Source organism: Bradyrhizobium sp. Tv2a-2 (assembly GCF_000472425.1).
In the GTDB taxonomy this organism is placed as follows: Bacteria; Pseudomonadota; Alphaproteobacteria; order Rhizobiales; family Xanthobacteraceae; genus Bradyrhizobium.
This window is the reverse complement of sequence record NZ_AXAI01000001.1, coordinates 617024-730133: the sequence shown is the minus strand read 5'-3', so window position 1 is coordinate 730133 and position 113110 is coordinate 617024. Positions and strand designations below refer to the sequence as shown.

Annotated in this window: 99 protein-coding genes and 2 pseudogenes (1 of these 101 only partly in view); 53 read left to right on the top strand and 48 right to left on the bottom strand. The window is 63.2% G+C overall.

Annotation, left to right across the window (positions count from 1 at the left end; genetic code table 11):
- Nucleotides 1-69: 69 nt before the first annotated feature.
- Nucleotides 70-294, top strand: a pseudogene (locus tag A3AI_RS42080) (IS30 family transposase); the annotation flags it as partial.
- Nucleotides 295-494: 200 nt separating this feature from the next.
- Here A3AI_RS42080 and A3AI_RS0103505 read toward each other — a convergent pair.
- From A3AI_RS0103505 to A3AI_RS0103485, 6 genes and pseudogenes are all read right to left on the bottom strand, one after another.
- Nucleotides 495-1334 (bottom strand): DUF1194 domain-containing protein, encoded by an 840-nt coding sequence (locus tag A3AI_RS0103505; protein WP_024514245.1) that lies wholly within the window; start codon nt 1332-1334, stop codon nt 495-497.
- Between the two features lie 371 nt (nt 1335-1705).
- A pseudogene (locus A3AI_RS47195) lies at nt 1706-1837 on the bottom strand (SDR family oxidoreductase); the annotation flags it as partial.
- Nucleotides 1838-2030: 193 nt separating this feature from the next.
- Nucleotides 2031-2156, bottom strand: coding sequence for a hypothetical protein (locus A3AI_RS49875; RefSeq protein WP_283807194.1), 126 nt, complete (start codon nt 2154-2156; stop codon nt 2031-2033).
- An 84-nt stretch (nt 2157-2240) separates the two neighbouring features.
- Complete coding sequence (locus tag A3AI_RS42075) at nt 2241-2438, bottom strand: (2Fe-2S)-binding protein (protein ID WP_036047306.1); 198 nt, start codon at nt 2436-2438, stop codon at nt 2241-2243.
- Nucleotides 2439-2447: 9 nt separating this feature from the next.
- Nucleotides 2448-2618: a hypothetical protein gene (locus A3AI_RS47190; RefSeq protein WP_156927608.1), complete on the bottom strand. Its 171-nt coding sequence runs from the start codon at nt 2616-2618 to the stop codon at nt 2448-2450.
- Nucleotides 2615-3511: a sterol desaturase family protein gene (locus A3AI_RS0103485; protein ID WP_024514244.1), complete on the bottom strand. Its 897-nt coding sequence runs from the start codon at nt 3509-3511 to the stop codon at nt 2615-2617. Before A3AI_RS0103485 ends, A3AI_RS47190 begins: the two co-directional genes overlap by 4 nt.
- 113 nt (nt 3512-3624) lie before the next feature.
- Between A3AI_RS0103485 and A3AI_RS0103480 the strand changes: the two genes are divergently transcribed.
- A complete protein-coding gene (locus tag A3AI_RS0103480) occupies nt 3625-4530 on the top strand; it encodes a LysR family transcriptional regulator (protein ID WP_024514243.1) in 906 nt (301 codons plus the stop codon).
- A gap of 197 nt (nt 4531-4727) precedes the next feature.
- Here A3AI_RS0103480 and A3AI_RS0103475 read toward each other — a convergent pair whose 3' ends face one another.
- Nucleotides 4728-6425, bottom strand: coding sequence for a SulP family inorganic anion transporter (locus A3AI_RS0103475; RefSeq protein WP_245286822.1), 1698 nt, complete (start codon nt 6423-6425; stop codon nt 4728-4730).
- 1035 nt (nt 6426-7460) lie between these two features.
- Between A3AI_RS0103475 and A3AI_RS0103465 the strand changes: the two genes are divergently transcribed.
- Nucleotides 7461-8894, top strand: coding sequence for an aspartate aminotransferase family protein (locus A3AI_RS0103465; RefSeq protein WP_024514240.1), 1434 nt, complete (start codon nt 7461-7463; stop codon nt 8892-8894).
- 155 nt (nt 8895-9049) lie between these two features.
- On the opposite strand, the gene A3AI_RS0103460 is transcribed toward A3AI_RS0103465, so the two are convergent.
- From A3AI_RS0103460 to A3AI_RS0103450, 3 genes are read right to left on the bottom strand one after another with little or no spacing between them, the layout of a single operon-like run.
- Nucleotides 9050-10315: an adenosylmethionine--8-amino-7-oxononanoate transaminase gene (locus A3AI_RS0103460; protein ID WP_024514239.1), complete on the bottom strand. Its 1266-nt coding sequence runs from the start codon at nt 10313-10315 to the stop codon at nt 9050-9052.
- Nucleotides 10312-10944: a dethiobiotin synthase gene (bioD, locus tag A3AI_RS0103455; RefSeq protein WP_024514238.1), complete on the bottom strand. Its 633-nt coding sequence runs from the start codon at nt 10942-10944 to the stop codon at nt 10312-10314. Before bioD ends, A3AI_RS0103460 begins: the two co-directional genes overlap by 4 nt.
- A complete protein-coding gene (locus tag A3AI_RS0103450) occupies nt 10941-12092 on the bottom strand; it encodes an 8-amino-7-oxononanoate synthase (protein ID WP_024514237.1) in 1152 nt (383 codons plus the stop codon). The genes bioD and A3AI_RS0103450 overlap by 4 nt, the downstream gene beginning before the upstream one ends.
- Nucleotides 12093-12473: 381 nt before the next feature.
- On the opposite strand from A3AI_RS0103450, the gene A3AI_RS0103445 reads away from it, so the two are divergent.
- Complete coding sequence (locus A3AI_RS0103445) at nt 12474-13991, top strand: AMP-binding protein (protein ID WP_024514236.1); 1518 nt, start codon at nt 12474-12476, stop codon at nt 13989-13991.
- A 525-nt stretch (nt 13992-14516) separates the two neighbouring features.
- Here A3AI_RS0103445 and A3AI_RS0103430 read toward each other — a convergent pair.
- The 3 genes from A3AI_RS0103430 to A3AI_RS0103420 all read right to left on the bottom strand — a co-directional run bounded on the left by A3AI_RS0103430 (nt 14517) and on the right by A3AI_RS0103420 (nt 18425).
- Nucleotides 14517-15716: an adenylate/guanylate cyclase domain-containing protein gene (locus A3AI_RS0103430; protein WP_024514235.1), complete on the bottom strand. Its 1200-nt coding sequence runs from the start codon at nt 15714-15716 to the stop codon at nt 14517-14519.
- A 197-nt stretch (nt 15717-15913) separates the two neighbouring features.
- Entirely contained in the window at nt 15914-17299 is a 1386-nt protein-coding gene (locus A3AI_RS0103425) for an MFS transporter (protein WP_024514234.1), read from the bottom strand.
- Nucleotides 17300-17492: 193 nt separating this feature from the next.
- The gene (locus tag A3AI_RS0103420; RefSeq protein ID WP_024514233.1) at nt 17493-18425 is read right to left on the bottom strand and encodes an AEC family transporter; all 933 of its coding nucleotides are present in this window, start codon (nt 18423-18425) and stop codon (nt 17493-17495) included.
- A 101-nt stretch (nt 18426-18526) separates the two neighbouring features.
- Between A3AI_RS0103420 and A3AI_RS0103415 the strand changes: the two genes are divergently transcribed.
- The 3 genes from A3AI_RS0103415 (at nt 18527) to A3AI_RS0103405 (ending at nt 21270) form a co-directional block, all read left to right on the top strand.
- On the top strand, nt 18527-19408 hold the full coding sequence (locus A3AI_RS0103415; RefSeq protein WP_024514232.1) for a LysR family transcriptional regulator: 882 nt from the start codon (nt 18527-18529) through the stop codon (nt 19406-19408).
- 261 nt (nt 19409-19669) lie between these two features.
- Complete coding sequence (locus A3AI_RS0103410) at nt 19670-20557, top strand: dienelactone hydrolase family protein (protein ID WP_024514231.1); 888 nt, start codon at nt 19670-19672, stop codon at nt 20555-20557.
- Nucleotides 20558-20589: 32 nt separating this feature from the next.
- Nucleotides 20590-21270, top strand: coding sequence for an invasion associated locus B family protein (locus A3AI_RS0103405; protein ID WP_024514230.1), 681 nt, complete (start codon nt 20590-20592; stop codon nt 21268-21270).
- 21 nt (nt 21271-21291) lie between these two features.
- Here the strand turns inward: A3AI_RS0103405 and A3AI_RS45065 are convergent, their stop codons facing one another.
- Nucleotides 21292-23046: a sensor histidine kinase gene (locus A3AI_RS45065; RefSeq protein ID WP_084800807.1), complete on the bottom strand. Its 1755-nt coding sequence runs from the start codon at nt 23044-23046 to the stop codon at nt 21292-21294.
- 465 nt (nt 23047-23511) lie between these two features.
- On the opposite strand from A3AI_RS45065, the gene A3AI_RS0103395 reads away from it, so the two are divergent.
- Nucleotides 23512-24813 (top strand): MFS transporter, encoded by a 1302-nt coding sequence (locus tag A3AI_RS0103395; RefSeq protein WP_502685722.1) that lies wholly within the window; start codon nt 23512-23514, stop codon nt 24811-24813.
- Nucleotides 24814-25311: 498 nt separating this feature from the next.
- On the opposite strand, the gene A3AI_RS0103390 is transcribed toward A3AI_RS0103395, so the two are convergent.
- Entirely contained in the window at nt 25312-25536 is a 225-nt protein-coding gene (locus tag A3AI_RS0103390) for a hypothetical protein (RefSeq protein ID WP_024514227.1), read from the bottom strand.
- Nucleotides 25537-25937: 401 nt separating this feature from the next.
- Between A3AI_RS0103390 and A3AI_RS0103385 the strand changes: the two genes are divergently transcribed.
- Both A3AI_RS0103385 and A3AI_RS0103380 read left to right on the top strand, forming a co-directional pair.
- Nucleotides 25938-27428 (top strand): amidohydrolase family protein, encoded by a 1491-nt coding sequence (locus A3AI_RS0103385; RefSeq protein WP_024514226.1) that lies wholly within the window; start codon nt 25938-25940, stop codon nt 27426-27428.
- 3 nt (nt 27429-27431) lie between these two features.
- Nucleotides 27432-28367, top strand: a complete 936-nt coding sequence (locus tag A3AI_RS0103380; RefSeq protein WP_024514225.1) for a CobW family GTP-binding protein — start codon at nt 27432-27434, stop codon at nt 28365-28367.
- Nucleotides 28368-28375: 8 nt separating this feature from the next.
- On the opposite strand, the gene A3AI_RS0103375 is transcribed toward A3AI_RS0103380, so the two are convergent.
- Nucleotides 28376-31054 carry a bifunctional diguanylate cyclase/phosphodiesterase gene (locus A3AI_RS0103375; protein WP_024514224.1) on the bottom strand — a complete coding sequence of 893 codons (2679 nt, stop codon included), beginning with the start codon at nt 31052-31054 and terminating at the stop codon, nt 28376-28378.
- Nucleotides 31055-31251: 197 nt separating this feature from the next.
- Between A3AI_RS0103375 and A3AI_RS0103370 the strand changes: the two genes are divergently transcribed.
- Together A3AI_RS0103370 and A3AI_RS0103365 are read left to right on the top strand one after the other, a co-directional pair.
- A complete protein-coding gene (locus A3AI_RS0103370) occupies nt 31252-31647 on the top strand; it encodes a PRC-barrel domain-containing protein (protein ID WP_024514223.1) in 396 nt (131 codons plus the stop codon).
- A 119-nt stretch (nt 31648-31766) separates the two neighbouring features.
- Nucleotides 31767-31994, top strand: coding sequence for a hypothetical protein (locus A3AI_RS0103365; protein WP_024514222.1), 228 nt, complete (start codon nt 31767-31769; stop codon nt 31992-31994).
- Nucleotides 31995-32062: 68 nt separating this feature from the next.
- On the opposite strand, the gene A3AI_RS0103360 is transcribed toward A3AI_RS0103365, so the two are convergent.
- On the bottom strand, nt 32063-32512 hold the full coding sequence (locus A3AI_RS0103360; RefSeq protein ID WP_024514221.1) for a MarR family winged helix-turn-helix transcriptional regulator: 450 nt from the start codon (nt 32510-32512) through the stop codon (nt 32063-32065).
- Nucleotides 32513-32612: 100 nt separating this feature from the next.
- Here A3AI_RS0103360 and A3AI_RS0103355 point away from each other — a divergent pair, with 100 nt between their 5' ends.
- Nucleotides 32613-34034 carry an MFS transporter gene (locus A3AI_RS0103355; protein ID WP_024514220.1) on the top strand — a complete coding sequence of 474 codons (1422 nt, stop codon included), beginning with the start codon at nt 32613-32615 and terminating at the stop codon, nt 34032-34034.
- 268 nt (nt 34035-34302) lie between these two features.
- Here A3AI_RS0103355 and A3AI_RS0103350 read toward each other — a convergent pair whose 3' ends face one another.
- Genes A3AI_RS0103350 through A3AI_RS49180 form a run of 3 tightly spaced genes read right to left on the bottom strand, consistent with a single transcriptional unit; the run spans nt 34303 to nt 34922 of the window.
- A complete protein-coding gene (locus tag A3AI_RS0103350) occupies nt 34303-34584 on the bottom strand; it encodes a helix-turn-helix domain-containing protein (RefSeq protein ID WP_024514219.1) in 282 nt (93 codons plus the stop codon).
- On the bottom strand, nt 34581-34736 hold the full coding sequence (locus tag A3AI_RS49185) for a type II toxin-antitoxin system RelE/ParE family toxin (protein ID WP_245286813.1): 156 nt from the start codon (nt 34734-34736) through the stop codon (nt 34581-34583). The genes A3AI_RS0103350 and A3AI_RS49185 overlap by 4 nt, the downstream gene beginning before the upstream one ends.
- A gap of 3 nt (nt 34737-34739) precedes the next feature.
- Nucleotides 34740-34922 carry a type II toxin-antitoxin system RelE/ParE family toxin gene (locus tag A3AI_RS49180; protein WP_245286812.1) on the bottom strand — a complete coding sequence of 61 codons (183 nt, stop codon included), beginning with the start codon at nt 34920-34922 and terminating at the stop codon, nt 34740-34742.
- An 811-nt stretch (nt 34923-35733) separates the two neighbouring features.
- Here A3AI_RS49180 and A3AI_RS0103340 point away from each other — a divergent pair.
- Nucleotides 35734-36807, top strand: a complete 1074-nt coding sequence (locus A3AI_RS0103340; protein ID WP_024514218.1) for a Dyp-type peroxidase — start codon at nt 35734-35736, stop codon at nt 36805-36807.
- Nucleotides 36800-37627 carry a family 1 encapsulin nanocompartment shell protein gene (locus tag A3AI_RS0103335; RefSeq protein ID WP_024514217.1) on the top strand — a complete coding sequence of 276 codons (828 nt, stop codon included), beginning with the start codon at nt 36800-36802 and terminating at the stop codon, nt 37625-37627. The genes A3AI_RS0103340 and A3AI_RS0103335 overlap by 8 nt, the downstream gene beginning before the upstream one ends.
- Before the next feature lie 51 nt (nt 37628-37678).
- On the opposite strand, the gene A3AI_RS0103330 is transcribed toward A3AI_RS0103335, so the two are convergent.
- Complete coding sequence (locus A3AI_RS0103330; RefSeq protein ID WP_502685726.1) at nt 37679-38125, bottom strand: MarR family winged helix-turn-helix transcriptional regulator; 447 nt, start codon at nt 38123-38125, stop codon at nt 37679-37681.
- A 107-nt stretch (nt 38126-38232) separates the two neighbouring features.
- Here A3AI_RS0103330 and A3AI_RS0103325 point away from each other — a divergent pair, with 107 nt between their 5' ends.
- Nucleotides 38233-40164, top strand: a complete 1932-nt coding sequence (locus A3AI_RS0103325; protein WP_024514215.1) for an FAD-binding monooxygenase — start codon at nt 38233-38235, stop codon at nt 40162-40164.
- A 113-nt stretch (nt 40165-40277) separates the two neighbouring features.
- Nucleotides 40278-41543 (top strand): serine hydrolase domain-containing protein, encoded by a 1266-nt coding sequence (locus tag A3AI_RS0103320; RefSeq protein WP_051382269.1) that lies wholly within the window; start codon nt 40278-40280, stop codon nt 41541-41543.
- 37 nt (nt 41544-41580) lie between these two features.
- On the opposite strand, the gene A3AI_RS0103315 is transcribed toward A3AI_RS0103320, so the two are convergent.
- From A3AI_RS0103315 to A3AI_RS45060, 3 genes are read right to left on the bottom strand one after another with little or no spacing between them, the layout of a single operon-like run.
- Entirely contained in the window at nt 41581-42045 is a 465-nt protein-coding gene (locus A3AI_RS0103315; protein WP_024514213.1) for an NUDIX hydrolase, read from the bottom strand.
- Between the two features lie 3 nt (nt 42046-42048).
- Nucleotides 42049-43299 (bottom strand): DUF763 domain-containing protein, encoded by a 1251-nt coding sequence (locus A3AI_RS0103310; RefSeq protein ID WP_024514212.1) that lies wholly within the window; start codon nt 43297-43299, stop codon nt 42049-42051.
- Nucleotides 43300-43352: 53 nt separating this feature from the next.
- On the bottom strand, nt 43353-44132 hold the full coding sequence (locus tag A3AI_RS45060; protein WP_024514211.1) for a J domain-containing protein: 780 nt from the start codon (nt 44130-44132) through the stop codon (nt 43353-43355).
- A gap of 241 nt (nt 44133-44373) precedes the next feature.
- On the opposite strand from A3AI_RS45060, the gene A3AI_RS0103300 reads away from it, so the two are divergent.
- Complete coding sequence (locus A3AI_RS0103300) at nt 44374-47067, top strand: M1 family metallopeptidase (protein WP_024514210.1); 2694 nt, start codon at nt 44374-44376, stop codon at nt 47065-47067.
- A gap of 33 nt (nt 47068-47100) precedes the next feature.
- Here A3AI_RS0103300 and A3AI_RS0103295 read toward each other — a convergent pair whose 3' ends face one another.
- Nucleotides 47101-47778 carry a nitroreductase gene (locus A3AI_RS0103295; RefSeq protein WP_024514209.1) on the bottom strand — a complete coding sequence of 226 codons (678 nt, stop codon included), beginning with the start codon at nt 47776-47778 and terminating at the stop codon, nt 47101-47103.
- A gap of 546 nt (nt 47779-48324) precedes the next feature.
- Here A3AI_RS0103295 and A3AI_RS0103290 point away from each other — a divergent pair.
- The 5 genes from A3AI_RS0103290 (at nt 48325) to A3AI_RS0103270 (ending at nt 53977) form a co-directional block, all read left to right on the top strand.
- The gene (locus tag A3AI_RS0103290; protein WP_024514208.1) at nt 48325-49200 is read left to right on the top strand and encodes a dihydrodipicolinate synthase family protein; all 876 of its coding nucleotides are present in this window, start codon (nt 48325-48327) and stop codon (nt 49198-49200) included.
- 194 nt (nt 49201-49394) lie between these two features.
- Entirely contained in the window at nt 49395-51722 is a 2328-nt protein-coding gene (locus A3AI_RS0103285; protein ID WP_024514207.1) for a xanthine dehydrogenase family protein molybdopterin-binding subunit, read from the top strand.
- A 231-nt stretch (nt 51723-51953) separates the two neighbouring features.
- Nucleotides 51954-52568, top strand: coding sequence for a LemA family protein (locus A3AI_RS0103280; protein WP_024514206.1), 615 nt, complete (start codon nt 51954-51956; stop codon nt 52566-52568).
- 29 nt (nt 52569-52597) lie between these two features.
- Nucleotides 52598-53467 carry a TPM domain-containing protein gene (locus A3AI_RS0103275; RefSeq protein WP_024514205.1) on the top strand — a complete coding sequence of 290 codons (870 nt, stop codon included), beginning with the start codon at nt 52598-52600 and terminating at the stop codon, nt 53465-53467.
- Between the two features lie 12 nt (nt 53468-53479).
- Complete coding sequence (locus A3AI_RS0103270) at nt 53480-53977, top strand: TPM domain-containing protein (RefSeq protein WP_024514204.1); 498 nt, start codon at nt 53480-53482, stop codon at nt 53975-53977.
- Between the two features lie 18 nt (nt 53978-53995).
- Here the strand turns inward: A3AI_RS0103270 and A3AI_RS0103265 are convergent, their stop codons facing one another.
- The 3 genes from A3AI_RS0103265 to A3AI_RS0103255 form a co-directional block, all read right to left on the bottom strand.
- Nucleotides 53996-55045 carry an HD-GYP domain-containing protein gene (locus tag A3AI_RS0103265; RefSeq protein ID WP_024514203.1) on the bottom strand — a complete coding sequence of 350 codons (1050 nt, stop codon included), beginning with the start codon at nt 55043-55045 and terminating at the stop codon, nt 53996-53998.
- Between the two features lie 106 nt (nt 55046-55151).
- Nucleotides 55152-55463 (bottom strand): PilZ domain-containing protein, encoded by a 312-nt coding sequence (locus A3AI_RS0103260; RefSeq protein ID WP_024514202.1) that lies wholly within the window; start codon nt 55461-55463, stop codon nt 55152-55154.
- Between the two features lie 2 nt (nt 55464-55465).
- The gene (locus A3AI_RS0103255) at nt 55466-56578 is read right to left on the bottom strand and encodes a DUF2336 domain-containing protein (RefSeq protein WP_024514201.1); all 1113 of its coding nucleotides are present in this window, start codon (nt 56576-56578) and stop codon (nt 55466-55468) included.
- Nucleotides 56579-56960: 382 nt separating this feature from the next.
- On the opposite strand from A3AI_RS0103255, the gene A3AI_RS0103250 reads away from it, so the two are divergent.
- Nucleotides 56961-57824, top strand: coding sequence for an AraC family transcriptional regulator (locus A3AI_RS0103250; RefSeq protein ID WP_245286811.1), 864 nt, complete (start codon nt 56961-56963; stop codon nt 57822-57824).
- A 31-nt stretch (nt 57825-57855) separates the two neighbouring features.
- On the opposite strand, the gene A3AI_RS0103245 is transcribed toward A3AI_RS0103250, so the two are convergent.
- The 3 genes from A3AI_RS0103245 to A3AI_RS0103235 all read right to left on the bottom strand — a co-directional run bounded on the left by A3AI_RS0103245 (nt 57856) and on the right by A3AI_RS0103235 (nt 61248).
- Entirely contained in the window at nt 57856-58317 is a 462-nt protein-coding gene (locus tag A3AI_RS0103245) for a carboxymuconolactone decarboxylase family protein (protein WP_024514199.1), read from the bottom strand.
- Nucleotides 58318-58348: 31 nt separating this feature from the next.
- Nucleotides 58349-59971, bottom strand: coding sequence for an MDR family MFS transporter (locus A3AI_RS0103240; protein ID WP_024514198.1), 1623 nt, complete (start codon nt 59969-59971; stop codon nt 58349-58351).
- 122 nt (nt 59972-60093) lie between these two features.
- Nucleotides 60094-61248 carry an HlyD family secretion protein gene (locus A3AI_RS0103235; protein WP_024514197.1) on the bottom strand — a complete coding sequence of 385 codons (1155 nt, stop codon included), beginning with the start codon at nt 61246-61248 and terminating at the stop codon, nt 60094-60096.
- Between the two features lie 140 nt (nt 61249-61388).
- Between A3AI_RS0103235 and A3AI_RS0103230 the strand changes: the two genes are divergently transcribed.
- The 3 genes from A3AI_RS0103230 (at nt 61389) to A3AI_RS0103220 (ending at nt 64847) form a co-directional block, all read left to right on the top strand.
- Nucleotides 61389-62300: a LysR family transcriptional regulator gene (locus tag A3AI_RS0103230; protein ID WP_024514196.1), complete on the top strand. Its 912-nt coding sequence runs from the start codon at nt 61389-61391 to the stop codon at nt 62298-62300.
- 96 nt (nt 62301-62396) lie between these two features.
- Nucleotides 62397-63659, top strand: a complete 1263-nt coding sequence (locus A3AI_RS0103225; RefSeq protein ID WP_024514195.1) for a serine hydrolase domain-containing protein — start codon at nt 62397-62399, stop codon at nt 63657-63659.
- Nucleotides 63660-64847, top strand: a complete 1188-nt coding sequence (locus tag A3AI_RS0103220) for an acyltransferase family protein (protein ID WP_024514194.1) — start codon at nt 63660-63662, stop codon at nt 64845-64847.
- A gap of 10 nt (nt 64848-64857) precedes the next feature.
- On the opposite strand, the gene A3AI_RS0103215 is transcribed toward A3AI_RS0103220, so the two are convergent.
- The gene (locus tag A3AI_RS0103215; protein ID WP_024514193.1) at nt 64858-65928 is read right to left on the bottom strand and encodes a peptidyl-alpha-hydroxyglycine alpha-amidating lyase family protein; all 1071 of its coding nucleotides are present in this window, start codon (nt 65926-65928) and stop codon (nt 64858-64860) included.
- A gap of 168 nt (nt 65929-66096) precedes the next feature.
- Between A3AI_RS0103215 and A3AI_RS0103210 the strand changes: the two genes are divergently transcribed.
- Together A3AI_RS0103210 and A3AI_RS0103205 are read left to right on the top strand one after the other, a co-directional pair.
- Nucleotides 66097-67086 (top strand): Bug family tripartite tricarboxylate transporter substrate binding protein, encoded by a 990-nt coding sequence (locus A3AI_RS0103210; RefSeq protein WP_024514192.1) that lies wholly within the window; start codon nt 66097-66099, stop codon nt 67084-67086.
- 6 nt (nt 67087-67092) lie between these two features.
- On the top strand, nt 67093-67374 hold the full coding sequence (locus A3AI_RS0103205) for a response regulator transcription factor (protein WP_024514191.1): 282 nt from the start codon (nt 67093-67095) through the stop codon (nt 67372-67374).
- Nucleotides 67375-67492: 118 nt separating this feature from the next.
- Here A3AI_RS0103205 and iaaH read toward each other — a convergent pair whose 3' ends face one another.
- The gene (gene iaaH / locus A3AI_RS0103200; protein ID WP_024514190.1) at nt 67493-68950 is read right to left on the bottom strand and encodes an indoleacetamide hydrolase; all 1458 of its coding nucleotides are present in this window, start codon (nt 68948-68950) and stop codon (nt 67493-67495) included.
- A 333-nt stretch (nt 68951-69283) separates the two neighbouring features.
- Between iaaH and A3AI_RS0103195 the strand changes: the two genes are divergently transcribed.
- Together A3AI_RS0103195 and mctP are read left to right on the top strand one after the other, a co-directional pair.
- Nucleotides 69284-69463, top strand: a complete 180-nt coding sequence (locus A3AI_RS0103195) for a DUF3311 domain-containing protein (RefSeq protein ID WP_024514189.1) — start codon at nt 69284-69286, stop codon at nt 69461-69463.
- A gap of 12 nt (nt 69464-69475) precedes the next feature.
- Nucleotides 69476-70975, top strand: a complete 1500-nt coding sequence (gene mctP, locus A3AI_RS0103190; RefSeq protein ID WP_024514188.1) for a monocarboxylate uptake permease MctP — start codon at nt 69476-69478, stop codon at nt 70973-70975.
- A 5-nt stretch (nt 70976-70980) separates the two neighbouring features.
- Here mctP and A3AI_RS42050 read toward each other — a convergent pair whose 3' ends face one another.
- Nucleotides 70981-74400 (bottom strand): indolepyruvate ferredoxin oxidoreductase family protein, encoded by a 3420-nt coding sequence (locus A3AI_RS42050; RefSeq protein ID WP_036047299.1) that lies wholly within the window; start codon nt 74398-74400, stop codon nt 70981-70983.
- A gap of 156 nt (nt 74401-74556) precedes the next feature.
- Between A3AI_RS42050 and A3AI_RS0103180 the strand changes: the two genes are divergently transcribed.
- Both A3AI_RS0103180 and A3AI_RS0103175 read left to right on the top strand, forming a co-directional pair.
- Nucleotides 74557-75033 (top strand): Lrp/AsnC family transcriptional regulator, encoded by a 477-nt coding sequence (locus A3AI_RS0103180; protein ID WP_024514187.1) that lies wholly within the window; start codon nt 74557-74559, stop codon nt 75031-75033.
- 195 nt (nt 75034-75228) lie between these two features.
- Nucleotides 75229-76677 carry a sulfatase family protein gene (locus tag A3AI_RS0103175; RefSeq protein WP_024514186.1) on the top strand — a complete coding sequence of 483 codons (1449 nt, stop codon included), beginning with the start codon at nt 75229-75231 and terminating at the stop codon, nt 76675-76677.
- Nucleotides 76678-76727: 50 nt separating this feature from the next.
- Here A3AI_RS0103175 and A3AI_RS0103170 read toward each other — a convergent pair whose 3' ends face one another.
- The 3 genes from A3AI_RS0103170 to A3AI_RS0103160 are packed head-to-tail and all read right to left on the bottom strand — an operon-like array spanning nt 76728 to nt 79967.
- A complete protein-coding gene (locus A3AI_RS0103170) occupies nt 76728-77513 on the bottom strand; it encodes a fumarylacetoacetate hydrolase family protein (RefSeq protein WP_024514185.1) in 786 nt (261 codons plus the stop codon).
- Between the two features lie 11 nt (nt 77514-77524).
- Nucleotides 77525-78892 (bottom strand): LLM class flavin-dependent oxidoreductase, encoded by a 1368-nt coding sequence (locus A3AI_RS0103165; protein ID WP_024514184.1) that lies wholly within the window; start codon nt 78890-78892, stop codon nt 77525-77527.
- Between the two features lie 22 nt (nt 78893-78914).
- Nucleotides 78915-79967 carry an Ldh family oxidoreductase gene (locus A3AI_RS0103160; RefSeq protein WP_024514183.1) on the bottom strand — a complete coding sequence of 351 codons (1053 nt, stop codon included), beginning with the start codon at nt 79965-79967 and terminating at the stop codon, nt 78915-78917.
- A 327-nt stretch (nt 79968-80294) separates the two neighbouring features.
- Between A3AI_RS0103160 and A3AI_RS49870 the strand changes: the two genes are divergently transcribed.
- On the top strand, nt 80295-83285 hold the full coding sequence (locus tag A3AI_RS49870; RefSeq protein WP_349509679.1) for a bifunctional diguanylate cyclase/phosphodiesterase: 2991 nt from the start codon (nt 80295-80297) through the stop codon (nt 83283-83285).
- A 112-nt stretch (nt 83286-83397) separates the two neighbouring features.
- Here the strand turns inward: A3AI_RS49870 and A3AI_RS0103150 are convergent, their stop codons facing one another.
- Complete coding sequence (locus tag A3AI_RS0103150; RefSeq protein WP_051382267.1) at nt 83398-83889, bottom strand: cupin domain-containing protein; 492 nt, start codon at nt 83887-83889, stop codon at nt 83398-83400.
- A 304-nt stretch (nt 83890-84193) separates the two neighbouring features.
- Here A3AI_RS0103150 and A3AI_RS0103145 point away from each other — a divergent pair, with 304 nt between their 5' ends.
- The 8 genes from A3AI_RS0103145 (at nt 84194) to A3AI_RS0103110 (ending at nt 94850) form a co-directional block, all read left to right on the top strand.
- The gene (locus A3AI_RS0103145; protein WP_024514180.1) at nt 84194-84742 is read left to right on the top strand and encodes a 3-keto-disaccharide hydrolase; all 549 of its coding nucleotides are present in this window, start codon (nt 84194-84196) and stop codon (nt 84740-84742) included.
- A gap of 439 nt (nt 84743-85181) precedes the next feature.
- On the top strand, nt 85182-86339 hold the full coding sequence (locus A3AI_RS0103140) for a glycosyltransferase (protein ID WP_024514179.1): 1158 nt from the start codon (nt 85182-85184) through the stop codon (nt 86337-86339).
- Nucleotides 86340-86366: 27 nt separating this feature from the next.
- The gene (locus A3AI_RS0103135; RefSeq protein WP_024514178.1) at nt 86367-88625 is read left to right on the top strand and encodes an exopolysaccharide transport family protein; all 2259 of its coding nucleotides are present in this window, start codon (nt 86367-86369) and stop codon (nt 88623-88625) included.
- The gene (locus A3AI_RS0103130) at nt 88622-89779 is read left to right on the top strand and encodes a glycosyltransferase family 4 protein (protein ID WP_024514177.1); all 1158 of its coding nucleotides are present in this window, start codon (nt 88622-88624) and stop codon (nt 89777-89779) included. The genes A3AI_RS0103135 and A3AI_RS0103130 overlap by 4 nt, the downstream gene beginning before the upstream one ends.
- The gene (locus A3AI_RS0103125) at nt 89776-91182 is read left to right on the top strand and encodes an O-antigen ligase family protein (protein ID WP_245286810.1); all 1407 of its coding nucleotides are present in this window, start codon (nt 89776-89778) and stop codon (nt 91180-91182) included. Before A3AI_RS0103130 ends, A3AI_RS0103125 begins: the two co-directional genes overlap by 4 nt.
- Nucleotides 91179-92699, top strand: a complete 1521-nt coding sequence (locus A3AI_RS0103120) for a lipid II flippase MurJ (protein ID WP_024514175.1) — start codon at nt 91179-91181, stop codon at nt 92697-92699. Before A3AI_RS0103125 ends, A3AI_RS0103120 begins: the two co-directional genes overlap by 4 nt.
- The gene (locus A3AI_RS0103115; RefSeq protein ID WP_024514174.1) at nt 92696-93706 is read left to right on the top strand and encodes a polysaccharide deacetylase family protein; all 1011 of its coding nucleotides are present in this window, start codon (nt 92696-92698) and stop codon (nt 93704-93706) included. Before A3AI_RS0103120 ends, A3AI_RS0103115 begins: the two co-directional genes overlap by 4 nt.
- Entirely contained in the window at nt 93699-94850 is a 1152-nt protein-coding gene (locus A3AI_RS0103110) for a glycosyltransferase (RefSeq protein WP_024514173.1), read from the top strand. The genes A3AI_RS0103115 and A3AI_RS0103110 overlap by 8 nt, the downstream gene beginning before the upstream one ends.
- 9 nt (nt 94851-94859) lie before the next feature.
- On the opposite strand, the gene A3AI_RS0103105 is transcribed toward A3AI_RS0103110, so the two are convergent.
- Nucleotides 94860-96125, bottom strand: coding sequence for a glycosyltransferase family 4 protein (locus tag A3AI_RS0103105; protein WP_024514172.1), 1266 nt, complete (start codon nt 96123-96125; stop codon nt 94860-94862).
- Between the two features lie 76 nt (nt 96126-96201).
- On the opposite strand from A3AI_RS0103105, the gene A3AI_RS0103100 reads away from it, so the two are divergent.
- Nucleotides 96202-97497: a hypothetical protein gene (locus A3AI_RS0103100; RefSeq protein ID WP_051382266.1), complete on the top strand. Its 1296-nt coding sequence runs from the start codon at nt 96202-96204 to the stop codon at nt 97495-97497.
- Nucleotides 97498-97741: 244 nt separating this feature from the next.
- Nucleotides 97742-98587, top strand: coding sequence for a hypothetical protein (locus A3AI_RS0103095; protein WP_036047385.1), 846 nt, complete (start codon nt 97742-97744; stop codon nt 98585-98587).
- Between the two features lie 86 nt (nt 98588-98673).
- Here A3AI_RS0103095 and A3AI_RS0103090 read toward each other — a convergent pair whose 3' ends face one another.
- The 4 genes from A3AI_RS0103090 to A3AI_RS0103075 form a co-directional block, all read right to left on the bottom strand.
- The gene (locus A3AI_RS0103090) at nt 98674-99621 is read right to left on the bottom strand and encodes a DUF5996 family protein (protein ID WP_024514169.1); all 948 of its coding nucleotides are present in this window, start codon (nt 99619-99621) and stop codon (nt 98674-98676) included.
- Nucleotides 99622-99989: 368 nt separating this feature from the next.
- Nucleotides 99990-100589 carry an NAD(P)H:quinone oxidoreductase gene (gene wrbA, locus A3AI_RS0103085; RefSeq protein WP_024514168.1) on the bottom strand — a complete coding sequence of 200 codons (600 nt, stop codon included), beginning with the start codon at nt 100587-100589 and terminating at the stop codon, nt 99990-99992.
- Between the two features lie 171 nt (nt 100590-100760).
- Nucleotides 100761-101459, bottom strand: coding sequence for a pirin family protein (locus A3AI_RS0103080; protein WP_024514167.1), 699 nt, complete (start codon nt 101457-101459; stop codon nt 100761-100763).
- A 73-nt stretch (nt 101460-101532) separates the two neighbouring features.
- Nucleotides 101533-102285: an SDR family NAD(P)-dependent oxidoreductase gene (locus A3AI_RS0103075; protein ID WP_024514166.1), complete on the bottom strand. Its 753-nt coding sequence runs from the start codon at nt 102283-102285 to the stop codon at nt 101533-101535.
- 110 nt (nt 102286-102395) lie between these two features.
- Between A3AI_RS0103075 and A3AI_RS0103070 the strand changes: the two genes are divergently transcribed.
- A complete protein-coding gene (locus A3AI_RS0103070; RefSeq protein WP_024514165.1) occupies nt 102396-103310 on the top strand; it encodes a LysR family transcriptional regulator in 915 nt (304 codons plus the stop codon).
- A gap of 124 nt (nt 103311-103434) precedes the next feature.
- A complete protein-coding gene (locus tag A3AI_RS0103065; RefSeq protein ID WP_024514164.1) occupies nt 103435-103773 on the top strand; it encodes a hypothetical protein in 339 nt (112 codons plus the stop codon).
- On the opposite strand, the gene A3AI_RS0103060 is transcribed toward A3AI_RS0103065, so the two are convergent.
- From A3AI_RS0103060 to A3AI_RS0103045, 4 genes are read right to left on the bottom strand one after another with little or no spacing between them, the layout of a single operon-like run.
- Entirely contained in the window at nt 103766-104260 is a 495-nt protein-coding gene (locus A3AI_RS0103060; RefSeq protein ID WP_024514163.1) for a YbaK/EbsC family protein, read from the bottom strand. The genes A3AI_RS0103065 and A3AI_RS0103060 overlap by 8 nt on opposite strands.
- A complete protein-coding gene (locus A3AI_RS0103055; protein WP_024514162.1) occupies nt 104257-104997 on the bottom strand; it encodes a haloacid dehalogenase type II in 741 nt (246 codons plus the stop codon). The genes A3AI_RS0103060 and A3AI_RS0103055 overlap by 4 nt, the downstream gene beginning before the upstream one ends.
- Before the next feature lie 5 nt (nt 104998-105002).
- Nucleotides 105003-105848: a dienelactone hydrolase family protein gene (locus tag A3AI_RS0103050; protein WP_024514161.1), complete on the bottom strand. Its 846-nt coding sequence runs from the start codon at nt 105846-105848 to the stop codon at nt 105003-105005.
- A gap of 40 nt (nt 105849-105888) precedes the next feature.
- On the bottom strand, nt 105889-106773 hold the full coding sequence (locus A3AI_RS0103045; protein WP_024514160.1) for an amidohydrolase family protein: 885 nt from the start codon (nt 106771-106773) through the stop codon (nt 105889-105891).
- 186 nt (nt 106774-106959) lie between these two features.
- Between A3AI_RS0103045 and A3AI_RS0103040 the strand changes: the two genes are divergently transcribed.
- From A3AI_RS0103040 to A3AI_RS0103020, 5 genes are all read left to right on the top strand, one after another.
- Nucleotides 106960-107436 (top strand): MaoC family dehydratase, encoded by a 477-nt coding sequence (locus tag A3AI_RS0103040; protein WP_024514159.1) that lies wholly within the window; start codon nt 106960-106962, stop codon nt 107434-107436.
- 12 nt (nt 107437-107448) lie between these two features.
- A complete protein-coding gene (locus A3AI_RS0103035) occupies nt 107449-107895 on the top strand; it encodes a MaoC family dehydratase (RefSeq protein ID WP_024514158.1) in 447 nt (148 codons plus the stop codon).
- A gap of 295 nt (nt 107896-108190) precedes the next feature.
- Nucleotides 108191-108316, top strand: a complete 126-nt coding sequence (ykgO, locus tag A3AI_RS0103030) for a type B 50S ribosomal protein L36 (protein ID WP_006611362.1) — start codon at nt 108191-108193, stop codon at nt 108314-108316.
- Between the two features lie 165 nt (nt 108317-108481).
- Nucleotides 108482-109150 (top strand): tetratricopeptide repeat protein, encoded by a 669-nt coding sequence (locus tag A3AI_RS0103025; protein WP_024514157.1) that lies wholly within the window; start codon nt 108482-108484, stop codon nt 109148-109150.
- Nucleotides 109151-109253: 103 nt separating this feature from the next.
- Nucleotides 109254-109511, top strand: coding sequence for a hypothetical protein (locus tag A3AI_RS0103020; protein ID WP_024514156.1), 258 nt, complete (start codon nt 109254-109256; stop codon nt 109509-109511).
- A 22-nt stretch (nt 109512-109533) separates the two neighbouring features.
- On the opposite strand, the gene A3AI_RS0103015 is transcribed toward A3AI_RS0103020, so the two are convergent.
- Complete coding sequence (locus A3AI_RS0103015) at nt 109534-109716, bottom strand: hypothetical protein (protein WP_024514155.1); 183 nt, start codon at nt 109714-109716, stop codon at nt 109534-109536.
- 259 nt (nt 109717-109975) lie between these two features.
- Between A3AI_RS0103015 and A3AI_RS0103010 the strand changes: the two genes are divergently transcribed.
- The gene (locus tag A3AI_RS0103010) at nt 109976-110926 is read left to right on the top strand and encodes an alpha/beta fold hydrolase (protein ID WP_024514154.1); all 951 of its coding nucleotides are present in this window, start codon (nt 109976-109978) and stop codon (nt 110924-110926) included.
- Between the two features lie 39 nt (nt 110927-110965).
- A protein-coding gene (locus tag A3AI_RS0103005) for an adenylate/guanylate cyclase domain-containing protein (protein WP_245286809.1) crosses the window boundary here: on the top strand, nt 110966-113110 show its 5' portion. It continues 1257 nt past the right edge of the window; 2145 of the gene's 3402 nt are visible here — the first part of the coding sequence; the start codon lies at nt 110966-110968; its stop codon lies beyond the right edge, outside the window.

Below are 113110 nucleotides of genomic sequence, written 5' to 3'. Positions count from 1 at the left end.
GCCGAAGATTATGGTGGCGAGTATGTGCCTTTGCTTCACTTCGCTCCTCCCAAATAAAAGTCTTCCAAGATCGATGTCTATTTCTGCGACCCTCGCTGTCCCTGGCAGCGCGGGTCAAACGAAAATACCAACAGATTGCTGCGCCAGTATCTTCCGCGTGGCATCGATCTGTCATTGTACAGCCAGGCCAAGCTCAGCGCGATCGCCAAGCAGCTCAATGAAAGGCCACGAAAGACCTTGCTCTTTCAAACCCCAGCTGAGAAGTTCGCAGAATGTGTTGCGGCGATCAGTTGAACCCGCCGGTCAATCGCGTCGGTTTGGCGGCGCGTACACGGCTTCCGCTGTACCGACGAACAGGGGACATCTCAGCAACATCGCAAATTGTCTCTCATGAGCGGCCATGAACCGACGTCAGCGCCCCGATGTATCGGCACGTGGGCCCTGGCCACGACCAACGCTACCTATAAGTCCGGTGGCCATAAGTGGTTGCCTCACTATCGGCCGCGCTCCCGCGACTTTTTTTCGCCAATAAGACAGGGCACCCGGGGCTCTTTCTCGGCAGCTGGGACGATCTCGCTCTCCGACTTGGGGCCCGCAACTTCGTGAACGAGCTTGGTCCGGATCGCTTCCTGGAATTTTTCTCGATCTTTGATCGTCATGATAAAGGCGCCCGGCCCTCCGATCACGCAGTCTTCGTAATAGAGATCGAGATTCTCAATATCGGTCGTCAAAAGAGATGGCTCCTTGACCATGATCGGAAGGCCGTTGATGATGATGCCCTTCTCCAGCGCGGCGTCGCGGGCACCAGTTACGGGGGCTCCGTCATTATTTGGCCCATCGCCGGAAATATCGATGACGCGCCGCAGCCCGCGATAGGGGTTCTCTTCGAACAGCTGCACTGCGAAATTAATCGCGCCGGAAATCGAGGTACTCGAACCTCGGCGAACCGGCGTTTTCATGATCTCGGCGGCCACGGCATCCGCCGATTCGGGCCCGTCGATCACACGCCACGGAATGATGATCTTCTCGTCGCCCGACATCGACCACTCGAAATAGGTCACGGCCACCTTGCTTCCCGGGACAGCCCCCAGCGCCTGAAGGAAGTCTTTCGATACAATGGCCTGTGCATAGCCCTCCCGCTGAATGGCAAGTTCGTCCATATCCATCGAATATGAGACGTCGACGGCGACAACGAGCTCGAGATTGACGGATGGTACGATGTGTTTGGTGTCCGCGAATCGAGATTTCGGGGTCGGCGCAGCAATACCAGCGACGTCGCCTCCGACTATCGTTCCCGCAACAAGCACCGCCCCGACCGAGACACACCAGCGCATGGCGGCCCTCTCGTCTTTTCAAGAGCATGGTGACATCTAAAACGCGCCCCGAAAAGGGGAAACAGGCGTTGTCGTTCACATTCGCAGCGATCCAGCTGCGGACGCTTCAGCTCGAAGTCAGCCGCCGGTGCCTAGAGAATGCCCGGCCTTCAGGCGAGACCACCTAGCGACGGGACGTCGTGAGAATGAATATAGGACAACTCGCGGACTTGCGACGCAACGCTTGGCTACATTCGGCGCATCTCGGCCAAGTGGGTTTTTGTTTGTTTTCCGGCGAATTCTTTGCGTATGAACCGGGGCCGCCGCGCTGGCAGGCAAGCGGAGCATTCGGTTTCGGGCGTGCTTCGGAAGCTGGTAGCGGCGTAAGCGCGTCAGACCCGTCCGTTGACCGGCAGCGGCGCGCCGGTGACGGCACTGGCGGCGTCGCTTGCCAGGAAAAGGATAACATCGGCGAGTTCCTTCGGCGCGACCCACTTGGCGGGATCGGCCTTCGGCATGCTGGATAGGTCATGAAGTCGACGTGTCTGCGCTGCGGCTTCATCCACTTCTTCAAACGTTTGACTGCGTCCGCAACGGTCTCCAGGACAACGAAATATTCGGCAAACAAAGTCTCGAATTCGGACCGGTTGCCGTAGTCGGCGTTGATCGCTGCGACCAAATCGTCCTTGTTGTCTTTCAGGAGACGCGTCAGCGATCTCAATCAGCAATGCGCTGGGCATAGGATGGCTCCGGCGCCGCCGGATAGGCCGCACGCTGCCTGTCGAAGCAGGACTGAAATTCAGTAGGAATGTCGATCGAACGGGAATTGACGGGCACGTTCATGATGTTCCCTTCCTCTTGGTTTTCGCGTTTCCTCCCAACGAAATAACGAGGCGCGCGCGTTACCGTGACTGTATCAACTCCAAGTTAGTGCATGCTTGCGTTCGCATGAACGGGGCCGGCCCTTTCATCCATGATGCGCTTGATAGCGTGAGCGCAGCGGCCGCACTGGGCGCTGCATCCGAGGCAGGCATACACCTCGCTCATACGGTGCCGTCGCTCCTCTTTTGCGACCAATGACCGCACCTGATGGTCGCTGAACACATTGCAAGAACAGACGATCATCGCCTTCTCCTAACCAATACCAATGAGTCGGATGAAGACCGCCACAAGCGCGATGTTCCACCCAGCCGCAAGCATGATAGTTTCCATTCGGGTCATCCCAGCATACGCCTGCCGCTGCGCCTCGATTACCCCACTCACACAGGGGGCAACGAGCACGTCGAAGCTGGCGCGGTCGTTCATGCGGCCTCCTGTTTACCTTCGGTCTGTTGGTCGGCTTCGGTGAAGCCATAGCCGCCGGAGCGCAGCGCCGAATGCTCGCGCTTGGAGTGGACCAGCGGGTAGAACATCTGCGTCGTCCAGCGCTCCGGGCCAAACAGGATGTCGTCCTGCAGGCCGATCTTGGCCGGATACTTGCGTGTGATATGCGCGGTGCCGAACAGCACGTCCCAGAAGAACAGCAGGTTGCCGAAGTTGCCCTTGTAGTGGCCAATGCCATCTTCGTTGGTGAGCGCGTGGTGCGCCCAGTGCGTGGCCGGCGTGGAGATGGTGCGCTCCAGCACCCACATCAGGGGATGCAGCGCGCGGATGCGGTACAGCGGCGCGTCCCACGCCCAGGCGCAGTGCGCGCCCAGAATGACCGCCAGCTTGATCACCAGGTACGCCGCGTAAATCGGGCCGAAACCAAGGTACACCGCCACGCCACCGATCCACAGGCCGGGCATCATCAGGTAATAGAAGAAGTTGTTGCGGTAGGTAATGCGCACGCTCATGTAGGCCGCGCTGTGGTGCGCGCGGTGCAGCGGCCACAGCAGCGGCGTGTGCGAGGCGCGGTGCCAGAGGTACTGCGTAAGGTCATCGCCGATCAGCAGCAGGCCGGCCATGGCCCACCACGGCAGGTTGGCCCAGGCATTGTGCTGCGCGGGTATGAGCCAGTTGCACAGCGCGTTGCTGCCCAGCAGTGCGATCGGCTGGGTGATGGCGATCAGGCTGACGAACATCAGCACCTCCAGCCAGGTGTCGTTGGCTGTCGCGTGGTCGCGCACGGTGGCCTGGTAGCGCCGGGTGATGAACTCCATGGCGGCAAAGCCCAGGATGCAGGCGCCGATCAGGAGGTATTGCAGTTGCGAGCTCATATGCCGCGTCTCCTACCGCTCTCATGTTTTGGATTGTGAAACGGTCTTAACGGTGCCACCGTGATGCGTCCAATGCATAATATTCATTGGTTTGATGCATGGAAGGTAATGGCATGAATCTGCGCCGCCTGAACCACGTCGTCGCTCTCGCCGACACTCTGCACTTCGCCCGTGCCGCCGAAGCCGCCCATCTGAGCCAGCCGGCCTTCAGCCGCAGCATCCAGGCCATCGAGAACGAGCTGGGTATCCGGCTGTTTGACCGCGACGTTGGTGATGTGCGCCCCACCCCGGCCGGCGAATTCGTCATTGCGCGGGCGCGCAAGCTGCTGTTCGAGGCACGTTGCCTGCAGCGCGACGTGGATCTTTACCGCGACAGCCGGCTCGGCGACACCGCCTTCGGTGTCGGGCCGCTGTTGACGGCCACCCTGATGCCACGCGCGCTTGTGGCGCTGCGCCGCCAGCACCCGCAGATGGCGCTGCGCATGGAGGTCGGCAACTGGGCGCAGTTGCTCGAGAGCCTGCGTGCCGAGAACATCGAGTTCTTTGCGGCCGATGTGCGCGATATGCCCAGGGATGCCGCGCTGGACATCCAGCTGATCGGGGGGCAGCCGGCCAACCTGTATGTGCGGGCGGGCCATCCGCTGGCCGGGCGCGAGCACACTCTGCCGGAAGTCTGGGCGTACGGTCTTGCGGCACCTACGTTGCTGAGCCCCTCAACGGTTGAACTGGCCGCGCTGCTGGGCCTGCCCGAGGGCCAGGAGGCAACCATTGCGCTGGAGTGCGACAACTACGGCATGCTCAAGACGGTCGCGCTCACCACGGATACCGTTCTGGGTGCGACGGACGCGGCGGTACGGGAGGAGCTGAAATCCGGCGCGCTCGTCCGGCTTGTCGTGCAGGGCTGGCTGTCGCCGCCCTCGAGCACGGGCATCGTACGCTTGCGAGGGAGAACCTCGTCGCCGGCAGCCAAGGCAGCCATTGCGGCGATTGTGCGGGCCGCGGGCGAGATCAACGTGTAGGCGCACCCGACGCATGGTCCGGTGCGGAATGCCGACCTCTTCATACGACGACTGCTTTCTTACCGAAGCCGACCCCGTCGTCGGTTGTATTATATCTCATCAGCATGTTCGGAAATCGCGACGACCTTCAGTAGCCAGTTCGCTGGCGTGCGTATCGTGCTGCCCGAAACACGGCGCACTTCATGCTTTTCACTGCCTTAGCCGTCGTCGCGCATGACAGGCGCTTTCGACGCATCCTGCCCAGCCAGAGGCCCACCGGGGCGCGTCGCCTCGATCGCCTCGTGAAGCGTCGCGAAGATCTTCACTTCTCCAAGCTTCGCGCTTATGCCGTGCCTGTCGAGATCCGCGCGTAGATAGGTGTTCACGCGCGCAAAGATGACGGCAACGTTCTTGGCCGTGAGTTCGCCGATCAAGTCGCGGACAGTCTGAGCGGCGGAGTAGTCAAGGTCGGTCACCGTGCCGGCGTCGAGCACGAACCACCGGACTGACGCGGGTGCCTTGTCGACGAGAGAGCGCACCTCGTCGGCGAAGCGATCGGCGTTGGCGTAGAACAGGTCTGCGCCGAACCGATAGATGATGAGTCCCGGTTCGGTCTGTGAACCAGGCGCGGCCGGCGCCGGCTCCCACCGGCCTGTCACGCCCGGCGCGAGCACCATCGTATGCGGCTGGTAGCTGTGGCGGACGTGTTGGACAAGCGAGAGAGCGATCGCGAGAAGAATGCCCTGTTCGACGCCGATCGCCGGCACAGCCGTTGCGGTGAAAAGCGCCAGCAGGAATTCACCCGGGCTTTGGCGCCGGATGTCGCTGAGGCCCTGAACATTGACCATGCCGATCGCGATCGTGAACACGATGCTCGCCAACACGCAGTGCGGCAGGTACTGCAACGGGCCGGTCAGAAACAAGAGCACAACAAGCACGACGGCGGCGAAGGCAAGTTGCGCGACCTGGCTGCGCGCGCCCGCCTGATCCGCCATTGCCGTCTGGGTCGGGCTGCCGTTGACGACGAAGGCTCCGCTGATCGCCGCTGCGGCGTTGGCGGCCGCTATGCCCAGAATGTCTGCGTCTTCGTCGACGCGTTCTTTGAAGATCGTCGCGTACACGCGCGAGGTCGCCGCGCTTTGCGCGATTATCATGACGAAGCATGACCCGGCGACCGGCAGCAGATCCAGAGTCTCGCGCCAGTTCGCGTCCGGCCACTTGAGCGATGGCAATCCACCGGGGACCGGGCCGATTACGGCGAAGCCGTGTTTCGACAGGTGAAACCATGCGCTAGCGACAATCGTCCCGACAACAACCACCAGCGAAGCCGGAAATCGCGGCGCGAAACGGCGGCCGAGGAGGATGCTCGCCACGACGAAGATCGACAGGGCTGTCGTCTGCGGGCTAAGCGCCGGCGCCCCGCGCACGACCTCCCAGAGCTGCCCAAGCGTGCGGTGCGAAATGATGTTGATGCCGAGCATGCCGCCGAGCATCGCGATGCCGACCTGAATCCCGACGCCGGTCAGAAACCCGACTAGGACCGTGCGCGATAGGAAATCGGCGAGGAAGCCCAACTTGAAGACCCGCGCCAGAAGCAAGAGGCCCGCTGTCAGCAGCGTCAGCATGCCCACCAGTGCCATATATTTCTCGCTGGCGAGCGGCGCCATGCGGGAGAGCGAGCTGGAAAATATCGCCGCGGTAGCGGAATCCGCCGCCACGACAAGATGGCGAGAGGAGCCGAGGACCGCGAAGGCGACCAACGGCAGCAGAACCGTGTAGAGGCCAGTGACGACGGGAGTGCCGGCGATGCGGGTGTAGCCGAGCACCTGCGGAATGTTCATCGACGCAAGCGTCACGCCCGCGAAAGCGTCCTTTAACGCCTCGCGAGGCTTGAACGGAAGAAGCCCGCCAAGCATGTTCAATCGCATCATTTGGCTCCTGCCATCCACCTATCCCAACAGGGACAACCCAGCCAATGTAAGGCGTCATAGCCTGACGAGCAGAATGGGACCTTGTTCGCGGACTCCATCAGGGCCAGCAGTCCCAACTCACTGCATCAACAGGCCGGACAGAAGACTGCACTCGACCAATGCTGCTGCGTCAATTTAACTCTTGTTCGCCGAAGACATACCGACGCTCAAGAGACGACATCTTAGCTGCTCAACCGAGCAATTTGATGGGGTGTATGGCTAAACCGCCGGTTCGGTCTCGCGGGATCCAGACTTTTAACCACCCGCCTGCTTGGCCAGGTTGCAGCGGACGCAAGATATAATGAAGCTCATGTGAAGTTCTGTTCGATTGCTCGGTGGTGAAGGTTTGTTGCGAAGGCGACCCATGCCGGCCAGGATGGCGTCTGATCCAGTCGCCGCACGTCGGGAAGTGAAATCGGTTCCAGGGCCGCTAATGCCGGAACGACGCGTATTTGCCGAGAACTACTGGACCGCCAGGCGCTGGCGCCGCAAAGCGCGATTGGAGCGCAACTTGGCGCAACTGGATCATTACATCGATGGAGCGAGGCAATGTCCGTGCGAGCTATCGGGGCAGGCCCAACCTCTCGCGCCCCTCATAGACGGAATGGTGGAGAGGTTCGAATTTCGGTTTGGGGTCGAGCGCGGAAAAGCCTTGAAATTCAATGCAGCGGGATTTCCCCAAACCGCCGGCTAAGTGTTTGTTTTTGCTAGATTGACGCTCTCCCCTTGGGAGCGCCATGCTCACGCTGCTCCCTTACTTCCGGCGCCGGTCCTATTTGCAGACGAGATCGGCCCGCCGTCTTGCCCGGCTGGGACGGGCGTTGGTGCCTTCTGCACAAAAACACCAGCTGAAGCGGAGACGAGAGGCCGTTGTCCGGATCGCGCCGCCTCGCCATGGATTCATTGGACAATTTGAATTTGTTCTTGCCGCAGCCGTGGGGCAAGATCGCCACTCCCCGCCGCCGATTTCCGGAGATATCCATGGTCTCTCAGCCGAATTCCCTCGCAGGCCGCGATGTCGCGACGGTCATTCACCCCTACACCAACCTCGAGCAGCACAAGGTGGTCGGTCCGACCGTGATTACGCGGGGTGAGGGAGTCTATGTCTACGACGATAGCGGCAAGAAATATCTGGAGGGGATGGCCGGGCTTTGGAGCACCTCGCTCGGCTTCGGCGAGAAGCGGCTTGTCGAGGCGGCGATGCGCCAGATGGAGAAGCTTCCGACCTATCACATCTTCAACGGCCGAGCGAACGAGCCGATGATCGAGCTCGCGGAAGCGTTGCTGAAGATCGCTCCCAAGGGGCTTGGTAAGGGGCTCGATAAGGGGCTTGGCAAGGTCCTGTTTGCGAATTCGGGTTCGGAAGCCAACGATCAGGCCGCAAAGATCGTGTGGTTCTACAACAACGCGATCGGACGCCCGCGCAAGAAGAAGATCATCAGCCGCGTGCGCGCCTATCACGGCATCACCGTGTTTTCCGGAAGCATGACGGGCCTCGCGCCCAACCACAATGATTTTGATCTGCCGGTCGGGGGCGTGCTCCGGACCGACTGTCCGAGCCATTATCTCTTCGGCCTGCCGGGCGAGAGCGAGCGGGCCTTCGTCGATCGTCTCGTCGGCAATCTCGAACAGATGATCATTCGGGAAGGGCCTGACACCATCGCAGCGTTCATCGCAGAGCCGGTGAACGGGGCGGGCGGCGTGATCGTGCCGCCGCGCGACTACTTTCCCCGGGTGCAGGAGGTGTTGCGACGCTACGACATCTTGTTCATCGCCGACGAGGTGATCTGCGGGTTTGGCCGCACCGGAAACATGTTCGGCTGCGAAACGTTCGGCATCGAGCCCGATATCATGACTGTGGCGAAGGCGCTGTCTTCCGCCTATCTGCCGATCTCGGCCACGATCATCAGTGAGAAGATTGCCGAGGCCATCACGGCACATTCCGGCAAGCTCGGAAACTTCGCGCACGGCTTTACCTATGCCGGACATCCGGTATCCGCCGCGGTGGCCGTCGAGACGCTGAAGATCTACGCCGAGCGCGACATTCTCGCGGAGGTCAGGAAGGTGGCCCCCTATCTGCAGGAAAAGCTGCAAGCGTTGGCCGACCATCCGCTCGTCGGCGAAGCGCGCGGTGTCGGACTGATCGGCGCGGTTCACATCGTCGCGGACAAGGCGAGTCGCACACCTCTGCCTCCTGCTGCCGGCATTGGGCCGCTGATCCAGCAGAGCGCTATGGATCGCGGTGTTCTGCTTCGCGCCGCCCCGGATGCGGTCTACGTCTGTCCGCCGCTGATCATTACCAAAGCGGAGATCGACGAGTTGATGGACGCGCTGTCGGCCGCCCTGGACGATGGATATGCCGAAGCCATGCGCCGCGGGCTGGTCGGAGGCGCCGTGAAGCAGGCCGCGGTGTGAGATAGCCTTCCGCCGACTGGCGATCTGCGACCGACGCTTCGATGGCGGGTCCGGTCGCGTGCGCGCTGGCGCCGATTGGCTGTTGGCCGGATTGCCCTACGAGCCTGACCGACCGCTGTGGCCGTGCACTTGGATTCTGACGAAAAGGCTCTTTTTCAGGTCAACGCATCGGCGGCATCGCTGATGCTGACGTAGATCTCATTGAGGTCAGCCGCTGTGACGCAATACGGTGGCATCACGTAGATCGTATTGCCCAGTGGACGCAGCAAAAGATTTCGATCGCTAAAAAAAGCCTGAAGCTTCGGACCGACACCGGCAAGGTAACCACTGTCGGCTACTTCCATATCAAGTGCCGTGATGGTGCCGATCCGGCGGACATTTCTGAAGCGCGTGTCGGCACGAAATGTCTCAATTGCGTTTTCCTGCATCTGCGCCACGGAAGCGAGACGCTTTCGAACGGCGTGATCTTGCCAAAGGTCCAGGTTCGCTTTCGCGGCGGCGCATGCGATCGGATTGGCCGTATACGAACTCGAATGAAAAAATGTGCGCGTGCGATCGCTCGAATAGTGTGCGTCAAAAATATCGGAGTTGCAGAGCGTTGCCGCCAGCGGAAGCGATCCGCCGGTGAGACCTTTGGAATAGCAGGCGATATCCGGCAGAACATCCGCTTGCTCACATGCGAACAATGTTCCCGTGCGGCCCCAGCCCGTCATGACCTCGTCTGCAATGAACAGGACATTGTATGCCTCACAGATACGCTTCATCTCTTTCAGAACCCAGGCGGGGTACATCAGCATCCCGCCCGCACCCAGAATCAACGGCTCCACGATAAAGGCTGCCGGATTTTCGTTGCGGCATGCAACTTCAATGGCATCGAACGTCGCCTGCTCGTGATCGTGCTCCGGAAACGGCACCGCAGTGACATCAAATAGCAGAGGTTCGTATGCCGAATTGAAGACCCCTCGCGCGCCGACCGACATCGTTCCCACCGTGTCTCCGTGATAGGAATGTTGCATCACGACAATGCGCGACCGCGGCTCGCCGATATTGTGCCAGTAGCCGAGCGCCATTTTGAGCGCGACCTCGACACTGGTCGAGCCGCTATCGGAGAAGAAGACGTAATGGAGGGTTCGAGGCGCAAATTTCAGAAGCAATCTAGCCAGCTGTTCGGCCGGCTCGTGCGTGTAGCCGGCAAAGATAATCTGGTTGAGCTGTTCCGCCTGTTTTTGAATGGCGCTAACGATATTGGGATGGCAATGACCGTGGGTAACAACCCACCAGGAGGAAATTGCATCAATAATCCGTCGACCATCCTCGTCATAGAGATATGCGCCGTCGCCACGCCTGATCTTCGTCATATTGGGTTGCAGCGCGTGTTGCGTGAACGGATGCCAGATCGGAGAATTCCATTGTGATGTCACGGCTGAAAATAATCCCGCCGGAATGAAGCGCTGAAAGCGGGCTGTAGCGTGCTCATCGTGAGGGGAGCCAGTCGGGGCAAACGGCCAAGGCCGCGGACCCGTCCAATCCTGCAGATCGTGTTCTCGCTCTGCAAATTGTCGTCGCCAATGAAGGCAACGCCGAAGATGTCGATATTGCGGTTTCTGAGGGCTTCTATCGATAGCAGCGAATGGTTGATGGTCCCGAGCGCGGTGCGCGCGCAGAGCACAACGGGGAGCCGCCAGCGCGCAAAAACGTCAATGAATAGCGTGCTTGAGTTGAGCGGGACCATTAGCCCGCCTGCGCCTTCGATCACAAGCGGGCGATCGCCGACATCAGGAACATTTAGCGCGTGCCCGTCGATGACTACTCCGTCGCGTTCCGCAGCATAATGTGGCGAGGCGGGCGTTCTCAGACGATATCGCTCCGCTATGATGCGATCGCTGGAAAGCCCACCGAGTCGTGCGACAATTTGCGAATCAGTTTCGCCGTCCAGCCCTGCCTGGACCGGCTTCCAATAGCTCGCGCCAAGGAAGCCGGCCAGCCCCGCGGAAAAGACCGTCTTTCCGATCCCGGTATCGGTGCCGGTTACCACTATTCGCCGGTTCATTGAGGCTCACACGCTGTCTCTTCTGCCAGCGCGTCAAGCAAGGCACGCACGTCATCCTCCGAAACATTCAGTGTCAGGGAAATTCGTAACCGTGCAGTTCCCGCCGGTACGGTCGGTGGTCGTATTCCGCGGACGTCAAACCCGCGAGCCTGCAGCGCCGAAGCAAGCCCCATCGTGCGCGCATTGTCGCCAACGATGTATGGAATAATCTGCGAGGCCGATGGCCGCCAGCCGCGTCGGGAGATCTCCCGGTTCGCGAACGCGATCAGATTGATCAGACGCTCGCGCCGGTCGGGCTCCTCGCGGAGGATTACCAGCGCTTCGCTGACCGCCACCGCCATCAAAGGCGAGGGCGCTGTCGTGAAAATGAAAGGGCGGCAGCGATTGACCATGAAGTCGCGCAGCACCGCCGACGCGGTTACGAGTGCGCCGGCAGCGCCGAGGGCCTTGCCGCAGGTGTGGACGACGAGCAGATTTTCACGTCCCTCAAAGGGAGCGGTCAGTCCGCGTCCATGCTCGCCATAGACTCCCGTGGCGTGAGCTTCGTCTACTATCAGGAATGCATCGTACCGGTCGGCGATCGCAACGAGTTCTTCGAGCGGAGCGAAATCGCCATCCATGCTGTAGAGACTTTCGAGCACTATCCAGACGCGGCCGGTTCCGCCTTGGGCACGCCAGTCGCGGATCGTATTATCGACGGACTGAGGATCATTGTGAGCGCTGACGCGAAATTCAGCGCGTCCGGCCCGTGCACCTTCATGAATGCTCGCGTGCACCAGGGAGTCGAGAACGAGCAGGTCGCCTCGCTGCGGCAGGGTCGTCAGGACCGCGAAATTCGCTGCATATCCACTGCCTAAAAACAGCGCGCTCTCGGCGCCGAAGAAACCTGCGGCCTCGGCTTCCAGACGTTCATGCTCCTCGCAATTGCCGCGCAGAAGCCGTGACCCGCCGGCTCCGACCGGTGTTCCCAGGTCGAGTGCAGCCAAAACGGCGTTCTTCATTCGCGGCGCGCTCGCGAGGGCAAGGTAGTCGTTGGATGCAAAGTCCAGACCGACACGAGGCTGAAGGCAACGCAGGCGATCTTCATCTTTCAGGGCCTGCAATGCGGAAAGATAGCGAGCAGACTTGTCCGGATGGTGAGGGGGCATCATCCTTGGTCCAGAAGGCCGTGAGCGATAAATCGACCAACCGCCGAATTCGCTGTGGCGGCCGCTACCGTCCTCCGGACGAAGAAGGCCGCCGTGTCTGGCAATCTGCGTACGCGTTGGTAGTTCACGCGGTTGGATTGCCTCGCTTCGCCAGGAAACGCAAGCATCTCTGTTCTTCGCGGCGATCACAAGTCCTCAAGGGAAGGGCAGCTTCGGGATTTTGGCGAGCTCGACGCGCGCACGTCTCTTTTAAACCTCAATTGCCACGATGCGGGAGCGCGGCCTCTGGACCCTGCATCTTCGCTATTGGTGAAGTGAGCGCCGAGTGGCAAACTGCCATGCACAAGAGCGCCTCGATGCGCCCATCATGGAAACGCCGACATGCTGATCCCGATTGCCGATGTGCCACGCTGGTATGCCGAACGCAGACCGGAGGATACGATCGCGATCAGCCACGGTCGGGAGACGCTGACCTGGCGACAGCTTGAACGCAATGCCAACCGGCGCGCCCGTGCCTTTGCCGCCAAGGGCGTCAAGCCCGGCGATTTCGTCGCCATCGGGCTGCCCAATGGCAACGAGTTTTTCGAAACCACCTTTGCGGTGTGGAAATGCGGGGCGACGCCGACCTCGCTGTCCTGGCGGCTGCCGCGCGGCGAGGCTGTGGCGGTGCTGGACATTCTCAAGCCATCGCTGGTGGTTGGTGGCGAAGCCGATTGGAACGCCGGTAACGCGCTGCCGGCCGGCTTCCGGCCCGAGGGCTTTTCCGACGAGCCGCTTGACAACCCGGTGCCGCGTTACTGGAAAGCAATGACCAGCGGCGGCTCGACCGGACGTCCCAAGGTCATCCTCGATCATCAGCCGGCCGTGACCGACACCGCGGTGGAGCAGCCGCTCGGCATCGCGCCGGGCACCACGCTGCTCAACCCCGGTCCGCTCTATCACAACGCTCCGTTCATCGTGACCCATCTGGCGCTGTTCGGGGGCGGACGGATCACGGGCATGGTGAAGTTCGATGCCGAGGAAGCACTGCGCTTGATGGCGCGCGATCACGTGCAGTGGGTGAATTTCGTACCCACCATGATGCATCGTATCTGGGCGCTACCGGCCGACGTGCGCGACGCCTGCGACCTGTCGAGCCTGAAGATCGTATTCCACATGGCTGCACCGATGCCGCCGTGGCTGAAGGAAAACTGGATCGCCTGGCTCGGCCCCGAGCGCATCTTCGAGCTCTATGGTGGCACCGAGCGGCAGGGCTCGACCATCATTTCCGGCGTCGAATGGCTCGCGCATAAGGGCTCGGTCGGCAAGATCGGCGACACTGCGCGTCTGCGGATCATCGGCGAGGACGGCAACGATGTCGCTCCCGGCGAGACCGGCGAGATCTATTTCCTGCCCAACGACGGTGCCGGCAGCACCTATCACTATCTCGGTGCCGAGCCGAAGCGGCGCGCGGACGGCTGGGAATCGCTGGGCGATATTGGCCGGCTCGATTCGGACGGTTACCTCTATCTCGGCGATCGGCTGGCCGACATGATCCTGCGTGGCGGCGCCAATATCTATCCGGCGGAAGTCGAGGCTGCCGTCAGTGCGCATCCGAATGTGCGCTCCTGCGTCGTCGTCGGCCTGCCAGATGCGGAATTTGGGCAACGCGTGCATGCCATTCTCGAACTTGGCGACAGTGGCGATGTCCAGGCCGTCGCCGATGGCATGGGCGATTTCCTCGCCGATCGCCTCAGCCGCTACAAGCATCCGGAAAGCTTCGAGACCGTCGCCATTGGCTTGCGCGACGATTCAGGAAAAGTCCGACGCACGCTCCTGCGCGATGAACGCGCGGCGTGGCTGAAGGCAAACCGCGCGTTCCGGATTTTTCCGGCGCGGCATCGCGCGAGGGCGGGCTGATCTCCCGGAAACGGCGGACTCGCAAATCCGCGTTCAGCGGAACGCCTCGCGCTATCTCAGCTCGTTCGTTACTCGCACTTGGCGCGGGTCACCACGTGCAGTGGTGCCCGCCCGGCGCCTCGCAGCCGCGGGCCGCGGCTATATTTGCAGAGACTTTATTGTGAGCGCTTCGCTTCTCTGACGTGTTCGGCGAACATGAGGTATGTGGGAACCAAAACCATCATCAGACCTACCGCGAACGCAGCGCCTTCGACTAACATTGACGATCTTCCTTCACTCATTGGGTTGGTAAGACCCTTGAGCGTTCCTCTCATCATGCATATAGGACGCCGGGCTGGATCCGACAGCTTAAATTCGCGTAAGGAACGCGAGCCGATTGCAGCTCGTCAATTTGCCGCCATGTCCGGCTCATCCGGCTGGATGTCGATCTTGAACTGCGTCCGTTGCAACGAGGGCTCCGGTTGACCGTCCATATCTCAGCATAGCACGGAATCGCAGGGCAAGACGGCTGGATGAACGGTTGTTTCAGCCGTGATACGCAAACAGCTCGATAGGGTCGCTGAAGCCGCGCACCGGATATTCGCCGACGCGTTCGAGATCGAAGTCGCGTTCGACAAAGTCGGCGAACGCACGGGACAACAGCACTGTCTTTCCCAATTGTTTGGTGAGGGCCTCGAGACGCGAAGCCATGTTGACCGCAGGACCGATCACGGTGAAGTCGAGCCGGGTCTGGGAGCCGATATTGCCGTACATGACGTCTCCGACGTGGAGGCCGATACCATAATTCATCGGCGCACGGCCGATCTCGTTGTTCCTTTCGTTCAGGGCAGCCATGGCCTGACGGGCTTCCGCCACGGCATGCAGCAGGTTTGCGCAGGCGGCGGGCTGGCTGAGCGGGAAGATAGCGAGCAGGCCGTCTCCCATGAATTTCAGGATTTCGCCGCCATGTCGGGTGATCGGCTCCGATATCGCATCGAAATAGTCGTTCAGAAGATCGATGACGTCATCGCGCGGCCAGTTATCGGAGATCCGGGTGAAATCGCGCAGATCGCAGATCATGATCGCGGCGCGTACCGTCGTCCCGTTTCCGCGCCTGGTGGCGCCGGCCAGAATAAGCTCGCCGGCGTGGGACCCGACATAGGTTTCGAGCAAGGTTCGCGCCAGCCGGTTCTTGATGCGGATTTCGCTGACCAGCGCCAGAACCGGCAACAGCTTTAGCAGGCCGGCGATATGCCCGTCGTCGAAACCGCCGGGACGGTCAGTTGCAAAGGTCACGATATGCCGCTTGCCGAGCGTATGGTAGAGCGGCCACGCCACATAGTCGGTCAAGCCTTGCGCGCGCATCTCGTCGTAGACGGCGTGCTTGCGCCCCAGTGACCGATCCCGTTCGAGATTCTCGCGCAGCTCGGTAGCTCCGTCCTGGATTTCGTTGGCAGGACTGCCGATGTATTCGGATCGCCCCCTGACATCGTAATCGAACCGCATGATCTCTGCCTCACGCATGCCGTCGGCCCACGCGATCCGGGCGCCGAGCCATTGCGGGTGGTAGATCAGGACATGAAGCGTTGCCCGCTTGACCGGAATGCCGGCTCTCTGGAGCCGGACACACAGCTCGGCGAAAATGTTGTCAATGAAGCGCTGATCGCGCGTGTCGTTTGCCAGCCAGTGCGAAACGTCGCTATCGGACCATGGGGTGGCGGAATCGGTGCGTGGCGGCACGTTCATATCTTGCTCCTGAGCGCTGACCTGGAACCCGCGGTACAGGATATGTCGTGTTCCCGCGCGACGGCGTCAACGCCCCGACCAGCAACATGACGAAGGAGCAGGTGGTCGGGCATCACCGTCAGATCGACAGGCAGAGCTGCGGCTGCCGACGATCGGCCCCTGCAATATCTGTTGGGGCCTCACGGTCGCACGGTTCGCTAGGGGGAGATGGGAGAGATGTGCAGCAAATCCTTCAAGCGCGCGAACAGCGACGCCTTGCTCTCACGCTGCTCGCCGCGCCACATTGCAAGCCCCACCGCACAGCCAAGGGCGCACAGCGCAAGCAAGTAATAAAGATGCGCCAGAGGCGCCCAGGGCACCAACAAGGAGACGAACATGGGTGTCAGTCCGCCAAAGATCGCATAGGAGACGTTGTAGGAGAAGGACAGACCGGTGAAGCGGATCGCTGCGGGGAAGGCGCGGACCATGACGTAGGGGACGCCGCCGACGATGCCGACGAGCAGTCCGGTCAGCGCATAGAGCGGCAGCAGAAGGGAAGGCTCGGTGGCACCCTTGGTATAGAACAGCCAAGTGCTGACGCCGAGCAGAAGGCTACCGAAGGCAAAGAAACGCCCGGCGCCCAACCGGTCGATGATCGCGCCGGCGATGATGCAACCGATGGTCAAGCCCAAGGTGGCGACGTTGTTCGCCCGCAGTGCCGTGGCCATTGGCACGCCCTGCATTTTTTGCAGCAATGACGGCGTCATCAGGATGATGACCACGATCGCTGCCGAAAGCAGCCAGGTCAGCAACATCGACACGATCACCGCGCGGCCATGATCGCGTATCACAGCCTTCAGCGGCAGCTCGGCGGCCAGTGCCTTCCGCGCCTGCATCTCCTTGAAGATCGGAGTCTCCTCGAGCAGCTGGCGCAAATAGACCGAACACAAACCGACTATGCCGCCTAACACGAAGGGCAGCCGCCAGGCCCAGGTCGAAATCTCGGCCGGGGTAAAATAGCTGTTGAGCGTCGTGGCGACCGTGGACCCGAGCAGGATGCCGGCGGTAAGCCCGGCCGTCAGGGTGCCGCAGGCAAAGCCGATGCGGTTTGCCGGAGCGTGTTCGGACACGAAGACCCAGGCGCCGGGCACTTCGCCGCCCACGGCTGCGCCCTGCACGATGCGCAGCAGGATCAGCGCGAACGGAGCCCATGCGCCAATCTCGGAATAAGCCGGCAGCAACCCCATTCCGAGTGTGGCGGCGGCCATCATCAGGATGCTGACGGTGAACATCCGCTTGCGGCCGAGCAGATCGCCAAAATGGGCGATAAAAATGCCGCCCAACGGACGGACAAAGTAGCCGACCGCAAAGACGCCAAAGGTCTGGAACTGGCGCAGCCAATCCGGGATCTCCGGTGGAAAGAACAACTGCCCCAGCGCCTGGGCAAAGAAAACGAAAATGACAAAGTCGTAGAATTCCAATGCCCCGCCGAGCGCGGCCAAGGCAAGAGTCTTATAGTCGCCCGCCGTCAATGGATGGTTGGAGACAGGGAGCCCGAATTCGGAGGACTCGTTTTGCGAGTTGCCGATGTCCATGGATGTCATTTCACTGCTCTCTCAAAACGAGAACGGTGGCGTAGCCGGAGCCGCACTACAGAGCGATTTCGCCGGCAGACGAAAACGTTACAGGCGTAGCGAACGTCACGTTCGCCTCGTGCTTTTGGGCAAGTCCGCCGATCTCCCGGGTGCACTCGCGGCGTTCGATGCTGACAGCCGCGATGCGCTCGGTTTATTCCTGCTATTTGATCAAAAGGATCCAGGCGGCCAGGCTCACGACGGATGCAGCCGTCGAGAGCAGAATCGTGTGCGATGTGATGGCCGCCTCACGATCGTAATACTCAGCGAGCATGAACGGCCCGGTGCCCGTCGGAAGCGCTGCCATCAGCACGGCCATGCCCGCTACGCCCGGCGAGAGCCGGAACAGAAGGGCCGCGGCTGCAGTGAGCGCGGGTTGGCCGAGCAATTTCAGCCCGGTGAAGACGAAGGCCGCCCGGCTTGGCCGGCTTCCCGCCGTCTTCCTTGCCGAAAGAAACAGGCCCAGCGACACCAGTGCACACGGGGTCGCGCTTCCGGCCAGCATGTGAACGAACGTCTTTAGTGCCATCGGCAATGGCAGGCCGGTCGACGACCAAGCAAAGCCCAACACCGGTGCGATCAGCAGTGGATTGCGTGCCAGCGACCCCGCCACCTTCAGCGCGAGATGATGCGGCTGGGCCTCGTTCTGGCGTCCGATTTCGATGACGATCAACGCGACAGCAAACAGGACGCAAACGGTGAGAAGGACTGCGATGGTGGCGAGAGGAAGAATTTCTCGTCCAAACACGGTCTCGCAAAGGGGAATTCCGATGTAGCCCGCGTTCGCATAGCCGGCGTTCAGACCATCGATTGCGGCGTCCGAGAGAGAATGTCCCCGCTTGATCCGCACGGCGAGCGTCAGGCCGAAAATCCCAAAGGCTCCGACGGCGAAAGCGATGGTGAAGCCAGGCTGGAACAGGGTCCGCCAATCAGCATTGACCAGCACTTCGAACAGAAGAGCCGGCAACGCAAGATAAACGACGAACCGGTTGAGCTCGACGCTCGCGCTTGGGCCGAGCAGGGCGAACCTGCCGCAGGTAAACCCGGCGATGATCACCGCAAAGATCGGGATGACGGTCAGGATGGCGGTCAGCATGGCGAAACTCCTCCAGGAGGGGCTTGCAGGAGGGGGCTTGCCTAGCCGACCATGCGATGCAATTCTAATACTGAATTTGTCAATTATGATACCTTTTCGGTATGCCCATGACCCTCAACCAGCTCCGTTACTTCTGCGAGCTTGCGGACGCCGGCAATTTCGGGCGAGCAGCCGAACGTCTGCACATGACGCAACCGCCGCTGTCGCGGCAGATCGCCGGTTTGGAGACGGAACTGGGAACCAAGCTGTTTGAGCGTGGTCCGAAGGGCGTGACGCTCACTGCCGCCGGCAGGCAGCTGCTCATCGATGCCAGGGAAGTCCTTCGCCTCGCGGCGCTTGCACAGCGCAACGTGGTGGCCGCGCGCCGCGGAGAGACTGGTCAGCTCAGCCTGGGCTTCACGATGTGTGCCGCCTACAGCGTCGTGCCGGCCCTGACGCGGCGCTACAAGGTGGCATTTCCGAACGTGGAATTCCGCGTCCGTGAAATGATGCCGGTTGTCCTCGAACGCGCATTGCGGGAGGGCGAGATTGATCTCGGAATCAGTTTCCCTGGTCTCGACGGGCCGGACACCATGTCACGGCCGCTGTTGCGCGAGCCCATGAGCGTCGTGCTTCCGTTCAATCACAAGCTCTCGCGGGTTCGCCGGCTGAAGGTGCGAACGCTGTCGACCGAGAGTTTCCTGATCGTTCCAAGAGACCAGGCGCCATCCCTGCACGACGGCGTCGTCCAGCGGTGCCAGTCAGCAGGCTTCACGCCGAAGATCGGCCTGGAGGTTTATCTCCAGCAGACAATCGTGAACCTTGTGGCGGCGGGGCTCGGCGTGGCCTTCGTTCCCGGCTCGATGCAGAAGGCCCAGGTCAAAGGCGCCGTCTTCAAGACCGTCGACAATCCGCCGATGGTCGATCAGCTCCTCGTATGGCAGTCGATGAATACGAATCCCTGCATTCAGGGCTTCCTGTCCGTATGTGCGGAGCTGACTTAAGACCCTTTGATCAGGGCAGGCCGACTTCGAGCCGACGGCCTTCGCCAATCTGATGTCCGACGCGGGGACCGGGACTCTTCGCGAAGGAAAGCGCGCGGTTGGTGTCTCATCAGCGAAGTGACGGCGACCCGTAGCCGACGCCGCCTCTTTGCGTTCCCGATCTGGTGCTCGGGCCCACCTTTCTGCCGAGTTCGCATAGTGGATGAGCCCATCGCTCTTTATGGTCGGGGTGCTGTTGAACGGGCAAAAGGGGAGGGGTTCATGATGCGCCTGATACGACTGATCGCCCTGGTTCTGCCCCTGTTGTCAAATGCCTTCGCCGCAGCCGGTGAAACCGCGCAAAATACCGATGCGGAAAAGCTCCGCGAAGAGATCTGGGCAATTCCTTCAGTCGTTCCAATGTTGGCGTACGTGATCCGTCCCGTTGGCGACGGGCCATTTCCGCTTCTGGTGATAAACCACGGAGTTTCCCTTGATGCGAAGGAAAGAAGCTTCTTTCCCGTAATCGAGTTTCGCGATGCGGCGATCTGGTTTGCCAGGCAGGGCTACGTCGTCGTCGCGCCCGTGCGTCCAGGATATGGCGCCACCGCGATCGAAATCCCCGAGCGAGGCCTATTCGGACTCTTTTTCTCAGGTGTCGGCGATTGTTCGGACGCCAACTTTCGAGATGCCGGACTGGCGATTGCCTCGATCGACAGGTGGGTGATCGAATACATGTCGGTCCAGCCATTCATCAAACGGGATGAAGTGGTTGTCGTCGGTCAATCCGGCGGCGGCTGGGGTGCGATCGCGCTTGCCAGCCAGAATCCGGCCGCAGTGCGTGCCATTGTTGGCTTTGCGGCCGGGCGCGGCGGCCACTTCAACGGAAAGCCCAACAACAATTGCGCCCCGGACAATCTTGTCGAAGCAGCGGCGCAGTTCGGACGAACGGCCAGAATACCGATGCTATGGATTTATTCGCATAACGACAGCTACTTCGGGCCCGAGCTTACGAAGCGATTGAGGACGGCTTTTCAGGCCGCAGGCGGTAACGTCGAATATCAACTCTTGCCGGATTTCGGAGAAGACGGCCACTTCATGATCGATTCGGCCGATGCCGTACACCTATGGGCTCCCCTGGTATCCGAATTTCTGAAAAACCATCGATAGAAGCATCTGTCTGTTTGTAGGAGGGGTTTGCAATGAGTCTCCAAACCGTCCGATCAATCAACAGTTCCAAAGCAACGCGTCTGGTCGCCGCTGCCTTCATCGCGCTGGGGATGTCGATGGCCACGACGGTTGCCAGTAGCCAACAAGTCGTCCCGTTCGGCGACGTGCCCGCAGCGGCCGATTTTTCCGAGGCCGATATCGCCGCGCGAGGACAGCAGAAACTTCCCAGCCTCACCTATTCGGCCTGGAGGAAACTGTGCTTCCGGGGCGCGCAGGGTGCCGACACGAAAATGGTCTGCCGCACATCCATTGAAGGCAGGTCCGACCTGGGCCAAATAATGCTCAGGGTTGATCTTATCGAACGCGAAGATGCGTCCGTCGCACGATTGCAGATCTTCGTCCCGACAGGAAATTTTCTGCAGCCGGGTATCAGGCTTACCGTGGACAAGGGTAGCCCGATGCTCGTTCCTTACACGATTTGCCTGGCAAATGGATGTGTGGCGGCAACTGTTCCCGAGCAGAATTTCCTGCACGAACTTGAAGCCGGCAGGATGCTTTCTCTGGAAGCCGTCAATTCCAATGTCGTTACCGTCATCGCTTCCCTGTCCCTCGACAACTTTGCAAAAGCTCGGCAAGGCCTTGCTGCTCAAATCTATGAGCAGAAGCTCGAAAAAGATTGGGAACGGCCCGCGGGCGAAGGCAACGGAAAATAGCTTTGCGAATTCGAGCACGGGCTACGTCGGCAACTGGGTGCCCGGGGCAAGCAGCGGAAGGGTCATGCAAATGGTCGTGCCCTTTCCCGGCGCAGAGACGAGCGTGATGCGACCACCGAGTTGATCCGTCACCAGGTTATGGACGATGTAGAGTCCGAGGCCGGTACTGCCGAGCGCGCGTCTGGTCGTGAAGAAAGGATCAAAGACGTGACGTTGAATATCTTCCGGAATGCCGACACCGTCATCCGAGAAGGTGATCTCTACCTGCTCCAGGCCGAGGCGACGTGCCTTGATCAACACATGGCCCGGGGGCCCGTCGGCGAAGCCGTGGGTGATGGCGTTGAAGATCAGGTTGGTCAGCACCTGCCCGTAAGCACCCGGGTAACTGTCCAGGACGATGTCGAAGGGTATCTCGAGCGCAACCGAATTCCGATCCTTCGGCAGTCCCGGCCGTACACTGGCGACGATCTGCTCCGTCGCAAATTTGAGATCAAAGGTGCGCCGGCCAGCATGGCTGCGATCCGCCGAGACTTGCTTGAATGACTGAATCAGTTCAGCCGCTCGCTGGAGATTCGTAACGAGCTGGTTTGCGGCGTCGCCACAACCGTTGGTAAACTCGGCAAGCCGGGAACGCCGCACCGGGCCGGAGAGGATTTGGTCAGCAAAGTTCGCGCAACGGCGCGCAAGCGTCGAGGCCACCGTCAGGCTGATACCGACCGGGCTATTGAGCTCGTGCGCTACCCCTGCGACGAGACGGCCGAGTGCGGCAAGCCTCTCGGTTTCGATGAGATACCGTTGTGTTTCGCTGGCGTGCAGGGCAGCTTCGGCCAACTTCCTTTTGTCCCGGATTTCCGCAAACAGCGCGGCGAGAACCGAGGCGGCGACCGTTACAAGCAAAATGCTCACCTGCGCCGCCAGCACGCGCTCGGTCATGGGAATATCCGGATTACCGAAATAGCCGATACCGAAGGTGGTCGTCCAAACGATCGAAAGGCTAATGATGAGCGCCGCTGCCGCAGCAAAAACCGGCCGGCAGCGCGCGGCAAGCCAAAGCAGCGGTGCCAACAGCACGGCGACCGGCCCGACATTCGCCAGAAGCTCCGATTCGAGAAAAATGGCGATCGCACTCACCACGGCCAGCGCCGCGACAGCCAGGCTACCTTCGACAAGCTCGCTCACCGGAGGCCGGTCACGCGCAGCCGAGGCAAGCTCTATCAGGAGTGGCGCTACGGTGATGATTCCCAGCGCGTCTGACGCAAACCAGTGATACCAGGTCGTCAATATCGGCGTCGTCGCGCTATGAAACAACTTGAACGTTAAGGCCCCGCCAACCCCGGAGACAGCGGTTCCCGCAACCGCTGCCGCTATCAGCCCCACGACGTTGGATAGCTTGCTCAGTCTGAAATCCGGACCGTGGAAATGCCCGACGAGCCATGCCGCGAGCACGGCCTCTGCTGCGTTGCACAAGGCGAACAGAACGGCGCCCCAGAGATTTCGGTCGCCGAGAAGATTTGCGACGATGGTTGCAATCATCGTGCCGATGACGACCGGCCATCGCGCGCTTTGCCCGAGAGCGATCAGGACACCAGCGGATATACCGGCGGCGGGCCAGAAGACGGCAACCCCCTCGGGTTGGGTCAGCAGGGCAAGGCTGAGCCGCGCCGCCACGAAATAGACGATGCCGATCGCGACCGTGAGCCCAATCGAGCCAGCCCACCGCGTCAAGTCGATTTGGGCTCGCCCGTGCTGAACCTGCGTTGTTAGGTCCTGTTGCACCCGCTGCTCCTCCCCGCCGTCCTGTCCTGTTTAGCACAGGATGAGTGCTGCCTGCTCCCGCTCTTGGCTTGGCTCTTGGCTTGGCTTTTGGCTTGGCTTTTGGTTCGGCTTTTGCCCTGCCCAAACGGAGCTTTTGATCCGAGGGCGACATTCTCCAGTCAGTCGTCGAACGGCGGGCCGAAAGCGACCTTCAACTCTGCCATAAGACACCTTCGGACGAGTATTGTCGGTCGCGTTCGCCTTTTAGGGGCAGAGATGAGGCGGCGGCGGGAGTTCATTGCGGCGCTGGTGGTGCGGCGGCATGACCGCTTACCGCGCGGGCGCAGCTGTCAGGGCGGGTGGGGCGGGTCGTTTGCCCGCGCCGGGTTCTTCGCTCGTCGATCTGAAACGGACATTCAACAACCAAATTTTGCAGTGACGCTCAAGTCGCTGTCGTTGTGATCGATAATCAAGGTTCCGTCGGGCATGCATCACTCGGTCAATGCGCACGAGCTGTTGCAGAGGAGAAGGCTGATGCCGTCGAAGTCGCTGCGAGCGCACATCGGGATCCTGATTTTCGCAACAAGTATCATTCAACTCGCCAACGGCTTCTTCAGCACCTTCATCTCCTTGCGTGTCGCGATCGAGGGCTTTGGACCGACCATATCTGGCCTGGTGCTAAGCAGCTATTTTGCCGGTTTCACACTGGGCGCAGTGCGTTGCGAGCGGATCATCGAACGGGTTGGGCACATCCGTGCCTATGCCGCCTTCGCAGGGATGGTCGTCGCCGCGACCGCGGCCATGCCGCTGCTGGCGGGGCCGCTGCCGTGGCTGATCCTGCGTGCGGTCATCGGTTTTGGTTGCTCCGGTCTTTTCATCGCCACCGAGAGCTGGCTCAACGCCAAGGCCGAGCCGATTGAGCGCGGGAGGATTTTCTCAGCCTACATGTTCGGCACGTTCCTCGCTCTTGCGTTAGGACAACTGCTGATCGGCCACGCCAAGATTGAAACAGCGGAACCCTTCAATGCGATCGCTGTCCTGTTCGCTGTCGCTCTTGTCATCGTGAGCACGACGCGGGCCGAACCGCCCCGCGTGGCCGCGTCGACTTCGCTGCCGTTCGGCGAATTGTCCCGCGCGGCGCCCGTCGCCCTCGCCGGCTGCTTGGCGAGCGGGCTGGTCAGCGCCAGTTTCTACTCACTTGTTCCGGCGTGGATGCAGGATGAAGGCATCGCACGCGAGACCATAGCGACCTTCATGCTGATCGCAGTGCTCGGCGGCCTCGCGTTCCAGGTGCCGGTCGGCCGACTGTCGGATCGATTTGACCGGCGCATCGTGTTGTCGATGCTGAGCTTTGGCTTCGCGGCCACCGCGATCGCGGTGATTTATTTGCCGCACTCTCGCTCGGTGATCTTGCCCGCCGCTGCGCTGCTCGGCGGCTTCATGTCGACCCTTTACCCGGTCTGTGTCGCCAACGCCCACGACCAGATGCCCGCCGATCAGGTTGTTGCGGTGAGCGGCCAGCTCATCCTGGTCAGCGGGCTGGGCTCGATCCTTGGCCCGCTGATCGGCACAAGTTTGATGGCGCGCTTCAGCATCGACGGCGTGTTTTATTTTATGGCTGCCGTCGGCCTGCTATTGGCTCTCCTGGCGGTGGCCCGTCGCTTGGCGACCTCACCGCCGACACACCAGGAGCGAACCTTCGAGATCCTGGCGCCGCAGGCAACGCCGCTCGCGCATGATTTGCTTGGCCCTCCAATGGGAGGGCCCACCTCCCGAGAACCCGCGTAAAGCCCGCCCTCGAGAGCGGACGCTGGCCTGCCGCATTTTCCCAAATCCTGGCGATTGTCAGAATGCCTGCATCGTCGCCGAACCCATTATTTCGCCGGAAACCCGGCCCCCGCCCGTTGAATACGGATGGGGATCGTCCAATCGGAATGGGCAGGGATGGCACATCATACCGGAGAAGCTGGCAAGGCGAGACTGGCGATGGCTCTATGAGCGCATGGACACGCCGTGGTATCCGACCGCGCGCCTGTTCCGCCAGCGTCGATCGGGAAATTGGGCAAGTGTGCTCGATCGGTTGCCTCTGGAGCTGCAGCGTTTCGCGGCGAACGTCTGCAAGCAACCGACTGCGCGTTTCCGCCGCGATGACGCGCGCAGTGTCTCTGTACTCGTTTAGCTGAATCCGCTTCTGTCAGATCAACCGCCGCCATATCCCGCCGCCCGTCAAGAACAGAGCTTTAACGGACGATCACGCCAAATCCGGCGACAGAGGCGATCGTTCTCTCAGCCTGGATCGCGGGCGGTATCGGAGAGCAGCCACAGCTCGGAGGGACGGCTTTTCTGGGTCGTCAGCCACTGCTCGGCGCGCAGGGCCAGACGCTCATATTCGTCCGCGACGCGCAACAGCTTCTGTCGCGCGGCCTGGTCCGCCAGGAGGTCGGCCTTGACGCGGGTGGCGTCGGCCCGCTTCCGCCAGTGTTTGGGGTCGTTGAGAGGATTTGCGCTCATGTCTTTGTAGCTGCACCCGGTAGATGAACGCATGTGGGCGCCCAGCGGGCAGAAAAAGGGCGGCGTTTATGTGCACCGCTCCCAGTGTCATATCGGCAACAGTTTGGCCTTCCCCGCACGGCCGTACAGCTTCATCCTCGCCTCGCGCAGCATCTCGCCTGCTTGAAATCCGGATTGAGCCTGAGCGCCTGCTGATAGCCGGTGATCGGCGCAATCCTTGTCGCTGGCATCCAGCCGTGAGTTGCCGGGATTGTCGTATCGAGTGTCCCGATGGTTCAAGCTCGCCCGCCAGCAAGCAGGACGCATGATGCGTCGGCATCGGCGGAGGTGGTCGCGGCCACGAAAATCTGCCTCTATGGATTGCCGGACATTAGGATTCAGCATGCGGAGAGATGGCAAATATGGGTGGCTTGGTGATCAGCGGCGGCCGGGTGGTGGATCCCGCGAGCGGAATGGACGCCACTGGCGACGTGGCGGTGGTGGACGGCAAGATCGCGGCGGTGGGCACCGGGCTCGGCAGCGGTGAACGGACAATCGACGCCACCGGGCTCGTGGTTGCCCCGGGCTTCATCGACTTGCATGCCCACGGCCAGTCGATCCCGGCCGACCGCATGCAGGCCTTTGACGGCGTGACCACGACGCTCGACCTCGAGGCCGGCGTGCTGCCGGTCGCGTCCTGGTATCGGCGCTGGGCCGAGAGGGGGCGGGTGCTCAACTACGGCGCCGCCGCCAACTGGGCCTTCGCGCGCATCGGCGCCATGACCGGCTCCAACGCGGAATCTTCGCTGGAAGCCTTCGGCAACGCCATGCGCGACCGCCGCTGGATCGACAATGTCGCAAGCGATACGGAAGTGGCCGGGATCCTCGACCGCCTCTCGATCGGGCTCAACGAAGGCGGCATCGGCATCGGCATTCTCAACGCCTATGCGCCGGGCGCCGGCGTGCAGGAGCTCACCGCCGTGTGCCAGCTTGCGAAAGCCCATGAGGTGCCAACCTTCACCCATGTCGCCTACATGTCCCGCGTCGATCCCGAAAGCGCGGTCGAGGCCTATATCCGCCTGATCGGCTATGCCGGCGCCACCGGCGCGCACATGCACATCTGCCATTTCAACTCTTCCAGCAAGACCGACACCGAACGTTGCGCTGCCTTGATCAAAAAGGCGCAAGCGCAGGGGCTGCCGATCACTGTGGAAGCCTATCCTTACGGCACCGGCTCGACCGTGCTGGCGGCGGCCTTCTTCAGCGACCCCGAATTCGTGGCACGCAACGGCACCGGCTATGATTCCGTGCAGCGGGTGACCGACGGTTACCGCTTCCGCGACCGCGAGGAGCTTCTCAAGGCGCAGGCGGAGGAGCCTTCCACGCTGGTGCTTTGGCATGTCCTCGATGTCGAGAACAACGCGCATCATCGCGATCTGCTCGACATGTCGGTGTTGTATCCCGGCGGCGCGATTGCTTCCGACGCGATGCCCTGGACGCTGTCGAACGGCTCGGTCTACACCGGCGATGCCTGGCCGCTGCCGGATGACGCCACCTCGCATCCGCGCTCAGCAGGCTGCTTCACCCGCTTCATCCGCGAATGGGTGCGCGAGCGGCGGACGGTGTCGCTGATGGAAGGCATCCGCAAATGCGCGCTGATCCCGGCGGAGATTTTATCCGTCAGCACGCCCGCGATGCGCAACAAGGGCCGGCTGCAGCCGGGCGCGGATGCCGACATCGTGGCGTTCGATTTCGAGACCATCTCCGACCGTGCGACGTTCTCGCAGATGAACCGCCCGTCGGAGGGCGTGAAGCATCTGGTGGTGAGCGGCGAGATGCTGATCACTGACGGTGTCATGGACGTGGCGGCGCGGCCGGGCAAGCCGGTGCGCCGGCCCGTCGGCGGAGCGTGAGGCGTGCCCGTCCCGGTCCTCCTGGTCGCGGGCTTTCTCGGGGCGGGCAAGACCACGGTCGTGAATCATTTGCTGGCGCACGCTGAGGGGCGGCGCATCGCCGCCGTGGTCAATGATTTCGGCGCGATCAACATCGACGCGGAGCTGATCGCGGGCGCCAGCGACGGCGTGGTGAGCCTTGCCAACGGCTGCATCTGCTGCACGCTGGAGGGTGACCTCCTGCGCACGCTCGCCACGCTGCTGCGGCGCGATCCGAGTCCTGAGTTCATCGTGATCGAAACCTCGGGCGTTGCCGATCCCGCCGACATCGTGCGCAACCTGATGGACCCCGTGATCTTCCGCGAGGCGCCGCTGGAGACGGTGCTGTGCGTGGTCGACGCGACGCTTCCGGCTGCCAGGCTCAGCGATGCGCTGCTGAAGTCGCAGCTGCGCGCAGCCGACGTGGTGGCGTTGAGCAAGGTGGACCTGGTGGACGCGGGGGCGCGCGCAGCGCTGCGCGAGGCCATCCGCGGCATTCGCCCGGCAGCGGTGGTGGTCGATGCCGTCAATGGCGATGTTCCGACGGCGTTGTTGTTCCCCGCGGACCCGGACCGTGTGCCCGTGCCGCGCGAGCCCGGGCAGCGACGCCCGGCGGAGGAGCGGTTCGAGACATTGAGCTGGACCTCGGACCGGCCGGTCTCGCTGCCGAAGCTGCAGCAGGCAATCGGTCGTCTCGCTCCTAAGCTCGCGCGGGCGAAGGGCTTGTTCGAGACGGTCGAGCAGCCGGGACGGCTGATGGTGTTTCAAATCGCCGGCGGCCGGGCGACGCTGGTGCCGGGTGGGGCGCCGGTGGCGGGTGTGCCGCGGGTACGCTTGGTCTTCATCGCCGAGATCGGGGTGCTGTCGCGCGAGGAGATCGACGGGATCATGCAAGGCTGCGTCGGGGCCGGCGCGACGTGAGCGCCATTTCAAGCCGCAACGATCGTCTTCTCGAGCAGGGGTTGCAGCTTCGCCGCCGGCACCGCGGGACTGAACAGGAATCCCTGCATCTGGCTGCAGCCGAGCTGGCGCAGGATCTCGCGTTGGGCCTCGGTCTCCACGCCTTCGGCCGTGGTCGACATCTGGCAGGCCGACGCCATGGTCACGACCGCCTGGACGATGGTCGAGGACCCGTCCGCGTCGCTGATGTCCTTCACAAAGCTGCGGTCGATCTTGATCTTGTCGAACGGGAAACGGCGCAGATAGCTCAGCGACGAATAGCCGGTGCCGAAATCGTCGAGCGCGATCCGGACGCCGAGATCGCGCAGTTGATGCAGGATGGTCAGCGCCTCGTCATCGTCACGGATCAGCACGGCTTCGGTGACCTCGATCTCGAGACGGTTCGGCGCCAACCCTGAGCTCTCCAGCGCGGTCGCCACGCGCAGCGCCAGCGTCTTGGACTTGAACTGGACGGGAGAGACATTGACCGCGAGCGTGACGTGGGCGGGCCAGGAGGCCGCCTCGGCGCAGGCGCGCCTGAGCACCCATTCGCCGATCTCGTTGATCAGCCCGGTCTCCTCGGCAACGGGGATGAACTCGGCTGGCGAGATCATGCCGCGCTCGGGATGGCGCCAGCGCAGCAGTGCCTCGCAGCCGGTTACGGTGTCCGTCACCAGGTCGACCAGCGGCTGGTAGTGAATGTCGAAATGGCCGCGCGCCAGCGCCTCGCGCAGATCGAGCTCCATCTGGCGGCGGGTGCGGAGCCGGGCGTCGAGCTCCGGCGTGAAGAAGCGATAGGTGCGGCGGCCGTCCGACTTGGCCGCATACATCGCAAGATCCGCATTCTTGAGCAGGTCCTCGATGCTGGCGCCATGGTCCGGCGCAATCGCGATGCCGATCGAGGCGTCGATCGGCAGCTCCTGGCCCTTGCAGGCGACGGGCGCCTGGAGCTTGAGCATGATCTCGTCCGCAAGCGCCGTCAGCGCGTCCCGCTCGCGCGTGCCCGCCTTGATGATCGCGAATTCGTCGCCGCCAAGCCGTGCCACAAGGTCATGCGCGCCGACGCAGCTGCGCAGCCTTGCTGCGACCTGCCGCAGCAGTTCGTCGCCGGCCTCGTGGCCAAGCGTGTCGTTCACGGTCTTGAACTCGTCGACATCGATATAGAAGATCGAAAACGGCTTGCCGTCGGCGAGCTCGGCGACACGCCGCTGGAGATGACCCCGCATCAAGACGCGATTGGGAAGATCGGTCAGCGCGTCATAATGCGCAAGATGCGCGATCCGCTCCTCGGCCTTGATGCGTTCGGTGACATCCTCATGGGTCGCGAGCCATCCGCCCGAGGCGACCGGGACGTTCCTGATCTCGACCAGACGGCCATCGGACGTCTCCACGATCGAGCAGTGCGAGCGATGGGTGTTCTCGATCACGGCGTCGCAATAGGCGTCGATGTCTCCAGTGAAGGAGCCGGTCTCCTGCCGATGCAGGAGCAGGTCGCGGAATTTGCAGCCGGGCTTCACCACGTCGGGCGACAGACCGTACATGTCGATATAGCCGCGGTTGCAGACGATGAGCCGCTCGTTGGCATCGAACAGCAGCAGTCCCTGCGTCATGTTGTTGATCGCGGAATCCAGCCGCTGCTTCTCGACACTGAGCCGCCGCGTCATCTGGCGGAAGATCAGGTAGAGCGTGATCACGATCAGCAGGATCGAGACGGCGGCGACTGCAACGAAGAATTTGGTCTGGGAGCGCCAGGTCGCGAGCGTCGCATCGAGGCTTCTGGTGGCGACGATCACCAGCGGCTCGGTCGTCAGCCTGCGCGAGGCAACCAGCCTGTCCTTGCCGTCCATCGGGCTGGTCAGCCGCGTCGTCACGTAGGGCTCATCGAACACCGACTTCTGGCCCGAAGGCCCTTTCCTGAAGTTCAGGCCGATCAGTGCTTCGGCATGCGGATATCGCGCCAGCAGCTGTCCGTTCTCGTGATGCATGGCCACGGCAGCTTCCGCGCCCAGGCCCGCGGACGCGAAAAAGCTTTCCAGCAGCTCGGGCGGAATCGCGCGCGCCACCAGCCCAAGGAATTCGCCATGCGGCCCCGAGACGCGCCGCGCAAACACGATCGCTTTCGCAGGCGAGAAGCGGCCGGCGACGACCTCAACCTCCTCGGCAAGGGCCGGATCGTTCTTGAGTCGCTTGAAATAGTCGCGGTCGGCGATGCGCACATCGGCGACCGGCCAGCGTTGCGTCGAGTTGATCAGCACGCCGTCGGCATCGAAGACGTTGGCGCCGGCGACGTCCGCCCAGCCGCTGGACTGCGCGCGAATGACCTCGTGAACGGCGAGCGTCGCCATCTCGCTGCGGAAGGCGTCGGGCGACTCGATGCCGTGGCTTTCCAGCTCGGCGATGATGCTGTTCTGCAGGACGGAGAAATCCTCGAACTGCCGGTCGAAGTGGCGCTGGAGCAGCAGCACGGCGCTCTCCAGTCCCTTGCTCCCTTCGGCGATCGCGTCCTGCCTGAAGCGCTCGACCGCAAGTCCGGTGCCGACGGCGATCGCCGTCATCAACACGAGACCGGCCACGATCAGCCAGGTCAGGGGCGAACGGCGCAAACCGTCGGCATAGGGGTACGGACCGTGCAAAGCACGGCGCGTCGGCTCCCCGTCTGTCGTGGTCATCGATCCCTCCCCCTCGCGCCGAATATGGCGGGGAAACGCCAAGGCTGAGTTAGCAAGGAGGGTTAGGGAACCATTAATCATTGGCTTGCTCTGGCCATGATAGTCGCCGGCAGCTCTTTTGCTGTGTTCTGGTTTCCCGTCCGGAACATCGCGTTTCAGACACCGTTATCCGGCCGACCCTTTTGGAGGAGGACCATATGAAGAAGCTTGTTCTTGGATGCCTGTCGGCTGCCGCTCTCGTCACGAGCGCCTATGCCGCCTCGACAACGATGAGTGCCGCGCCGTCGGAAAGCTGGACCGTCACGAACTACTACAAGCAGTCGGTCTACGACCCCAAGGAGACCAAGATCGGCGACATCGATGATGTGCTGGTCGACAAGGGCGGAAAGATCACCGGACTTGTCGTCGGTGTCGGCGGGTTCCTGGGCGCGGGCGAGAAGGATGTCATCGTTCCCTTCTCGGATGTGAAGACCACCAAGAAGAACGACAAATGGTGGCTGACGCTGGATGCGACCAAGGATGGCCTGAAAAACGCGCCCGGCTTCAAATACGACAAGGCGAGCACAGCCTGGGTGCCGGACAAGAAGTCCTGACGGGAAACCATTGCCTCTATCCTCGGCCGCGGTGCTGAACCGCGGCCGGAATTTTCAGCGCGCTGCGAGGCAGACTTTGCTAGTATCGCGGCGCTTTCATCATGGATTGGATCAGATATATGCGCAACATCGCTTTGATGCTTCTCGTCGTCCTGTCGCCAATATCTTCAGCCTTTGCCCAGGGTCATATGGGTTCGCCCGACGAGCAGCGCGCATGCTCTCACGATGCCTCACGCTTCTGCCGGAATGTGCTCGGCAACGACACGGCCGTCCAGCAGTGCCTGCAGCAGCACCGGGCGCGGCTGTCGAAGGCATGCAGCAGCGTGTTTCAGAGTCACGGCATGTAGGGAGAGGGCACGCCTCACCTTGACGAAATCTCGCTGCCGTCAGCGTTCAGACTGGAAAAGCGGCAAGATCAAACGGGCTCTCCCGCCGCCGAGAAATCCAGCGACGCGACGAGCGTGAGCGTTTTGCGCAGCACCGCCGCTTCCTTCGGTCCGAACGCGGTCTCGAAAATGTCCTGCGCGCGTTTCCAGGCTGCCTCGGATTCCGCGAGCCTTGCTTCGCCGCGCCGCGTGAGCCGGATGCGCTTGCTACGCCGGTCGTCAGGGTCGGCGGCGATTGCGATCAGGCCATCGCGCTGCAGCGGCTTCAGATTGTGGTTGAGCGCTGTGCGGTCCAGCACCAGGGCCGCTGCAAGTTCGCTCATGGTCGGCGAGCCCTCTCGCGCGACATTGACGAGAATAGCGCGCTGGGTGGCGCGCAGGCCGGATTCGGCGAGCATCGTGTCATAGAGCTGCGAGATATGCCGCGTCGCCTTGCGGAAGGCCGTGACATTGCAGCGGACCGTTTCTCTTTCCGTCATCCTTTGTTTCCATCAGCGTCCCGCCCAAGCCAAGCTTGACAATAGATGCATATACACTTAATAGCAATAGGTGCATATGCATCTAAATGGGATGGACAGGATGTCGGATGTCGAACTGGAAACCATGGATCTGCGCACCGGCAGTGCCTTCGCGCTGCAGCGCGGGGCGGCCACTCCCAACCAGGTCCTCGCGATCGTCTGTGTCGGCATCTGCCTTGCCAATCTCGATCTCTTCATCGTCAATGTCGGCCTGCCGAACATTGCGCGGGATTTTCGCGGCGCCTCGCTGGAGGACCTGTCCTGGGTGCTGAACGGCTACGCCATCGCCTATGCTGCGCTACTGGTGTTCTTCGGACGGCTGGTCGAGCGCTACAGGCGCAATGCGAGCTTCCTGCTCGGGGTCGCGCTGTTCACGGCGGCGTCGGCCGCCTGCGCCGCGGCGTTCAACGTCGAGACACTCGTCGCGTTTCGCGTGGTGCAGGCGGCAGGCGCGGCGCTGATGACGCCGACCTCGCTCGGACTGCTGCTCGCGTCCTTTGCTCCCGACCGCCGCGCCGGCGCTGTCCGAACATGGACCGCGATCGGCGGACTGGCCGCGGCGCTCGGCCCACTCGCCGGCGGGGTGCTGGTGACGATCAGCTGGCGCTGGATCTTCATCGTCAACGTACCCATCGGCCTGGTCGCGATCCTGATCGGATGGTGGAAGCTCCCGGAGGTGCCGGGTCATGACGTGCCGCGTCCGAATTCCTGGGCGGCGCTGCTGGTGACGCTCGGCATCGGCGCGCTGAGTTTTGGCATCGTGAAGGCCAGTGACTGGGGCTGGGCGTCGGCCGGCGTCATCGGCAGCTTCGCGGTTGCGCTTGTCACGCTCGTTGCATTCGTGCGCCACTGCGTCGGCTCAAAAAATCCCTTCGTAGATCCCGCGCTGTTCAAGGTGCGGGCGTTTACCGGCGCGTCGCTGGTGATGGCGCCTTATTCCGCGGGCTTCGGCGCGATGCTGCTTTCGGTTGCGCTGTGGGAGCAGACGGCATGGGGCTGGTCGGCGCTCAAGACCGGCCTTGCCATCGCGCCCGGACCACTCTGCGTGCCCATCACTTCGTTGTTGTTTGCCGGACGGCTGATCGCCCGGTTCGGCGCGGCCAGTGTGGTGACATCAGGCGTCATCCTGTTCGCGGGCGGCCTGATTGTCTGGGCGAGCATGATCGGCGTCGAGCCGGACATGCCGACGATCGTCGGCGGGCTGGTCCTTGTTGGCATCGGCGTCGGGCTGACCTTTCCAACCCTGATGGGCGTGAGCGCCGGTTCGCTGCCGCCGAACCTGTTCGCCACCGGCTCAGGCGTCGTCAACATGATCCGGCAGGCCGCGCTCGCGATCGGCGTGGCCCTGTTCGTCGCCATCATCGGCACCCCCGCCACCGTAAGCGAGCGCGTCGCCGCCTTCCATCGCGGCTGGTGGATCATGGCGGGCGTCGCCCTGCTGGGGCTCGTGCCGAACTATTTCTATATCAGGCGGCGGAGATAGCTCACGCCGGCGGTTCGCAAATGGAGCGAAGCGACGCGACCAGTGTTGCGGCCCACCTCTCCCCAGAGGGGAGAGGTCGGATCGCTCCCGGCGATGCGCAGCATCGTCCGGCGCGATCCGGGTGAGGGGCCGCGGCATGATCCAGAGACCGTAACCCCTCACCCGGATCGCATCTTGCGATGCGACCCGACCTCTCCCGATGGGAGAGGTGGACCCAGACTCCGACACCAACCTTCAATCAAAATTGCATCGTGCTTTTCAGGCCCCATCACGCCGCCGACAGCCGCACATGAAACTTGCTGCCGGTTGCCTCCGCATAGCGCAATAGCGTCTTCGTGCTCGGCAGCGTTTGACCGCTCTCAAGCCGGGCGATCGCGGATTGGCTGGTCCCCATGCGCGCAGCGAGATCGGCTTGCGAGAGACCTGCGCGCAGGCGAGCCCTAAGCAACTCCGCCGCGATTTCGAACTCCGGAGCGAGAGCGTCATATTCTGCTCTGACCTTAGGATTCGCCAGCAGGCGGGCTTTGAGCTTTTCGAACGGGATTGTCATGTGATTTCCTTTGCTCGCTGCAGGGCGATCTCAATCTCGGAGCGCGGAGTTTTTTGCGTCTTTTTCACGAACGCGCGAACCACGACCACATTTCGGTCAACCGCCGTGACATAGAGCGCTCGAGCAATTCCATCGCGACCCGTCAGCCGCAATTCCTACAGTTTCCCTTCCAGGTGCTTGACATGCGGCTCCCCCAGGCTCTCCAACCCGGTCGTTGTGATGCGCTCCGCAAGCCGCAGAAATCGCGCCTGCATATCGGCCGGAAGGGCGCCGATTTCCGCGGCGACCGCCTCGTTGAGGATTTCGACCCGCCAAACCACGTTCAGTCTGTATCTCATTTTTGAGATATAATCAAGCAGGCGTAGCCTGATGAGCAGGCGATTTTGGACGAATGGTGGGGTTCAAGCTCCGCTTATCGCCCTGCCCACGCTTCGCGGTCAAACAGGCGCCTTGCGCGCGCTATGCTTGCCAACTGATTTGCCCGGCGGGCGCCGCTCGCAAAAGCCCGTCAATCCCTCCGCTCAAAAATATTCCTGTTTTCCGAAATCTAAAATCAGCCGTATGCTCCGCCCCGTTCCGTTTCGGTCGGAGGGGCGTGTCGCCAACGTCACGAAACGTGAGACGGAATGCGATGGACGCGGCAGCGGCGCAAGGCGAGGCGACGTTGACCCGGCTTCGTTGGGCTTTCGGCAGTTGCGGGTTTTTAACCGCCGGATGTTCTGGTGAAGGCGTGCTGCGGACGGCGAAGTCGTGTGGTCCTGGCGCGCCCATGCAGGCGCCAAACTCGCGATGATGCTTGCGCATCACGCGGGTGACGGTGGCAAACGCTGGTTCACCGGGGAGAGTACGTATAAGCCGTAAACCATTGCGCAGGGAAGGCCGGAGTGTATCCGCCTGTACCTGTGGTTCACGCGCCCCGCATACTTTTTTCCGCGCGGGGCCCACGGGTGCAGCGGGCACCCGGCCTTCCCTGCGCCCTCTGCACATCGAGGGCCAACGAAAATGCAAAACTCGGACGCCGAGCGCGCCGCGAGAACATGGCTTGCTGGGTGACGTCACGCACGGGCAATGGTAATTCTGTAACAAGCGCGATAGAGAAGAGCTGACGCGTCCCTGCCGGATGCCGCTTGAAGATGTCTGGAGTTCTTGATGGCCGCTCCCAATGCTGGAGACGAACCGGGAGTGGTTGCCCAGCCCGTCGCCGCGCCGCTGTCGCGCGCTGCTGTTTTCCTTGTCGTCACCATCAATCCCGGTCCAGACAGCGAAGCGGCCGTGCGCGCGTTCTGCGCTGACCTCGCGGGCCTCATTCGCGCGGTCGAATTTCGCGATCTCGAAGCAGGCCTCTCCTGCGTGATGGGCATCGGCTCCGAGGCGTGGGACCGGCTGTTCGGCGAGCCGCGACCGGCCGAGCTCCATCCATTCCGCGAGTTCAAGGCCGGCGCGCGCCATGCGGTCGCGACGGCGGGCGACCTCCTGTTTCACATCCGCTCGAAGCGGATGGATCTGTGCTTCGAGATGGCGATGCAGATCATGGCGCGGCTGGGCACGGCGGTCACTGCGGTCGAGGAGGTCCATGGCTTCCGCTATTTCGATGACCGCGATCTGCTCGGCTTTGTCGATGGCACCGAGAATCCGCGCGGACAGGAGGTGATCGACGCTGCCATCATCGGCGAGGAGGATCCCGCCTTTGCCGGCGGCAGCTACGTGATCACGCAGAAATATGTGCATGACATGGACGGCTGGAACGCGCTGCCCACGGAGACGCAGGAGCGCATCATCGGGCGCACCAAGCTGGCCGACATCGAGCTCGACGATGCCGTCAAGCCGAGTTCGGCACACAACGCGCTCACCGTGATCACCGAGAATGGCGAGCAGCGCGATATCGTGCGCGACAATATGCCGTTCGGCCAGGTCGGCTCCGGCGAGTTCGGCACCTATTTCATCGGTTATTGCCGCACGCCGCGGGTGACCGAGCAGATGATCGAGAACATGTTCATCGGCAAGCCGCCCGGGAATTACGACCGGCTGCTCGATTTCAGCCGCCCGGTGACGGGAACGCTGTTCTTCGTGCCGTCGGCAACGTTCCTCGATTCGGTCACTGCCGACGGACAGCCGGCGGCAGCGCCCGCGGCTCCGACAACTGATTCCTCATCATCCGCGGGCAACAGTCCCGACGGCTCACTCGGCATCGGCTCGCTCAAAGGAGAACGCAATCATGAATAACCTTCACCGCGAGCTCGCCCCGATTTCGGACGCGGCGTGGGCGCAGATCGAGGAGGAGACCACGCGCACGCTGAAGCGCTATCTCGCGGGACGGCGTGTGGTCGATGTCGACGGGCCGGGCGGCGTCGGGCTTTCTGCCGTGGGGACCGGCCATCTCAAGACCATCGCGGCTCCCGGCGACGGCGTGCTCGCGCGCCAGCGCGAGGTGAGGGCGCTGGTCGAAGTGCGCGTTCCGTTCGAGTTGGATCGGCAGCAGATCGACGACGTCGAGCGCGGGTCGAACGATTCCGACTGGCAGCCGGCGAAGGACGCCGCGCAGAAGATTGCCTATGCCGAGGACCGCGCCATTTTCGAAGGCTATGCGGCGGCCGGTATCGGCGGCATCCGGCAGGGCACGAGCAATCCGATCATGACGCTGCCGGCCGATGTGCGCGAATATCCTGACGCGATTGCGCAGGCGCTGAGCAAGCTGCGCCTTGCCGGTGTCAACGGCCCGTATTCGGTCGTGCTCGGCGCTGCCGCCTATACGGCGCTCGCCGAGACCACCGACAACGGCTATCCGGTGCTCGATCACGTGAAGAAGCTCGTCAAGGACGACATCATCTGGGCGCCGGCGCTCGAAGGCGCCTTCGTGCTCACCACTCGCGGCGGCGATTTCGACCTGCAGATCGGCCAGGACGTCTCGATTGGCTATCTGAGCCATACCGACAGCGTCGTGCGCCTCTACCTGCAGGAGACATTCACCTTTTTCCTGCTCACCAGCGAAGCTTCAGTCGCGTTGTCGCCACCGGCCGCAACTCCGGCCAAGGGGAAGGGGTAAGAGCGGCGAAGCCCGCATAAACGAAGCGATACCCGGGAATCGTCTCGCCAATCATCCTGCATTCTCCCGCAACGGTGCGCGGCTCAGCTCGTTGCCGGCGGCGATCGCCTTGCGCAACAGACGCATCAGTTCCGCCGCTTCCGTCTCGGTCAGGCCACGCAGCATGGTCTGCTGGGCCGCTTCCACCGCCGGCGTGATTCTGCGCAGCGTTGTCCGGCCGGCGTCGGTGATCGTCAGCTCCCGCGCGCGGCGGTCGCGGCTACTGGTCTGGCGAAGCACGAGGCCCTTCTGCACCAGGCGATCGACGACGCCGGTGATGGTGGTGCGGTCATAGGCGATCTGGCCGGCCAACGTGATCTGGTCGATTGCCGGATTGGCTTTGATGGTCGCAAGTGCTGCGTATTGTACCGGCGTGAGGTCGAAGCCTGCGTCCTCGATCTCAGCCAGGAACACGGCCACCGCGATCTGCTGAAAGCGGCGGGCCAGATGGCCAGGCATCTCATTGGGTTCTCTCACCGAATCCTCCGAATCGCAATTTCTTGACAAGTATACTGATGATCAGTATGCTGATCAATAACGAATTCCAAAGCGGGAGGAGCAGTCGCATGCAGTTCCATCAGAACGGCTTCATGCCGGGCGATCCCACCATCGCCGACCCCGCCGACCGCTATTCGGCTCCTCGCGCGAGCGAGGCTCTGCCGCAGGAAGTCGATGTCCTCATCGTCGGCTGCGGGCCAGCCGGCCTGACGCTCGCCGCACAGCTCGCTGCATTCCCCGACATCAAGACCTGCATTGTCGAGCAGAAGCCCGGACGTTTGCTGGTCGGCCAGGCCGACGGCGTCGCCTGCCGCACCATGGAGATGTTCAACGCCTATGGCTTCAGCGAACGCGTGCTGAAAGAATCCTATTGGGTCAATGAGACGAGCTTCTGGAAGCCCGACGACAACAACAGCGACAATATCGTGCGCAGTGGCTGGGTGCAGGATGTCGAGGACGGCTTGTCGGAATTTCCGCATGTGATCCTGAACCAGGCGCGGGTGCACGACTGCTTCCTTGATGTCATGCGCCACGCGCCCGCCAGGCTGGAGCCGCATTATTCGCGACGCCTGCTCGATCTGCAGATCGATCCGGCCGCGCGCGTCGAGGATCACGCGGTGACTGTGCGGCTGGAGCGGATCGATCCCGAACATGAGGGGCAGGTCGAGACGGTAAGGGCGCGCTATGTGGTCGGCTGTGATGGCGCGCGCTCGACGGTGCGCAAGGCGATCGGCCGCGAGCTGCACGGCGATTCCGCCAATCACGCCTGGGGCGTGATGGATGTGCTCGCAGTCACCGATTTCCCCGATATCCGCTTCAAGGCGCTGATCCAGTCGGCGACCGAGGGCAGCCTGCTCATCATTCCGCGCGAGGGCGGTTACCTGGTCCGGCTCTATGTCGAGCTCGCCAAGCTCGAGATCGGCGAGCGCGTCGCCAACCGCAACATCACCTCGGACGAGGTGATCGCCAAGGCGCGGCGGATCTTCAAGCCTTATACGCTTGAGGTGAAGGAGATCGCCTGGTGGTCGGTCTACGAGATCGGCCAGCGGCTCACCGACAAGTTCGACGACGTGCCGGAAGCGGAGCTCGCAACGCGCCTGCCGCGTGTCTTCATAACTGGAGACGCCTGCCACACCCACAGCCCGAAAGCGGGGCAGGGCATGAACGTCTCCATGCAGGACGCTTTCAATCTCGGCTGGAAGCTGGCATCGGTGCTGCGCAAGCGCTGCGCGCCGCTGCTGCTCCATACCTACTCCGCGGAACGCCAGGCGGTTGCGAAGGAATTGATCGACTTCGATCGCGAATGGGCCGCGATCCTTGCATCAGACAAGGGCGCGGGTGAGGGGTTCGATCCCGCCGAGACCCAGCGCTATTTTGTCCAGCACGGCCGCTACACCGCGGGCACCGCGACGCATTACCGTCCATCGATGCTGACCGGCGAGTCAAAATACCAGCATCTGGCCAAGGGTCTCCCGATCGGCAAGCGTTTCCATTCGGCGCCTGTCATTCGTCTCGCGGATGGCAAGCCGCTGCACCTCGGCCACATTGCCGAAGCCGACGGGCGCTGGCGCATCTATGCCTTCGCAAGCAGCGGCGATCCTGCTTCGTCAGCATCGGCCATCCGCGGCTTATGCGACTTCCTCGCCGAGGGGCGGCAGTCGCCGGTGCGGCGCTACACGCCCGATGGAGCCGACATCGATTCCGTCATCGATGTCCGCGCCGTCTTCCAGCAGGCCCATCGCGAGCTTGCGATCGGCGCCATGCCAAGCTTCCTGCTGCCGCGCAAGGGACGTTACGGACTTCTCGATTACGAGAAGATGTTTTGCCCCGATCTAAAGGCCGGCCACGACATCTTCGCCACGCGCGGCATCGATCGTGACAAGGGGTGCATGATCGTGGTGCGGCCGGATCAATACGTCGCCCACGTGCTGTCGCTCGACGCGTATGCCGAGCTCGCGGCGTTCTTCGACGGCTTCATGGTGCGGCCTGAGGGCAAGTAGCTGCGCTCAAGAGTTCCAGGGCGAAAGCGCCGAAAGCACGCGCAAGGATTTCGACGCGCCAGCGAATCTGGTTTAAGCTCGCCGCGTCTTCGGGGCGGCCTGCAGGAAACGTCATGGGCTTTCTTACGCGGCGTGAAGCATTGTTGCGGACGATGGCGTGTGCGGCGGCGGGCGTGATCCCGCTCCGCGCTGGCTGCGCGTTTGCGGCGCCGCTGCAGGAACCCGTTCATGGCGCGGACATCGACCGCGCCCTGCGCGCCAAGGTCGAGGCTGGAGAAATCCCTGGCGTCGTTGCCATGGCGGCGAATGGCGAGCGGCGGCTGTACGAGGGCGCGTTCGGTTTCCGCAACATGACCGATGGCGCGCGGATGTCGACCGACACAGTGTTCCGTATCGCCTCGATGGTGAAGCTGCTCACCTCGGTTGCGGCGCTGCAGCTCGTCGAGCAGGGCAGGCTGCAGCTGGACGAGCCGGCCGCGAACATCGATCCGTCGCTTGCCACGGTCGAGGTGCTGACCGGTTTCGATCCAAAGGGCGTGCCGCGGCTTCGCGCCGCAAATCATCCGGTGACGCTGCGGCAATTGCTGTCGCACACGTCAGGCTTCAGCTACCCGCTGTGGGATGAGAATGTGGTGCGTTATTTGAAGGCCGCGCACCAGCACAGGGACCTGCCGCGGCGGCCGCTGTTGTTCGAGCCCGGCTCGCGCTGGGCCTATGGCGGCAGCCTCGACTATGTCGGCCGCATGGTGGAGATCGCAAGCGGACAAAATCTCGACCGCTATTTCCGCGATCACATCACGGGCCCCCTTGGCATGGATGACACCGGCTTTTCGCTGAACGAGAAGCAGCGGGCACGCGAGGCGAGCTTGCACGTGCGTGAGGCGAGCGGCCTGCTGGTGCCGCAGCCACTGGAGAAACAGGTGCCGCAGACCAGCTTTGCCGGTGGTGGCGGCATCTATTCCACCGCGTCGGATTATCTGACCCTGCTGCAGGTGCTGCTCAATGGCGGTAGCTTGCGCGGCGCCGGGATCCTGCAACCTAAGACCGTGGCGCTGATGGCCGAGAATCAGATCGGCAATCTCCAGGCTGGCCACATGAAGACCACCAATCCGGCACTGTCGAACGATGTGGATTTCTTCCCCGGCAAGCGCTTGCGCTGGGGGCTTGGCCACATGATCAACCTCGATCCCGTCACGGATGGCCGCAGGGCCGGCAGCCTGACCTGGGCCGGGCTGTTCAACACCTATTACTGGATCGATCCGACCATGGGACTGGCGGGCGTGATCATGATGCAGATATTGCCCTTCGCTGACGACCACGCGCTCTCGGCCTATAGGCATTTCGAGCGCGGCATCTGTCGCGCCGTGAAGCAGGCGTAAGGCCTCGTCAGTCCTGGACCGAGGCTATTCGCGCGGTCTACGGCTTGCCCCGCATCGCCGCGAGCCGCTTCAAGAACTCCCGCTGCGCTGCGTTGATCTTCTCCCTGGCGCTGACGAGAGCGAACCAGACGGCGCGATCGACTTCGGGAAAACTCTGGCGCTTGCCGCTTCGCGGTGGCCATTCGATCTCAAACGTGTTGCTGGTGATGGTCGTGACATCGACATCGAAAGCAGCGGCAAAAGCCGTGACCACTTTGCCTCCGCGTTGCCGGATTTCGCCGAGCGGTTCCAGCGCTGCGGAAAGCTCAACCCCAAGCTCTTCAGCAAACTCCCGCCGGGCGACGCCTTCCGGGCTTTCCCCCGCACCGTACTCGCCCTTGGGGATCGACCACGCGCCGTCGTCCTTGTTCGCCCAGTACGGCCCACCCGGATGCACCAGCAGGACCTCGAGCCGGCCCGCCTTCGTCCGATAGGCAAGAACGCCCGCGCTCTTGGCCGGCATGGCTCACTTCGCGCCTTCGGCCTTCGCGCGGCCCACAAGGTCGCGCTCCCAGCCGAACACGCTGCGTCCGTCGAGATCGGGAGAAGCCGCGCGCTCGGTGGCGACAAAGGCCTCGAAGGAGGGGCCCGTGGCGTTGCGCTCCAGCCGGCGCGCCTGGTCGTCAAGGCGCTTGATGGCGCCGAGTTCTTCGTCGCGGCCGAGCCTGGCGTTTTGAACCGCCGATTTGAGCATGCGGATGGTCTCGTCATAGACCTTGATCGGCACCGGGAAGGGATGCCGGTCCTTGCCGCCATGGGCCAATGAAAAACGCGCCGGATCCTGGAAGCGATAGGGCGCGCCGTGCACGACTTCGGCGACCATGGCGAGCGACCGCACCGTGCGTGCGCCGACGCCTGGGGTCAGCAGCAGATCGGCGAAATCGGCCGGCCCTTGAGTTTCTGCGGCGGCGAGCGTCGCGTGCAGGCGGCGCGCGAACACGTCCTTCGGCCTGACGTCATGATGCGCTGGCATCACGAGATGCGGCAGCAGTGCCTGGGCAGGCGGCTCGCCGGTCAGCGCCTCATATTCGGCGACAATGCGGTCCGGTCCGAGCCTGCTCAACAGCTCAAGCTGTGCGCCGCGCGAAACCTTGGCGCGGCGGTCGGTCAGATTGACGATCTCGCCCTTCGGCGGGCCGTCGATGGCGCTGTGCGGGGCGTCGACGAAATCGCGCAAATCCTGGGAGTGCCAGTGATAGCGGCGCGCTTGCCGCGCCTCGCCGTTCATGCCCTGCTGAACCACGGTCCATTTGCCGTCGTCGGTGACGAAGAAGCCGTGCAGATAGAGATCGAAGCCGTCCTGCACGGCGGCGCTGTCGACCTTGGCGACGAGACGGCTCGCCTGCGTCAGCTTCGCGCCGTCGAAGCCGATGCGCTCGGCAAGCAGCCGAAGCTCGTCCGGCGTCTTGCGCGAATGCTGGCCGCGTCCGCCGCAGACATGGATGCCGAGTTCGCCTGCGAGCGGTGTCAGCCCACGCTTCAGCGCGCCGATCACGCTGGTGGTGATGCCGGAGGAGTGCCAGTCCATCCCCATGACCGCGCCGAAGGATTGAAACCAGAAGGGATGCGCCAGCCGCTGCAGGAACTCCTCGCGCCCGTAATGATGCACGATCGCCTGCGTGATGATCGCGCCGAGCGAGGCCATGCGCGTGGCAAGCCAGGGTGGTACCCTGCCGGTATGGAGCGGAAGATCGGCGCTGCCGGTGCGTCGGGCCATGACGGCATCTGGCGCGGTTCGGCTTACGAAATCAAGGGCGGATCAATCGCGCTTCACGGCCGCGGGCTGAACGGCGCGCTTTCCAGCCGCGAAAGGTCGTTGGCCGCCGCGTGCCGCGGCGGGGTGGGCGGCGTGGGTCCGGCTCCGCCCTCAGCCGCGTCCGAGCCCTTCTTCTTGGCGTTCGCGGAACGACCAGCTTTCCCCGGATGCTTACCATGGGAGATGTCGGCGAAGGCGCGGTTGAAGCTGCGCGTACGGTCCAGCGTGGGTGGCCCGGGTGGCGGCGTGATATCAAGCGGGGGGCCGAGCGGCGGCAACGCACTATTGGTGGTCTCGGCTGGTGCGACCGCCGCGGGCGTAGCCGCCTCGGTCGACGCCATCGGCGTCGGTGCAGGCTGCTCCGGCACAGTGGCGACTTGGATCGGGGCGGGCTCGTCGGTTGCGAGCCCGGTGTCGGCGGCCGGCTCGGTGCTGGTCCACAACAGCGCAATCAGCGCCAGGCCGGCGATGGAAATGGCCGATGCGCCGGCAAGCGTCATCACCCAGGAGGCAAGCAGGTGGATTTTCCCGGCGCGAGCATTTTGGGCGGCATGTTCAGCATCCTCGGCCGCCTCGAGCCGGGCGAGCGCCAGCAGATGGTCGTAAACAGCGCGCTGCTCGCCATCGAGGAGGATATCCTGGGCCCGCATGATCTGACGGAATTTCTGCCCGGCATCGGGATCGCCAGGGTTAAGATCGGGATGTGTCCCCTTCACCGCCCGACGAAAGGCGGTCCGCAGACCATCGGCGTCGTCGCGCGGCAGTGCGCCGAGCAAATCGTAAAGCGTATCCATGGCCGTCCCGCGGGTCGGTCTACTCTTAACTTTCTCCGCACGAGAATTTCCGCCGAATTCGTGAGGAGTACCAAGCGCTAGCCTGGTAATAATTGTTTTTCAGCGGGGCAAAAGAATGACTGAATTGTGCGCAAGACAACCGATCCTGCCGCACTCCGGCCCCGCATGGGATCGGATAATGGGTCGGATTGATTGGCCCCGGCCGCCTCCCGTGGCGGCTGGGTAGATGGGGAAGGGTGAGATGAGGCCACTGACGAGCAAATCCGCTGCGCTTGCGCGCCTTTTTGGTGCGATTGCAGGCCTGTTTTGGCTGGTCTTGCTCAGCAGCGCCGCGCATGCGGAAGCTGCCTATTCCTTCGACGTCACCCCCGGCCGGCTGCCCAAGACCGTGGCGCCCGTTAACTATACGATCGAATTGATGCCTGACGTCAAGGAACTGACGGTCGCCGGCAACGAGGTCATCGACATCGAGGTGCGCGAGCCGACGGCGAAGCTCGTCCTGAACGCGGTCAGCATGACGCTTTCCGAGGCAATTGTCGACGATAAGGCGCATCCCGAGATCAGCCTCGATGCCGCGAGCGAGACCGCGACGCTGACCTTGCGCGAGCCGCTTGCGGCGGGCGCGCACCGGCTGCGCATCATCTTTGCCGCCAAGATCAATTCCTTTGCGCGCGGGCTTTATTATGCCGACTATCCGACCGCGCACGGCACCAGGCGCATGATCTCGAGCCATCTGGAGCCGTCGGATGCGCGCCGCATCTTCCCCTGCTGGGACGAGCCCGCCTTCAAGGCGACCTTTACGCTCACCGTGACGGTGCCCGCGAATTTTCTCGCGGTCGGCAACATGCCCATCATGCGCGAGGAGGCGGTCTCGGCCTCGCAGCGGCGCGTGAGCTTTGCGCCGACACCGAAGATGTCGAGCTATCTGTTTGTATTCACGACAGGTGAGCTGGAGCGCATCACGGCCAATGCGGGAGGCGTCACCGTCGGCGTGGTCACCACGTCAGGCAAGAGCGAGCAGGGCCGCTTTGCGCTTGAGAGTGCCGTGAAGCTGCTCGCCTTCTACAACGACTATTTCGGCATCCCCTATCCGCTGCCCAAGCTCGACCTGATCGCGGTGCCCGGCGGCTTCGGGGGCGCCATGGAGAACTGGGGCGGCATCACCTTCTTTGAAAGCAGGCTGCTGTTCGATCCCACGACCAGCGCCGATAGCGCTCGGCGCGGCATCTTCAGCATTCTGGCGCACGAGATGGCGCATCAATGGTTCGGCGATCTCGTCACCATGGGCTGGTGGGACAATCTCTGGCTCAATGAGGGCTTTGCGAGCTGGATGCAGGAGCGGGCGGCCGAGCATTTCTATCCGCAATGGAAGACCTGGCTCAACGGTTACGGCCAGAAGCAGCTTGCCATGGCGCTCGACGCACGCCGCACCTCGCATCCGATCCAGCAGCGGGTCAATGACGAGAGCGAGGCGATGACCGCCTTTGACGGCATCACCTACAACAAGGGGCAGGCCTTCATCCGCATGCTGGAGAATTATCTCGGCGAAAACGCCTTCCGCGATGGCCTGCGCCGTTATATGGCCGCGCATGCTTTTGGCAATGCGACGACCGCAGATCTCTGGCAGGCGCTGCAGGACGCGACCGGCAAGCCGGTGGCCTCGATCGCAGCGTCCTTCACCGAGCAGGACGGCGTGCCTCTGGTTGTTGCGGAAACCCGTTGCGCCGGCAAGTCCCAGCGCCTCACGTTGCAGCAGGAACGCTTTGCCATTGTGCCGGCGCGATCCGGCGGCGGCAATAACGAGGCAGGCCTGCCGCCGCGCAGCTGGCAGTTGCCAGTCAGGCTTGGCGTGGTGGGCGGAGCCGATGCCGAGACCATCCTGCTCAATGGCACCGCCGAACTCGCGGCCGGCGCCTGCGCCGCGCCGATCAAGGTCAATCTCGGCGATATCGGCTATTATCGCGTCGATTATGGCCCGAACGATCGCGCCGCGCTGGTCAAGGCGCTGCCGGCGATGACGCCGGAAGACCGGCTCAATGTCCTCGCCGACAGCTGGGCGCTGGTGCAGGCCGGCCGCACCGATGCGCCATCTTATCTCGCCTTGATCGGCAAGATCGCGCCCAACGATCAGCGGGCCGTCTGGGACCAGGTGATCGGCGTGCTCGGCCATCTCAACCGTCTTTCGCGCGACCGCAGCGAGCGTGCAGGCTTGCAGGCCTACGTGCGCGCCACCTTGCGTCCGGTGTTCGACCGGCTCGGCTGGGACGGCGCCAGCGCGCCCGACGATGACGATGCGCTGCTGCGCGCGAGCCTCATCCGCACCCTCGGCGATTTCGGCGATGACGACATCATCGCCGAGGCGAAGCGCCGCTTCGACCGCTTCCGGCAGGATCCGAACTCGCTTAGCCCCGCCTTGCGCGATCCCGTCATGCATGTGGTCGGCACGTCCGCGGACAAGCCGACCTACGAGGCGCTGCTGTCGCTGGCGCGCAAGGCCACCGCAACCAACGAGCGGCTGCGCTATTATTTCGCCGTCGCTAGTGCCCGCGACCCCGTGCTTGCGCGCGACACGCTGGCACTCACTCTTGCAGACGAACTGCCCAACACCATCGTCGGCGGGGTCATCTCGACGGTGGCGTCCACAGGCGAGCAGCCCGAGCTCGCCTGGGATTTTGTGCAGAAGCATTACGACGCGCTGCTGGCAAAGCTCGGCCCGTCGTTTCGCGATGCCTTCATCGCCAATCTGATGACCAATTTCAACGACGGCGCCCATGCCGCCGAGCTGCTTCAGTTCGCGCCTGCGCAGTCGACAAGCGGTGGCAAGGTAATGACGGCCCGTGCGGTTGAAACCATCGCCATCGCCGCCGACCTGAAGTCGCGCGCGCTGCCGGCCGTGGACGCCTGGATCAAGCAGCAGACCAGCGCACGGCCATGATGCCGGCTGCCCTTGTTCGGTGGGCGTGCGCGCCTAATTCTCGAAACCGACGAAGACCGTGGCTTCGGCGACAGATCTTCGCTCGGACACGACCGCATTCGCCGGGAAGCCTTCATCCGGCCAGCCCAGCGCAATACTTTTCATGATGACCTGATCGTCGGCTATTCCGGCGTGCTCACGCACCACCGGCGATTGCATGATGCCCTGGCTGTTGATCACGGCGCCCAGCCCTCGCGACCAGGCGGCGTTGACCAGGGCGGTTGCCACGGCCCCGCAATCGAAGGGCGTATCGTCGCTGCCGTCCAGCACGCGGTCATACGTGACGATCACACAGACCGGCGCGTCGAATTGGCGAAAGCCGCGCAGCACCCAGTCCTGGCGCAATTCCTTGTTGTCGCGCGCGATCCCCATTGCCGAGAACAATTGTTTGGCGACGGCAACCTGCCTGTCGCGGTGCTTGCCTGCGAAGGCCTGACCTGTGCGAAACTCGCGCGTCTGCGGCACGCCTGCCACCATCCGCTCCGTGTTGCCGGCGCGGATCCGATCCAGCGGCTCGCCGGTGACCACGTAGAAATTCCAGGGTTGGGTGTTCATCGATGACGGAGCGCGCATCGCCAAACCGATGATTTCCTCGATCAGTGCCCTGGGTACTGGATCAGGTTTGTAACCGCGGATGCTCCGGCGACCGAGAATGACGTCATCAAAGTGCATGTGTCTGGAATGTCCTGGATGTCGTGAAGGGGCTTTGATATTCGCGGTTTCCCGGCCTTCGTGCAAGGTGAACGCGAGGCTTGACGTAAGGCAGCTGCTAATCCAAGTGAGGCCATCTCGGCGCTGTTGCGAGATGTATCGCCTCGGAGCACCGGGATCTCGGGAGCGCATTGTAGAATGAGCACAGCAGAGTTGCGGGTTATCTACAGACCGGATGAAGACGGGACAGGCGAAATCGTCGCGACTGTGAAATCCGGCGCTTTCGCCGGGCAAGGATCCTGACGGAGTATGCGGCGGTCACTGGATTTGCCGAAAAGTTGGAAAAGTCTTGGATGGAGCAATGGACGAAGCTGTTCTGCAAGGTCGCACGAACTGAAGATGCCGATTGCAACAATCTTCGAGATGATGGCGCGTCCGCTTCGGGCCATCCTCGTCGATCTTGATATCTCTCAAGATGTCCGGTTAGTGGTTAACTCCGGAAATGCCGATTGTCCGGCGGCTGCTCATAAGTCAACGCCCTGCTCAGGATTGAAAGACGTTACCCGCATGCCCGACTTCCATGGTGTCTTTCCCTATCTTGTCTCGCCCGTCGATGCCGACGGTAAGGTGCGCGCCGATGTGCTCGGCAGGCTCTGCGACGATCTCATCGAGGCCGGCGTGCACGGGCTGACGCCGCTCGGCTCGACCGGAGAATTTGCCTATCTCAGCAGCGAGCAGCGCACGGCGGTCGTGAAGGCCACGATCGAGGCGGCGCAAAGCCGGGTGCCGGTTGTGGCCGGCGTGGTGTCGACGACGACCAGCGATGCGGTGGCGCAGGCGAAGGCCTACCAGAAGCTCGGCGCCAACGGCATTCTCGCGATCCTGGAGGCGTATTTTCCGCTCGCCGATGCGCAGGTGGAATCCTATTTTCGCGCGATCGCGGATGCTGTCGACATTCCGGTCGTGATCTACACCAATCCGCAATTCCAGCGTTCGGACCTCTCGCTCGACGTGATCGAGCGCCTCGCGGCCCATCCGCGCATCGGCTACATCAAGGATGCCTCGACCAACACCGGGCGGCTGCTGTCGATCATGAACCGCTGTGGCGACGATATCCGCGTGTTCTCGGCTTCCGCCCATATCCCGGCGGCGGTGATGCTGATCGGCGGGCTGGGCTGGATGGCAGGTCCCGCCTGCATCATCCCGCGGCAGAGCGTTGCGCTCTATGATCTCTGCCACCGCCAGCGCTGGGAGGAAGCGATGGTGCTCCAGCGCAAATTGTGGCGCGTCAACGAGGCATTCGCCCGCTATAATCTCGCTGCCTGTATCAAGGCTGGCCTTGCCATCCAAGGTTACGACGTCGGCGACCCCGTCCCGCCACAGGCCCCGCTGACGGCGGAGGCGCGCAAGGCGGTCGAGGCGGTGCTGCGGGATTTGGGCTGACGTTTCTTTGGGCACCGTCGTTCCGGGGCACGCGAAGCGTGAACCCGGAATCTCGAGATTCCGTGTTCGGTGCTTCGCACCGCCCCGGAATGACGGTGCCTGCGGTTGTCCGGAATGACGGTGGCAGCGGTTGTTTCGCGCTGCAAATCCGCTAAAACCCCGCCCAATCCTAAAAAGACTTGAGGACGTAACTGATGAATATTCTTCCCGGCAATTTGCGTTTCGGGGCGGGCCAGCCGGTCAAGCGTTTGGAAGATCAGAGACTGCTCACCGGGAAGGGACAGTTCATCGACGACAAGCCGGACGAGGGGACCTTGTGGCTGCATGTGCTGCGTTCGCCACATGCCCATGCCAGGATCGTGTCAATCGACACCAAGGCCGCGACCGACATGCCGGGCGTGGAAGCCGTGTTCACCGGCGCCGACCTGATCAAGGATGACACCGGCACCATTCCGACACTCGCGATCTTCAAGCGTCCGGACGGCACCCCGATGACGGTGCCGCCGCGGCGGCTGCTGGCACATGAGGTGGTGCGCTTCGCCGGCGAGTCGGTCGCAGCGGTGGTCGCAAGCTCGCGTGCGCTGGCGCAGGAAGCCGCCGAAGCAGTGGTCGTCGAATACGAAGAGCTGCCCGCGGTGGCCGATCCGGTCGCGGCGACCAAGCCGGGCGCGCCGGCGGTCTGGCCGGACGCGCCTGATAATATCGTTGCCGCCATGAGCTATGGCGATGCGGCCAGGGTAGAAGCGGCCTTCGCCAGCGCCGCGCATACGGTCTCGCTCGATCTCGTCAGCCAGCGCCTCGTGCCGTCGGCGATGGAGCCGCGCTCGACCATTGCCGAGGTCGACAAGAAAAGCGGCCGGCTCACGCTTTATGTGCAGTCGCAGACGCCGGGCTCGACCCGCGACGTGCTGGCGGAGGCGATCCTGAAGCGGCCGAAGGATTCGGTGCGCGTCCTGGTCGGCGATATCGGCGGCGGCTTTGGCCAGAAGACTAATGTCTACCCTGAAGACGGCATCGTCGCCTACGCCGCGGTGAAACTGGGCAAAAAGATTCGCTGGCGCGGCGACCGCACCGACGACTTCGTCGGCGGCACCCATGGCCGCGATCTCACCTCCACCGGCGAGTTCGCGCTCGACGAGAAGGGCAAGGTGCTGGCCTATCGCGTGCGCTCGATCGGCAGCACCGGCGCTTACATGTCGGGCGCGGCGAACATCATCCCGCTGGTGCTCGGGCCCTTCGTGCAGACCGGCGTTTACGACCTGCCGCTGGTGCATTTCGAGATCAAGACGGTAATGACCAACACCGCGCCCGTCGGCGCCTATCGCGGCGCCGGCCGGCCGGAAGCCGTGTTCATTGTCGAGCGCCTGTTCGACGCGGCCGCACGCAAGATCGGCATGGACCCGCGCGCGATCCGCAAAGTGAATTACATCAAGCCGGCGCAGCTGCCCTACACCAACGCCGTCGGCCAGGTTTACGACAGCGGCGCGTTCGCCCACATGCTCGACCGCGCCTCAAAGCTTGCCGATTGGGATGGCTTCAACGCCCGCAAGCGTGCGGCGAAGAAGAAGGGCCTCCTCTACGGCCGCGGCCTCACCAGCTACATCGAATGGACGGGCGGTCGCGCGCACACCGAGAAGGTTTCGCTGCACGCCACCGCCGAAGGCCGCGTCATCCTGCATTCCGGCACCATGGCGATGGGGCAGGGTCTGCAGACCACCTACACCCAGATGATTTCGGAATCGCTCGGCATTCCCCTCGACAGGATCGACGTGGTGCAGGGCGACACCGATCTTGCCACCGGCTTCGGCAGCGTCGGCTCGCGCTCGCTGTTCGTCGGCGGCACGGCGGTCGCTGTTTCCACCAACGACATGATGCAGAAGGCGCGCGAGAAGGCCTCCAACTTGCTGGAGACGTCGGTCGAGGACATCGAATATCGCGACGGCTTCCTCACCGTGGTCGGCACCGACCGCCGCATCAGCCTGTTCGACATTGCAAAGAAAGAGAATGGCGCTAAACTTTCGGTCGACAGCGAGGGCGAGGTCGACGGCCCGAGCTGGCCGAACGGCACGCATATCTGCGAAGTCGAGATCGACCCTGAAACGGGCGAGAGCCGGGTGGTGCGCTACACCACGGTCGACGATGTCGGCATTGCGGTGAACCCGATGCTGGTCACCGGTCAGATCCACGGCGGCGTCGCGCAGGGCATTGGACAGGCCCTCTATGAGGGCGTGGCCTACGACGCGGAGGGCCAGCTCCTCACCGCGACCTATCAGGACTACTGCATCCCACGCGCGGCCGACATGCCGCCAATCGTGGTGACGCTCGACGACTCCGCGCCGTGCCGTACCAATCCCTTGGGCTCCAAGGGCTGCGGTGAATCCGGCGCCATCGGCGGCCCGCCCTGCATCACCAACGGCGTGATGGATGCACTCTCCGAGCTCGGTATCGCCCAGCTCAACACACCGCTGACCCCGCAGAAGGTGTGGAAGGCAATTCAGGAGGCGAAGGCAGGCGTGGTCTAACAACGCCGGCGTCCCGGCCAGGCGAGCGCGGGGCCGGGACCCATAACCCAGGGCGTGGTTGTCACGAAGAACAACGACTACCGATGCCCATGGAACGCGCGGTATGGGTCCCGGCTTTCGCCGGGACGACAGGGAGAATCCGGCCCAAAATTGCCGCCGATAGCGCTTTTTCGTCGCTTACCTGAGAATCCCTTTCTGGTAGATTCGAAGGCATCGTACCGGGAGGTTTCGATGCGCAAATTATTCACGATGTTCGCGGCGCTTGCCACCTTGAGCCTCACCAATTGCGGCTACAACGCCATCCAGAGCCAGGACGAGCAGATAAAGTCGAGCTGGTCGGAGGTGGTCAATCAGTATCAGCGCCGCGCCGATCTCGTGCCCAACCTCGTCAACTCGGTGAAAGGCTTCACGCAGCAGGAACAGGACGTGCTGCTCGGGGTCACCAATGCGCGGGCCAAAGTCGGCAGCATCCAGGCGACTCCGGAGGTGCTCAACGATCCCGCCGCGTTCCAGAAATTCCAGCAGGCCCAGGGCGAGCTGAGCAGTGCGCTCTCGAGGCTGCTCGTCGTCACCGAAAACTATCCGCAGCTCAAATCGGACGCGCTGTTCCGCGACCTGATGGCGCAGCTCGAAGGCACCGAAAACCGCATCACGGTGGCGCGCAACCGCTACATCAGGGCGGTGCAGGACTTCAACACCACCATCCGCTCCTTCCCGACCAACCTCACCGCGATGGCGTTCGGCTACAAGGCGAGGCCGAATTTCACGGTCGACAACGAGAAGGAGATTTCGAGCGCGCCCAAGGTCGACTTCAATCGGCCGGCCGCGCCGGCGCCGGCCAAGTAGCCGGGCCGCCAAAAATCGGACCGGCCGCGATGCGCGCGACAAGGACCATCTTGCTTGCACTGCTGTTGTGCTGGGCCGGCGCGGCCGCGGCTGACGTCCCGGTGCCGCCGCTGACCGGCCGCGTGGTCGACCAGACCGGTACGCTCCCGGCAAGCGACATCGCTTCGCTCACGCAAAAGCTTCAGGACCTCGAGCGGCGCAAGGGCAGCCAGGTCGCGGTCCTGATCGTGCCGACGACGCAGCCGGAAACGATCGAACAGTTCTCGATCCGCGTCGCGGATGCCTGGAAGATCGGGCGACGACGGATCGACGACGGCGCGTTGCTCGTCGTCGCCAAGAACGACCGCCATCTGCGCATCGAGGTCGGCTACGGGCTCGAAGGCAGCCTCACTGACCTCACTACCAAGCGGATCATCGATGAAGCCATCACGCCGAAATTCCGGGCCGGCGATTTCGCCGGCGGCATCTCCGCCGGCGTCGACCGGATGGTCCGCCTGATCGACGGCGAAGAGCTCCCGGCGCCGGAGCCGTCCCATTGGCAGAATACGGGCGGCGGACAATCTTTCGATCTATTCAATCCGTTCGTTCTCATCTTCGGATTCATGATCGCGGGCGTCCTGCGGAGCGCGCTGGGAAGGATGGTTGGTTCCGTGGCGACCGGCGGCCTGGCCGGATTTCTGGTCTGGCTGTTCGTCGGCTCGCTGGCCGCGTCGGCCCTGGTCGGGGTCGCCGTGTTCGTTTTCGCCTTGATGTTCGGCGGCCTTTCGCCGTTCATCGGCGCGGGTCCGGTCGGCTGGTCCGGCGGCCGTTACTCGGGAGGCCGTGGCGGCTTCAGCCGCGGCGGGTTTTCCGGCGGCGGCGGCGGTTTCGGGGGTGGCGGCGCGTCGGGAAGCTGGTAGGCTCGAACAACCATGGGCATCAAGCGCATCGGCAAGCACCTGGTCGTGCACCATTGGCAGGCGCGGCGCGTCTTCAACCGGTCCGTGCTGGCGCGTATCGAGCAGGCCATTGCGGCGGGCGAGGCGACGCATTCGGGGCAGATGCGTTTCGCGGTCGAGGGTGCGCTGGACGGCGCGGCGCTGTTACGCGACCAGACGGCACGCGAGCGGGCACTGGACGTCTTCTCGCATCTGCGGATATGGGACACCGAGCTTAACAACGGCGTCCTGATCTATCTTCTGTTCGCCGATCACAGGGTCGAGATCGTCGCCGACCGCGGCATCGACATCCATGTCGGGCACGCGGGCTGGGAAAACATCTGCCACGACATGGAAGCGGAGTTTCGCCGCGGCCAGTTCGAGGCCGGCGTGGTCAAGGGCATCGAAGCGGTCTCGCAGGAACTCGCAAAACATTTCCCGCCGCAAGCGCCGCGTCCCAACGAGCTGCCGGATGTGCCGGTCGTGATATAGGGGCGGGGTGCGAAAGCGCTACCTGTTGAGCGCGACATCCCTGAACGCGGCGACCAGCGGCTTTTCCAGCTTCCCGTGCATGCCCTTCAGAATGCCGTAGGCATCCTCGCGTGACATCGGCGACCGATAGCGCCGATTCTCGATCAGGGCAGCGAAAATATCCGAAATGGTGAGAATGCGGACGATGTCGGCAATACGGCCATTGCTCAGGCCGTCGGGATATCCGCTGCCGTCGAGATATTCGTGGTGATGCCGCACGGCATCAAGAATTTCAGGGCTGACCTGGTTGTTGTTCTTGAGCACCTCATAGCCGGCGACGGGATGAGTTTCGATCAGCGCGCGTTCGTGGTCGTCGAGCTTTCCGGGCTTGTCGAGAATCTCGAGCGGGATCTTGGCCTTGCCGACATCGTGAAACATCGCGGCCGAATAGAGCCGTTCGATGTCGGCCTTCGTAACGCCGAGGCTGAGACCAAAATCGACGGCGATGCCCGTCACCAGCAGGCAGTGCTGATACGTGCCCTCGTGGTGACGGCGAACGGTGGTGAGCCAGTCGGCAAGCCCCGTTTCGGCAATCGAGTCGGCGATATGGCTGCCGGCGCTTCTGGCGCTCTGGATGTCGATCGGCAGCCCGGTTGCGACCGCGGTGAACATCGAGGCAAGCGCGGCTTCGCCCACGGCGGCTGCGACCTGAGACCCTTGCCCCTGGCCTGCCGCGGCTTCGCCGCCGGCAACGGGCTCGCTCAGCTCTGCGAACAGCGTGGTTCGATCAAGCGGGCCCAGCAACACACGTGTCGCGCCGAGCGCGTAGGCTTGGCTGACATGCAGATGCGCCGTGGCGTCGACCAGAAAGACGCGCTTTCTCACCTTGCTCAAGGCGCGAATGATCTTCTTCAGCGCATGGATGTTTTCGAGCGTGCGCAGGTCCGCCCTGATGACGAGCGCCGTGACATCGCCGCGCTGCACGCTCGCTCCGCGGAGCAGCTCGGACGTGACCGCGAATCTCGGTTCGAGCAGCTTGCGAACCGAAACCAGCTTCGCGGGATCATCGGCAACAACGTGAACCGGCATCAGCGCGGATGGCCTGTTTGATCGTCGCGGCGTGCGGGCACGCGTCGTCTGCCGGAATGCCGTCCCCGACGGCCGTTAACCGAACCAGCCCGCATGGTCGAAAGCGTCACTGCGCCCTCTCGCTGCTTTCGGCTTTCTTGTTGCCAAGCTTCGCCTTGACGAAACGGATTCCGGCGTTGGAGCCATCGATCCACACCAGTTCGCATCGCCGGAAGGCGAGCCCGGTGGACGACAGCAGCAGGAAAAATTCCTTCGCCTGCAGCACGTCGATCGTGCCTTCGACCTCGATCTTGGCGCCGGTCGCGGAGATGTCGAGCAGGACGCAACTGCGCCGCCAGGTGCCGTCGACGCCCATCAGGTTGACTGCGTGCTTGTGATCGAACCGGACGCGGTTTGTCTTGCGGTTTTCGCCCTTCAACATCAGTTGGCCTCCCTGACGAGTCCTGCCGATGTGGGCACCGGCGGCTCGAAGCGCATGGTGTATTGAGCAGACGAGATATAGAGCGTCTCGAACATCTCCCTGCCCATCTCAAGCTGCTCTTTTGACGGTTTGGCCGCGCGGCGATTGTTGAGCACCGATGCGGCGGTCTGCCAGTTCAGGCGGGCGGCGCGGCAGGCGATGATCACGCCTTCGCAGCGCGCGTCCTCCATGAGCGGCTCGACCGCCTCGACGCTGGCGCCCGACAGCACCGCGAGCGAGGCGATCACGTTGGTCAGCTCGCGCCGCATGGCGAAGCGGTTGACCGTGGAGTCGTTGAGCTTGCCGATGCGGTTGAGCCCTTCGACCATGCGAAGCGCGTCCGCATAGTCGACCGGCGCACTTGCCTCGCGCGGCGCTTGGCCCGCGGCCGTGGCATTGATCGCGGCCTGAATTTTCTCGCGCAACGCCGCCGGCGCCGCCTTCAGGAGGCGGGCTCGCACCGTATCCGTGGTCTTGGCCAGCAATTCAGCGAGCAGGGTCGCGGGCAGGTCGGGGCGCAGCCCGGCCGCTTCCGCCACGGTCTCGTCGCGCTCGGCGATGCCGATCAGCATCGCATAGGCCTTTTCGGTGAAGCGTGCCCCGGGATTCTTCACAAGTGCCCGCGCGGTGTCCTTGCCGGCGCGCTTGAGCACGAGCGAGGTGATGTCCGCGCTGAGCGACGCCCGCCCGGCGATCGCCAGCAGATGCCGCTGGCCGCGCTCGCAGACGATCTGCACCAGATCGTCGTCGGCAAGCGAGACCGTGCGGGCCAGCACTGGCGCGGCGACCGCGTCGTCCTCATGGCGCGCCAGCCGGCGCACGGTTTCCGCAGGCGCAGGCTCCAGGCCCGCCAGAGTCGCGCTGAGGCTTGCAAGCGTGCGCGCATCGCTGCGCTCGATCAGCCGCAGCAGCACATCGTCGAAAACGGTAATCTGGGCCGGCTGCAGCTGCCCCGCGGATAACCGAAACAGGTCGGCAAGCCCTCGCAGCATGCGTGCGCGCCGCTCGGGCGTTCCGCTTTTTGCGATGAGCTCGACCTCAGCAATGAGTTCGGAGCAAGCAACGGCTGTCATGGCCTGGCAAACGGCGAATGAAATTAGTCGGGTCTCAACCCCGGGATTTCACGCGGGAAGAATTAAGGGACTTTATTCAAATTGCCAAAACTGTATCGAAATTCGGCAAAAGGAGCGGGCAGACGATTGTAAATGTTGTGTGCAATACGCCCGACCGTGCCTAGATACCGATCGGTTCGTTAGACGGTAAGGTAATTTTGCCGCCATTAGCGTGATCCAGCTACTATATTACCGCCATTTAGATGGAGACATCCAAGCGGTCCTGACATCCTTTAGTCCTGAAATTCGTCAATTCTGAAGTTCAATGAAAAGCAATTCGGGCCAGCCCTTGCTGGCACCACAAGTCTTTAGGTTTTCCGACGTTGATGAGTTTCGAAGCTCGGTGCGAAACCTCAACGTGGATTTCACGCCGCTGGTCCGGACCATCTCGGCCGAGCAGATCATCCTGAATCTGCCCGGCTGCTCCATCAATCTCGTCAAGTCGTTTCCAAGGATCACCGACGGGCAGTTCGCGCCCGATTGCACGGTGGTGGCGTTTACCATGGACGAGGGCATGCCGATCCGCTTCAACGGCGTGGACGAGGTGCCGTCGGCTATCGTGATCGGCAGCAATGGTGCCGCATATACGACCGTCGAGCGCGTCGGGCGGGAATACGCCTCGATCGTCTTCACGCCGCAGGTCGACGACCGCGGCTGGCCAGATTCCGGTCCGAATTTCCGTATCTTCGAGACCTCGCCATGGGCCTATGGCTGGTTGCAGGCGCTGGTCCGCGAAATCATGTCTGTCTCGCCACCTGCGCCGGATGCCGAGCAGCACCAGATCGGCCCCGCCATTCGCGAGTCGCTGTTTTCGGGAATTGATGCCGCGTTTGCCGATGTCATTCCTTCGAAGTGGGCCGCCCGCGCGAACACGCTCAGGCAGTTCAAGATATTCCAGGACATTCGCGCCATCCTGGCAGACAGCATCGGGCACCCGATCTATTCCAGTGATCTCGCCAAGCAGCTCGGCTTGTCGGTGCGCACCATCCACGACGCGGTGTTGCAATATAGCGGCATGAGCCTGCACCGCTATTTACGGCTGCGGCGCCTCTGGCTGGTGCGCCAGCAGCTTCGCGCCGGCACCCAAAGCGTGAAGGCCGCAGCCCTTGCCTTCGGCTTCTGGCATTTCGGCGATTTCTCCCAGAGCTACCGGACGCTGTTCGGCGAAACGCCTTCCGAGACGCTTGCCCGCGCACGGGGCGGCTGACGCGTCTGGGGCTCGCGGCCAACCTCAAGCCTCACGCGGCGCTTGAGGCCTTCTTCACCGGCGGCATGGCGCGGAAGGAGATCGCAAGCCGGTTCCAGGCGTTGATGGTCGCGATCAGCATCGTGAGGTTAACCGTCTCGGCCTCGGAGAATTGCGCGCGAACCTGCTGATAGATGTCGTCGGGCGCGTGCGTCTCCGAGATCTGCGTCACCGCGTCCGTCCAGGCCAATGCTGCGCGCTCGCGCTCGGTATAAACGGGCGCCTCACGCCAGGCATTCAGCAGATAGAGACGCTGTTCGGTCTCGCCGTGTTTGCGCGCATCCTGGGTGTGCATGTTGATGCAGAAGGCGCAGCCATTGATCTGCGAAGCCCGGGTTTTGACCAGCTCGATCAGCGACTGTTCGAGTCCGCTCGATGCCACCTTGGTCTCGAGCGCATTGAGGGCGTCGATGGTTTCGGGTGCAGCCTGGTAGAAATTCATGCGGGGCTTCATGGTCGTCTCTCCTTGCTTTTGCGGTTCAGGGTTAGTGGGCTCCGCCGGCACTCACATGGTCCGGCTTCTTCAGGAGCAGGCTCGCGATCAGGGCAATGATTAGTCCGACACCAAGCAGATAGAAGGTGTCGCTGAAGGCGAGGATGAAAGCCTGCTTCTGTACGACATGGCCAACGGCAACATAGGCACGATTGAGCGCATCGGTATGATTGGCAACGCCGTGATTCATGAAATATTGCGTGAGTTGTTCCAGCCGGGTGCGAGTTGCCTGTTCGAACAGAGAGACCGATTGGGTGAGCACGTTGGAGTGATATTGCTCCCGCTTGGTCAGGAAGGTCTGCAACAACGCGATGCCGACGGCGCCGCCGAGGTTCCGCATCATATTGAACAGCGCGGACGCAGAGCCGGCATTCTCGGTCTCGATGCCGGCCGTCGCAACCGCCGACAGCGGTGCCATCGCCAGCGCCTGGCCGATCGCGCGCACCACATTGGGCCAAAACAGCTGCTCGTTGGCATAGTCGGCGCTCATGGTGATATTCATGAAGTTGGATGCGGCGAAGAACGCAAAGCCGAGCACGATCAGGAGGCGCGAATCGAGCCGCTTCATGAGCCCCGGCACGAGCGGGATCAGCACCAGTTGCGGCAGGCCGGTCCATGCCAGCACCATGCCGATCTGTTCCGCATTGTAGCCCTGAACGCGCGACAGATATTGCGGCAGGATGAACACCGAACCGTAGAGCGCAAAGCCGAACAGGAAGTTGGCGAAGGTGCCAAAGCCAAAATTACGGCGCAGCAGGAGGCGAAGGTTCAACAGCGGCTTTGTCGAGGTCAGCTCGATGACCAGGAACAGTGCGAGCGCCACGGCAGCGATGATGGAGAGGCGAACGATGAAGGTCGAGCCGAACCAGTCGTCTTTGTTGCCCTCTTCCAGCACGGTCTGCAGCGCGGACAGTCCGATCGCCATGGTAATGATGCCCGGCCAGTCGCCCTCGCGGAGCAGGTTAAGCCTCATCGGCTTCGGCTCCAGCGAAAAGAACAGCATGGCGAGCATCACTGCGCCGGGCACGAGGTTGACATAGAAGATGTACTGCCAGCCCCAGTTCTCCGTCAGATAGCCGCCGATGGTGGGGCCGATCGCGGGCGCAAAGGTTGCCGACACCGCATACATCGCCATTCCGATCGCCTGCTTGCTCTTCGGCAGAAGGGTGATGATCAGCACGAAAGCCAACGGGATCAGCACGCCGCCGGTGAACCCCTGGACGGCGCGAATTGCGATCATTTGCGGCAGGTCATGCGCCAGCGCGCAGCTCGCGGAGAACACCAGGAACAGTGCCGCATTGGTCAGGAGATAGATGCGCATCGAGAACACCTGCGCGAGCCAGCCGCTCAAGGGGATCACGACGATTTCGGCGATCAGATAGGAGGTCGAGATCCAGCCGCCGTCATCGATGCCCGCGCCGATCGCGCCCTGGACGTCGGCAAGCGAGGCGTTCACGATCTGGATGTTGAGGATCGCCATGAACGCGCCGAGCGTGGCGCCGGTCACGGCGATCCAGGTTTTGGCGGACACGTGAGAGGTCGGTGCGGCCGCCGCCGGGGGCTGGACCTGGCGGGTCTCGCCGGATGTCGTCAGGGTCGCCTGGAGCGTAGTCATGACTTTCTCCTCTCGGTCTCGCGAGGAAGATGGATTGAACGAACTGTTTTGATAATCGGAGAAGCAGTGGAAGGATTATCCGGCGACGATTGAAGATGTGCCGCCGGATTCGCTGCCGGAATTCAGCTGCCCCGGCGGACTTGCGCCGGATTGGCGGCGAGCTGGCTGTGGCGCTCGCGCTCGGCAAGCACGGTCGCCTTGGTGTCGATGGTCGGCTCGGCCGACATGCCTGGGCGCAGCAGGCCGGTCAGGCTCTGATCGTCGAGCACGATCTTGACCGGAACGCGCTGCACGACCTTGGTGAAATTGCCGGTGGCGTTGTCGGGCGGCAGCAGCGCGAACTCCAACCCGCTTGCCGGCGACAGGCTGTCGACATGCCCACGCAGCTTGTGGCCCGGAAAGCTGTCGACGACGAGCTCCACCGGCTGGCCGTTGCGCACATGGGTGAGTTGGGTCTCCTTGTAGTTCGCCACCACATAGACCGCCTCCAGCGGCACCACCGCCATCAGCTGCGTTCCCGCCTGTACGTACTGGCCTACCCGGAGCGAACGCGCCCCGACCGTGCCGTCGACCGGCGCCGTGATTTGCGTGTAGGACAGGTTCAGCGCCGCCTGCTGTTCGACTGCGCGAGCGTGGGCACGCTGCGCGACCGCCTGTGCGCGTTGGGTGTCGAGCACTTCGAGCTTCTTCTTCGCCGCAATCAGTGCCGCCTTGCCCTGCTGCAATTGCGCGTCGCTGGCGCGCAGTGCTGCGTCGGTCTGCTGTGCCCGCTGCACCGTGCCGGATCCGCTCTTCATCAGATCGTCATAACGGGTGCGCTCCTGCTGGGCGAATTGCAGGTTGGCTTCCGCCGCCGTGACCTCAGCCTCCTGTTGCTGGATGACCGGCTGTTGCAGTTCGATTTGCGCATCGAGATTGCTCACGGCGGCCGCGGATGCCGCGACATCGGCATGGGCCTGGTCCAGCGCGGCTCGGAAATCGCGGTCGTCGATGCGGGCCAGAAGCTCCCCGGCCTTGACCGGCTGATTGTCGGAAACCGTGACTTCGGCGATGTAGCCGGACACCTTGGGCGCGATGATGGTGGAGTCGGCCTTGACATAGGCGTCATCGGTCGTCTGCAGGTAGCGGCCGGTGGTCACATAGCCGTAGCCAAGGTCGGCAGCAGCGGCGATACCCGCGGTCAGCGCCAGCACGAGTGCCGTCAGCCTGATCGTCCGCTGGGACAGGCGAGACCCGGTTTTTGCTTGTTGTTCAGGGACATAGGACGTGGTTGACATGGCACTCTCCAGAAACCTCTGGCGGCCGGCCTGAGGTGGCCGCCGCTAGTCGGCCCGAAGATGCGATATCCTCTCCCGTCTGATAATCTGCGAAAAAGTGGATACATTGTCCACGAAGAGAGAATAATCGGAGCAGGCAGATGGATCGGCTGACCAGCCTCACCGCCTTCGTCCAGGTCGTGGACAATGGCGGGTTTTCAGCCGCCGGCCGCAGGCTCAACATGTCCACCACCATGGTGAGCAACCACATCCAGGCGCTGGAAGAGCGGCTGGGTGTGCGGCTGCTCAACCGCACCACCCGCAAGGTCAGCCTGACCGAGATCGGCCGCGCCTATTATGACCGGGCGACCCAAATCATCACCGATCTCGAACAGGCCGACGACATCGCCAGCGCCCAGCAATCGACCCCGCGTGGCACGCTGCGCGTGTACACCCAGACCCATATGGTCCCGTTCATCGCGCCGGTCGTTGCGGAGTTCCTGGCGGTCTATCCGGAGGTCAAGGTCGATTTTCGTCTGGGCGAGGCCCATGTCGATCTGATCGAGGAGGGGTTCGATCTTGCCTTGCGGATGACCGAGCCACCGGACTCAAGCCTGATCGTCCGCAAGCTTGCGACCTGGCGTCACGTGCTGTGCTGTTCGCACGGCTATCTCGAAAGTCACGACAGGCCGGCACAATTGGCCGATCTGGCCAACCACACTTGCATACGTCATGTCATGTATCCGTTCGGCGACGAGTGGCGGTTTGTGGACCGGCAGGGAAAGCCGGCCTCGGCCAAGGTCTCCGGCCGACTTGTGACCAACAGCGGCGAGACTGTGCGCATCGCAGCCTTGCAGGGCGTCGGCATTTGCCTGGCCGCTGGTTTTCTGATCCATGATGACCTGGAAGCCGGACGCCTGGTGCGACTGCTGCCGGAGTATCGGCCGCTGGAGATGTCGATGAATGCGGTCTATCCGCATCGCCATCATTTATCAGCCAAGGTGAGAACCTTCATCGACATGCTGGTGAATCACAGTTCCGAACAACAGAAGCTGATCAATCCCTATTCGTGAATGACAGGTTCGCCGCGCGATGACGAATGCGTGATCGTGATCGGCGTGTCGTGCCTCTGGAGCGCTGTAATACAATCGACTAACGTGTGCCGTCAAATGGGGCGCATTAACTCAATCCTGTTGGTGTCGGCGGTCGCGCTCCTGCCCTCAGGGGAGGCACGAGCGGATGGGCCCTTGTTCGGTCCGCCGCCGGGCACGACGGTATCGATCGACAAGCTTGCACCGATCGACGATTTTCTCAAGGGCGAGGTCGCTGCAGGCCGAATCCCGGGTGCCTGCGTTCTGGTCCAGCAGCACGGCAAGCAGCTTTATAAGAAATGCTTCGGCACGCGCGATCCTGACACCGGCGCGCCGCTGACGGAGGACGCGATCTTCCCAATCCATTCCGTCACCAAGACCATCACCAGTATCGCGGCCATGATGCTGGTCGACCGTGGAAAGATCGCGCTGGATGACCCCGTCGCCAAATACATTCCGTCTTTTGCCGGCATGAAAGTTGGCGTCGAGCGGTCGGACGAGAGCGGCAAGCCGGTGCTCGATCTCGTGCCATTGCGCCGGCCGATGACGGTGGAGGACCTCCTGCTGCAAACCTCCGGCATCACCTACGGCTTCTATGGCCAGGGCCTCGTGAAAGCGGCCTACGCCGGCATCTATCTCGGCGATTTCGACAACGCGGGATTTGCCGAGCGGATTGCCAAGGTGCCGCTGGCCGAGCAGCCACATACGTTGTGGGACTATGGCCATTCCACCGACGTGCTCGGCCGTGTCATCGAGGTTGCTTCCGGGAAGTCGCTCTATCAGTTCGAGAAGGAGAGCCTGCTCGATCCGCTCGGCATGATCACGACGGAATTCTTCCTGACCGATCCCGCCGAGCGAGCCCGCTACGCAAGACCGTTGCCGAGAGACCGTCATATCGAACGTAACTCGCTCGACGTCACGCGCTGGGAATCGGGCGGCGGCGGCATGGTCTCGACCCTCGCCGATTTCGCCCGCTACGGGCAGATGCTGCTCAACGGTGGCGCGCTGGACGGCAAGACCTATCTCAGCCCGACGATCTTCAAGGCGATGACCACCGACCATATCGGCCCCGGCGCTGGCGTCGCGCGCGATGTCTATTATTATCCGGGCGACGGGTTCGGCTTCGGCTATGGTTTCGGCATCCGCACCGATCCCGGCAATGCGATCCCGCCGCCGCCCGGTTCGCTTGGCGAGATCAAATGGGACGGCGCCACGGGCTGTTATCTTGTGATCGATCGTGCCGAGGACATGTTTTTCGCGGTCATGCAGGACTCGCCATCGGGACGTCAGCCCGTGCAGATCGCCGTGAAGAAGATCATCTACGACGCCTTCGGGAAATAAATGCTGCGACCGCCGGAACAGGCCAACGAAATCACCACGGCGCCCGGCCGCGTCACGGCGCTCGACCGTGCGCGAACCTTCATCACGCTGCTCGTGGTGCTGCATCATTCGGTGGTCAACTACACCTATTTCGGCACCGGTGACCGCGCGCACTGGCTCGGCTTCGACCTCGTCGTGCTGTTCAACGACAGCTTCTTCATGGCCTGCATGTACTTCATTTCGGGCCTGTTCGTGCGCGACAGCCTCGCTCACAGGGGGGCGGCGAATTTTTTGGGATATCGCGCCTTCAGGCTTGGTGTGCCCTACCTGATCTCGATCTTCATTCTGATGCCGCTCGCCTACTACCCGACCTTCCTGCGCTATCATTTGCCTGGAACGACGGACTTCAACTTCTTCCATTTCTGGTGGCACACGCTCACCATCGGTCCCTGGCCGTCGGGGCCTGCCTGGTTCCTGTGGGTGCTTCTGGCGTTCAACGCTATTGCCGCGGCGATCTGGGCCACGGTTCCCAGCGTGATCGAGGGGCTCGGCCGCCTCATCTCGTCCTTCCGAGACCGGCCGATGGCCGCCTTCGTCGCCTTCATGATCTTTTCGATCATCATCTATCTGCCGCTGCGCCTGATCTTCGGCGACGCGGCCTGGTTCGAGCCGGAGGGCTTTCCGTTGCCGATCCAGACCAGCCGCGTCCTGCTCTATGCCGGCTATTTCTTTGCAGGTGTCGGCGTCGGCGCAACCGGTTTGCGCGGCGGCCTCCTCGCGGAGGACAGCGCGGTTGTGAAGCGCTGGGCGATGTGGCTCGGCTCGGCAGCGCTCTTCTATGGCGCGATCCTTGTACTGGTCTATGCCCACCACAACTGGATTGCAGACTTCAAGTCGCCGCCAATGTGGTGGGAGGTGGCCTATAGCCTTGCCTTCGCGTTGTTCGGCGCGGCGATGACATTCGCCGAGCCATCGATCTTCCTTCGCTCCGCCCAATCCAGCCTGCGCCTGCTCGACGCGATGCGGCCGTCGGCCTATGGCATCTTTCTCGTGCACTACGTCTTTATCATTTGGCTGCAATACAACGTGTATGAGCCGGCGTGGCCTGCCTTTGTGAAATTCGCGATCGTGTTTGCCGGTACGCTATCGCTGAGCTGGGCGACAACGCTGTTGTTGCGCAGGATTCCCTTTGTGGCCAGAATGATCTGACGAAGCAGCCTCACGGCTTCAAGATCAGCTTCTGCACCCGCCAGTTCAACAGTTCCGCCACATAGAGCACATTCTCCGATGGACATGCCATCTCGTGAATCCAGCCGAACTGCTTGAGTTGCTTGCCAGCCTGCCCGAGCACGCCGAGTACCTTGCCGTCGAGCGAGAGCTTGTAGATGCGGCCCGGCCACGCATCGGACGAATACAGCACCTGATTCGGCGGCGGCGTGATGCAGAGCGCCCAGGGCGAGCCCGGCGCAAAGGTGCCGCCGGCGATCATCGCCTCATCCGGTATTTTTCCGATCGCAGGCTTTGCGTCCGGCGGCACGGGCACGTCGATGACCATCTGCCGCAGAAACTTGCCGTCGCCGTCGAAAACCTGGATGCGGTGATTGCCGCGATCGGCAACATAGACATTGCCATTGGCGTCGGTTGCGATCGAATGCGGCGTGTTGAACTGCCCGGGCCCCTTGCCGCGGTCGCCCCAGGATTTCAGCCAGTTGCCGTCCTTGTCGACCTTGGCAACGCGCGAATTGATATAGCCATCGCTGATGAAGGTGTCGCCTTGCTTGTCGAAGGCGATATCGGTGACCTGGCGAAACCGACCGTCCTCGGCCGGCAGGGGCGGTTTGGGATGCTTCAGCGGTCCGGTCTCTTCGTCAGAGGCCTCCTGCTTGCGACCGAATACCATGAGCACGCGGCCATCAGGGTCGAACTTGATCACCATGTCCGAGCCCTTGTCGGTGACCCAGATATTATCGGCAGGATCGACCTTCACAGCGTGGGCGAACGACCAGGCATAAAGATTTTTGCCAATCTCGCCGACGAAATTGCCCTTGGCGTCGAATTCCAGAAGCTGCGCCGCGGCGGCGGCGTAGGCTGGTCCTGTCGTATTGCCACGCGAGAGCACGTAGACATGTCCCTTGGAATTGACGGCGACGCCGGATGCCTCGCCGAAATACATGTTGTGCGGCAAGTGAAGCGGATTGGGCACCGATTCGAACGGGATGTTGGGGATCGATTGCTGCGCCAGTACGGGCGACGCCATCAAGAGCAACAAGCCGAACAGTCCGTGCCGCATGCAATCCTCCCAATCCTTTTGTTCGCTTTTTTAATGCGGCGCGGATGCTAGTCTAACGCGGGTCCGAGCGTCCATTGACGATGGTGCGCGGGCGTCCGTCGCCAGATGCATGGCGGCGAAAACAAATGTGTCATGGGAAACGTCTGCACTTGGCGGAACAGGCATCGGATGTGCTTTGGTGTAAATCTCGGTAGAGGCGCGTTTGCGTTCGCGCTTGCAACATGGGTGCTGCTGGCCTGGCCGATTGACCAGGCGTTGGCGGCGTATCCGGAGCGGATCATCAAATTCGTGGTGCCGTTCGCGCCGGGTGGCGGCACCGATGTGATCGCACGCGCGCTGGCGCAGGAGATGGAAAAGGATCTCGGCCAGTCCGTCATCATCGAGAACAAGCCGGGCGCGGGCACCATCATCGGCACACAATCGGTCGCAACCAGCGAGCCCGGCGGCTACACGCTTCTGATGGGCACCTTCGCCAATGCCGTCAATCCGAGCCTCTACGCCAAGCTGCCCTACGACCCGCACAAGGATTTTGCACCGGTCGCACTGCTCGCGCGCTCCTACAACATCGTCGTGGTCAACGCGAAGTCGCAGGTGCACTCGATTCCCGAGCTGATCGCTGCGGCCAAAGCGGACCCGGAAAAACTCTCCTACGGCACCTACGGCACCGGCACCTCGGCGCATCTCGCCGGTGAGTTGTTCAAGTCGCTCGCCAAGGTCAATCTGACCACCGTTCCCTACAAGGGCGCCTCGCCCGCCATCACCGACCTGCTCGGCGGGCAGATCCAGGTGATGTTCACGACGGTCGCAAGCGCCGCCTCGCTGATCGAGGCCGGACAGTTGCGCGCGCTGGCAGTGACCTCGGCCGAACGTTCGCCGGCTTTTCCCGATCTTCCGACGGTCGCGGAAGCAGGGGTCCAGGGTTACGCCGCAGAGAGCTGGTACGGCCTGTTCGCACCGGCCAGTACCCCGCCTGAGATTATCGATCGCCTCAACAGGTCGGCGGCGAAGGCAGTGCAGTCGGAGACCTTCAAGCAGCTCAGTGTCAGCGAAGGTCTTGTCCTGGTGGCAAGCGCGCCTGATGTGCTGGGGCGGTATTTCCTGGAGCAGGAGGCGCGCTGGCGCCAGGTGATCCGGGAAGCCGGCATCAAGGTGGAATAGCGCGACTTGCTGCGGACCGAATTCTTCAACGACTTCCTCGGCCGCGATGGGCTCTATTGGGGCGTCAACGCCTATAGCTATATCGGCAATCGCAACATCGGCGAAGCCCGTCGGTGCGCGAGCGCGAGATCAGCGCGGCTGATCGCGAACGACCTCAGTGACAGGGAGATCGGGCGCAGGCTCGGCATCGAGACCTCGACCATCCGCACCCACGCCAAGCGCATCTTCGCCAAGCTCGGCGTGCGCCGCCGCGGCGGCATCGCCAGTCTGCTGCCGCAGAACCTTTAGAGCATGATCCGGAAAAGTGTGTAGCGGTTTTCCGAAAAGATCATGCTCAATCAAAGACCTAAAGCGCGATGACGATTCAACCAAATCTCATCGCGCTTTAGTCCCATGTAGCTCCTGTTCAATTGGTTGAAGGCGGAGGAAGCCGTCCGAACAGCTTCTCCATCGCCATCCCGATCGCGATCAGGCGGCGGTCGCTGCCGGCGGGCCCATCGAGCTCCAATCCCACCGGCAAATTGGTCGTGCCGCCGAACCCAATCGGGATCTGGACGCCGGGTACGCCGGCATTGCTGCCGGGATCGGTGTTCTGGATGAACAGCACGAAATTCTCGAGGCTGCTCGAATTGGCGTCGGCCTGTATCGCGACCTTGGGTGTGGTCGGAAAGGCGATCGCATCCAGATGGCTTTTCGCAAAGGTGTCGCGGTAAAGCGCCTGCAGCGCCGGCCGCGCCGTCTTGATCGCGGCATCATAGGCCGGCTTGGCGTCGGCCACGGTGTTGTTCGGTCCAGGCAGTTTGCGCGGGATGACCAGCCCATCATAGGTACCCTTGACGTCGGGGCTAGCGATCGATTTCGCAAGCTCCTCGATCGTTATCCCCGTGCCGGTGTGTTTGAGATAAGCCACCATGTCGTCATAGGCCTCGTAGAGCGCTACGGGAAAGCCGACCTGACTGTTGAGCTCGGCGAGCTTCGGCATGTCGATTTCGACTACGGTAACGCCAGCCGACTTCAATTTGTCGATCGCCGCGTGGAACGCCTTGTCGGTGTCGCCATCGAGATTGGCGAGCATGGCGTTGACGATTCCGATGCGGACCTGCTTGAGACCGGCGGGAGCAATCGCACCGCCACCGGCAATGACGCGGTCGAGGATCGCGACATCGGCCATGGTAGAGGCCATGGAGCCCGCGGTGTCGCGGGTGTGCGAGATCGGCGCGATGCCGCCTTGCGGATAGCGCCCGACCGTCGGCCGCAGCGAGGCGCAGCCGTTGAGCGCGCAGGGGATGCGCACGCTGCCGCCGGTGTCGGTGCCGAGACCGGCGGTGACGATTCGTGCGCCGATGGCCGCGGCGGTGCCGGCGGAGGAGCCGCCCGCAATCTTGGTCGCATCATAGGCGTTGCGCACGCCTGGCTCGCCTCCGGTCTTGAACGCGCCGTTGTAGCCGGAGATGCCAAAGGCAAGCTCATGCATATTGGTCTTGCCGATGATGATCGCGCCCGATGCACGCAGCTTTTCCACCACTGGCGCGTCCTGCTTCGGCACATAACCCTTCAGTGCGGGCGTGCCGGCCGAGGAGGGGAGGCCTGCCACTTCGATATTGTCCTTGACCACGACCGGCACCCCGCCGAGCGGCTTGCAGTTGTGTCCGTTCTTGTGGGCCGCGTCGAAGGCGGCCGCGGCCTTCATGGCGCCTGCCTCGTCGAGTGTGATGAATGCGTTGAGATTGGTCTTAGCTTTGGCGCGGGCAAGCGCGGCGGAGACCAACGCCTTGCTCGTGATCTTGCCGGCGCAGATATCGGCCGCGGCCTGCTGAGCCGTCAGTCGGTCAAGGTCGGGCGTGGTTTCGGCTGATGAGGGCATTGGCAGGACTCCCAACGGAGCGGCAAGGATGATTGCGGCTGCGAGCCGGGACGCAGGATTGCTTGGTCGGTCCATGGCGCTCTCCTTTTGGCATGCAGTTGAGGTGCTCACCATCAATCCTAGCCAATCACGGCTGACACGCTTGTCCTCATTGTCGGGGACATTCTTATAGGCTGTGGATAGCCGAGCGGTATTTCTGGGCTGGTGATCACATTTCCGCGCGGTGCGCCGCAACAAAAGCAATTTGGCCTCGCGCGTCCGTGAATTCACAACTAAACCACGCCCGCGTGATGAGAGTCGGCGAGGGACGTCGGCCGAGGCCGGAGAACGTTGATGTGGGTGTTGCTGCTGCTGCCCTTTGTCGGACTGCTGTGGGTGCCGTTCTATAATTTTGCCGAACCGTCGCTGTTCGGCTTCCCCTTCTTCTACTGGTATCAGCTCGCCTGGGTGCCGATCACCTCGATCCTGATCTGGCTGGTCTATCGCAGCCGTCCCCATGACGAAGCGCAGTAAGAGGACGGGATCATGACCGGCCAGATCGACTGGATTCCGCTCTCCGTTTTCATCTTCTTCTTCGCGCTCGTGACTGTCATGGGCTTTCTCGCCTCGCGCTGGAAGTCCGGCCCCGTCAACGAACATCTTGACGAATGGGGCCTGGGTGGCCGGCAGTTCGGAACCTGGATCACCTGGTTCCTGGTCGGCGGCGACTTCTACACCGCCTACACCGTGATCGCGGTGCCGGCGCTGGTCTATGCGGTCGGCGCCTTTGGTTTCTTCGCACTGCCCTACACCATCATCGTCTATCCCTTCGTCTTCGCAGTGATGCCGATGTTGTGGACGATCGCGCACAGAAACGGCTATGTCACCGCCGCCGATGTGGTGCGCGGCACCTATAATTCCCGTACGCTCGAGCTTGTCGTGGCGCTGACCGGCATCGTTGCCACGATGCCCTACATCGCGCTGCAGTTGGTCGGCATGGGCACGGTGATCAAGGCCCTGGGCCTGACGGGTGAGCTGCCGATCGTCGCGGCCTTCATCATCCTTGCGCTCTATACCTATAGTTCGGGGTTGCGCGCGCCCGCTCTGATCGCTTTCGTCAAGGACATCATGATTTACATCGTGGTGCTGGTGGCGGTCGTGATCGTGCCGGCAAAGCTCGGCGGCTATGGCGCGGTGTTTGCGGCCGCGGACAAGGCATTCATTGCCAAGGGCGGGGCCACCGGCATCTTGCTGAAGGATTCGCAGATGCTCGCCTACGCGACGCTCGCGCTCGGCTCGGCCTTCGCCGCCTTCATGTATCCGCATACGCTGACCGGGGTGTTCGCCTCCAAATCCGCCGACACCATCCGCAAGAACGCGATCCTGTTGCCCGCCTACACCCTTCTGCTCGGCCTGATCGCTCTGCTCGGCTACATGGCCCACGCCGCAAACATCAAGGTCGACTCGCCCAATGACGTGGTGCCCGTGCTGTTCAAGACGCTGTTCCCGTCCTGGTTCGCGGGTTTTTCCTTCTCGGCGATCGCGATCGGCGCGCTGGTGCCGGCGGCTGTGATGAGCATCGGTGCCGCCAATTTGTTCACGCGCAACGTCTGGAAGATCTATCTCCATCCCGAGATCAGCCATGCCGGCGAAGCTTCCGTCGCCAAGATTACCTCGCTGATCGTCAAGGTCGGTGCGCTGGCATTCACGCTGTTCTTGCCGGTGCAATTTGCGCTCGACCTGCAGCTGCTCGGCGGGTTGTGGATCCTGCAGACTTTTCCCTCGCTTGTATTCTCGCTCTTTACGCGCTGGTTCCGTGCTGAAGGGCTGCTCGCCGGCTGGGCCGTGGGCATCCTATGGGGCTCCTGGACGGCGTGGAGCAATGGCCTCAAGCCGCTTGCGAGCCTCAGCCTCGGCGGCGGGACGTATACCTTTTATGTCGGTCTCGGCGCGTTGATCCTCAACATCGCGGTCGCAGCAATCGTCACGGTGGTGATGGCGTGGATCGCGCCGGCGACCGATCGGAGCGTCGCGGTGCGATCCTGACTGCGTCACGCCAGGCGCTCCTTTAGTCGTTCGACCTCGGCCTTCGCCTTGGGGATCGCGGCATCCTTGACCGGACCATAGCCGCGGATCTCCAGCGGGGCTCGTGCGATGGCGACAAGGTCCGGCAGGTTGTTGGCGTTGAGCTTTGCCAGCATGACATCGATCTCTCGCTCGTACCAAGTGATCAATTCGCGCTCGCCGCGCCGCTCGGCGGTGTAACCGAACGGATCGAACGGCGTGCCGCGCAGGAATTTCGCCCGCGCCAACAGCTTCAGCGGAGTCTGCAGCCACTGCCCGAAGGCGCGCTTGCGCGGACGGCCGCGCGCATCCTGATGCGAAGGCAGGAGCGGCGGAGCGAGATGGTACCTCACCTTGAAATCGCCGGCGAATTCCCGCCGCAACTCGTCGAGGAAGCCGCTCTCCATGTGCAGGCGCGCAACCTCGTATTCGTCCTTGTAGGCCATCAGCTTGAACAGCGACCGGGCTACCGCGTCCGTCAGCTTTTCGGAGCGAAGCGCCGCCTCCGCGTGCCGCACCCGCGCGACGACCGCCTCATACCGCGCGGCATAGGCGCGGTTCTGATACTGCGTGAGGAACGTGCTGCGCTTTTCGATCATCTGCTCGAGCGTCTCCGCCACAGGCTCGCTGCGCGCAGCCTTCGGCAGGAAATCGCGATCGGCGCGGGCGATGCGGCCCCAGGCAAAGGCCCGCTTGTTGCTGATGACGGCAACGCCATTGAGCTCGATCGCGCGGTCGAGGGCCATGAGCGATACCGGCACCAGTCCGTCCTGCCAGGCAAAGCCAAGCATCAGCATGTTGGCATAGACGGTGTCGCCGAGCAGTTGCTCGGCCAGCGCGTTCCCATCGACAGTGTTGAGATGATCTTTGCCGATGACGCGTGCGATCGCGGAGAGGCGCGTGCCGGCGGCAAGATCGGCATCGCGGAAGCGCACAACATCGCCGGTCGGCATTTCCGCAGTGTTGACGGTGGCACGCGTGCCCTTGCGGTAGGTGCCGGAAGCCTTGGGCGATGAGCTCACCACGAGATCGCAGCCGATCAACGCATCGGCCGAGCCCTGGTCGATCCGCACCTGGTGCAGTTCGTCCGGCGTGGCGGCGAGCCGAAGATAGCTCAGCACGGGGCCGAATTTTTGTGCAAAGCCGGTGAAATCCAGCACCGAGACGCCGCGCCCCTCGAGATGGGCAGCCATCGCGATCAGCGCACCCACGGTGATGACGCCGGTGCCGCCGACGCCGGTCACCAGGAGATCAAAGGGACGATCGAGCGGCGCTGGCGTCGGCAACGGCAGCGTTGCGGCGCGCGCGAGCGGATCGACTTCGGTCGTGGCCTTGGCACGTCGCTTGCCGCCCTCGATCGTGACAAAGCTCGGGCAGAAGCCATTGAGGCAGGAGAAATCCTTGTTGCAGGTCGAGAGATTGATCTTGCGCTTGCGCCCGAACGGCGTCTCCTTCGGTTCGACGCTGAGGCAGTTCGACTCCACGGAGCAGTCGCCGCAGCCTTCGCAGACGAGGTCGTTGATGTAGGCAAAGCGGGCGGGGTCCTGCATCTGGCCGCGCTTGCGGCGGCGGCGCTTCTCGGTGGCGCAGGTCTGCTCATAGATCAGCACCGTAACGCCCTCGATCCCGCGCAGCTCCCGCTGCACCGCATCGAGCTGCTCGCGTGGGTGGATGCTCACGCCTTGCGGAAAATCCCTCGCCGCGAATTTATCCGCATGGTCGGAGACCAGCGCGATGCGCGAGACGCCTTCGGCGCGGACGCTGTGGGCGATGGCGTGCACGCTCACCGGGCCGTCGACCGGCTGGCCGCCGGTCATCGCGACTGCATCGTTGAACAGGATCTTGTAGGTGATGTTGGCGCGCGCTGCGATCGCTTGGCGGATCGCCATCGAGCCGGAGTGATAATAGGTGCCTTCGCCGAGATTCTGGAAGATGTGTTTGTGGCCGGTGAAGCGCGAGGAGGCCGCCCAGTTGACGCCTTCGCCTCCCATCTGGATCAGCGACGATGTCTCGCGGTCCATCCAGCTCGCCATGAAATGGCAGCCGATGCCGGCAAGCGCCTTCGATCCCTCGGGCACCTTGGTCGAAGTGTTGTGCGGGCAGCCCGAGCAGAAATAGGGCGTGCGGGTCGCGCCCGCGACCGTGACCATGCGCTGCGCATCCGGTGCGAGCGCTGCTGCGCGTTCCCCAAGCTTCAGCTCTGGAAACAGCGGATCAAGCCGCCGCGCCAGCACGTCGGCCAGCGCGCGCGGAGACAATTCGCCAGTCCATGAGATCAGCCGCGCTCCGCTTTCGTCATGCTTGCCGACCATGCGCTCGGGTTTGGCGCCGGGATAGTCGTAGAAATATTCCTTGAACTGGCTTTCGATGATGCCGCGCTTTTCCTCGACCACCAGGATCTCGCGCTTGCCCGTGACGAAGGCCATCGCGTCATGCAGTGCCAGCGGCCAGACCATGCCGACCTTGTAGATGTCGATGCCGAGGCTGCGGCAGGCCGCCTCATCGAGGCCGATCAGCCGCATCGCCTCCATCAGGTCGAGATGCGCCTTGCCCGTGGTGACAATGCCGTAACTGGCGTTCGGGACATTGTAGACACGGCGGTCGATCGGGTTGGCTTTGGCGAAGGCATAGACCGCGTGCTTCTTCGCTTCCAGCCGTTCCTCGATCTGCGGGCCGGGCAGATCGGGCCAGCGGTAGTGCAGGCCGCCAGGCGGCGGCGTGAAATCCGGCTTGATGAATCGCCGCGGCGGGCGCAGCGCGACGGAGGCGCCTGACTCCACGATCTCGGAGATCGCCTTGAAGCCGACCCACATGCCGGAGAAGCGGCTCAGCGCGTAGCCATATTCGCCGAACGCCAGATATTCGGCGACGCTTGCGGGGTGCAGGGTCGGCATGAACCAGCTCATGAAGGCGACGTCGGATTGGTGCGGCATCGAGGACGACACGCAGCCATGGTCGTCGCCGGCGACAACAAGCACGCCGCCATGCGGCGAGGAGCCGTAGGCATTGCCATGCTTGAGTGCGTCGCCCGAGCGGTCGACGCCGGGCCCCTTGCCATACCAGAGGCCGAACACGCCCTCGACTTCGCGATTCGTTTGCGTCTCCACCTGCTGCGAGCCGAGTACGGCGGTCGCGGCGAGGTCTTCGTTCACCGCCGGCAGGAATTCGACGCGCTGCGCTCTCAATTGCTCCTTGATGCGCCAGAGCTCGAGATCGACGCCGCCGAGCGGCGAGCCGCGATAGCCGGAGATGAAGCCGGCGGTGTTGAGCCCGTTTTCACGATCGCGCCGGGCCTGGTCGAGCGCGATGCGGACGATCGCCTGGGTACCCGTGAGGAACACGCGGCCCTGCTCGCGCTCATAGCGGTCGGCGAGCTGGTAGATGTCGAGTGAGGGTCTGTCGTCCATGGCCGGCCTCCGGCGGAAAAGCGCTTCGCTTGCAACAACGCTAATCCCTTGATGTTGGCAGGTCTTGCCTATCTGTTGCCTCGGGGAGGCAAACAGCGGTAAGATTTCTCGCCAATGGTGCGTTTTTGGTAGAACCTTTCGATATGGATGCGATTCATGGTTGAAGAGCAGGACCAGCGGATTCTCGCCGAGCTGCAGAAGGACGGCCGCGCGACCAACCAGCAGCTTGCGGATGCTGTGGGCATGTCGACCTCGGCATGCTGGCGCCGCGTCCGCGCGCTTGAAGCCGAGGGCATCATCCGCGGTTATTCGGCGCTGCTCGATCGCGAAAAAGCGGGCTTTGCGACCTCGGCCGTCCTGCATGTCTCGCTGGAGCGCCACGACGCGACCTTTGTCGATCAGTTCGTCGCGCAGGTGAGCAAGCGGAGCGAGGTGCTGGAGTGTTTCGCCACCACGGGCGACGCGGACTATCATCTGCGCGTCGTGGTGCGCGACATGCAGGCCTATAATGATTTCCTCGACAGCTTCATGTTCCGCCTGCCCGGCATCCGCTATGTCCGCACCAACATGATCTTGAAGGAGATCAAGACTGGCGTGGCGCTGCCGTTTGCGGGGAGGGCGAAGCGGAGGTGAGGGTGACGAAGTGATGCCCAGCACACTGCTCCCTGTCGGTGAAGCGCGCCGATTCAATTTTTCAAACAGCGCATTCTGTCATTGCGAGGAGCGCAGCGACGAAGCAATCCAGCGGGACCGGACAATCGAAACGTGCTTTGCGTTGACACGGCCCGCCGTGGTCCGGATTATGCGCGGGAAGATGGGAGGACGACCATGACGACGTACACGCGACGAAGGATCCTGCGGAATGCAGCCTCGGGCAGCGCAGCTTTCGCAGTCGGCGCCACTGCAGCGTCGCTTGCGCAGGGCCAGTCCGCGCCGCAGCGGCCCAACATCGTCTTCATCATCGCCGACGACATGGGCCATGCGGACATCTCCTGCAACGGCGCCCGCGATTTCACGACGCCGAACATCGATCGGATCGCGGCCCAAGGCGCGCGCTTCACCCAGTCCTATGCCAATTCCCCTGTTTGCACCGCCTCGCGCGTTGCGATCATCACGGGCCGCTACCAGGTTCGGCTGCCGGTGGGCCTCGAAGAGCCGATCGCGGGTATTACCAAACCTGATGTTGGCTTGCCGCCGGAGCATCCGACGCTGCCGTCCCTGCTCAAGAAGGTCGGCTATGGCACGACCCTGGTCGGGAAATGGCACCTCGGCAATCTCCCCAATTTCAGCCCGCTGAAAAGCGGCTACGATCATTTCTACGGCTATCGCAGCGGCGCGGTGGACTATTTCCGCCACGTCAACACCGGCGGCAAGCCCGATCTCTGGGACGGCGACCAGCCGGTCGAGCAGACCGGCTATATGACGAGCCTGCTCGGAGATCGCGCGGTGAAGGTGATCGAAGGGTACGCCCAAGCCGGCCAGCCGTTCCTGCTCAGCCTTCACTTCAGCGCGCCGCATTGGCCGTGGGAAGGCCCGGACGACCAGGCGGAGTCCGATCGCCTCGGCGGTCACAACATTCGCCACTATGACGGCGGCTCGCGCGAGACCTACCGCAAGATGATTCTTGCGATGGACGAGCAGATCGGGCGCGTCTTGAAGGCGCTCGAGGACCACGCACTGGCGCGCAACACCATCGTGATCTTCACCAGCGACAACGGCGGCGAGCGTTTCTCCGACACCTGGCCCTTCAACGGCCGCAAGACCGAGCTTCTCGAGGGTGGCTTGCGCATTCCCGCGCTGATCTCATGGCCCGCACGCATCAAGGGCGGCCTGGTGAGCGAGCAGGTCACGGCCAACATAGACTGGCTGCCGACACTATGCGCCGCAGCAGGCACGACGCCGGATTCCGCCTATCCGCCTGACGGCATGAATCTGTTGCCGCAGCTTGTCGACGGCGCTGCGCCGGTCGAGCGGCGGCTGTTCTGGCGCTACAAGTCGCAATGGCAGCGCGCCGCGCGCATCGGCGACTGGAAATATCTCAAGATCCTCGACAACACGTTCCTGTTCAACGTCGCCACCGATCCCATGGAGCGCGCCAATCTGAAGGAGCGGCACAAGGATATCTACGAGCATCTGGTCGCCGAGTGGAACGCATGGAACGCGACCATGCTGCCGGAGGTGGCAACGAGCTTCACCGAGAACAACCGATCCAAGGAATGGGTTGACCGCCCGGGCGCAATGCCGGTGACGCTCGATCCGGATCCGGAGTTGAAGTGAGAGTGTGCGGCTCGTCCTGGCTTTCGCCAGGACGCCGGAGGACGCCGAAATCAGCGCGCTTCCGCAACGAACCTGTTGCGCAATGTCCCGATCCCCGTGATGTCGATCTCGACGACGTCGCCGGCCTTCAGGTCCGGTGAAGCGCCGTCAGTGCCCATCCAGATCACGTCGCCCGGCCACAACGTGAAATACTTGGTCAGCTCGACGATGAAGGGCACGATGCCGAAGATCATGTCGTTGGTGTGGAAGCGTCCGGTCTCCTTGCCGTTCACGCGGATCACGGTTTCCATCTTGTCGAGGTCGACATCGGTCTCGATCCACGGGCCCATCGGTTTGAAGGTGTCGCAATTCTTGGAACGCCACAGGCCGCGATCCGCTTTCTGCCAGGTGCGCTCGCTGACATCGTTGCCGATGGTGTAGCCGAATACGCAATCCATCGCGTTCTCTGCGGTCAGGTGCTTCGCCTTCTTGCCGATGACGACGACGAGCTCGCCTTCATAGTGGATCTTCTCGGTTGCGGTCGCCGGGATCACCACGTCCTCATCATGCGCGATCAGCGCGTTCTGAGCGCGGTAGCCGATCTCGGGCCTGTCGGGGACGTTGGGCACCTCGCCGCGCTTGTCGGCGGCTTCCTTCAGGTGCTTCAGGTAGTTGAGTCCAACGCAATAGAAGGTGCGCGGGATCAGCGGCAGCTCGATCTTGACGTCCTTGAGCGCGTGGGTTCGCGCGGTACGCTGCCACTCGCCGAAGGGATCGCCGCTGACGGCGATCACGCGGTCGCCTTCCATGATGCCCCAGGAGGTATTGCCCGTGGCGGTGAATTTGAGCCAACGCATGTTGCTTTCCCTTATTCGGCGGCTGCGCGCGGCGGGGTCTTCCACGCACCGGCGGAAGGCCGCTTCAGCCCGAGATTTTCGCGCAAGGTTTTCCCGGCATAGTCCTTATGAAACAGGCCGCGGCGCTGCAATTCCGGCACCACGTGGCGTACGAAATCGGCATAGGAACCCGGCACATAAGTCGCCGCGATGACAAAGCCGTCGCAGCCGCGGTTGACGAACATGTCCTCGAGCTTGTCCGCGATCTCCTTTGGTCCGCCCACGATGGCATCCTGGGTCTGGCCGCGGCCCGAGAAGGTGATGAAGTCGCGCGTCGAGGGATTGGTCTTGCCTGACGTGCGCAGCACGCCGTCGCGGATGCCGAGCATGCCCTGCATCCCCTGCAACTCCTCTGTCGTGAGCGGCTCATCGATCGGCTTGGCGGCGAAGTCGAAGTTCAGCCCTTCGGCCAGCAGTGACAGCGCGTCGATCTCGAGCGGCAGTTTGTGGATCAACGCCATCTTGTCCTCGGCTTCCGCCTGGGTGGCTCCGCAGACTGGCGTCACCAGGTTGCAGAGGAACATCTGGTCGGGATCGCGTCCGGCTTTCGCCGCCTCGTTGCGGATGGCGTCATAACCCTGTTTGGCGCTTGCGACATTGCGCGCGGCGGTGAAGATGACCTCGCCCCAACGCCCGGCAAAACGCTGGCCGCGCCCGGAGGCACCGGCCTGGATCACGACGGGATGACCCTGCGGCGAGCGCGGCACGGTGAAAGGACCGCGCGACTTGAAGAAGGCGCCGTCGTGATCGAGCCGTTTCACCTTGGTCGGATCGGCGAAACGGCCGCTCTTCTTGTCGATGATCAGCGAGCCGTCTTCCCAGCTGTCCCAATGGCCGAGCACCACCTCCATGAACTCGTCGGCGCGGTCGTAGCGATGATCATGCTCGAGATGGCTTTCGCGGCCCATGTTGAGCGCTTCGCCGTCGTTGACCGATGTCACCACGTTCCACGCGGCACGGCCGCCGGTCATCAGGTCCAGCGTCGCAAAGCGCCGCGCCACGTCGAACGGCTCGAAATAGGTGGTTGAGCAGGTCGAGGCGAGGCCGAGTTTTTCCGTGACCATGCCCATGGCGGTCAGCACGATCACGGGATCCATCTTCACACAGCGGATGCCGTATTCGACGGTGTGGGCGTGATCATTGCCGTAGCGGTCGGGCATCGCGAGGCGATCGTCGAAGAAGGCCATATGGAACTTGCCGGCTTCGAGAATGCGGGCGATCTCCTGATAGTAGTCCGCCGACATCGAATCGTCGCGCGACTCCGGATGGCGCCATGAACTCGGCAAATTGGTGCAATTCTGCGCCTGCAGAAAGCCGACCATCGCCATTTGCCGTGTCATTCTGCTCTCCCTGGTCGGCTCTTCATGTAAGCTCGAGGTCGGCGGCGAGACCATAATCACGCGCAAGCGCGCGCAACTTGTCCCAGGTCGCATCCTCGACCTCGATGCCGTTTTTCCCGCGCTCCTGCTCGCGCAGATATTCGATCTCGCCGGGATAGAACACGCCGCGCGAGCCTTCCGAGGGCGGCGTCGATTTCAGATAGCGCGCGAAGTCGGCGACTTCCTGTTTGAATTTGTCGAGAGGGCGGAACGCTGCGACATTGAACACGGCCATGAAGCAGCCGTCATTGTGCCGGCCGATCGGCTCGACGCCGAAACCGAGCCCGGTGAGCAGTCCGCACAGCACTTCCACCATCGCGGCAAGGCCGCTACCCTTATAGCCCTCGGTGCCGCCGAGCGGCAGCAGCGCGCCGCCCTTGCGATAGTCCGTGGGATCGGTGGTGTGCCGCCCCTCGGCATCGATGATCCAGCCCTGTGGAATTTGCTCGCCGCGCGCAACCGCCAGCGCGATCTTGCCGGCGGCAACCGCGGAGGTTGCCATATCAAGGTAGAACGGCGCCTCCAGTTCGGACGGCACCGCGATTGCGATCGGATTGGTGCCGAGCCGCGCCTCGCGGCCACCGAAGGGCGCGACATGCTTGGGCGAACGTCCCGAATCCGCGGTCGCAAGCCCGATCATGCCCGCGCGCGCCGCCATTAGCGGATAGGCGGCGAGCCGTCCGACATGGCTCTGCCGGAACACGGTGCAGGCCGCGACGTTGGCGGTCTTGGCCTTCTCGATCGTCAGCGCCATCGCCTTGGCGTTGACGTGAAAACCAAAGCCCCAATTGCCGTCGATCACGGTCGTGGTCGGCGATTCCTGCACAATGGTAAAGGGCGCGCCCGGCACGATATGCCCGGCCTTGACGCGGTCGATGTAAGTCGGAACCGCGATGATGCCGTGGGAATCATGGCCGGCGAGGTTGGCGTTGACACAGCCGGTGGCCACCGCCTGCGCCTCCTCCTCCGATGCGCCGGCGGCCTTGAGCAGCGCCGCGCCGATGCGGGCGAGGCGATCGGCTTCGACGATCGGCATGGCATTCCTCTTTTCGTGCCCGCCATTGCGAAAACGGCGGATCTTGCTTGTTCTAATCGTGCCATCGTCGCAAAGAGACGAGATGCCTGCAATGGTATTTGAACGCTGATCGGTCGCCAGCCTGTCATAGGTGCGATGCAACCGCTGGACCTCTCAAGGTTAGTATTTGCTTGCCTGCCGAGGTCGTTCGCTCCGTAGTTCTCAGGATATTTCTATTGCCGAATTAGCGGGACGTTCACCCTGAATTGGGTTTGCCGCATCCACTAACGCGCATTTAGGCCGCGCCACTCCATAAAACGGCAAGAATCGCCGATGGGATGGATGGTCTTGAAGTCGCATATTGCGCGTACATTTGCTGCGTTGAGCGCGACCAACGAAGCGATCCTGTACGCAAAATCCCAGGAGCAACTCTACCGCAAGGTCTGCGAGGCCGCGTTCTCGAGCGGCGACTTCATGGCTGTGACGGTGTTCCTGCTGGAGGAGGAAAGCGGGCTTCTGCGCTGCGCCGCCGGTTTCGGCGAAGATGTTGCGCGGCTGCGCAGCATCGACATCTCCAGCATCGCCGGACGGCCCGAAGGCGAGGGCGTCTGTGGCAAGGCGTTCCGCAACCGGGCGATCTGCATCAGCAACGATTTCCTCAAACAGTCGCACTCGCTGGCCTGGCGCGACGGCGCCACTAAGGCGCAGGTCGGAGCTGCGGCCGCGCTGCCCTTGATCTGCGGCGGCCGCAGCGTCGGTGTTCTCCTTGTCACGCGGCGCGAGGCCGGCTCGATCACCGACGAGATCGTGTCGCTCCTGGAGCGCATGAGCGCCAACATCTCCTATGCGCTCGACAATTTCGAGCGCGAGAACGCCCGCCAGCGGAGCGAGCGGGCGATGCGCCGGCTCAACCGGATGTTTGCGGCCATCAGCGCCACCAACGAGGCGATCATCCGGGTGAAGAGCCGCGGTGAACTGCTTGACGTGGTCTGCCAGGCGGCCGTGCTCGGCGGCATGTTCAATTCGGCCAGCATCGCGCTGCTGGAGCCCGGCGGCCGATATCTGCACATCGTGGCGGCGAAGGGGCGCTTCTCCGAGCGCATGCTTTCTAGCCGCTGCGCGATCGCGGATGATCACCCCGAGGCACATGGCGCGATCGGCACCTCGTTCCGTACGGGCCGGCCCTGCATCATGAACGACTATCTTGCCGAGCCGCGCAGTTCTCACTGGCACGATCTCGCACGGGCCGAGGGAACCCGGGCCAGTGCGAGCTTCCCGCTGCTGCAGAACGGCGACAAGCCCATCGGTGGCCTGTTGTTCCTGGCGCCCGAGAAGGACGCCTTTACGCCCGATCTGGTCGAGCTGTTGGCGCGGCTTGCCGAGAACGTTTCCTTTGCGCTGGATAATTTCGACCGCGCCGAGGAAAAGGCCCGGACCGAGCAGCAAAAGGAGCGACTGGCGCGCATGTTCGCTGCGCTATCCTCGACCAACGAGGCGATCATGCGCTCGCGCTCCCGCGCCGAGCTTTTCGAGCTGGTCTGCGAGGCCGCAGCGGCGGGCGGCAGGTTCACTTCCACCAGCATTTCGCTGGCGCGGCCCGGCTCCGATTTCCTGGAGATGGTGGGCATAGCTGGGCCGACCGCCGAGAACAGTCGTCATGTGCGGGTCTCAATCAGCGAAGCCCATCCCGAAGGGCGCGGTGTATGCGGCACGGCGTTCCGCTCGGGGTTGGCTTGCGTCAGCAACGACTATTTCGCCGAGGCGAGCTTCTGCGCCTTTCACGGCGTGCTCCGCGACGATGGCGCGCATGCCGCGGCGGCATTTCCGCTTTCGGTACGCGGCCGCACGGCGGGCACCATGCTGTTCATTGCCGCCGAGAAGGATACCTTCACTTTCGAATTCACCGAGCTCCTGCAGCGGCTCGCCACCAATGTCTCCTTTGCGCTGGAGAATTTCGACCGCGTCGACGAGAAGACCAAGGCCGACGAACGCATCGAATATCTCGCTTCGCACGACAGCCTGACCCGGCTGCCGAACCGGGAAATGTTCAACGAGCTGTTGCGCCATGCGATCGACACCGCGCATCGCAACCAGCGCCGTTTCGCCGTGCTGTTCATCGATCTCGATCGCTTCAAGGTCATCAACGATTCGCTCGGCCACCAGGCGGGCGATGCGCTGCTGGTCGAGGTCGCCGGGCGGCTCAAGCGCGCGCTGCGCGCCAGCGACGTGGTGGCGCGGCTCGGCGGTGACGAGTTCGTGGTCATTCTCGGCGAGGCCGACCAGATCAGCGATGTCGAGCGCATCGCGCGCAACCTGCTCTTCGTGCTGAGCCAACCGCTGCAGCTCTCCGGCCATGAATGGCAGACCACCGCGAGCATCGGGATCGCGATGTATCCGGCCGACGGGCTGGACGTACAGGCGCTGACCAAGAACGCCGACATGGCGATGTATCTCGCCAAGGAAGACGGCAAGAACGCCTTCCGCTTCTTCACCAAGGACACTCGAAATCTCTCGATCGAGCGCCTGCAGCTCGAGGCGGCGCTGCGGCGCGCTCTGGAGCGTGGCCAGCTCTCGCTGCACTATCAGCCCAAGGTCGGCATGGCCGGCGAGGGCGTCACCGGCGTCGAGGCGCTGTTGCGCTGGAGCCATCCGGCGTTCGGCGCGGTCTCGCCCGCGCAATTCATTCCGCTCGCCGAGGAAACCGGCCTTGTAGTGCCGATCGGGCGCTGGGTCTTGCGCGAGGCCTGTGCCCAGGCCATGCGCTGGCTGCGTCCATTGTCGGTTGCCGTCAACCTATCGCCGCGGCAATTTGCCGACGAGCATCTTCTTGATGATATCGACGAGGCGCTCGAGCGAAGCGGCCTGTCGCCGCAGCTTCTGCAGCTCGAGGTCACCGAGAGCATGGTTATGCGCAACGTCTCGCGGGCGGTGAAGGTGATGGAGGCGATCCGAAGCCGTGGCGTGCGGCTGGCGATCGACGATTTCGGCACCGGTTATTCCTCTATGTCGCTCCTGAAGCAGCTGCCGATCGACACCATCAAGATCGACCGCTCCTTCGTCCGCGACCTGCCGGCGGATTCGGAGGACTGTGCCATCGTCCAGGCGATCATCAGCATGGCCAAGGCGCTGGACCTGATGATCATCGCCGAGGGCGTGGAGACGCCCGAGCAGGAGGGCTTTTTGCGCGAGCTCGGCTGCGACGAGATGCAGGGCTTCCTGTTCAGCCGGCCGGTCGTGGCGGAGGACCTCTCAAGATTCGTTCAGTCCGCCGCGCGCGTAACTTCGCCGCCGCTGCAGCCTTATGTTGGCGGCGCGGTCGGGCGGGTTAGGGTGCGCTAAAGCATGATCCGGAAAAGTGTGTAGCGGTTTTCCGAAGAGATCATGCTCAATCAAAGACCTAAAGCGCGATGACGATTCAACCAAATCTCATCGCGCTTTAAGAGCAAACCGCCTACTTCTCCTCCGGCACCGAGGTCGCGGTCGCCGGGCCTTCGCCCATGATCAAGAGCACGGCGTCCTCGTCCTTGGCGCCGTCCCAATGGACCTGCTTGCCGAAATGCGTGACAAAACTGCCGGCCGGCATCGGGACGGTGCCGTGTTCGGGATCGAATTTTGCGCCCGAGCCGACCCACCATGTGCCCTGCAGCACCACGATGTAACGGTCGTTGGGATGGAAATGCGGGTGGCTGAAATGGTTGCCCTTGGTCCATTTGGTGTAGACCATGTAGAAGCCCGGCTTGTTGGGATCGCCGACCACGACTGCGTTCTGGCCGCCGCGCGCGTCGACCGGCCCCCAGGGAATCTGGTCAGGCAGCTTGTAGACCACTGCGGCGGGATTGAGCTCGGCTGCCGCGCCGATGCTCAAGGTGGCGACGAGTGCCAGGGGTATGGCGAGATAGTGCCGCAGGCGGCCGCGTCGTGCGGTTGTCGTTTTTGTCTGCATTGTTTCCTCCCTCAACGTCCCATCCTGGAATAGCCGGCGGGTTATGTTGTTATGCTAGCCGGACGGGTTCGTGCCGCGCAAGGCGTGCGGCGATGCGCTGCCGCGTGGTGCAACCCGCACTTGCAGCATGGCAAGGGGCGTTTACGCGGTTGGCGGCGATGCTATGTTGCGGCTGTGACAAAACGACCAAACAAAAGGCCCAGGCTTGCAGTCCAAGCATGCGGTCTGAACAAACAGAGGGAGGCTCACGCTCATGCAACGTTCATCGATACTTGCCGCCGCAATTCTCGCCGGTGCCGCGACCATGCAATTTGCCACCATGGCGGCCGGCGAAAGCGGCGGCTGGATCACGCTGCTCGATTCCGGCAACAAGGGCGAGTGGAGCGAGGTCGGCAAAGCCAACTGGACCATGAAAGATGGCGCGATGACCGCCGACAAGCTCGACGGCAAGGACCCGTCCTATCTGGTCAGCAAGGACTCGTACAAGGATTTCCAGATCAGGGCGGAGTTCTGGGTCGACGAGGAGGCCAACAGCGGCATCTTCATCCGCTGCGATCAGGCCGACAAGATCGACTCCAAGATCTGCTACGAGGTGAACATCTTCGACAAGCGGCCGGACCCGAGCTACGGCACCGGTGCGATCGTCGATGTCGCCAAGGTCGATCCGATGCCGAAGGCCGCCGGCAAGTGGAACACCTATGAGATCACTGCGAAGGGGCCGCATCTCACCATCGTGCTCAACGGTCAGAAGACCGCCGATGTCGAGGACTCCAAACATCTGGGCGGACACTTCGCCCTGCAATACGGCTCCGGGGTGGTGAAGTTCCGCAAGGTCGAGATCAAGCCGCTGTAAGCCCGCGATCACCTGCATTGTTTCGAGGAGCTCATCGCCTGATGGCGGTGGGCTCTTTTTTCATCGGTGGTTTCGTGCGAGGACGATCTCCGCGCGGCATGAATCGCGCAATTCCACTACACTTCGTTAACCGGTCCGGCATTCGCGATGCGACTAACTGTCGTGACACGCTCAAGATACTTTTAACCAAGAAACTTTATCATCCCTCAAGGCCGGACGAGGCCTCGAGTGGTGCGCTTTTCTTTTTTGACTGCACCCGGTTGCGTTCGAAACGGCTCGGTTGACACGCGCGAGGATGACAGCTTCAGCCCTTGCAGAATAGGGCGAAAATTTCGCGATTGAATGCAGGGTACGTTAACTAGGAATTTAGGAATTGGTTGTGCGTACCCCTGCGTCCCTTAAGGGTTTGATTAAATTACCCTGGAAATTGGGGACCGTAATGCGTGTCGCTGTCGTTCACGACTGGCTCTATACGATCGGCGGAGCCGAGCAGGTCCTGCGCGAAATCCTTGCCTGCTATCCTGACGCCGACGTTTTCACGCTGTTCGACCTGCTCTCGGTCGAAGAGCGCTGGAAGCTTGGCTTCGAGAAATCGCGCACGAGCTTTCTGCAGAAGCTGCCGATGCTCGCGCGGTATCACCGCTCCTATCTGCCGCTGATGGGAATCGCGATCGAGCAGTTCGACCTGTCGAGCTACGATCTCGTGATCTCCTCGAGCTACGCGGTCGCGAAGGGCGTCATCACCGGCCCCGACCAGCTGCACGTCGCCTATGTGCACTCGCCGATGCGTTATGCCTGGGATCTGCAGCACGTGTATCTGAAGGAGAGCGGCTACGATACCGGTCTCAAGAGCGTGATCGCGCGCTCGATCCTGCACCGCATGCGGCTGTGGGACGTGCGGACCGCGCACGGCCCGGACGCGATCTTCACCAATTCGCAGTTCGTGGCGCGGCGGGTGAAGAAGATCTACGGCCGCGACGCCAGGGTGATCTATCCGCCGGTCACGCTGTCCAGCCGCGACACGGCACTGCCGGCCGGCAACCATTTTCTCGCGGCGTCCCGCCTCGTGCCCTACAAGCGCATCGAGCCGATCGTGCGCGCCTTCAACGCCATGCCCGATCTCAAGCTCGTGGTGGCGGGCGACGGGCCGGAGGCCGGGCGGCTGAAGAAGCTCGCCGGCCCCAATGTCAATTTCGCGGGCTTTGTCTCGGACAGGCGCCTGCGCGAACTGATGGCGACTGCGCGCGCGTTTGTGTTCGCGGCGGAAGAGGATTTCGGTATCGTGCTGGTCGAGGCGCAGTCGGAAGGCGCGCCGGTGCTGGCGCTCGGGCGCGGCGGCGCCCGCGAGTCGATCGCAGCAGGCGGTCCCCATGCCACCGGCATGTATTTCGAGAGCCCCGATCCGGCGTCGATCGCAGACTGCGTCAGGTCGTTCGTCGCGCGCGAGACTGCGATCTCGCGTGCCGACTGCCGGCAGCACGCGGCGTTCTTCTCCGCGGAACGTTTCCGCAGGCAGTTGGTCTCGGCCGTCAACGAGGAATTGGAGCATTTCCATGCCGGCAGGCAGCGGCGCTCCTTGCCGCGTCTGGTCGCCTGAGGCGCGTAGTAAGTTGAGAATAAACCGATGAGGCACGCGAGCATACCGGAGGCCTTGTCCCGGCTGGATGCCTTCAACAGGCTGTGGCGCAAAAGGCGCGTGTTCCTCGCCGTGTTCCTCGCGACCATCGGCGTGGCGGTGGCTGCGCTGGTCGTGCTGCCCGTGCGCTATATGGCGACCGCTTCTGTCATCGTCGCCGAGCCGGAGCCCGGCGTCGCCAACACCTCGCCCGCCTGGGCGCAGAAGATCGGCGATCCCGCCGACCTCGAAAGCCAGCTGCTGGTCATCCGCGCGCCGCGCCTGCTGCGCCAGGTGATGAATGCGCCCGGCGTCGTTCCGGCCGTGATCGAGGAATGCGAGCATGGCCAGCTGTTGGGCTCAGCCGGGCGTTGCGAAAGCTTGTCGGGCGATCCGACCAGCTTCATCGAATATGTCGATACCCATTATGCGATCGCCTCCGCGGGCCGCTCGCGCGTGATCAACATCTCCTACCAGTCGCCGCTGCCCGGAGTGGCGCAGCGGCTCGCCAACGCGCTGACCAACGCGTTTCTCGACGACCAGCGCAATGAAGGCGCCAACGGCCGCGAGGTCGCGACCTCCTGGCTGTGGCAGGAGCTGCAGCAGCTCGACGGCCAGATCCGCGCGGCGGACGACAAGATCCAGCAGTTTCGCCGCAACAAGGGCCTGATGCGCGGCGCCAATGGGCCAATCACTTCAGAACGCCTCACCAGCATCGGTCAGCAGCTCGCAGCCGCCGAAGCGGCGCGGGCGGAAGCCCTGGCGCGGCTGAAGGAGATCAAGTCCGAGCAGGAGCGTGGCCCGAGCGATGCGCCGTCCGTGCTCGCCAGCCGCACCGTCGCCGACCTCAAGCAGCAATTGACGACGGTGAGCGCACAGCTTGCCAGCGCCACCACCGTGCTCGGTCCGAAGCATCCCTCGATCCTGGCGCTCACCCGCGAGCAAGGCCTGATCCAGCAGCGCCTCTCCGACGAGATGCAGAACATCGCCAACAGCGCGCAAAAGACCTTCGATGCCAGCGACGCGCTGGTGACCTCGCTGAAGAAGCAGATGGACGCGGCCAAGGCGGACGCCGGCTCGGCGACGATCGACGAGGCGTCGATCGAGAGCATGGTGCGCGACACCGAGATCAAGCGCCAGCAATATGCCGACCTCTACAAGAAGGCGAGCGAGCTCGAGACCGAGCGCCGCGTCATGCTCGGCTCAACACGTCTAGTGAGCTTGGCCGAGCTGCCGAACAAGCCGTTCTTCCCGAAAAAGCTGCCGTTCCTCGCCGCCGGCGGCACGCTGGCGCTGATCCTCGGCATTGCCGCAGCGCTGCTTGCCGATCAGGTCTATCCGCCGTTGGAATATGGTGCGACAGCGAAGCCCCGGCCAATGCGCAAGGATGCTGAGGTCGTGCCTGCCGGGGCTGCCGCCGCGTTGCGTGGCCTGGAAAAGATCAGGGCGCTCGCTGTATCTCGTGAGCGCAAGCCGCAACGCGCGGCCACATCGGGGACGGGTACGCCGATCCTCGCCCGCCTGCCGCGATTGAGGCGTCAGCAGGCGGTGTCGCTTGTCGGCGCGATCATGCAGGATCATGTGCCGCTGACCCTTGCGCAGACGCTCGATCTCGCGGAGGGGCATCGCGCCTTCCGTCAGGCGCTCGGCGATCTCATGGATGTTCTGCGCATCGGCGAGGGTGAGCCCGGTCGTTGCATCGTCGTCACTTCGCCGGCGTCAGGTGAGGGGCGCACGCTCACCACGCTGGCGCTCGCGCATCACGCTGCCGCAATGGGCTGCCGTGTGCTCGCCGTCGAATGCGACCTGCAGCATCCGGCTTTTGCCCACGTGCTGTCGCTTACAGGCGGGCCGGGGTTGCTCGGCGTGCTGGCCGGCGACATTGCGATTCGCGACGCCGTCATCCGTACGGACAATCCCAAACTCGATGTGCTGGTGGCCGGCGGTGCGTCCGAGAAGGCAGCGGATCGGCTGGCCCGCAAGAGCCTCGCGCAACTGCTTTCCGTCTTCCGCAGCTATGATGTCGTCTTCATCGACAGCCCGCTGCCGACGCGTCGGCACGCCCGCTATCTCAGCGGCGTCGACAGCACCCTGCTCTGCATGAAAGGCGACAGCACGTTGGCCGAACGTATGGCAGCCGCCGTGGCGGCCGTGAAGGCGCTCGGGGGAAGCAATGTCGCGATCGCGGCCACCATGGTGGAACCGGAGCACGGCACCCTGCGTCAGCCGCGGCCCGTTCCGGCGGAAGTCTATGCAAGGGCCGTGTGATGGGCAGCGAACGTGTCCTGTTCGTCGATCACACCGGCCAGATCGGCGGCGCCGAGCTGATCCTGCTTGACGTCGTCGCGGGCCGCGAGAACTCGTCCGCCTTCCTGTTCGAAGATGGGCCGCTTGCGAAGGCGTTGGTTGAGCGCAAGCTCAAGCTCATCATCTCCAAATGGGGCAGCGGCCTGTCGCAGTTCCGCCGCGACAGCAAATGGCTCGCAGCGGCGCCACTCGTGGGCCGCCTCGCCGCGATCGTGGAGGAAATCGCATTGGCCTCGCGGTCGCATGACGTGGTCTATGCCAATTCGCAGAAAGCCTTCGTGCTCGCGGCGATCGCCAGTGTCTTTGCGCGCCGCCCGCTGATCTGGCATCTGCACGATATCATTTCCCCCGAGCATTTCGGCGCCATGCAGCGGCGCATGCAGGTGATGCTCGCGAATGCGCGCGCGACCAAGGTGATCGTGCCCTCGCAGGCCGCAGCCAGCGCCTTCATCGCGGCCGGCGGTAAGCGCGGGCTGATCGAGATCGTGCCCAACGGCCTGGCCTTGCCGCCGGAGCCGCGCACGGCAGCCGAGCTCAGGCAGAGCCTCGGCCTGCCGCAAGGGCCGCTGGTTGGTGTGTTCAGCCGTCTCGCCGCCTGGAAGGGGCAGCACGTGCTGCTCGAAGCGCTCACCGGATTACCTGAGGTCGGCTGCATTGTGGTCGGCGATGCGCTGTTCGGCGAGCAGGCCTATGCCGCGGAGCTGAAGCAGATGGTGCTCGCGCGTGGGCTTGCCGACCGCGTGCGCTTTCTTGGCCATCGCGGCGACGTGCCGAAGCTGATGAAGGCGGTCGACGTGATGGTGCATCCCTCGATCGACCCCGAGCCGTTCGGGCGCACGCTTGTGGAAGCGATGCTCGCAGGTGTACCCGTGATCGCAACCAACGCGGGCGCTGCGCCTGACATTCTCGAAGGCGGCAGGGCAGGAACGCTGGTGCCGCCCAATGATGCCAAGGCACTGGCCCACGCGATCGCATCCGTGCTTTCCAGGCCCGAGTCGCTCGACGGCCAGCTCGCCTATGCCTCGCTGCGCGCGAAAGCCCGGTACAGCGTGACGCAGATGCTCGAGGCGATCGGCCTTGTGATCCGCAAGCTGCAGGCGGGAGCCGCGGCATGAGTGCTCGCGCCGCCACGACGCCAGGGCCCACAACGCCAGGACCCACAACGCCAGGACTTGGCCTCTCGGCCGTGCCCGGCTGGCTGGTCGCGGCGTTGCTCGTGATCGGCATGGCCGTGGCCGGCGCCTCGCTCGGCGGCCTGTCGCGGCCCGTCTTCGTGCTGGCATGTGGCTTTGTCGGCTGGTTTGCCTGGCGTCAGAGCCCCGCGACGCATCTCCAAGCAGCGCTCATTCTCTTCACCTTCGCGCCCTTCGTGCGCCGCGTCGTCGATCTCCAGGTCGGCTATGACCAGCTCGGCCTGATGCTGATCGGGCCGCTGCTCGCGATTCTGGTGCCGGTGATTCACCTGCCGCGCCAGCTCGAGACCTATCGCGTCCCCGAATATGCGATGTGGCCGCTCGGCATCGTCGCAGCCAGCGTCGTCTATGCCGGAATACTCTCGATGGCGCAGGGCGACTGGACCAATGCAGCCTCCGGCACGCTGAAATGGTTGGCGCCGCTGCTCTACGCCGGGCTCCTGATGGTGAGCGCCGAGCGCGAGGAGCTGATCAAGGCGGCTACCTCGGCCTTTGCCTTCCTCCTCCCGGTGGTCGGCATTTATGCCATCTACCAATATGTCGATCCCTTGAGCTGGGACATTTACTGGATGCAGCTCGCGCCGATCCCCTCGATCGGCCAGCCCGTGCCCTACGGCATTCGCGTGTTCGGCACCATGAACGCACCGGCGAGCTTTGCGACATTCACTGCAACCGGGCTCTTCCTCATCGGTTTCTCGAAACGGCCGTGGCCGGCGCTGCTCGCCATTCCCGCCGCACTCGGGCTTCTGCTCTCGTTGTACCGCACGGCGTGGATATCGCTCGCCGTCAGCATCCTGTTCTGCCTGTTCTTCGCGGGAACGCGGCGTCGTGCCGGCATGATCCTGGCCGGCATCGGCGTCGCGGTGCTGCTTGCCGTTCTCTTCACGCCGTTCGGTGACATCGTCGCCGACCGCCTGTCCACGTTGAGCGAAGGTACCCAGGACGGCAGCGCACAGGAGCGGCTGGAGGAATTCGTCACGCTGTGGAGCCTGCCTGACAGCTCGCTGTTCGGCAGCGGCTTCACCATCACCGACGTCGGCGCGGCCGGGACCATGCCGATCGACGGCATGATCATCGCCTGCTGGCTGTCGATGGGGATCGTGGTCGGCGGCTTCTGCCTCGCCGCGCTGTTCTGGGCGATCGGCAATGCGCTCGCGGTGGCCTGGACCGATCCGGCGCCTGAAGCGGTCGTGATCGGCGCGCTGGCACTCGGCGCGCTCTCGCAAATGCCGCTTGCCAGCATCACTTCGGGCGAGAGCGGATTCCTGTTCTGGACCTTTGCCGCGCTGCTGACGCCGAAGCTCGATCTGAGGGTTACGGCATGACGGCGCGCCATCCCTCGATGCGGCGTTTCAGCGCCATTCTGATCTCGGGCGCGCTGGCCAGCAAGATGCTGGGCTTTGCGCGCGAGGTGATGATGGCGCATGTGCTCGGCGCCTCGCTGGTCGCCGACGGTTTCCGCGCTGCGCTGGCGGCCGTCCTGATCCCGCTTGCCTTCCTGCAGAACGAAAGCGTGCCCGCGATCATGATCCCGATGCATCGGGAGGCGATGGACCGGGACGCAGGGCCGCAGAGCCTGGGCGCGCTGACCGTCGTGATCGGGGTCGTCGCCGCCGGCGTCATGGTGATCATTCAGCTCATGGGCCAATGGTGGGTCGACGCCATGGTCGGCGGATTCACCGAACAGGGGCGCGAACTCACCTTGCATTTCGTGCGGATGATGTCGCTCGGCATGCCGGCGTCCGCCATCCTCAACGTGCTGGCCGCCGGCGAGATCGCGATCGGCCGCACCCGCCTGACCAATATCCGCGCCAGTGTGCTGAACGTCGCGGTGCTCGCCGGGATCGGGCTTTTGGTCGTGACCGGCGACGCCTACGCGCTCGCCTGTTGCTTCACGCTTGCCTTCAACGCGCTCGCGGTCTGGGGCCTGTTCAGCCTGTGGCGGCGCGGCGTGATCTCGTTCAGCGGTCTCACGCTGCGCCTGGTCGTCGCGACCGGCAGAGATTTCTTCCGCCGCCTGCGCGTCCTGCTGGGCGTTCCGCTTGCCGAGCAGGCCAATGTCTGGGTCGAGCGCCTGACGGCCTCCAGGCTCACGACTGGTGCTGTCGCTTCGCTGGATTATGCCCGCTCGCTCACCGAGAGCGCGCTGCTCCTGATCAGTCAGCCTGTCGGCATGGCCGTGCTGTCCAATCACGCACCGAAGAACATTCACGCCCAGGTCGAGCAGCTGTTGCGGCCGCTGCTGGCGCTGACCCTGCCGGCGTCGGCATTTCTCCTGGTGTTCGCGACCGACATTGTCCGCCTGGTGTATTTCCGCGGTGCCTTCGGCGACGAGGCGCTGGTTCTGACCTCGCATGCGCTGCGTGGCATCGCCTTCGGCGTCTGGGCCGCGACGCTTGGCTGGATCCTGATCCGACTGCTCAACGGCTCCGGACGCAACGGTGTCGCTGCCCTGATTCTGATGGCGAGCTATTTCGTCAATATGGCCTTCAATGTGCTGACCACGGCGCTGCATCCCGCGCCCGATCAGGGCATGTTGCTGCTGGGCCTCGGCGAAACCAGTCGCAGCCTCGTGCTGCTGATGGGGGTGGCGCTGGCGCTCCCCGAGCGGCGCAAGATCCTGAGCCTGATCGCGCTCGCCGCCCTGCCGGCGCTCCTGATGGCGGTACTGGGGCTCTTGATCGAGGGTGCTGTCGCTGAGCTGTTGCCGCGGCTTTTTGTCGGCGGACTCGCCTGTCTCTTCTGCCTTGCGGTTGCGATTGGTCTATTGATTCCGACAGCCGCGCTGTCAGCGCTCAGCCGTCTGCGCAGGACCTTTCGCGTGAAGGGAGAGCTCGGATGATCGGCTCGTCAGCAGCGATGCTTGCAGCAAATGTCCTGACGCTGCCGCTCGCAAAGGCCGCGGACCGGATGCTCGGACCGCGCGGCTGCCTGTTCACGTTCCACCGCGCAGCGCCAACGGCCGAGTGGGACAAGCTTCCGAACCGCGATTTCTATGTCGACATCGCGTTTCTCGACCGGTTCCTCGCTTATCTCAACGCCGGGGGCTGGGACGTCGTGACCGTCGGCGAGGCGCTGCGGCGCTCGGGCGGCGCCGACAATGACAGCCGCTACGTGAATTTCTCCATCGACGATTGCTACCGCGACAGTTTCGAGGTGGTGGCGCCGGTGTTCCGCCGCCATAACGTGCCGTTGACGCTGTTCGTCACCACGGGCATCCCCGACGGGACCCTGCCGCTGTGGTCGGCCGGTCTGGAAGACGCCTTGCTCAAGCGCGATTCGGTGATGGTCGACGGTCAGATCGTCAAGCTCTCGAAGGCCGAGGAGCGGCGCAAAGCCTACCAGCGCATCGCCTCCCGCTGGGACGGGCCCGACGCGGCGCGCCACCATGCTGCGTTCTGCGCGGCGAACGGCATCGATATGGACGCCATGCACTGGAAGCACGCCATCTCCTGGGAGATGTTGGAAGCACTGGCCAAGGATCCGCTGATCGAGATCGGCGCCCACACCATCAATCATGCGCGCATCTCCTCGCTCGCGCCGGAGGCTGCGCTCGCCGAGATCGAGGGATCGCGCACGCGGCTGAACGAGCGGCTCGGCATCAATGTGCAGCATTTTGCCTTTCCCTATGGCCGTTCCGCCGATTGCGGACCGCGCGACTTTGCGCTCGCGCGGCGGGCCGGTTTCCTGAGCGCAGCCACCACCCGAAAGGGGCTGCTGCGCGGCGGCCACGACCGCTTCAGCCTGCCGCGCAACACCATCAATGGCAGTCATCGCAGCCTGGGTGCGATGGAGATGCACCTGACAGGCTTCACCGGAACCGCTGCGCGGATCGCCGGGCGTGTCTGATATCAGGCCATTGCGAATCGTCTCCATCGCCCATCCGGCGGTGAGCAGCGAAGCCGGACGGTTGCGCTATCCCTTTCTCGCCGCCAAACGCGACGTCGAACTGCACCTGGTGCTGCCGGCGATCTGGAAGGAATTCGGCCGCACCATTGTCGCTGCGCCGCCTGACGAAACCGAGTTCTCGGTCCATGTACTGCCGATCCTGCTGCCGCAGGCCGGGCCGATGAACTGGTACCTGCACTTCTATCCGGCCCTGCGCCGGCTCTTGCGCAGGATCGATCCCGACGTGATCCATCTCTGGGAGGAGCCGTGGAGCATTGTCGCGCTGCAGGCAGAGCTGTTCAGGGGCCGTGCCGGGCTGGTGCTGGAGGTCGACCAGAACATCTTAAAGCGCCTGCCGCCGCCGTTCGAGGCCATTCGCAAATATGTGCTCGGGCGTACCGACCACGTGCTCTCCCGCAGCCCGGATGCCACCATGGTCGTGCGCGCGCGCGGCTACGCCGGGCCGGTGACGCCGATCGGCTATGGCGTCGATATCGAGACCTTTACGTCGGGTTCGAGCCCGGCCGCATTCTGCAGCAATGCGCTCAGGATCGGTTATGTCGGCCGGCTGATCGAGGAGAAGGGATTGGACGAGGCGCTCGACGCGATGGCGTTGAGCGGCGCGCCGGTCAGTCTGGCCATCATGGGCGAGGGGCCTTACGAGGCGAAACTGCGCGAGCGTGCCGCGGCGCTGGGTCTCGGCGAGCGCGTGACGTTCCGAGGCTGGGGTCAACCGGCCGACGTTGCTGATTTCATTCGCCGCTGCGATGCGCTGGTGCTGCTGACGCGGACCACCAACGCCGTGCGCGAGCAGTTCGGCCGGGTCATCATCGAGGCGCAGGCCTGCGGCGTGCCGGTGATCGGCTCGAGTTGCGGCGCCATCCCTGATGTCGTCGGCGACGGTGGCTGGATCGTGCCGGAGCGTGACGCGAAGGCTCTGCGGGAGCTCCTGGACAAGATCGCCGGCAATGCGGCCCTCATTCGCGCCAAGGGACTTGCGGCGCGAGAGAACGTGCGGGCGCGCTTCACATATGAAGCCGTCGCCACCGCGCTATTGACCGCGTGCAAGGCTGCCGCGGATGCCAAGCTCTCGCTGTCAGCCTGAGGCGCGAGCTCACAGTGGGCGCAGTTCATCCTTCGCTCGCGCCTCAAGATCACGGACCAAACGGGATGACGGGGAATCAGGCTGGCTTGCGTCTGACGCCGCCGGCACCAGCGGCGGCGCGACTATGCCGCGCTTCTCGGCGTCGATCTGCTTCAGCAACTCGATATAGTGCTGGCCGATCCGATCCCAGCCGTAGCTTCTGGCTGTCGCCAGCGCGCCTTCGCGCAGGCGGTTCATGAGCGCCGGATCGACGAAGGCCGCGGCGAGCTTGCCTGCGATGTCCTCGGCATCCATCCTGATCTGGAAGCCGTTGACGCCGTCCTTGAGATATTCCTCGATGCCGCCGGCAGCGGTGGCGAAGACCGGCAGCCCGCAGGCCATCGCCTCCATGCACACCAGCGAAAAGGTCTCGTACGCGGTCGGCAGCACGAAGGCGTCGGCGGCGGAATAGAGCGCGGGGAGATCGGAGCGGGCGCCGGTGAAGATCACGCGGTCCTGAACCTCCGGCGCAACCTTGCGATAGGGGGCGGGATTGTCGGAGCCGACCACCAAGAGGTGCGCGTCGTCGCCGAGCCGCTCCAGCGCGCCGATGGCGTGGGCAAGGCCCTTGCGCTGGAATTCATGGCCGACGAACAGCAGGAGCTTTGCATCAGGGGGGATATCGAACTCGCGCCGGATTGTGGTCCCGCTCTCTGCATTGCGGCTGAAGCGGGCGAGATCGATGCCGTTGGAGATCACGCGGATGCGCGAGGGCGGCACGGCGTAAAGCTGCTCCAGCTCCGCCGTGACGCGCGAGGAGACGGCGACGAAGGCGCGGTAGCGCAGGCCGCCGATCATGAAGCGGTCGCGCAGGCTGACCCACAGGTGCATCGGATTGAGCATCCAGCGCCAGCTGCCGGCGCTGCGCTTCTCCGCAAGGCTCTGCGCGTTCACCGCATGCACGACCAGCACGTCGCCTGTCAGCGAGTCGCCATGGCTGATCACGACGGCATTCGGATAGCGCCGCTTGATCGCCCAGGTTGCGATCAGCGTGAAGATCGGCACGACGATGGCGCGCCCGAGATGTCTGAACGGGCCGCGGGTCGGAATCCGCGACAGCCATGGCGCGATCCGCTCAATTCTCGTGGTGCCTTCGAAACTTTTGCTGACCGCGCTGGCCAGCACTACATTCGGTAAGTTGTTGCGGCTAAAAACGCGTGCAAGCTCGGCGGCGACGGTCTCGACGCCGCCCGCGGTGCTCAACTCCTGCACGACCTGCACGATCTGAAAGTCCATGGGATCGGTTTCTAGGAGCCGAACTTTGAAAAATCGTTCCAATTTGCGCACGTTCGAGCGAGTCGCGTTAACCATAATGCTGGCCCTCGGTGTGGCCTCCTTGGCGCGCGGCGGCGCGGCGGCGGGCGAGCGGCTACGGGATCGCATCGGCGGTGGCAATCTGGTGACGCATCTGGCGGGCCAGCCAGCGCTGGCGCAGCTCTATGCGGCGTTGCACGGGGTCGGCGTCACCATGGGACGGATGGATTCCTACGGCTGGCGTACGCTCGATCGCAAGCCGACGCCGCACGATTTCGATGCCGAAATGCTTCAAGCCCATGAGAACGCGATCACGCCAATCATCCTGCTGGAATACGAAGGCAGCTACCAGACGCTCAATCCGCCGCAACCGATCGGATCGTATCACGACTGGTTTGCCGCCGGACAAGCAATGGCGAAGCGTTTTCGTCCGGATGGTGAATGGGCAAAAGAGCACGGGATCATCGGCTGGGGCGCAACCATCTTCACCGCGATCAACGAGCCCGATGTGCAACAGAGCATTCCGCGCGAGGCCTATCACGACGCGCTGGCGGGGCTCGCGGACGGCGTGCACAGCGTCGATGCCGCGTTGAAGGTCGTGCCCGGCGGCTTCGCCACCTGCAACTCGCACCGTGACGCGACGTTGCGTGGCTATGGGCCCGCGATCGCCGACCTGCTCGAGGATGGCCGCCTCGACGGCATCGATCTGCACACCTACTACAATGCCCGCTGGTACCCGATGACCAAAGGCAGTGAATTCTCCGTGCAGACCTGCTTCGATCGCATCAAGCAGGCGATGGGCCTGCACCGCGACATCAAGTTCTATGCGACTGAATTCAATGTCGCGCGTCTCGGCGACTGGGACGATCCCAGGCTCGCTGCAAGATTATTCTTGAGCGCATTCTGGGACCAGGTCAGCGTGGCCGGCGCGGACGGAAAAACACCGGCGCTGGCGCTGGCGTTTCCCTGGAATCTTGGCGACACCGTGCGCGTCGATGGCCCGGCCTATGCGATGGCGGCGACTGAACACCCGTGGTCGCCCGATCCGCGAGCGATCGTGCTGCGGATGGTGCTGCGGCTTGCCGGCGACATGAGCGTCAAATCGATCGACAAGTCACGCGGGCTTACCACACTTGCCGGCCCCGATGCCGAACTTATCGTGTGGCAGAACTTGCCGGGATGGACCGGTCACCCGGGGCGCGTGCTCGAGCTTGAACTCCCCGACTGGGCGCGCACGATCGAGGTGTGGGGATGGGACGGCCTGCGGCGCCGCGTCTCGGTTGGTGGCGGCCACTTCGTGCTCGACGGGCTCGAAGAAAGCGAAACCACCATGATCCGCGTGCCGAAGCCGTGAAGACTTGCGGCAATTTGCGCGCGGCCGCTGACGACCGGTTAAGGTAAACGCGGAGTGAAGGCCCGGAACGGGACGCTATCGCTTGCATCCGGAGCGCAACTTGCTGTTATCCCGTTTAATCCAGAATGGCAGCGATCAATTGTGGTCGGATATCGCGATTTTGGTACGGGTCGAGCCGGTGCAGATCGAAGCCAGAGCCAAGCAACCAGATCTTCAGCGTGACGCGCCGGCGCCGGCCGCGCAGCTGAGGGTTCGCGAGATCGGCGAGGCCGATCTTCCCGCCATCGCAGCACTGCTGAGCCGGGGCTTTGCCTTTCGTTCGATCGACTACTGGCTGCGCGGGCTCAAGCGCCATGAGCGGAGCTCGCGCCCGGCCGACTATCCGACATTCGGCTATTGCCTCGATCATGGCGGCGTGCCGGTCGGCGTGATTCTCTTGTTGTTCTCGGAGGTGCAATCGGGCGCGGAGACGACCATCCGGTGCAACGTCTCGAGCTGGTATGTCGAGGCGCCCTTCCGCGCCTTTGCGCCGCTCTTGGTAAGGATCGCGACCAAGGACAGGCGCGTTACCTATTTCAATATCACGCCGGCACCGCATACATGGTCCACTAACGAGGCGCAGGGCTTTTCCGTCTACTGCAAGGGACAGATCTATGGGGCGCTGGCGCTGTCGCGGCCGGTGCGGCGGGCAAGGGTTGAGGTGTTCTCGGAAGCAGCAACCGAAGGCCTCAGTGATTATGAGACTGATCTGTTGCGCCGGCACGCCGCCTTCGGCTGCCTGAGCCTTGTTGTCCGCGACGGTGCGAATGCCCGTCCGTTCGTGTTCCAGAAGCACCGCGTGAAGGATGTCTTTCCGGTGTACCGGCTGATCTATTGCCGCGACATCGGTGACCTCAAGCGCTTCGCCGGAAATGTCGGGCGTTTCCTCGCGCGCCGCGGCGGACTGTTGGTCCGGTTTGATGCCAACGCACCCGTTTCCGGCATTGTCGGCTGGTATTCGGAAAAGCGCGGCCGCAAATACGTCAAGGGCCCGAGACCGCCGCTGCTCGGTGACCTCGCGTTCACGGAAGCGGCGCTGTTCGACAGCTAAAGCGCGATGAGATTTGGTTGAATCGTCATCGCGCTTTAGCTCTTTGATTGATCGGAAAACCACTACGCACTTTTCCGGATCATGCTTTAGATCTCGCGCACCACGCCCGGCTTGCCTTCTGCGCACTCCAGTGAGTCGCGGTCCCATTTCGCGGCATTGGCGGCGGCTTCATAGGTGCTCTCCAGGAAATCGAGCAACGCCTGGTCGGGATCCCCGGACAGACGCACGGCGTCATAGGGCAGAATGAATTCGCCCAAAGCTTCGCTGAAAAAAGCTGCGTCCGGCTTCACCCGCGTGCCGCGAAATCCCGCGGGCTCCGGATAGGCATAGGAATAGAACGCGGGATAATCGATCGCGCCGCTGCCCGGCCAGAAGCCGGCGCTGCTCACTTCATGCGAATAGGCTTCGCGGGCGACCGCGTCGGATAGATGCGGTACGCCGCCGGGATGACGCGGCGCGCGGCGTCCGGAGAAGCGCGTCACAGCAAGATCGAAGCTGCCCCAGAAGAAATGCACCGGGCTCGCCTTGCCTATAAAGCCGGTGCGGAACTGTTTGAACACTCGATCTGCATCGGTGAGAATCTGGAAGAAACGGCGCACCGCCTCGGCGTCATAGGACGCATGCAGGGTATCCCGCGAAAAGCGGATGGGATCGGGCAATTCGTTCGGCATTTCATTGATGGCAACGCGAATGCCGATCTCGGCAAGCGTCGCTAGAAGCTGCGCATGGAAGCTCGCGACGGAATGTCCCGCGAGAGCGAACTGGCGCGTGGCGCCGTCGTTTTTTGAAATGTGCAGAACGTGATCGATGAAATCGAACTCGATCTCGAAGGATCCGTCGCCATCCGGGATGGACGAGGTCGAGAGCCCGCGTGCGTTGACATAAAGCGCCACGTGCCAGGAATGGTTCAGCCAGGGTGTGCGGGAAAGCCTGATCTTGCCGACGATCTGGGTAAAGAGGTGCAGTGTCGCATAGGTGTCATGCCAAACGGCGGTCGGCAGTTCCGGCCAGGAGGTCTGTGTGCCTGTTCTCATGCCTCACCCCCAGCAGGTCGATCGGCATCGCCTCATGCAAAAAAGGCCGGACCCGATGAGCGCAGCCTTCAATACGCCCTTGCTTAGATTAGCGCTACTGCTTCGCCTGCCGGCGCCGAGATCACGAACGCGTGCACTCGGAGCAGCCGAAACGGCCCTTTGAGGCACGGAACAAGCTCCGGCAATACCAACGCCGCGCCACAGCCTGCAGCGGCCGCCGCATCGCCTGAGCCATGAATAAAATTTCGACCATCATCCTACCCTTCGTTGATAGGAAAATGGGGCGGCATCTCGCTTTGACAATGCCGCCCCTGCACGCATCAGCCATGCAGTTAGCTATAGAGCTCAGTTAGCGATGGAGCTCTCGGTTAGCCGTGAAGTTTCCTGGCCGTTTCCGCGATCGCACGGCCCTGGTAGCGGGCGCCGGCGAGCTCGTTGGCGCTGGGCTGGCGGCTGCCATCGGTGCCGGCGATCGTTGTCGCCCCATAAGGCGCGCCGCCGGTGATCTCGTCGAGCTTCATCTGGCCGGCGAAGCCGTAATTCATGCCGACCACGACCATGCCGAAATGCAGCAGGTTGGTGATGATGGAGAACAGTGTGGTCTCCTGGCCGCCATGCTGGGTCCCGGTCGAGGTGAAAGCGCCGCCGACCTTGCCGTTGAGCGCGCCCTTGGCCCAGAGGCCGCCGGCCTGGTCGAGGAAGTTCGCCATCTGCGAGGCCATGCGTCCGAAACGGGTGCCGGTGCCGACGACGATGGCATCGTAATTGACGAGGTCCTCGATCTTGGCGACGGGAGCGGCCTGATCGAGCTTGTAGTACGAGGCTTTGGCGACTTCAGCGGGCACGAGCTCAGGCACACGCTTGACGTCGACGGTCGCGCCGGCTTCGCGCGCGCCTTCGGCAACGGCATTCGCCATGGCTTCGATATGACCATAGGCGGAATAATAGAGAACGAGGACTTTTGCCATGTGTAGTCTCCTTGATGGGGATGAGGGGTGATTGGGGTGAAAAAGTGGAGCCGTCACGGCCGGGCGTATTCCGGCTAGTCACGTCTTTGTTTCGCGAGGCTCTGTTTGCTTCTGCGAGAGGTGAGTCGTGATGTGCGGCGCAAGGCTGCGCATCACGAGTCATTGAGTGGCTTACGCCGCGTCCACGAGCACGAGTTCGGAATCCTCCAGCGCCTTGATGCGCAGGTTCTCCTCGCCGGAAATCGCAGCGCCGTCGCGGGCATTGACCCGCACGCCGTTGATCTCGACTGAGCCCGCCGCCGGCACCAGGTAGAGGTTGCGCGTCTTGCCGGTGGCATATTCGGCGCTCTCGCCGGCCTTCAGCGTGGTAGCGAGCACCCGCGCATCGGCGCGGATCGGCAGGGCATCGTCATCGCCGTTGATGCCGCTTGCGATGGTGACGAGCTTGCCGGAGCGGTCGGCCTTGGGGAACGGTTTTGAGCCCCAGGTCGGCTCGCCGCCGCGTGCGGTCGGCTGAATCCAGATCTGGAAGATTTTTGTCGTGCCCGGCTCCAGATTGTATTCGGAATGGCGGATACCGTTGCCGGCGCTCATCACCTGCACATCGCCCGCCTCGGTGCGGCCCTTGTTACCAAGGCTGTCCTGGTGGGTGATCGCACCCTGGCGCACATAGGTGATGATTTCCATGTTGGCGTGGGGATGGGCAGGAAAGCCGGTGTTCGGCGCGATCTCGTCGTCGTTCCACACCCGCAAGGCGCCGTGGCTCATGTGGCGGGGATCGTAATAGTCGGCAAACGAGAAGTGATGGCGGGCATTCAGCCAGCCGTGGTCGGCATGGCCCAGCTTGGCGAAGGGTTTGACTTCGATCATGTGATTTCTCCTGGCAAAAGGGTCTGAGTGGAGCCGGGCGCTGAGCGCCCGGCGTTGTTGAACGGTGCTGTCGTCAGGCGGTGAAGCCGCCGTCGATGGTGAGCACCGAGCCCGTCACGAAGGACGCTTCGGGGCTCGCGAGGAACGCGACGCCGGCTGCGATCTCCTCTGGTCGTCCGTAGCGCTGCAGGGCATTTATTTTGCGCTGGGCCTCGGCAGACTCGCCGCCGTCCTTTGGATTCATGTCGCTGTCAGTCGAGCCCGGCTGCACCACGTTCACAGTGATACCGCGCGGGCCGAGATCGCGCGCTGCGCCCTTGGTGTAGCCAACTACCGCAGCCTTGGTGGCCACGTAGTCGGCCAATCCCGGGAAAGCCGTGTGATCCGCAAGCATCGAGCCGATTGTGACGATGCGGCCGCCGTCTCCCATCAGTTTCGAGGCTGCGCGGATTGCCGTGATCACGCCTTGCACGTTGATTGCGTACTGCCGCGCCAGCGCTGCACTGTCCGCCTTGGGATCGTCGACAGCACCGCCCGCCGCAACACCCGCGTTATTGACGAGAATATCGAGACGGCCGAAATGCTTTGCCACGTCGTTGACGAGGGCCTCGACCGCTTCGGGCGATGCCTGGTCCGCCCTGAACGCCCTGGCTTCAACACCCCTGGCCTTCAACTCCGCGACCACCGCCTCGGCCTTGTCCGGCGAGGCGACATAGCTGATCGCAACATTGGCGCCCTGATCGGCGAGGGCACGGGCGCTGGCTGCGCCGATGCCGCGCGAGCCGCCGGTAACGAGGGCAACTTTGCCTGAAAGCTTCTTGGTCATTGGATCGCTCCATTGCCTTAAATTTCGATGGGCTATGGATATGCCGCCAACGTTGATATAGAAATAGAAACTATCGAAACTCATTGTTTCCATTATTGCGGTAGTCTGACATGGCAAAACTTCCGGACTTCGAGGCGCTGGCGATCTTCGCGAAAGTTGTGGAGCTCAGGTCGTTTGCGGCGGCGTCGAGCGAGCTTGCGCTGTCCAAGGCGACCGTCTCCAAGGCGGTGAGCCGGCTGGAGGAGCGGCTGGGTGCGCGGCTGTTCAACCGCACCTCGCGGCGGCTCGCACTGACCGATGCCGGCCAGCGGCTGGCGACGCGGGCCGCGCAGTTGCTGGCCGATGGCGAGGAGGCCGAGAACGAGGCGCTGGCGCAATCGACCGCGCCGCGCGGGCTGGTGCGGCTTGCGGTGCCGATGTCGTTCGGCGTCAAGTCCGTGGCGCCGCTCTTGCCGGAGTTTCTGGCGCAATATCCCGATGTCTCGATCGACCTGCATTTGAGCGACGCCACTGTCGACCTGATCGGTGAGGGCTTCGACGCCGGCCTGCGCATCGCGCGGCTGCCGGATTCCTCGCTGATCGCGCGCAGGCTCTGCGGCATGCCGCGCTACACGGTCGCGGCGCCCTCTTATCTCGAGCGCTACGGCCGGCCGACGCATCCCATGCATCTCGCGGAGCATAAGTGCTTCGGCTACGCCTATCTCTCGACGCCCAATGTCTGGCACTACACCAATGCTGCCGGCGAGCAGGCGAGCGTACGCCCCGCAGGGCAGTTGCGCGTCAACAATGGCGAGGCGGTGCTGCCAGCCTTGATCGCGGGGCTCGGCATCGCCGACCTTCCGGATTTCATCGTCGGCGATGCGATTGCTTCAGGTGAGGTCGAGGTGATCCTCAAAGGCTGGAAGCAGCCCGAGGGCGCGGTGCATCTGGTCACGCCGCCCGGCGGCCCGCGGCCGGCGCGCGTGGAAGTGCTGGCTGAGTTTTTGATGCGGCATTTTTCGAAGGGGAAGAAGCGGAATCAGTGAAGTGACCGGAGCCTTCTTCACGACTTGTTGAGTCTCGTGAACTTTCGCGAGCCTCATTCATTGCCGAAGCTTGGCCGGCAAGCGGTCTGGAACCGCAACCATTCAATCTGATGAAGCAACCTGCATGCGAACGAAATCGATCGTCTTCCTTCTTGTGTGCGTCCTCGCCGGCGGCGTCGCGGTCTCCGCTGCTGCGCGCGCCGACGAATATCGTGGGACCATGGACCAGCAGATGGCATGCACGCCGGATGTCTGGCGGCTCTGCAGCGATCAGATCCCCGACGTCAACCGCATCGTCGCCTGTTTGCGGCATAACACGCCACAGCTCTCGGATGGTTGCCGCGCGGTGTTCGACACCAGCAACCGCGTGGATCAGCCTCCGGGCCGCGGACGACGACCGCCGCCTGGCGCCAGCCAACCGCTCCAGCCTCAGCCGCGCAGCGATGATGATTGGTTCAGGTGACCGCGACTTGATTGCCGGGGACTTGCCGGTGCTCGCAGACGTCGATCCATTCGGCGCCGACGAGCTCGGCCATCCGCTCCGGCCCGATTCGCACGGCGCTGTGGGTCGAGCCGGCGGCCGGTACCACGATGTCGAAGGCTTTTAGCGAGACGTCGCAATAAATCGGTAGCGGCGCCTTCAGCCCAAACGGGCAGACGCCGCCGACCTCATGCCCGGTAATGTCGGCGACCTCGTCGAGTGCCAGCATCTTCGGCTTCACTCCGAACAGCGCCTTTATCTTCTTGTTGTCCATGCGCGCGGTGCCGCTGGTCACGATCAGGACCACGCGCTCGCCGACGCGCAGCGATAGCGTCTTGCCGATTCGCGCCGGCTCGACGCCATAGGCTTCAGCGGCAAGGGCGACGGTGGCCGAGGAGATCGACGAGACGATGACGTCAATGTCGGGGGCTTTTTCCGCGAAGAAGGCGCGGACCGATTCGAGACTCATGCGGCTTTCACAATAGGAGGCAATTCCGCCAGCGACCGGACGCGATGATCCGGCGCGAAGCCAAGTTCGTCCATCTGGGTGCGCAGGGTCTTGAACATGGTCAGCGGGGCAATGGTTTCAGTCTCGACGCAGGCGAGCGCCATCGCTTCCGGCGTCACCCGCTCGATCCAGGCGACGTTGAGGCCGAAGGCCTTGGCACCGCAGGCGTCCCACGGGTTCGAGGAGACGAAGAGCACGGAAGCAGGCGGGATGGCAAGTGTCGTTTCGATCAGGCCGTAGGCGAGGGGGCTCGGCTTGAAGATCCTGTTGGCGTCGACGCTGATGGTCGCGTTGAGGACGCGGTCGAGCCCCGAGTTGCGCACCAGCGCGTCGAGCATGTCGGGGCTGCCATTGGAGAGGATCGCGAGCTTGCGGTCCCGCATGGCGCCGAGTGCGTCCATCGCGTCCGGATAGAGGTCGAGATGCAGATATTTGTCGATGATGCGCTCGAAGGCCTCGGGCTCATAAGTCAGGCCGAGCACGCGCAGCGTATAGGCAAGAGAGTCTCGCGTGACGGTGGCAAAACTCTCGTAACGGCCCATCAGCGTGCGCAGCCAGCTATATTCAAGCTGCTTGATGCGCCAGATTTGTGTGATGATGTCGCCGTAGTCCGGAAACGTCTCTTCCGTAACCGCGGCCACCGACTGGATGTCGTACAGCGTGCCATAAGCGTCGAACACGACGGCCTTGATGTTCATCTTCGTCACCTGTCCGGTTTCGACCGGCCCTCATCCCTGCCGCCGATCATGCTTGCGAGAAAATCGTGTACAGCCTCGATCGACTGCTCGGCAGCCGTCTGATTGTATTCGAGATGGTGGCCAAGATAGGTCCGCGGAGTCTGAAGCGTGACCGTATCGAAGGCATGATAGGCGCCGGGATAGACGATCAGCTTCGCGGGCACGCCCATTCCCTTCTCGCGAGAAATGCCGAAGCCGTCGCGCCCTTCGACCATATCGCGGCAATCTTGCGCCGGCGTCCAGTCGTCGCTTGCGCCGATCAGGATCAAGGTCGGCACCGTCATGTTGTCCTTGAAACCCTTACAGGGCGGATAGAAGGCGATGCCCGCACGGAATTTGTGGTGCGCGGTTGCCTCGATGACGCTGCTTTCGAGCGAGGTTAGCGTCAGCCAGCCGCCTTGCGAAAAGCCAAGCAGCACGACGCGGTTCGTGTCGACGAACGGCTGCAGGGCAAGATAGTCGAGGGCCCGGTAGGCATCGAAGGCCAAGTCGACCGGCGCCCCGCTGGTGCAGGTGTTCTCGAGGCCGCGTGGCCCGAAACTGTCGACGGTCAGTGTAACGTAACCCCAGCCGGCGATCCGATTGCCCCAGCGCTCGTCGAGCCGCTTGTAGTTGCCGGCGCAGCCGTGCAGCAGCACTACCGCGGGAAGAGCGCCGCCACCCTCGGGCTGTCGGAGATAGGCCTGCAGCGGCTGGCTGCTGGCGAGCGGCGTTTCCAGTTCGACAATGCGGGCGGATTGCTCGGCCGCGATCGCCGCGCTCGCAGAGAAAAGCGCGGCAATGAGAGCGGCGACGGTCAGCAGCTTTGGCATCGCGTAACCCTCGAGGTTGGGTTGCGCGATGCCGCTTCCGTTAGATGCCGAGCAGCTTGCGCGCGTTGGCCTTCAGCACTTTCGGCCGGATCTCGTCGCGGATGTCGAGCTTGGCGAAATCCGCAAGCCACCGGTCCGGCGTGATGACCGGCCAGTCCGAGCCGAACAGCATCTTATCCTGCAAAATGGAATTGATGTAGCGGACCAGGATCGGCGGGAAATATTTCGGCGACCAGCCGGAGAGGTCGATATAGACGTTCGGCTTGTGGGTCGCGACCGACAGCGCCTCCTCCTGCCAGGGGAAGGAGGGATGCGCCAGGATGATCTTCAGGTCGGGGAAATCCGCCGCCACGTCGTCCATATACATCGGATTGGAATATTTCAGCCGCATGCCCATGCCGCCGGGCATGCCGCTGCCGACGCCTGTCTGCCCGGTATGGAACAACGCGATCGCGCCGCCGTCATTGATGGCTTCATAGAGCGGATAGGCCATCCGGTCATTGGCATAGAAGCCCTGCATGGTCGGGTGGAACTTGAAGCCGCGGACGCCATAATCCTGCATCAGCCGCTTGGCCTCGCGCACGCCGAGCTTGCCCTTGTGCGGATCGATGCTGGCAAAGGGGATCAGCACGTCGAGATTTTGCGACGCGATCTCGAGCATCTCGTCGTTGTTGTAGCGGCGGAAGCCGGTCTCGCGCTCGGCATCGACAGGGAAGATCACGGCGGCGATCTTCTTCGCCCGGTAATAGGCGGCCGTCTCCGGCACCGTCGGCGGATGCTTGTGCGGCGACTTGAAATATTCCGCCATCTGCGCCTGGAAATCGTCATAGCCGTCGTCGCCATGCATGCCGCAGGGCTCCTCGGCGTGGGTGTGGATGTCGATCGCAACGACATCGTCGAGATTGGGCAGCGTAAGTTTGGGCATGGCTTTTCCGTCCCGGCGGCTTGGCTTTCAGGGTTCGGGAAATTGATTATACCTTATAACGATTTTGGCAAGCCCGAACCGGACGCTGTTTGGGGGCAACGCCATTCGCGTCCAGCAAAGGTCTCTTGCTCCCCGGCGGCTTCGCGTATTGTTCGCAGGCCCAACAACAAGAACAGGGAGGACGAAATGGCCGAGGCGGCAGCCTTCGAGACCGATTTCTGGAAAGACGCCAATCTGCGCAAGGTCTGGGATGACATCGTTCCGGGCGAGCCGCGCAAGACCATTCCCTACACGCTGACCCGCCAGGCCGTCGAACTCTATTGCCGGGCGGTGGGCGAGACACACCCGCTCTATTTCGACGAGGCCTATGCCAGGACGACGCGCTACGGCGGACTGATCGCGCCGCCCTCGATCCATATCCTGCTGATGTTCTCCTGTACGCCGGCGGATGACTGGATGCGCTCGCCCGGCACGATCAACGCCGGCCAGTCCTGGAGCTACAACATTCCCGCGCGGCCGGACGACGTCATTACGCTCCAGGCGCGCGCGCTGGACAAGTTCATCAAGCGCGAACGGCTGTTTGTGGTGCACGACAACGTCTTCTTCAACGGGAAGGGCGACGTGGTCTGTTCGGGCCGCGGCTGGACCATCCGGCCGGTATGAAGGGAAGGCGCCATGACCAACGTATTCGAAAATCTGAACGCCGGCGACGGCATCGAGGGTCCGCAATTCGCCGTTACCCGCGAATCCATCCGCCTGTTTTGCGATGCCTCGCTCGACTACAATCCGCTGCATCTCGACGACGAGTTTATGAAGGGCAGCTTCGGCCAGACCCAGTTCGGCGGCGTCATCATGCACGGCATGAACAATTTCGGGCTGATCTCTCGGATGATCACCGACTGGGCCTATCCCCGCGATGCCGTTCATCGCCGCCTCGAGACGCGCTGGGTGAAGCCGGTCCAGCCGGGCGACACGATCCGGCCCTCTGGCATCATCAGGTCAAAACAGGAGACGGCAAAGTCGCGCTGGGTTCTTATCGACGTCGTGGTTCGCAACCAGCACGACGAGAGGGTCGCGACCGGCGAGGCCATGGTCGAGTTCCCGAAGGCGATTTCGCCCTGATTTCAGCGGCAGCGGCTCGCTAAAGCATGATCCGGAAAAGTGTGTAGCGGTTTTCCGAAGGGATCATGCTCAATCAAAGACCTAATGCGCGACGACGATTCAACCAGATCTCATCGCGCTTTGGCGTCATGCGCGGCGCCGAATTGGAGCGGTGGGAAGGGGCCATTCGCATTGACATTGGCCCCTCCGATCGCTTAGAAACTGCGCCATCCCGGGCGGTTGCCGCCGGCGGGATGATCCCCATTTTGCCACATCCGGCTGTCGTAACGGCCTTTGGAAGCATCAGGATTTTGCCATGAAGGTCCGTAACTCGTTGAAATCACTGCGCGGCCGCCACCGTGCCAACCGTCTGGTCCGCCGCAAGGGCCGGGTCTATGTGATCAACAAGGTCCAGCGCCGCTTCAAGGCGCGCCAGGGCTGATCGTTTGGCCGGCTGGCTGGCTGATCGGTCGGCTCGCTATCGATCGGCACATTCGGCTGGCTAACTTCGTCAACCGGTCTGTTCCAGCGGTAAAATTGCCCCTCTCACGGCTGTTTGACGGCTCCCTGCTTGGCAAGCCGTAAGGGCTGCGCTTACACTTTGCCCATGGCAGAGAGATTCCTTGCGGCCCTGACGGCTCGCCGCTTCCTGACCGCTTTAGGTCTTGCCGCGATGCTCGCGGCGCTTCCGGTCGACGGCTTCGCCCAGGACCAGCCAAATCCCAACCAGCCCAATTCCTCCAAAAGAAAGCTGCCGGAGGCGCCGGCCAAGCTGCCCAAGGTTCCCACGGACCGGGCCAAGGGGCTCGATTTCCTGTTCGGCGCGCTCAAGGCCGCGCCGGACGAGGACAGCGCCAAGGCCGTCGAGGCGCGGATCTGGGCGATCTGGCTGCAGACTTCGAGCGATACGGCCGCGCTGCTGATGTTGCGTGCCAAGGCCGCAATGGAGGGCCAGCAGCCCGAGCTCGCGATCAAGCTGCTGGATGCCGTCATCAAGTTGCGCCCGGATTATGTGGAAGCCTGGAACCGGCGCGCCACACTGTATTACCTGCGGAACGACTATACCCGCTCGCTCGCCGACATCCAGCAGGTGCTGGTCCGCGAGCCCCGGCATTTTGCCGCGCTCGCCGGGCTCGGCATGATCATGCAGGACCTCGGTGACGACAAGCGCGCGCTGGAAGCCTTTCGCAAGGCACTCGCGATCAATCCGCATCTGGAGAAGGTGCCGGAGCTGGTCAAGCAGCTCACCGAAAAGGTCGAAGGCCGAGATATCTAGCGGCACGAAATTTACCTTAGATCAAGGCTGCCCGTTGCCCGCCCGGACGTTTCCCGATACGTCCGGGGCAGCCTCTCACTCAGCTTGCATGAGGAGCAAGACCATGAAGCGCGTGATGCTCACGGGCACCCTTGTCGCGGCGCTTGCGGCGCCGGCCGTTGCAGACGGCATGTTCTGGGTGGTCGGAAGCCACGCCACGAGCGGATGCTCCATCGTCACCAGCAATCCGGTGGTGGACGGCGGCAACATCTGGTTTGTGGATGGGCCATACAAGTCGCGCGGCGACGCCAAGCTCGCCCGCTCGACCATTGCCGCCTGCCCGAAGGTCGATCCGGGCAAGGACGAAGCCGACGACAAGTAATGATGGGATCTAACAGTGGGGTCTAGTGCAGTGCGCTGTTGCGCCGCTCGGCAAGGCCGTTGTGGGCGGCGGTGGCGTAAAGCTGCGCCAGCTCTGCCTCCAGATGCTCGTTGATCAGTAGCAAGGCCCGCACCGCGCCGCGGAGATCACCATTGCAGCTCGCCACGATTTCGTCGATAGCGGCATCGCTCGATCGGATACTCATGCAACATCCCTCCATTTGATTGAGGAGCAATTACCGATATGTGTTCCGCGTTCCTGTGGATGACGTGGACAAGTCGGCGGCAATTGTCTCAAAATGGTCTGCGCCCGCCGCTCAGAAATAGTGCCGACCATGGTTATAAAAAGGCCGACGACGTCACTATGACAGCACAGGGGATAACGCGGGAAAACTGGCCAGTCCCGAAACCACTTTGGCGCGGCTGCGTAGCTGGTCCGCCGTGTGGACGGTCAGGATAAGCTCAATGATATCAATCATTGTCGCGGGCGCGCTGGCCGGATTGGCGCTGCTCACGCAGGCCGGCGTTTGGCTCTTGCGGCGAAGTTATCCCCAGCGCGGCGAAACGATCGCGGTCGAAGGCGGGCGCTTGAATGTGGTTGATCTGGGGCGGCGCCACAGTTCTGACCCGCCGATCGTCCTGATTCATGGCGCAAGCTCCAATCTCGAGGTGATGCGCAGGCCGCTCGGCGAGCTGCTGGCCCAGCGGTATCGGGTGATCCTGATCGATCGGCCGGGGCACGGCTGGAGCGACCGCGACAGCGAGATGGATTCGACGCCCGGCGCCCAGGCGCGGATGATCGCGCAAGCCCTGGACAAGCTCGGGATCGGCCGCGCCGTCCTGGTGGTGCATTCCTGGAGCGGGGCGCTTGGCGCGCGGCTGGCGCTTGATCGCCCGGAGCAGCTTGCGGGTCTCGTCATGCTGGCGCCGGTCACCCATCCCTGGCGCGGCGGGGTCGGCCGCTACAACGAGGTGGTCACCACGCCCCTCATCGGGCCGCTGCTCGCCTACACCATCACGCTGCCGCTCGGCCTGCTGCTCGCCGAACCCGGCGCCCGAAACGTATTCCTGCCGCAGGCGATGCCCGATTGTTTTGTGCAGGACACCGCGACGCTGCTGCTCTTGCGGCCGCGCGAGTTTCTCGCCAATGCCCGCGACCTCGTGACCTTGAAGCAGGCCGTGGTCGAGCAGGCGCCGCGCTATGGAGAAATCAGGCTCCCCGTGACGATCCTTGCAGGCGATGCCGACACGACGGTGTCGACGGAGATCCACGCCCGTGCGTTTGCACGTGCGGTGCCGCACACGAGACTCGTCGTGCTCGCGGGTGTCGGCCATATGGTGCAGCAGGCGGCTGGGGAGCGCGTCATCGCCGAGATCGAGGCGATGATCGCGCAGGCGAGGAGCGCGGCATTTTGATCCAGGGGACGCATCGTCCGGAGACAAGGCCGTTCGCGCATGTCTTCCAAACGTGGTATTGTCACGACCCTGAGCCACAGGGTCGCTATGACGGCTATCGCGGACTGGCTAGCATCGATCGGCTTGAGTGAATACACGGAGCGTTTCGTAGAGAACGCCATCGACTTCTCCGTGCTGGGCGATCTTACGGACCATGACCTGAAAGAACTTGGTCTTCTTCTGGGGCACCGGCGCAAGATGCTGCGTGCGATCGCCGATCTTCGGGGCGACGCTCCCGCCGCACCTGAAATAGCAACGAAGAGGGTGTCGCGGGAGGGCGCCGCGCGCCGTCAGCTCACGGTAATGTTTTGCGATCTTGTCGGCTCGTCGGCACTCTCTGTCCGCCTTGATCCCGAGGACCTGCGAGCGGTGATAGGCTCCTACCACGCTTGCATCGCCGAGGTCATCGCCAAATCCGAAGGTGTCATTGCCCGTTATATGGGGGACGGCGTTCTCGCCTATTTCGGCTTTCCAAAAGCGCACGAGGATGACGTAGAGCAGGCGATCCGTGCCGGGTTGGCATTGGTGGATGGCGTCGCCAGGCTGAGGACAGATATCAACACGGTGCTCCAGGTTCGTGTTGGCATCGCTACCGGAATGGTCGTGGTCGGCGACTTGATCGGCGAGGGCGCTGCCAAGGAACAGGAGGTGATTGGCGAGACGCCGAATTTGGCCGCAAGGCTGCAGGCGCTCGCGATGCCCGGGACAGTGCTGATCTGCGAGAGCACGCGCCGGCTCACCGAGGGGCAATTCGAATACCGCAATGTCGGCCCGGTCATGCTCAAGGGATGGGCGCAACCGCTGCCGGCATGGGAGGTGTTGGGAGCGAGCGGGGTCGAAAGCCGCTTCGAGGCGTTGCACAAGACCCGACTGACGCCTCCCATCGGGCGCGACGAGGAGATCGACCTGCTGTTACGCCGCTGGCACAAGGCTGCCAGCGGCGAAGGCAGCGCCGTGGTCCTGACGGGAGAGCCGGGCATCGGAAAGTCGCACATCGCCCAGGCCCTCGGAGAACAGCTCAAAGAAACCGAGCCACATATCACGGTGCGCTTTTTCTGCTCGGCGCACCACACCAACAGTGCCCTCTACCCGTTCATCCGCCAGCTTGAGCGGGCCGCGCGCTTCGAGCGCACAGACTTGCCTGATGCGAAATTCTCAAAAATCGCGGCTTTGCTCGGCCAGTCCGGTGCTGCCCCGGATCAGATCGTGCCGCCTCTGGCGAACCTTCTGTCAGTGCCGGCCGACGGCCGCTACCGCCTGCCGGAGCCAAGTCCGCAGAAGCGCAGGGAGATGACGCTGGCCGCACTTTTGACGCAGCTCACTGCTCTCGCCACCCGCCAACCCGTGTTCGTTACCTTCGAGGATGCCCACTGGGCCGATCCGACCTCGCTCGAACTGCTCACGCTTACCTTGGAAAAAATAACACAGCTCCGGGTGCTGATGCTCATCACGGCAAGGCCGGAATTCATGCCGCCGTGGCCGGGTCATGCGCATGTGACGACACTCTCGCTGACGCGCCTGAACCGACGCAACGGTGCAGCACTGATCGAGCGGGTTACGGCCGGGAAAGCACTTCCGGCCGAGGTCATGGACCAGATCCTCGCTCGCACCGATGGTGTACCTCTCTTCGTCGAGGAACTGACCAAGACTGTGCTCGAAACCGGTTTGTTGGAGGAGCAGGACGGTCGTTACGTTCTCAATCGCCCCCTGCCTCCAATGGCGATTCCGACGACATTGCACGCATCTCTCCTGGCGAGGCTGGATCGGCTGGCTCCGGTGCGGGAAGTGGCTCAGATCGGAGCCGTGGTGGGCCGCGAATTTTCCTACGAACTGCTGAATATCGTCGCTGGGCTTCCAGGAAAGAGACTCGAGGAGGCACTTGCGCAGTTGGTTCAATCCGAACTGATATTTTGCAGAGGCGAGATACCAAGGGCGACCTACACCTTCAAACATGCGCTGGTGCGCGATGCGGCCTATTCGGGACTTCTGAAGAGCCGACGCGCAGGGCTGCATGCGATGATCGCGGACGCGATCGAGCAACGATTCCCGGAGATCGTAGAGGCTCAACCCGAAACGGTCGCGCATCACCTCACCGAGGCGGGATTGTTCGAAAAGGCAACGGGATATTGGTTGCTGGCAGGCAAG

Bases quoted from the DNA above. Each gene is read 5' to 3' on its own strand.
- A3AI_RS0103505 (WP_024514245.1), bottom strand. From the start codon at position 1,334: ATGCGCTGGTGTGTCTCGGTCGGGGCGGTGCTTGTTGCGGGAACGATA.
- A3AI_RS49875 (WP_283807194.1), bottom strand. From the start codon at position 2,156: ATGAACGTGCCCGTCAATTCCCGTTCGATCGACATTCCTACTGAATTT.
- A3AI_RS42075 (WP_036047306.1), bottom strand. From the start codon at position 2,438: ATGATCGTCTGTTCTTGCAATGTGTTCAGCGACCATCAGGTGCGGTCA.
- A3AI_RS47190 (WP_156927608.1), bottom strand. From the start codon at position 2,618: ATGAACGACCGCGCCAGCTTCGACGTGCTCGTTGCCCCCTGTGTGAGT.
- A3AI_RS0103485 (WP_024514244.1), bottom strand. From the start codon at position 3,511: ATGAGCTCGCAACTGCAATACCTCCTGATCGGCGCCTGCATCCTGGGC.
- A3AI_RS0103480 (WP_024514243.1), top strand. From the start codon at position 3,625: ATGAATCTGCGCCGCCTGAACCACGTCGTCGCTCTCGCCGACACTCTG.
- A3AI_RS0103475 (WP_245286822.1), bottom strand. From the start codon at position 6,425: ATGCTTGGCGGGCTTCTTCCGTTCAAGCCTCGCGAGGCGTTAAAGGAC.
- A3AI_RS0103465 (WP_024514240.1), top strand. From the start codon at position 7,461: ATGGTCTCTCAGCCGAATTCCCTCGCAGGCCGCGATGTCGCGACGGTC.
- bioD (WP_024514238.1), bottom strand. From the start codon at position 10,944: ATGAACCGGCGAATAGTGGTAACCGGCACCGATACCGGGATCGGAAAG.
- A3AI_RS0103450 (WP_024514237.1), bottom strand. From the start codon at position 12,092: ATGCCCCCTCACCATCCGGACAAGTCTGCTCGCTATCTTTCCGCATTG.
- A3AI_RS0103445 (WP_024514236.1), top strand. From the start codon at position 12,474: ATGCTGATCCCGATTGCCGATGTGCCACGCTGGTATGCCGAACGCAGA.
- A3AI_RS0103430 (WP_024514235.1), bottom strand. From the start codon at position 15,716: ATGAACGTGCCGCCACGCACCGATTCCGCCACCCCATGGTCCGATAGC.
- A3AI_RS0103425 (WP_024514234.1), bottom strand. From the start codon at position 17,299: ATGACATCCATGGACATCGGCAACTCGCAAAACGAGTCCTCCGAATTC.
- A3AI_RS0103420 (WP_024514233.1), bottom strand. From the start codon at position 18,425: ATGCTGACCGCCATCCTGACCGTCATCCCGATCTTTGCGGTGATCATC.
- A3AI_RS0103415 (WP_024514232.1), top strand. From the start codon at position 18,527: ATGCCCATGACCCTCAACCAGCTCCGTTACTTCTGCGAGCTTGCGGAC.
- A3AI_RS0103410 (WP_024514231.1), top strand. From the start codon at position 19,670: ATGATGCGCCTGATACGACTGATCGCCCTGGTTCTGCCCCTGTTGTCA.
- A3AI_RS0103405 (WP_024514230.1), top strand. From the start codon at position 20,590: ATGAGTCTCCAAACCGTCCGATCAATCAACAGTTCCAAAGCAACGCGT.
- A3AI_RS0103395 (WP_502685722.1), top strand. From the start codon at position 23,512: ATGCATCACTCGGTCAATGCGCACGAGCTGTTGCAGAGGAGAAGGCTG.
- A3AI_RS0103390 (WP_024514227.1), bottom strand. From the start codon at position 25,536: ATGAGCGCAAATCCTCTCAACGACCCCAAACACTGGCGGAAGCGGGCC.
- A3AI_RS0103385 (WP_024514226.1), top strand. From the start codon at position 25,938: ATGGGTGGCTTGGTGATCAGCGGCGGCCGGGTGGTGGATCCCGCGAGC.
- A3AI_RS0103375 (WP_024514224.1), bottom strand. From the start codon at position 31,054: ATGACCACGACAGACGGGGAGCCGACGCGCCGTGCTTTGCACGGTCCG.
- A3AI_RS0103370 (WP_024514223.1), top strand. From the start codon at position 31,252: ATGAAGAAGCTTGTTCTTGGATGCCTGTCGGCTGCCGCTCTCGTCACG.
- A3AI_RS0103365 (WP_024514222.1), top strand. From the start codon at position 31,767: ATGCGCAACATCGCTTTGATGCTTCTCGTCGTCCTGTCGCCAATATCT.
- A3AI_RS0103360 (WP_024514221.1), bottom strand. From the start codon at position 32,512: ATGACGGAAAGAGAAACGGTCCGCTGCAATGTCACGGCCTTCCGCAAG.
- A3AI_RS0103355 (WP_024514220.1), top strand. From the start codon at position 32,613: ATGTCGGATGTCGAACTGGAAACCATGGATCTGCGCACCGGCAGTGCC.
- A3AI_RS0103350 (WP_024514219.1), bottom strand. From the start codon at position 34,584: ATGACAATCCCGTTCGAAAAGCTCAAAGCCCGCCTGCTGGCGAATCCT.
- A3AI_RS49180 (WP_245286812.1), bottom strand. From the start codon at position 34,922: ATGAGATACAGACTGAACGTGGTTTGGCGGGTCGAAATCCTCAACGAG.
- A3AI_RS0103340 (WP_024514218.1), top strand. From the start codon at position 35,734: ATGGCCGCTCCCAATGCTGGAGACGAACCGGGAGTGGTTGCCCAGCCC.
- A3AI_RS0103335 (WP_024514217.1), top strand. From the start codon at position 36,800: ATGAATAACCTTCACCGCGAGCTCGCCCCGATTTCGGACGCGGCGTGG.
- A3AI_RS0103330 (WP_502685726.1), bottom strand. From the start codon at position 38,125: ATGCCTGGCCATCTGGCCCGCCGCTTTCAGCAGATCGCGGTGGCCGTG.
- A3AI_RS0103325 (WP_024514215.1), top strand. From the start codon at position 38,233: ATGCAGTTCCATCAGAACGGCTTCATGCCGGGCGATCCCACCATCGCC.
- A3AI_RS0103320 (WP_051382269.1), top strand. From the start codon at position 40,278: ATGGGCTTTCTTACGCGGCGTGAAGCATTGTTGCGGACGATGGCGTGT.
- A3AI_RS0103315 (WP_024514213.1), bottom strand. From the start codon at position 42,045: ATGCCGGCCAAGAGCGCGGGCGTTCTTGCCTATCGGACGAAGGCGGGC.
- A3AI_RS0103310 (WP_024514212.1), bottom strand. From the start codon at position 43,299: ATGGCCCGACGCACCGGCAGCGCCGATCTTCCGCTCCATACCGGCAGG.
- A3AI_RS45060 (WP_024514211.1), bottom strand. From the start codon at position 44,132: ATGGATACGCTTTACGATTTGCTCGGCGCACTGCCGCGCGACGACGCC.
- A3AI_RS0103300 (WP_024514210.1), top strand. From the start codon at position 44,374: ATGAGGCCACTGACGAGCAAATCCGCTGCGCTTGCGCGCCTTTTTGGT.
- A3AI_RS0103295 (WP_024514209.1), bottom strand. From the start codon at position 47,778: ATGCACTTTGATGACGTCATTCTCGGTCGCCGGAGCATCCGCGGTTAC.
- A3AI_RS0103290 (WP_024514208.1), top strand. From the start codon at position 48,325: ATGCCCGACTTCCATGGTGTCTTTCCCTATCTTGTCTCGCCCGTCGAT.
- A3AI_RS0103285 (WP_024514207.1), top strand. From the start codon at position 49,395: ATGAATATTCTTCCCGGCAATTTGCGTTTCGGGGCGGGCCAGCCGGTC.
- A3AI_RS0103280 (WP_024514206.1), top strand. From the start codon at position 51,954: ATGCGCAAATTATTCACGATGTTCGCGGCGCTTGCCACCTTGAGCCTC.
- A3AI_RS0103275 (WP_024514205.1), top strand. From the start codon at position 52,598: ATGCGCGCGACAAGGACCATCTTGCTTGCACTGCTGTTGTGCTGGGCC.
- A3AI_RS0103270 (WP_024514204.1), top strand. From the start codon at position 53,480: ATGGGCATCAAGCGCATCGGCAAGCACCTGGTCGTGCACCATTGGCAG.
- A3AI_RS0103265 (WP_024514203.1), bottom strand. From the start codon at position 55,045: ATGCCGGTTCACGTTGTTGCCGATGATCCCGCGAAGCTGGTTTCGGTT.
- A3AI_RS0103255 (WP_024514201.1), bottom strand. From the start codon at position 56,578: ATGACAGCCGTTGCTTGCTCCGAACTCATTGCTGAGGTCGAGCTCATC.
- A3AI_RS0103245 (WP_024514199.1), bottom strand. From the start codon at position 58,317: ATGAAGCCCCGCATGAATTTCTACCAGGCTGCACCCGAAACCATCGAC.
- A3AI_RS0103240 (WP_024514198.1), bottom strand. From the start codon at position 59,971: ATGACTACGCTCCAGGCGACCCTGACGACATCCGGCGAGACCCGCCAG.
- A3AI_RS0103235 (WP_024514197.1), bottom strand. From the start codon at position 61,248: ATGTCAACCACGTCCTATGTCCCTGAACAACAAGCAAAAACCGGGTCT.
- A3AI_RS0103230 (WP_024514196.1), top strand. From the start codon at position 61,389: ATGGATCGGCTGACCAGCCTCACCGCCTTCGTCCAGGTCGTGGACAAT.
- A3AI_RS0103225 (WP_024514195.1), top strand. From the start codon at position 62,397: ATGGGGCGCATTAACTCAATCCTGTTGGTGTCGGCGGTCGCGCTCCTG.
- A3AI_RS0103220 (WP_024514194.1), top strand. From the start codon at position 63,660: ATGCTGCGACCGCCGGAACAGGCCAACGAAATCACCACGGCGCCCGGC.
- A3AI_RS0103215 (WP_024514193.1), bottom strand. From the start codon at position 65,928: ATGCGGCACGGACTGTTCGGCTTGTTGCTCTTGATGGCGTCGCCCGTA.
- A3AI_RS0103210 (WP_024514192.1), top strand. From the start codon at position 66,097: ATGTGCTTTGGTGTAAATCTCGGTAGAGGCGCGTTTGCGTTCGCGCTT.
- iaaH (WP_024514190.1), bottom strand. From the start codon at position 68,950: ATGCCCTCATCAGCCGAAACCACGCCCGACCTTGACCGACTGACGGCT.
- A3AI_RS0103195 (WP_024514189.1), top strand. From the start codon at position 69,284: ATGTGGGTGTTGCTGCTGCTGCCCTTTGTCGGACTGCTGTGGGTGCCG.
- mctP (WP_024514188.1), top strand. From the start codon at position 69,476: ATGACCGGCCAGATCGACTGGATTCCGCTCTCCGTTTTCATCTTCTTC.
- A3AI_RS42050 (WP_036047299.1), bottom strand. From the start codon at position 74,400: ATGGACGACAGACCCTCACTCGACATCTACCAGCTCGCCGACCGCTAT.
- A3AI_RS0103180 (WP_024514187.1), top strand. From the start codon at position 74,557: ATGGTTGAAGAGCAGGACCAGCGGATTCTCGCCGAGCTGCAGAAGGAC.
- A3AI_RS0103175 (WP_024514186.1), top strand. From the start codon at position 75,229: ATGACGACGTACACGCGACGAAGGATCCTGCGGAATGCAGCCTCGGGC.
- A3AI_RS0103170 (WP_024514185.1), bottom strand. From the start codon at position 77,513: ATGCGTTGGCTCAAATTCACCGCCACGGGCAATACCTCCTGGGGCATC.
- A3AI_RS0103165 (WP_024514184.1), bottom strand. From the start codon at position 78,892: ATGACACGGCAAATGGCGATGGTCGGCTTTCTGCAGGCGCAGAATTGC.
- A3AI_RS0103160 (WP_024514183.1), bottom strand. From the start codon at position 79,967: ATGCCGATCGTCGAAGCCGATCGCCTCGCCCGCATCGGCGCGGCGCTG.
- A3AI_RS0103150 (WP_051382267.1), bottom strand. From the start codon at position 83,889: ATGCAGACAAAAACGACAACCGCACGACGCGGCCGCCTGCGGCACTAT.
- A3AI_RS0103145 (WP_024514180.1), top strand. From the start codon at position 84,194: ATGCAATTTGCCACCATGGCGGCCGGCGAAAGCGGCGGCTGGATCACG.
- A3AI_RS0103140 (WP_024514179.1), top strand. From the start codon at position 85,182: ATGCGTGTCGCTGTCGTTCACGACTGGCTCTATACGATCGGCGGAGCC.
- A3AI_RS0103135 (WP_024514178.1), top strand. From the start codon at position 86,367: ATGAGGCACGCGAGCATACCGGAGGCCTTGTCCCGGCTGGATGCCTTC.
- A3AI_RS0103125 (WP_245286810.1), top strand. From the start codon at position 89,776: ATGAGTGCTCGCGCCGCCACGACGCCAGGGCCCACAACGCCAGGACCC.
- A3AI_RS0103120 (WP_024514175.1), top strand. From the start codon at position 91,179: ATGACGGCGCGCCATCCCTCGATGCGGCGTTTCAGCGCCATTCTGATC.
- A3AI_RS0103115 (WP_024514174.1), top strand. From the start codon at position 92,696: ATGATCGGCTCGTCAGCAGCGATGCTTGCAGCAAATGTCCTGACGCTG.
- A3AI_RS0103105 (WP_024514172.1), bottom strand. From the start codon at position 96,125: ATGGACTTTCAGATCGTGCAGGTCGTGCAGGAGTTGAGCACCGCGGGC.
- A3AI_RS0103100 (WP_051382266.1), top strand. From the start codon at position 96,202: ATGCTGGCCCTCGGTGTGGCCTCCTTGGCGCGCGGCGGCGCGGCGGCG.
- A3AI_RS0103090 (WP_024514169.1), bottom strand. From the start codon at position 99,621: ATGAGAACAGGCACACAGACCTCCTGGCCGGAACTGCCGACCGCCGTT.
- wrbA (WP_024514168.1), bottom strand. From the start codon at position 100,589: ATGGCAAAAGTCCTCGTTCTCTATTATTCCGCCTATGGTCATATCGAA.
- A3AI_RS0103080 (WP_024514167.1), bottom strand. From the start codon at position 101,459: ATGATCGAAGTCAAACCCTTCGCCAAGCTGGGCCATGCCGACCACGGC.
- A3AI_RS0103075 (WP_024514166.1), bottom strand. From the start codon at position 102,285: ATGACCAAGAAGCTTTCAGGCAAAGTTGCCCTCGTTACCGGCGGCTCG.
- A3AI_RS0103070 (WP_024514165.1), top strand. From the start codon at position 102,396: ATGGCAAAACTTCCGGACTTCGAGGCGCTGGCGATCTTCGCGAAAGTT.
- A3AI_RS0103065 (WP_024514164.1), top strand. From the start codon at position 103,435: ATGCGAACGAAATCGATCGTCTTCCTTCTTGTGTGCGTCCTCGCCGGC.
- A3AI_RS0103060 (WP_024514163.1), bottom strand. From the start codon at position 104,260: ATGAGTCTCGAATCGGTCCGCGCCTTCTTCGCGGAAAAAGCCCCCGAC.
- A3AI_RS0103055 (WP_024514162.1), bottom strand. From the start codon at position 104,997: ATGAACATCAAGGCCGTCGTGTTCGACGCTTATGGCACGCTGTACGAC.
- A3AI_RS0103050 (WP_024514161.1), bottom strand. From the start codon at position 105,848: ATGCCAAAGCTGCTGACCGTCGCCGCTCTCATTGCCGCGCTTTTCTCT.
- A3AI_RS0103045 (WP_024514160.1), bottom strand. From the start codon at position 106,773: ATGCCCAAACTTACGCTGCCCAATCTCGACGATGTCGTTGCGATCGAC.
- A3AI_RS0103040 (WP_024514159.1), top strand. From the start codon at position 106,960: ATGGCCGAGGCGGCAGCCTTCGAGACCGATTTCTGGAAAGACGCCAAT.
- A3AI_RS0103035 (WP_024514158.1), top strand. From the start codon at position 107,449: ATGACCAACGTATTCGAAAATCTGAACGCCGGCGACGGCATCGAGGGT.
- ykgO (WP_006611362.1), top strand. From the start codon at position 108,191: ATGAAGGTCCGTAACTCGTTGAAATCACTGCGCGGCCGCCACCGTGCC.
- A3AI_RS0103025 (WP_024514157.1), top strand. From the start codon at position 108,482: ATGGCAGAGAGATTCCTTGCGGCCCTGACGGCTCGCCGCTTCCTGACC.
- A3AI_RS0103020 (WP_024514156.1), top strand. From the start codon at position 109,254: ATGAAGCGCGTGATGCTCACGGGCACCCTTGTCGCGGCGCTTGCGGCG.
- A3AI_RS0103015 (WP_024514155.1), bottom strand. From the start codon at position 109,716: ATGAGTATCCGATCGAGCGATGCCGCTATCGACGAAATCGTGGCGAGC.
- A3AI_RS0103010 (WP_024514154.1), top strand. From the start codon at position 109,976: ATGATATCAATCATTGTCGCGGGCGCGCTGGCCGGATTGGCGCTGCTC.